Raw genomic sequence first — 108,730 nt, 5'->3', positions numbered from 1 at the left:
GTAGAGACCGAACCAGGTGTTCGATTCGAAGCCCGGCAACGTTTCGGCGATGGCCGGCAGATCGGGCGCGAGCGGGCTGCGCTTGAGCGAGGTGACGCCCAACGCGCGCAGCCGGCCGTCGCGCACATGCGGCATGCCAGTCGGCAGTGAATCGAACATCACGTCGACCTTGCCGCTGATGAGGTCAGGGATCGCGAGCGCGGTGCCCTTGTACGGAATGTGCAGCACGAACACGCCCGCCTGCGACTTGAAGAGCTCGGCGGTGAGCTGCACGATGGTGCCGTTGCCGCTCGACGCATAGTTCAGCTTGCCGGGATTTGCCTTCGCATAGGCGATCCACTCGGCCACCGTCTTCGCCGGGGCGGTGTTGGGCACCAGCATGATGCTCGGCGCGTCACCGACGTGCGCGATCGGCGTGAAGTCGCGCACCGTGTCGTACGGCAATTTCGGCGTGATCGCCGGGCCGACCGAGTGCGTGCTCGTGGTGGCCAGGAGCAGCGTGTAGCCGTCGGGCACGGCCTTGGCCGCGAGGTCGGAGCCGATCGCGCCGCCGGCACCGGGCTTGTTGTCGACCACCAGCGTGGTGCCGAGTTTCTCGCCCATCTTCTGCGAGAGGGTGCGCGCGAAAAGATCGGTGGCGCCGCCCGCCGGAAACGGCACGACGAGGCGGATCGGCTTGGTCGGATAGCCCTGCGCAAATGCCGCCGGGGCCACGGCGGTGCAGGCCGCGCACAGCAGGGCGCGAAGAAGGTCGATGCGTTTCATGGATTCGATTCTGACGGTTCCGATGGATTCACGTGCCAGCCCCGCAAAGCAAAGCGGCACCCGGAGGTGCCGCTGAATGCAGGCGCTGTGCCAGCGCGTGCCGATTACTCTTCGACGAAGGCTTCTTCGCGTTTCGACTTGACCGCCGGTAGCAGCACGATGATGAGCAGCAATGCTGCCGCGCCGAGCAACGTCGCCGAGATTGGCCGCGTGACGAACACGCTCCAGTCGCCCCGCGACAGCAGCAACGCCCGTCGCAGGTTTTCTTCCATCATCGGGCCGAGGATGAAGCCGAGCAGCAAAGGCGCCGGTTCGCATCCGAGCTTGAAGAACAGGTAGCCCACGAAACCGAAACCACCCACCATCCAGATGTCCCAGGTGTTGTTGTTGGTCGAGTACACACCGATGGCACAGAACAGCACGATCGCCGGAAACAGGTACTTGTAGGGCACCGACAGCAGCTTGATCCAGATGCCGATCAGCGGCAGGTTCAGGATCACCAGCATCGCATTGCCAATCCACATCGACGCGATCAAGCCCCAGAACAGTTCGGGGTTGCTGGTCATGACCTGCGGGCCCGGCTGGATGTTGTGGATGGTCATGGCGCCGACCATCAGCGCCATCACGGCGTTGGGCGGAATGCCCAGCGTCAGCAGCGGGATGAACGAGGTCTGCGCGCCGGCGTTGTTGGCTGCCTCGGGCGCAGCCACGCCGCGGATGTTGCCCTTGCCGAAAGGCACTTCGCCCGGCTGCAGCTTGGTCTTCTTTTCCATCGTGTAGGCCGCGAAAGCTGCCAGCAACGCGCCGCCACCTGGCAGGATGCCCAGCGATGCGCCGAGCGCCGTGCCACGCAGGATGGCGGGCACCATGCGCTTGAAGTCTTCCTTGGTCGGGAACAGGCCGGACACCTTGGCGGTGAACACTTCGCGCTCGTCCTCCGGACGCGACAGGTTGGCGATGATTTCGCCGTAGCCGAACACACCCATGGCAATGGCGACGAAGCCGATGCCGTCGGTCAGTTCAGGCACGTCGAAGCTGAAGCGCGCCACGCCGGAGTTCACGTCGGTGCCGACCAGGCCGAGCAGCAGGCCGAGCACGATCATGGCAATGGCCTTGAGCAGCGAACCCGACGCCAGCACCACGGCGCCGATCAGGCCGAGAATCATCAGCGAAAAATACTCGGCCGGGCCGAACTTGAAGGCCAGTTCGGTGAGCGGGGGCGCGAACGCAGCGAGGATCAACGTGCCGACGCAGCCGGCAAAGAAAGAGCCGATGCCGGCGGCCGCGAGTGCGGGTCCGGCGCGGCCCTTGCGCGCCATTTGGTAGCCGTCGATCACGGTCACCACCGAGGACGATTCGCCCGGCAGGTTGACCAGAATGGCGGTGGTCGAGCCGCCGTACTGCGCGCCGTAGTAAATGCCGGCCAGCATGATCAGTGCCGACACGGGCGGCAGCGCGTAGGTGGCAGGCAGCAGCATCGCGATGGTCGCGACCGGGCCGATGCCCGGCAACACACCGATCAGGGTGCCGAGCACGCAGCCGAGCAGGCAGTACAGCAGGTTGGTGAAGGTGAACGCAACGCCGAAGCCGAGCGAGAGATTGGCAATCAGATCCATGGTCGTGTCCTCAACCCGTGATGAAGGTCGGCCAGACCTGAATCTGGAGCTTGAGCGCCCAGATGAATGCAACGTAGCTGCCGGCAGCCAGTACCGTCGCGAGAACCAACACCTTGGGCAGGTTGAACTCGCTGCCCGCCAGGCTGGAGATGATGACCAGCGCATAGATGCCGACGATCATGCCCATGGCCGGCACGCCAAAGCTGGGCAGACCGCCGAGCAGGATGCCGAATGCCAGATTGGCGCCGATGATGAAAAAAATCTGCTTCCAGGCCCACTTGCCGATCGGCTCGCCGTCTTCGGTCTCGACCGTCAGGCCCGAGAACATGATGCCCAGTCCGATCAGGGCCATCACGATGCCGAGCATCAGCGGAAAGTAGCCGGGGCCCATGCGGGCGCCATTGCCGACGTTGTACGTGCTGGCGCCCCACGCGAAGGCGATGCCGACGACGGTGAACATCACCCCTGAAAAGAAGTCTCTTTGACTTTTGATTCTCACAAACGGTCTCCTCGAAAAAAATTCGACGAGCGATTGTGTGGTCAGCCAGCGGTCAGGGCGATGTGGATTCCACCTAGCGGAGGTTTAGGGATAACCCCCATTCTTCGCGCCCTTCGTGTCGCTCCGCCAACCCCCTTTCAGGGGGCAACGCCAGCGGCCCGGCGAAGCCGGTTCCGCGGCATTTCTGGTGGAAGGCCCACCTAGTCCAACGGCGGGGTGGCGCTCAGGACTTCGTCGATGGTGGTCAGCCCCTCGGCGACACGCAGAGCGCCCGCCAGGCGCAACGGGCGCATGCCGTCGACCACGGCCTGCCGCTTCAGGGCGCCGAGGTTCGGCTCCTTGTTGACCTGCGCCTTGAACGCCTCGCTGATGCTGAGCAATTCATAAAGACCCATGCGGCCCATGTAGCCGGTCATGCGGCAATCGACGCAACCCACCGGCTTGTAGGCCGTGACCGAGCCGGTGATCTGCCAGGGCTTCACGAACTCGGCGAGCTTTTCGCGCGTGACCGATTCGTCGGGCTCCTTGCACTGCTTGCACAGCGTGCGCACCAGCCGCTGCGCGAGCACACCCAGCATCACCGCGTTGATGAGGTACGACGGCACGCCAAGTTCCATCATGCGGGTGACCGCGCTCGGCGCGTCGTTGGTGTGCAGCGTGCTGAACACCAGGTGGCCGGTGAGCGCGGCCTGCACCGCCATCTCGGCGGTCGCCAGGTCGCGGATTTCGCCGACCATGATGATGTCCGGGTCCTGCCGCATCAACGCACGCAGACCTTCGGTGAAGCCGAAGTCGAGCTGGGGTTGCACCTGCGTCTGGTTGAACGACGGCTCGATCATTTCGATCGGGTCTTCCACCGTGCTCACGTTCACCTCTTCAGTGGCGACCCGCTTGAGCGTCGAGTAGAGCGTGGTGGTCTTGCCGGAGCCGGTCGGGCCGGTCACCAGGATGATGCCGTGCGGGCGGGTGACGAGCTTTTCCCAACGCTGCGCATCGTGCTGCGCGAAACCCAGCGCATCGAGGTCTTTCACCGCGGTGTCGGGATCGAAGATCCGCATGACCATCTTCTCGCCGAAGGCAGTGGGCAGGGTCGACAGCCGCATTTCGACCTCGTCGCCGCGCGCGTTGCGCGTCTTGATGCGGCCGTCGAGCGGACGCCGTTTTTCGACCACGTCCATGCGCCCCAGCAGCTTGATGCGCGCGACCATCGCGTTCATCACGCCCATCGGCATCTGGTAGGCGGGATGCAGCACGCCGTCGATGCGAAAACGGATCACGCCCTGCTCCCGGCGCGGCTCCAGATGAATGTCGCTGGCGCGCTGGTCGAAAGCGTACTGCCAGAGCCAGTCGACCACCTGCACCACGCTCTGGTCGTTGGCGTCGAGCGTGCGGTTGCTCTTGCCGAGTTCGACCAGTTGCTCGAAGCTCGCGCCGCCGGCGTTGCCGCCTGCCTTCTGCGCCGCCTTCACCGATTTGGCCAGCGCGAAGAATTCTGCCGTGTAGCGCTGGATGTCGCCCGGATTGGCGACCACGCGCCGCACCGCGCGGCGCGACTGGCGCTCCACCTCGCCGATCCAGTCGGTGAGGAACGGCTCGGCGGTGGCGACCACCACTTCGGTCGGCGTCACCTGTACCGGAAGCACCTTGTGCCGCTCGGCGTACGCGGCGCTCATCGTCTCGGCCACTTTGCCCACATCGACCTTCAACGGATCGATGCGCAAGTACGCCAGTCCGCTGCGTCCGGCCAGCCACTGGGTGAGCATTTCGAGGTCGAGCGGCTTGCCGTCCTTCTCGCGCGACATCGCGACGTTCGCAAGACGCACCAGCGGTGGCTGCCGACTTTCGACCTGGGCACAACGCGCCATGGTGCGGCGCGCTTCCTCCGGTGAAATCACCTGGTCGTGCGCCAGCCACTCGATCAGGCGGCGCAGTTCGAGCGGACCTTCGTGGCGGACCGGGGTCGATGCCGCGTGGGCGGCCGGGGGAGGGGAACGGGGCGTGGCGCTCATGGATCAGGCGTGCGGTTTGAAGACCCGCAGCCACTTGGGCGCAGGCAGGCTCCAGCGAGTCTGGATGGTTTGGGCGCGGTCGGCAAGCACGGCGCGTTTCGGCGCGCTCGGCGTGCGCTGGGCGAGCACGACCGTGTTGCCTTCGCGGGTCGGCTTGAAAGCCCACACCGCATCGGCACCGAACGCGGCGCCGATCTTCTCCAGGCTGCGCTCGTAGCTCGACGAGCGGCCGAACAGGTTGACCGTCATGCAGCCGTCTTCGGTCAGCAGTGCGCGGCAGTCGGCGTAGAAGGATTCGCTGTCGAGCACCGGCGCGGCCGCCTCGTGGTCGTACAGGTCGACCTGCAATGCGTCGACGGTGCCGTGCCATCTCGGCTTGCGAATTTCGAGCGCGGCATCGGCAATGACGACCTCCAGCTTCGCATCGTCGGCTGGCAGCTTGAACCAGCCGCGACAAGCCACAACCACCTGCGGGTTCAGCTCGATCGCCGTGGTCCGCATGCGCAGCGTCTTGCGGGAGAACTTGGTGAGCGTCGCGGCGCCCAGGCCGAGCTGCATCGCATGGCGGCTCATCACGCTCGATGGCTCGACGAAGAGCAGCCAGGCCATCATGCGCTGCACGTATTCGAGTTCGATCTCGAATGGCGCATCGAGCTTCATCGAGCCCTGGACCCATTCGGTGCCGAGGTGGAGGTAGCGGATGTCGCCCCAATCGGAGAAATTGACTTCGGGAAGAGACGGTGTCTTGGTGGCCATCAGGCAAGCTTGTGTGTGGTCATGACCTCTTGCCACGTGGCGAGCTTGCGTTCGAAGCTCCACGACGCGTTGGCCGGGCTGGTGGACGGTAGCCGATAAACCGGCACGCCCAAATTCCGGGTGTGCCGCGCGTGCTTGAAACTTTCGCCGCCGTTGTGCGCGATGGCTGCGAGCTCGGGCAAATGCAACCCCGCGATGTCGTTCACGACGGCGTTGCGAATGGCCGTGTCGAGGCTGCCTTCGCGCTCGCACGCGGCGTATACGTCCCACACGCCGAGGCCGCGATCCAGCAACCACTGGCTGCGAGCCGCATAGCTGTTCGGCCCTGCCGGCAACGGCTTGTCGGGCCAGATGGCTTGCAGGATCTTCCAGAATTGGTTTTGGGGGTGAGCATAGTACTGCTGCTGCAGGAGCGAGCGCCCGCCCGGAAAGCTTCCGAGGATCAGGACCGTGGTGTCGGCAGAAACGAGGGGCGCGAGACCCTGCAAGGTGGAAGGCGACGGAGTGAACACCATGCGTCGATTCTGGAACAACAAAAAACCCGCCGAGGCGGGTTTTCGGTCCATTGCCGTTAAAGGCAAAAGTTCAGGGCTTCTTGGCGGCTTCGTACTCGGCAGTGCCCGGCACCTTTTCGCCGATCTTGGCGCCGGCGCTGCGCATGCCGTCGGCCGTCTTGTGGCCTGCGTTCTCGACGACATTGCCCGTCTTCTTGGCCGCGCGCTTGGTGGCGTTGGTGGCCTTCTTGGCGGTGCGCTTGGTCGCGTTATAGGCCTTCTTCGTGCCGCTCTTGGTGGCATCGACTGCTTCCTTACCGGTCTCCTTGGCGCGTTCGGTCACTGTGGGTGCCGGTGCGGCCATGGCTGGAGCGGGTGCTGGCGGCGGCGGCGGGGTTTGCGCGGTGGCCGACAGGCCGATGGACGCCAGTGCCAATGCGAGGACGGCGGGCACGGTGCGGACAAAAGATTTTTTCATGAGAGCTCCTTTGGAAGTGTTGGAGTTGGAGTGACCGATTGCCACTGAAGGACTAACGATCCAACGACGAGAAAGGATGACAGCAAAAGCGCGCTGTCTGGGCACGCGGCTTCAGGTCGGGCATTCCGCCTACGCGACGTCCGGCGCCTGCGCCGACAGCGCAAGCAGTCCCGCGAGACGCGGCAGCGCGTCGATCGCGTTGCGGGTGGTCGCTTCAGCCAGCGCGTCCACGCCGATGCCGCGCAGCGCTGCGATCACGTGTGCAATGCGCGGCAGTTCGGCGGGCTCGTTGCGTCCTTGAGGCTCGCCCGCTGCGCGCTGCTCCCGCGTGCGATACAGCCAGTGCGGCTGGATGTCCGGCGAATCGGTTTCCAACACGAGCGCCTCGATCGGCAGCGTGGCCGCCAGGCGTCGCAGCTGCAACGCCCGCTCGAAGGTGACGGCCCCGCCAAAACCCAGCTTCAAACCCTGCGCGATGCATGCATGTGCTTGTTGCTCGCTGCCGTTGAAGGCATGCGCAATGCCATGCCAACGCTTGCCGCCGCCGACCTGCCGCAAGTGCTTGAGCACCTTGTCGACCGAACGCCGCACATGAATGACCACCGGCAGGTCGTGCTTGCGCGCCAGTTGCAACTGGGTGTGAAAGAAGTGCTGTTGCCGCTCGTCGTCCAGGCCTTCGACAAAATAGTCGAGCCCGATCTCGCCGACGGCGACGAGGCGCGGGTCAGCGCGATGCGCAGCGAGCGCCGCATCGAGGCGTGCCAGATCGTCGTCCTGTGCCTCGCCGGTGCACAGCGGATGGATGCCGAGTCCGTAGGCGTCGCCCTGCCGGTGCGCGAGCGCGCGCACTGCCACGAAGTTCGCCACCGCAACCGCCGGGATCACGCACAAAGCGACGCCGCTGGCGCCCGCACGCGCCCGGACAACGGCCGATTCGTCGCCGAATTCGGGTGCGTCCAGATGGCAATGGGTGTCGACAAAATGGGACATCCGGCGATGATGCCCGAACGAATGCATGGCGGCACAAAGCGTGCTACCGTAACTTCATTCACGCTTTCTGAACGCGTCATCCTTGCCCGGAGGTGTCTCGATGCGCAGGCCTGCCCAATACAGCCGCTCGCCCCGAACGTCGTCGCCGCCCGCCGCGGACGAAGCGTCGCAGGCTGCTCCGGCCGACCCCGCCACGGCACGCGCGCCGAAGGCATCACGCTGGCAACCCGGGCGCTGGACTTTCGCGACGTTGCTGCTGCTCTGCATGGCCATGGCGGCGGGCGGGGCCTTCTACTGGCCGCGCCAGGGCCTGCATTCGCTCACCCAGAAAGACATCGACGCGGCCGTGCTGCGCACGCTGCAGACCGCCAGCCTGCCCTCCCCCGCCGCCAGGGCCGCCGACGTCATCCGGCCGTCGGTCGTGCGGGTGGTGAGCTACGGCCCCGAGAAGGCGACCCCGGAAGCCAAGACCGAAAAGCGCGGACGCAACCTCGCCAAGGGCAAGCCGACCGAGACCAAGCCCGAAGACGACAACGAACGCGGTGTCGGCACCGGCGTGGTGATCGTCGACAAGGGCGTGATCCTCACCAACCTGCACGTCGTGGCCGGCGCCGACAAGATCAAGATCACCTTCTACGACGGCCTCGAATCCACTGCGACCATCGTCAGCGTGCAGCCCGAGAACGACCTCGCGGTGCTGCAGGCGCAGAAGATCCCTGACGACCTCGTGGCCGCCACGATGCGCTCCACCGGCGACCTGCAGTCGGGCGACCAGGTGGCGGTGGTCGGCTTTCCTTTCGGCATCGGCCCGTCGGTGTCGGCCGGCGTCGTGTCGGGCCTCAAGCGCTCCTTTCGCTCGCCCGAGGGCAAGCAGGAACTGGGCAACCTGATCCAGTTCGATGCGGCGGCCAACCCGGGCAATTCGGGCGGGCCGCTCGTCAACATGGACGGTGAGGTGCTGGGCATCGTCACCGCGATCCTGAACCCGACGCAGCAGCGCACCTTCATCGGCATCGGCTTCGCGGTGCCCATCGAAAACGCAGCGGCTGCGGCCGGCATGCCCCCGTTCTGACACGCTACGAGGAATCACCCCGCATGAGCACCGACCACCCGACGTTCTCGCCCTCCCCCGCCACCGCCGAGCTGATGGAGCAGATCCTGTATCAGGTCAAGCGCGTCGTCGTTGGGCAAGACCGCTTCCTGGAACGCGTGATGGTCGCGATGCTCGCCGGCGGCCACTTGCTGGTCGAGGGCGTTCCCGGCCTGGCCAAAACGCTGACGATCAAGACGCTGGCCGACACGGTGCAGGGCCGCTTCAAGCGCATCCAGTTCACGCCCGACCTGGTGCCGGCCGACTTGGTCGGCACGCGCATCTACAACCAGAAGACGGGTGACTTCAGCACCTCGCTCGGGCCGGTGTTCGCCAATCTGCTGCTGGCCGACGAAATCAACCGTGCGCCTGCCAAGGTGCAGAGCGCGCTGCTCGAAGTGATGCAGGAACGGCAAGTGACGATCGCCGGCGAGACGCACAAGGTGCCGCGCCCCTTTCTTGTGATGGCGACTCAGAACCCGATCGAAACCGAAGGCACCTATCCGCTGCCAGAGGCGCAGGTCGACCGTTTCATGATGAAGGTGCTGGTCGACTACCCGACCGACGAGGAAGAGTTCGTGATCGTCCAGCGCGTGATCGGCCCGCCGGTCGAAGTGAGCGCGGTCGCCACCACCGACCAGCTCGCCACGCTGCAGGCGGAGGCACGGCGCGTGTACGTCGACCCGTCGCTCATCCAGTACGCGGTCAAGCTGGTGTCGGCCACGCGCAACCCCGAAAAGCACGGCCTGAAAGACCTGCGTCGCTTCATCACCTTCGGTGCCAGCCCACGCGCCAGCATCAACCTGACCGAAGGGGCGCGCGCTCTCGCGCTGCTGCGCGGCCGCACCTACGCCTTGCCCGAAGACATGACCGCGCTGGTGCCCGACGTGCTGCGCCATCGCGTCACGCTCTCGTACGAAGGCCTCTCGGAAGGGCTCACGCCCGACAGCGTCATCGACAAGATCATGCGGGCCGTGCCTGCACCACCGAAGCCGCTCGAACATGAAAAGCTGGTGGCGTGAATATGGCCCACCCCCGATGCGGCTCACTTCGTGTAGCCGCCTCCCCCTCAAGGGGGCAACACCAGCAGCCCGGCAAAGCCGGTTCTGCGGTGTTCCCCGACAAGAGCCATGAAAAGCTGGTGGCGTAAAACGCCGACGCCCGAGGCGGCGGCCGCTGCACCGGCGGCGGCCAACGACGCCGCGCCCGCGATGGGCGCCGAACGCGCGCTGCGCCGGCTCGAATGGACGGTGATCCGCCGGCTCGACGGGCTGCTGCAGGGCGACTACCGCACGTTGATGCGCGGCACCGGCCTCGACCTGGCCGACCTGCGTGAATACCAGCTGCACGACGACGTGCGCCATATCGACTGGAACGTGACAGCGCGGCTGCAAGCGCCGCACGTGCGCGTGTTCACCGAAGACCGCGAGATGGCCGCCTGGTTCGTGCTCGATCTGAGCCGCTCGGTCGATTTCGGCTCGGGCCTGCGCGCCAAGCGCGAGATCTCTGCCGGTTTTGTCGGCGTGCTGGCCCGCCTGCTCACGCGGCATGGCAACCGCGTCGGTGCACTGGTCTACGGCAACGATCTGGAAGCCGTCATTCCGCCGCGCAGCGGACGTCGCCATGTGCTGCACCTGCTGCATTCCATGGAACGCCGCGCCGAAGCGCTGCCGCTGCAAAAAGGCATGACGCGGCTCGACGAGTTGCTGAAGTCCGCCGCCACGCTGATGCCGCGCCGCGCCACGGTGTTCGTGGTGTCCGACTTCCTCAGCGAGCCGGGTTGGGAAAAGCCGCTCGGCCAGCTCGCGCAACGCCATGAGGTGATCGCCGTGCGGCTGTTCGATCCGCTCGAGCTCGAGCTGCCCGATCTCGGCCTCGTGCCGCTGCGCGATGCCGAAACCGGCGAGCAGCTCTGGGTAGACACGCACGACGCGGGCTTTCGCAAGCGCTTTGCGCGCATCGCCGCCGAGCGAGAAACCACCTTGCGCGACGCACTGGCGCGGGCCGGCGTCGATGCGCTCGAACTTTCCACCGACGACGATCTCGTCGAAGCCATCGTGCGCTTCGCCGACTTGCGCAAACGCAAGGTACGCGCCGGCGCCGGCAGCATCAAGGCCTTCGCATGAACTTCCTCTGGCCCCAATTCCTCTGGCTTCTCTTGGGTGTGCCGTTGCTCGTTTTGCTTTACCTGTGGCTCATGCGCCGCAAGAAGAAGCTCGCGCTGCGCTACGCCAGCCTGTCGATCGTGCGCGAGGCGATGGGCGCTGGCCAGAGCGTGCGCCGTCACATTCCGCCGCTGCTCTTCTTGCTGGCGATGATCGCGATGCTGGTCGCGGCGGCGCGGCCGACCGCCGTGGTGCTGCTGCCCTCGAACCAGCAAACCATCATCCTGGCGATGGACGTGTCGGGCAGCATGCGCGCCGCCGACGTGCTGCCGAGCCGCATCGTCGCGGCGCAGGAGGCGGCCAAGGGCTTTCTGAAAGACCTGCCGCGCACCGTGAAGGTCGGCATCGTCGCCTTCGCCGGCAGTGCGCAGGTTGCGCAGTTGCCCACCACCAACCGCGAAGACCTCTACACCGCGATCGACGCGTTCCAGTTGCAGCGCGGCACCGCCACCGGCAACGGGATCGTGATGTCGCTCGCCACGCTCTTTCCAGAGGCCGGCATCGACATCGACAAGATGGGCGCGCAAAGCCGCCAGCGCGGCGTGCCGATCGACCAGGCCGGCAAGCCCGCGCCCAAGCAAGCGCCCCCGCCGGTGACGCCGGGCTCCTACACCTCGGCCGCGATCATCATGCTGACCGACGGCCAGCGCACCACCGGCGTCGACCCGCTCGACGCGGCCAAGTTGGCCGCCGACCGCGGCGTGCGCGTTTACACGGTGGGCATCGGCACGGTCGACGGCGAAACGATCGGCTTCGAGGGCTGGTCGATGCGCGTGCGGCTCGACGAGGAAACGCTCAAGGCCGTGGCCAACAAGACGCAGGCTGAGTACTTCTACGCCGGCACGGCGGGCGATCTCAAGAAAGTCTACGACACGCTGAGTTCGCGGCTCACGGTCGAGAAGAAGGAAACCGAAATTTCAGCCTTGTTCGCGCTCGGCGCCGCGCTGCTCGCACTGCTCTCCGCGGGGCTCTCGATCTTCTGGTTCAACCGAATCCTTTAGCCTGTCTCCTTTCAATCAACGGAGACATCGGATGTTTGATCTGACAGGCAAGGTCGCGCTCGTCACGGGCGGCAACGGAGGCATCGGCCTCGGCATGGCGAAGGGTCTGGCGCAAGCCGGCGCGCGCGTGGTGGTGGCGGCACGCAACGCCGACAAGTCGGCGGCTGCCGTCGACGCGCTCCGGGCGCTGGGCAGCGACGCGTTCGCGCTGTCGGTCGACGTGACGAGCGAGGCTTCGGTGCAGGCCCTGTTCGACGCGGTACGCGAGCGCTGCGGCCGTCTCGACATTCTCGTCAACAACGCCGGCAGCACGGTGCGCAAGCCGGTGGATCAGTTGTCGCTCGCCGAGTGGAACCAGGTGATGGACACCAACCTCACCAGCGCCTTCTTGTGCAGCCGCGCGGCGCATCCGCTCATGAAGGCTGCCGGCGGCGGCAAGGTCATCAACATCGGTTCGATGATGTCGATCTTCGGTGCGCCCTATGCGCCGGCCTACGGCGCGAGCAAGGGCGGCATCGTGCAACTGACCAAGGCAACTGCGGCCTCGTGGGCAGCCGACGGCATCCAGGTGAATGCGATCCTGCCGGGCTGGATCCAGACCGCGCTGACCGACGGTGCGCGCGAGCAGGTGGCCGGCCTCAACGAGCGCGTGATCGCACGCGCGCCGGCCGGCCGTTGGGGCCAGCCGGACGACCTCGCCGGCACGGCCGTGTTCCTCGCGAGCGCCGCGTCGGATTTCGTGACCGGCACCGCGATTCCGGTCGACGGCGGCTACTCGATCGCGGCCTGAGCGCTCAGAACTGCAGCGTCACCGCGTCGCTGATGCGGTAGTCGGACTCCACGATCGGCATCCAGTGCCACTTGTCGAAAGTGGTGCAGGGATGCGAAACGCCGAGACCGATGCGGTCGCCGACGACCGGCGCATGGGCTTCGTCGGCCACGTCCCATCGCAGGTACGCGTGCTGGTCGTTCAACGCGGTGAGCTTCCATCCCGCCGGAACGCCGCTCGGCGCGAGGCTGCCGTGTGCCGCGCGCGCGATCGGCACCGGCATCGCCAAGTCGAACGAAATGTCGCGCTTGCCGACGCCGAGGATCGCGAGCCCCGGCTCCGGCCGTGACTGCACCAGCGCCCACACCTCCAGCGCGGCACGCAAGCTCTCGCCGGCCGGACACCCGATCCGCTGCTCGACGCCGGCGACCGTGCCTTCGTAGAAGCCGTGGTCGTGGGTGATGTAGCAGCCCGAACGCAGCAGGCCGCGCACCGGCTTGCCGAGCATGGGCTTCAGCCGACCCGCGACCAGGTCGAACACCGCGGACCCGCCCGACGACACGATCACTTCGTCGGCCTCGAAGCATCCGCGCTCGACGCAGGCACGCGCCACCGCATCGACGCGGTCCATCAGCGCGCTCACCGAATCGGCGTCGATCTGCGTCGTGCCTTCGTAGCTCTCGAGGCCGACCAGGCGGACCGCCCGGCTCGCGCGCAGCCGCTCGGCCAGCGCGACGGCCTCGTCGTGCGTGCGGCAGCCCGTGCGGCCGCCGGCATAGCCGATCTCCATCAGCACCTCGAACGCAGGTGCTCGCGCGTTGGCCTTGGCCCACGCTTCGATCAGTTCGAGCTGGGCGATGGAATCCACGAGGAAAAGCGCGCGCAGATCGGCGTGCGCCTTGAACAGGGCCGCGAGCCCTCGCAGGTCGGCCACCGACATCACCTGGTTGGCGATCAGCGCGCGGCTCACGCCCGCCGCGACGCCGATCGCCAGCTGCGTCACGTTGGCGAAGGTGATGCCCCACGCGCCCGCGTCGATCTGGCGTTTGAAGAGCTGCGGCGACATCGTCGTCTTGCCGTGTGGCGCGAAGCCGATGCCCCACTGGTCGACGCGCGCCTGCATCCACCGCAGGTTGTGTTCGAGCGCTTCGCGCTTGAGCAGCGCGATGGGCAACGGCAGGTCGCCGGCCAGCACGTTCCAGCCGGCGGCCCGGACATCTTCGAGCCGCAGCGGCGCGGCGGTGTGCGGATAGCCCTTGAGGCCGGGGGCGAGCGTCGGGGAGGTCACCGTGCGGGCCGCGGTCTTCGCGGGTTCAGTCGGCGAGGCGTCCTGCGACCAGCCGCAGCACGCGGTCGCAGCGCGCCGCCAGCGTCTCGTCGTGCGTGACCATGACGAAGGCGGTGCCGTGCTTCTGCGCGAGATCGAGCATCAACGCAAAAACGCCGTCGGCCGTGCTGCGGTCGAGGTTGCCGGTCGGCTCGTCGGCCAGCACGCAGGCCGGTTGCGTCACCAGCGCACGCGCGATGGCCACGCGCTGGCGTTCGCCGCCGGAGAGTTCCGCCGGCCGGTGCTGCATTCGCTCGCCCAGGCCCACGGCCGCAAGCATCCGCGCGGCGGCCTCCGCCGATTGCGCGGGCGCGACGCGGCGGATCTTGAGTGGCATCGCGACGTTGTCCTGCGCGCTGAATTCCGGCAGCAAATGATGGAACTGGTAGACAAAGCCGAGGTGCAGATTGCGCAGGCTCCCCTGTTCGGCCGCGTCGACCTTCGCGATGTCCTTGCCCAGCAGTTCGACGCTGCCGCTGCTGGGTGCATCGAGACCGCCCATGAGGTGCAGCAGCGTGCTCTTGCCCGAGCCCGAGGCGCCGACGATCGCCAGCGTCTCGCCGGCGCGCACGTCGAGGTCGACGCCGTGCAGCACCGTCAGGTCGATGCGGCCTTCGTGGAAGCGCTTGGTCAGGCCGCGCGCCTTGAGCACCGGCGCAAGGTAGGGCTGCGTGGTGCCCGAAAACACGATCTTCTGATCACTCATAGCGCAGCGCCTCGGCAGGGTTCACGCGGCTGGCGCGCCAGCTCGGATACAGGGTGGCGGCGAAAGAAAGCACGAGTGAAATGATGGCGATCGGCATGATGTCGGCGCGTTGCGGGTCGCTCGGCATCTTGCTGATGAGGTAGATGTCCTGCGGCAAAAAGCTGGTGTGCAGCGCATGCTCGATGGCCGGCACGATCACGTCGATGTTGTAGGCGATGCCCAGGCCCAGCACGAGCCCGAGCACGGTGCCGATGACGCCGACCATCGCGCCCTGCACCACGAAGATGCCCATGATGCTTTTCGGGCTGGCGCCGAGCGTGCGCAGGATGGCGATGTCGGCGCGCTTGTCGGTCACCGTCATCACCAGCGTCGACACCAGGTTGAAGGCCGCCACCGCGACGATGAGCGTGAGGATGATGAACATCATGCGTTTCTCGACCTGCACGGCCGCGAACCACGTCTTGTTCTGCTTGGTCCAGTCGCGAATGAGGAACGCGCCCGGCAGCGTCGCGGCCAGTTCGTCGGCCACGCGCGGCGCTTCGTGCAGGTCTTTCAGCTTGATGCGCAGGCCGCTCGGTCCGTCGAGGCGGAACACGCGCTGCGCATCCTGTTCGTGGATCATGGCGAGCGCCGAGTCGTACTCGTAGTGGCCCGAATCGAAAGTGCCGACCACGGTGAACTGCTTCAGGCGCGGCACCACGCCGGCCGGTGTGACCTGGCCGCCCGGCGCGATCAGCGTGACCTGGTCGCCTTCGCGCACGTAAAGCGAGCGCGCCAGCTCGACGCCCAGCACGATTCCGAACTCGCCCGGCACCAGCTTGTTGAGCGCGCCCTTCTGCGCCGTCGTCGAAATGTCGGTGACCTGCGGTTCCAGCGCGGGATCGATGCCGCGCACCAGCGTGCCCTTCATGTCTTCGCCACGCGCGATGAGCGCCTGCGCGGCGATGAAGGGCGCGACGCCGATCACTTCCCTGTTGTTGCGGGCACCGGCCGCGATGGCATCGATGTCCTGCAGCGCCTGGCCGTCGCGCGACAGGATCTCGATGTGCGAGATGACGCCCAGCATGCGGTCGGTGACTTCCTTCTGGAAGCCGTTCATGACGCTCAATACGATGATCAGCGCCGCCACCCCGAGTGCGATGCCGAGCATCGACACACCGGAAATGAAGGAGATGAAACCGTTGCGCCGCGTCGCCCGGCCCGCACGCGTATAGCGCCAGCCGAGTTGCAGTTCATAAGGGAGAGGCATAGGTCGGGAATTGTGGCATCCCGGACAATAGGCGCATGGCCGAACCGACAAACCCCCATCACCTGTTGATTCCCTTCGCCGGCCGCAATGCGCCTGGCTGCCTGGCCGCCCTCCCGGGCCTGCGTTTGCCCAACCTCGAAGCGCTGCTGGCGCACCTCACGCTCGACACCGACGACACGCAGGACGACACCACCCGCTCACCCCCGCACGAACGCGCGATGGCGCGTGCGCTCGGCATCACCGCGGCCGATGGCTGCATTCCCTGGGCCGCGCTGGAAGCCCGCCGCAGTGGCCTGGCCGACCCCGACGACACCGAAGCCTGGGGCTTCGCCACGCTGTGCCACTGGCGGGTGGAGGTCGATGACATCGTGCTCGGCGACCCCGACGCCATCGGTATCGACGCCGAAGAATCCGCCGCGCTGCTCGCCGCCGCGCAGCCGTTTTTCGAGGAAGACGGCATCGCGCTGCACGCAACCGCCACACCGGGCCAGTGGCTCGCGCGCGGCAAGCCGTTCGCGCAACTGGCAACAGCGTCGATCGATCGCGTGATCGGCGGCGCGATTTCTCCATGGGCGCCCGCCACCGACAGCACCCGCGCCCTGCGCCGCCTGCAGAACGAAATGCAGATGCTGCTCTACACCGAGCGCGTGAACGACGACCGCACCCGGCGCGGCGCGCCGCCGATCAATTCCTTCTGGCTGAGCGGCACCGGCGCGTTGCCGGCGGGCAAGGCGGTCAGCGCTGCCGAACCGCCGACGGTGGCCGGTGCGCTGCGGGGTCCAGCCCTCGCCGACGACGGCCCGGCCTGGGCGGAGGCCTGGCGGGCGATAGACGCCGGCGCGCTGGCCGGCCTGCTGGCGGCGCACACGCGCGGCGAGGCGATCAGCCTCACGCTGTGCGGCGACCGTGCGGCGCAACGCTTCACGCCCCAAAAAATCGGCTGGGGGCGCCGCTTGAAAAATCTCTTCGGCCGCCAGCCTGCGGCCGCGGTGCTCGGCGCGTTATGAAAATCGTCGCCAGGGCGATCCCGCCGCGCACGGCGTGGACGCTCGAACAGGCCGGCGTGCATCCGCTGCTGGCGCGCCTGTTCGCCGCCCGCGGCGTGCTCGGCAAGGACGAGCTCGACGACGGCCTCGCGAGGTTGCTCGCGCCCGCCGGCCTGCTCGGCACGCACGAAGCCGCGGTGCTGCTGGCCGACGCGATCCGCGCCGACAAGCGCCTGTGCATCGTCGCCGACTACGACTGCGACGGCGCCACTGCCTGCGCGGTCGCGGTGCGCGGCCTGCGCCTGCTGGGCGCGAGACACGTGAGCTACCTGGTGCCCGACCGCGTGATCGACGGCTACGGCCTGACGCCGCCGATCGCCGAGCGCGTCGCCGACAGCGGCGCCGACATGCTCATCACCGTGGACAACGGCATCGCCAGCGTCGACGGCGTGGCGGCAGCGCGCGCGCGCGGGCTGCAGGTGCTTGTCACCGACCACCACCTGCCGGGCCCGAAACTGCCGGCCGCCGAGGTGCTGGTGAACCCGAACCAGCCCGGCTGCACTTTCGAGAGCAAGAGCATCGCGGGCGTCGGCGTCATGTTCTACGTGCTGCTCGCGCTGCGCGCAGAGCTGCGCACGCGGGGCGTGTTCGATGCCGCGACACAGCCCAAGCTCGACGTGCTTCTCCCGTTGGTCGCTCTGGGCACGGTGGCCGACGTGGTCAAGCTCGACGCCAACAACCGCCGTCTCGTCGCGCAGGGGCTGCGCCGCATCCGCGCCGGCGCGATGCAGCCCGGCATCGCCGCGCTGTTCAAGGCGGCAGGCCGCAACGCGCCCACCGCCACCACCTTCGACTTCGGCTTCGCGCTCGGCCCGCGCATCAACGCCGCCGGCCGGCTGGCCGACATGACGCTCGGCATCGAGTGCCTGCTGACCGACGATGCGGGCCGTGCCGACGAACTCGCGCGCACGCTCGACGGCATCAACCGGGAACGGCGCGACATCGAAGGCGGCATGCGCGACCAGGCGCTGCTGCTGGCCGAGTCGCTGTTCGACACGACCGACGGCGCCGACCAGGCGCCGCCCCCCGCGATCAGCGTGTTCGACGCGGCGTTCCACGAAGGCGTGGTCGGCATCGTCGCTTCCCGCCTCAAGGACCGCTTCCATCGGCCGACCTTCGTGTTCGCGGCCAGCGGGGCGCCGGGCAAGGAAAACGAACTCAAGGGCTCCGGCCGGTCGATCCCGGGCTTCCATCTGCGCGATGCGCTCGACCTCGTCGCGAAGCGGCATCCGGGCGTGTTGCTTCGCTTCGGCGGCCACGCGATGGCGGCCGGCTGCACGGTGGCGCGCGGCCAGTTCGAGACTTTCACGCAGGCGATCGCCCAGGTCGCGCAGGAATGGCTGGCCGCCTCGTCGCTGGTGCGCCAGATCGACACCGACGGGCCGCTGGCCCGCGAATACCTGCGCGTGGACCTGGTCGACACGCTGCACCGCGAGGTGTGGGGTCAGGGGTTCGCGCCGCCGACGTTCAGCGAAGAAGTCGAGGTGCTGTCGCAGCGGCTCGTCGGCGAAAAGCACCTCGCGCTGAAGCTGCGGCATCAGGGGCAACCCATCGACGGCATCTGGTTCGGCCACACCGACCCGCTGCCGCCCCGCGTGATGCTGGCCTTCCGGCTCGACGCCGACGAATGGCAGGGCGTGCGGCGCGTGCGTTTTTTGGTCGAAGGCGCCGAAAGCTAGCGCGCCTGCTGCCCCTTGCGGAAGTAGCCGTGGCTGTACTCGCCAGCCCAGAGCAGTGACACCTTTTCCGGCTTGTCGCTGAAGAAACGGTGCGCCGCGATGGCGGCGCCGGGGTTGTGGTCCGGTCCCTCGCTGCGCCCTGCTTCGTGGTAATCCATCAACAGACAGACCGCGCCTTTCGACATGCGCGGGTAGGCGTGTTCCAGCAGGCGCTCCACCACGACGGCGTGGGCCTGCGGGTCGCCGCCGAAGCCACAGTCGATGTGAACCAAGGCGAGCTGCTCGGGCAACTCGTCGGGCACCGTGTCTTCAAAATCGCCGACATGAATCACCGGCGACGACGCGCCTGCGGCCTCGAAATTGCGCTTCAGCTCGGTCTGGATGTCGCGCCCGGTCAGGTTGAACGCGAACTGGAAATGATCGTAGAGGTGCAGGCGCCGCGACGGATCGGTCGCGTCGATCACCTTCTGGAAGATGACGCCGCACTTGCCGTCGAACGAGCCGAACTCGGCGAATTCGCCCGGCACGCCGTAGGCGATCACCTGCGAGGCGAAGTGCCAGAGGTTGGCGCGCTGCGCCACATTGGTCATGTCGCTTTCCGGGTCCATGGCCCGCTCGACTCGCCACTTCGGGCCGAGGCGCTGGGCCAACTCGGCAGCCTCTTGCGGAAGCGGCGAAGTCGAGCGCGTTGCCCAGTCGAAATGATTGACGATGACGAGGTTGTCCATGACGTTTGGCGACCCGGTTGTGTTCAGTGCAGGACGAATATTCTGCGGTGAATGCACATTTTTTGGAACGGGGTTTCAGCGACTGAATTCATGATTCAGCCCCACATAAAAACCCTTTGCGCGTCCGGGGCCGGTGCGCGAGGTCGTGACGTCCAGGCTGATCAGCGGCGTCAAGCTCAGCCGCGCGCCCGCGCGCGAGGTCCAGAGGCCGCCGGCACGGTTGCGCTCGGCCAGCAACGACACCTGCTCGCTGATCGCCCATTCCGTCCCGAGTCCGCCGCGGCGCGTGCGGTTGCCCGTCACGGGCGACCAATCGGCGCCGAGGTTGGCGTGAATCTGCACGCCGTCCAGCGCCCGCCAAGTGAACGGGAGCACCAGCTGGCGACCGGGCTTGCCACGGTTCGTGCGGTCCCATGTCGCATTGGCCGAGACCGCGCCGCTGAACCGTGCATCCGGTGCCTCGCCGAACCAGGTCCACTTGAATTGCGGGCCGAGCGTGTCGGCGCGCTGGCCGTCGAACGTGTAGCGATCGAAGCTGAGCCCCAACTCGACCTGTCCGACGCGGCAGGCCGGGCCGATGTGGAAGGCGTTGACCGGGTCCGGGCCGGCGCGGCCGTACCAGGCTTCGTACTGGCACTGACCGGTGTCGAGCGTTCCGGCGTCGTCGACGTCGAGATGCCCGCCCGCGCGCGCGCCGGCGGCAAACAGCAAGCATGCAGTGGCGCCCAGCAGCACGCGGGCTTTTGTCATTGGGAATGTGTTCATCGCGGCGCCTCTGGGGGCGTGGTCGCGAATTCTAGGAGTCCTATATTTCGAAATGAGGCTGCAGTTCGCGGATGCGCTTCATCGCCACGCCGGCGGCCGCCGTGCGCGTCTCGACACCCAGCTTCACGTAGACGCGCTCGAGGTGCTTCTTGGCGGTGGCCGGGCTGCTGCCCAGGATCTCGCCGATGTCCTTGTTGGTCTTGCCCTTGACCACCCAATAGAGCACCTCGGCCTCGCGCGCCGTGAGCTTGAGGCTGAGGCTCATCGCCTCGATCACGGCCGTGTCGGACACCTCGCGCAGGATGAGCATCCACTCGTCGCCATCGTCGTCGTGGCCGGTCTGCTGGTGCAGCCGCAGACTCAGGCTGCGGCCGCCGTGCGCGATCGACAGCACCGGCGGCTCGATGCGATCGACGGTGCCGGGCAAGTGTCGGCGCAACCAGTCGAGCACGACCGGCGGCGTCTCGGGTGCGCTGGTGCCGCAGTAGCGCAACAACAGTTCGCGCGCGAGTGCGGTCTGCCAGATCAGTTTGCCCTGCGGCATGCGCACGGTGATGCTCGCGTAGCCGAAGGCGTCGAGCGCGTTGCGCGCCTGGCCGGCCTGCTGCGCCACCTGGCGGGCGCGGCGGGCGCCCTGCAGGTGCACATTCATGCGCGCGAGCACTTCCTTCGGCTTGATCGGCTTGGTGACGTAGTCGACGCCGCCCGCTTCCAGCGCAGCGACCAGGTGCTCGGTCTCGGTGAGCCCTGTCATGAAGACGATCGGGATGTGCGCGGTCGTGGGGTCGGCCTTCAATCGGCGCGCCACCTCGAAGCCGTCGATGCCCGGCATCATCGCGTCGAGCAGCACGATGTCAGGCAGCGCCTGCGCCGCGCGCTGCAGCGCCTGCTCGCCGTTGGTGGCGATGAGCACGGTGTAGCCCGATTCGTCGAGCGCGTCGTGCAGCACGGCGAGGTTGTCGGGCACGTCGTCGACGATCAGCACGAGGTCGGTGTTGCCGGCCAGCGAGCGGACGCCTGGCGGCTCCGCGCCGCTCATTGCGCGTCCTCCGCGAGCATCAGGCGGCTCATCGCCTCGAACCGAAACTGGCGCGCGAGCTGGCGTTGCGCGCCGGTCCAGGCACTGCATTCGGGCTGGGCGGCGTCGATCGCATCGAGCTGGTTCATGATCCCGCGAAAGTAACCCAGACCGACCGCCTCGCCCAGCGCCGCCAGATGGGCAGGCGCAGGCCGAACCATCGCCTGCGCTGCCGGCGCCGCGGGCGCAGCGGCCGTGGCGGTCCACTGCAGCGCGAGGCGACGCTCCAGCCAGTCGAGCAGTTCGCTGTGCCGCACCGGCTTCACGAAGAAGTCTTCCGGCGTGATGCCGACGTCGTTGTCCAGGCGCTTGTCGAAGGCATTGGCCGAAACGATGGCCACCGCGGTCTGGCTCAAGCCGAGCTTGTGCGCGCGGCGGATCGTCTCCCAGCCGTCGATGCCGGGCATCGCGAGGTCGACGAACACGGCGTCGGGACGCAGCCCCGCGGCGACCAGGTCGAGTGCGTCGTGGCCGCTGGCGGCGGTGCGCAGCTCGAAGCCGAGTGGCGCGAGCAGTTGCACGAGCAATTCGCGGTCGGCCTCTTCGTTGTCGACCACCAGCAGCTGGCGCCGCGCGCCCTGGTAACCGCGACGGGCGCGCGGCGCCGGCGCCGCGATGCGGGCCACCACGCGGCGGCCGGGCACTGCGGGCGACTCGTGCACGCGCGGCAGGAACAGCCGCACGCGAAACACCGAGCCTTCGCCGGGCGTGCTCTGCACCTTCATCTCGCCACCCATCAGGTCGGTCAGCATCTTGGCGATGGTGAGGCCGAGGCCGGCGCCGGGCGCCGACGTGCCGGCGACGTTGCCGCGCGCGAAGGGTTCGAAGATGCGCTCGATGTCCTCCGCGGCCATGCCAGGGCCGGTGTCTTCGATCTCGATCGTGGCGAACTCGCGCGCATAGGCCAGCCGCAAGGTGACGCGGCCGGCCGCGGTGAACTTGATCGCGTTGCCGAGCAGGTTGATGAGGATCTGGCGCACCCGCTTCTCATCGGCACGCACCACCTCGGGCAGTGCATCGGCCGGCTCGAAGTGAAAAGCCAGGCCCTTCTCTTCGGCCTGCAGCTCGAACATGTCGGCCAGCTCGCGCAGCGAATCGGCGAAGCGCATCGGCCGCGCATGCAGCGTGAGCTTGCCGGCCTCGATGTGCGCGATGTCGAGCGTGCCTTCGATGAGCGACAACAGGTGCTCGCCGCCGCGCTTGATGACCGCCACCGCCTGCTGCCGGTGCGGCGGCACCGACGCGTCTTCGCCCATCAGCTGCGCATAGCCGAGGATCGAATTGAGCGGCGTGCGCAGCTCGTGGCTGATGGCGCTGATGTAGCGGCTCTTGGCCTGGTTGGCCTGATCGGCGGCGCGCTGCGCGCGTTCGGCCGCGAGCTTGGCCTGCTCGGCGATCTCGCGCGCCTCGTCTGCGGTTTGCTTGGCCGCCTGCAAGGCGCGGTCGGTTTCGCGGTGCAGTTCGATCTCGCGCACGAGCAAATGGGTCTGGCGGTTCGATTCTTCCTGCGCCACCTTGCGACTCTGGTGCGCAAGCACGAGCCACCAGGCGACGATGCCCGCGATGAGCAACAGCGCCATGTAGGCCTTCAAGAAGCCCGACCGCAAGGCGGTGCGCACTTCCGAATCGATGGCGCTGCCGAGCTGGATCGCGGTGTCGGTGCCGGCGCGCATCACGTCGGCCACGCCGCGCAGTTCCTGCTGGTACAACACGCCGAACACTGCGGCGAGCAGCGGCACGATGATCATCGTGAGCAGCATGAAATGGCCGAGTCCGGTGTCGAGGTACGGCCAGGTGCGTCGCGGCAGCAGCCAGCGCAGCGCGCCCGACCATTGCGCCGAGAGGCTCGCCTGCGGCTTGCACAGGTCGCCGCAGCGCGCATCGAGCGTGCAGCACAGCGAGCAGATCGCGCCCTGGTAGGCCGGACAGTGCGCCATGTCGGGGCCTTCGTATTCGCGTTCGCAGATCACGCAGCGCTGCACGGCGAACGCCTGTGCGCCCACCGGCGCCTGCACCCGCGCCCAGCGAATTTTCTGGCGCTTGCCGTCACCCTGCGCGACCGCGGGGACGGACGCCTTCCACAACGGCCCGCGCGCGAGGTAGTACTTGCCACCTGTGACCCAGGCGATCAGCGGCGAGGTGACGAGCGCGGTGCCCAGCGCGATCACGGCCGAGAACGACTGCGCCATCGGCCCGAAGAAGCCGAGGTGCGCCGTGATCGACAGCCCCGAAGCCAGTGCCATCGCACCGACGCCGACCGGGTTGATGTCCCACAGATGCGCGCGCTTGAACTCGATGCCCGGCGGCGACAGCCCCAACGGCTTGTTGATGACCAGGTCGGCCACCACCGCCATCATCCAGGCGATCGCGATGTTGGCGTAGAGGCCGAGCACGTCGCCCAGCGCCTCGAACACGTTCATCTCCATCAGCATGAAGGCGATGAGCGCGTTGAACACCACCCACACCACGCGGCCCGGATGGCTGTGCGTGACGCGCGAGAAGAAGTTGCTCCACGCGAGCGAACCCGCGTAGGCATTGGTCACGTTGATCTTGAGCTGCGAGATCACCACGAACAGCGCGGTGGCGGCCACGGCCCATCCGTAGTTCGGGAACACGTACTCGTAGGCCGCGAGGTACATCTGGTTCGGGTCGACCGCGCGCTCGACCGGCACCATGTGCGTGATCGCGAGGTACGCGAGCAGCGCGCCGCCGAGCATCTTGATGACACCCAGAATCACCCAGCCCGGCCCGCCCGCCAGCACGCCGACCCACCACCGGCCGCGTGTGGCCCCGGTGCGGTCGGGCATGAAGCGCAAGTAGTCGGCCTGCTCGCCCATCTGCGTGATGAGCGCGATGCCGACCGTGAGCGCCGCACCAAAGAGGCGCAGATCGAAGCCTGCAGCGCCGCCTTTTTCACCGCTGTAGTGCGTGATGCCGGAAAATGCACCCGGATCGCGCACCAGCACATAGCCGAAAGGCACGACCAGCATCAACAACCAGATGGGCTGCGTCCACAGTTGCAGCCGGCTGATCGCCGACACCCCATGTGTCACCAGCGGAATGACGACCAGCGCGCAGATGAGGTAGCCCCACGCCGGCGGGATGCCCAGGGCGAGCTCCAGCGCGTAGGCCATCACGGCCGCCTCCAGCGCGAAGAAGATGAAGGTGAACGATGCGTAGATGAGTGAGGTGAGCGTCGAGCCGATGTAGCCGAAGCCCGCTCCGCGCGTGAGCAGGTCCATGTCGACGCCGTAGCGCGCGGCGTACACGCTGATCGGCAAGCCCGCGAGAAAGATGATCAGGCCGGTGACCAAGATGGCCCAGAACGCGTTGGCGAAGCCGTACTTCACCAGCAGCGTGGCGCCCACGGCTTCCAGGATCAGGAACGACGCCGCGCCGAACGCCGTGTTGGCGACCCGCCACTCCGACCATTTGCGAAAGCGCTGCGGCGTGTAGCGCAGCGCGTAGTCTTCCAGCGTTTCGCTCGCGACCCAGCTGTTGTAGTCGCGCCGGACCTTGACGATGCGCTGGGGCGCGTTGTCGGTGGCGGCTGTGGCGTCGTCGGGGTTCACACCGTTTCGGTGCAGATTCCGTGCCACGGCACGACTGTTGCAACGGTGTTGCGTTGCCCATAATGGCCCGACCTCCGCACACCCTCTGCCGATCCGAACCCCATGGAACTCACGCCCCGCGAAAAAGACAAGCTGCTGATCTTCACCGCGGCCCTGCTGGCTGAGCGCCGGCAAGCCCGGGGGCTCAAGCTGAACTACCCGGAAGCCATCGCGCTGATTTCAGCCGCCGTGATGGAAGGTGCGCGCGACGGCAAGAGCGTCGCCGAGCTGATGAGCGCCGGGCGCAGCGTGCTGACCCGCGCCGACGTGATGGACGGCATCGCCGAAATGATCCCGGACATCCAGGTCGAAGCGACCTTTCCCGACGGCACCAAGCTCGTGACCGTGCACCAGCCGATCGTTTGAACCTCACAAGAACAAGGACCGCCTTCATGCGAACCGCTGCCAAAACCCTTTCCCTCGTCACGCTCCTGTCGGTGCTGCCGCTCGCTGCCAGCGCGCACACCGGCGCCGATGCCGGCCTGCACCACGGCCTCGTCGCCGGCTTCATGCACCCGGTCACCGGCGCCGACCACCTGACGGCGATGGTCGCTGTCGGCCTGTGGAGCGCGCTCACCGCGCGCCGCGCCTGGCCCGATCTGCTGTGGGCGCCACTGGCCTTCGCCGGCATGCTGCTGGTGGGTGCGCTGATGGGGTTGGCCGGCGTGCAACTGCCGGCGGTCGAACCGATGATCGCGGCCTCGCTGCTGTTGCTCGGCCTGTTGGTCGTCACGCGCACGCACATGTCGGCCGTGGCCGCGGCCATCGTGGTCGGCGCCTTCGCGATCTTCCACGGGCTGGCGCACGGCCACGAACTGGCCGGCACCCCGGATGCGGCCCTGACGCTCGCCGGCATGGTCGGCGCGACCGTGCTGCTGCACGCCGCCGGCATCGCCATCGGCTGGGCACTGCGCCACGCGAATGTGTGGGTGCCGCGCGTTGCCGGCGCTGCCGTCGTGCTGTTCGGCGCCGTGCTGCTGGCGCAAGCCGCCTGACGCGGAGCACCGGCCCATGATCCCCGGCGAACTCTTCACCGACGAGGGCGAGCATGTGCTCAACCCCGGGCGCCGCACGCTCACGATGGTCGTGCAGAACACCGCCGACCGGCCGATCCAGGTCGGCTCGCACTACCACTTCGCCGAAACGAACGGCGCGCTCGGCTTCGACCGCGCTGCAGCGCATGGCATGCGGCTGAACATCGCATCGGGCACGGCGGTGCGCTTCGAGCCCGGCCAGCAACGCACGGTCGAGCTGGTCGACTACGCGGGCGACCGCATCGTCTACGGCTTTCGCGGCCTGGTCCAAGGGAAACTCTGATGGCAACGATCGGACGCCGCGCGTATGCGGAAATCTTCGGACCCACCGTGGGCGACCGTGTGCGGCTGGCCGACACCGACCTGATCGTCGAAGTCGAAGCCGACTACACGCTGCGCGCCGGCGCGTACGGCGAAGAAGTGAAGTTCGGCGGCGGCAAGACGATCCGCGACGGCATGGCGCAGTCGCAAATGACGCGCGCCCAGGGCGCCGTCGACACGGTCATGACCAACGCGCTGATCATCGATCATTGGGGCATCGTCAAGGCCGACATCGGCTTGAAGGGCGGGCGCATCGTGGCCATCGGCAAGGCCGGCAACCCCGACGTGCAACCGGGCGTGGACATCGTGATCGGCCCCGGCACCGAAGTGATCAGCTGCGAAGGCAACATCGTGACGGCCGGCGGCATCGACAGCCACATCCATTTCATCTGTCCGCAGCAGATCGAGGAGGCGCTCTCGTCGGGCGTGACCACGATGCTGGGTGGCGGCACCGGCCCGGCCACCGGCACGTTCGCCACGACCGCGACGCCCGGCCCCTGGCACATCGAGCGCATGTTGCAGGCCGCCGATGCGTTTCCGATGAACCTCGGCTTTCTCGGCAAGGGCAACGCCAGCCTGCCGGCCGCGCTGCACGAGCAGATCGACGCCGGCGTGATCGGCCTCAAGCTGCACGAAGACTGGGGCACCACGCCCGCTGCGATCAGCAACTGCCTCGACGTGGCCGATGCCACCGACACGCAGGTGGCGATTCATTCGGACACGCTGAACGAGTCGGGCTTCGTGGAGAACACCATCGCCGCCGTGGGCGGCCGCGCCATTTGCGCGTTCCACACCGAAGGCGCCGGCGGTGGCCATGCGCCGGACATCCTGCGCGTCGTGGGCGAAGACAACTTCCTGCCCTCGTCCACCAATCCGACGATGCCCTACACCGTGAACACGCTCGACGAACACGTCGACATGCTCATGGTGTGCCATCACCTGGATGCCGGCATCGCGGAAGACCTGGCCTTTGCCGAATCGCGTATCCGCAAGGAAACCATCGCGGCCGAAGACATCCTGCACGACCTGGGCGCCATCAGCATGTTCAGCTCCGACTCGCAGGCCATGGGCCGCGTCGGCGAGGTCATCATCCGCACCTGGCAAACCGCGCACAAGATGAAGCAGCAGCGCGGCACCTTGCCCGAGGACAGCGCGCGCAACGACAACTTCCGCGCGAAGCGCTACATCGCCAAGTACACGATCAACCCGGCCATCGCACACGGCATCGCGCACGAAGTGGGCAGCATCGAAGTCGGCAAGTGGGCGGACCTGGTGGTGTGGAAGCCGGCCTTCTTCGGGGTGAAACCCTTCACCATCCTCAAGGGCGGCACCATCGCGATGGCCGCGATGGGCGACCCGAGCGCCTCGATCCCGACCCCGCAACCAGTGCACTACCGCCCGATGTTCGGCGCCTACGGCGGCTCGCTCGCGAGAAGCTCGCTGACCTTCGTCTCGCAAGCCGGCCTGGCGAACGGCATCGGTGAACGTTACCGCCTGCAGAAGACCTTGAGCGCGGTGAAGAACATCCGCGGCCTGCGCAAGCAACACATGGTCCACAACGGCATGGTGCCGAAGATGGAGATCGATCCGCAGACCTACGCGGTGCGCGCCGACGGCAACCTGCTGACGTGCGAGCCGGCGACGTCGCTGCCGATGACGCAGCGGTATTTCCTGTTCTGAGCAGCGGTCAGTTTCGTGCTTGCAAGTGGGATCGAATCCACGACGCGAAAGTCGGTTCGTCGATCTCGCTGGCTGCCACAGCGAACATCGTCAACGTGGCTTCGGCTTGCGTCGCCACCAGGCGCTGTCCGTTCAAGGCAAGGAACAAACCGACGCCGAGAAAAGCGGCCCGTTTGTTGCCATCCACGAAGAGATGGTTCTTGGCAAGCCCGACGCCGTACGCCGCCGCGAGGTCCGAAAGATCCGGCTGTCCGTAGGCGACCAGATGGAGTGGGCGGGCGAGTGCCGATTGCAGCAACCCTTCGTCACGCAGCCCTGCCGCGCCGCCATGTTCAGCCAGGCTTTCGTCGTGCAGCAACATCAGCGCGTGCTGGCCGAGCCAACGCCACTGGTTCATTTGGCGAGCTGGTGAAACGTGTCGCGGTACCCACGCATGAATTCGCGGCCAAGCTTCAGTTGCTCATCGATGTCGGGATCGTACGGCGTCAGCGTGACCCCGTTCGCCGCCTCCGTCATGAAGAGCGTGTCGCCCTTCTCCACCTTGAGCCGGGCCAGCACTTCCTTGGGCAGGATCACACCGACGGAATTGCCGATCTGGGTGAGTTTGAGTGCCGACATGGTGATTTCCAAAAGTTATAACAATCGTTATATTATCGACAACCCTCCGGCAGTTCAAGCGCCGACCTTCCGCTCCGACAAAAACCCCCATGCGACCACTTTCTTCCGCCGGCCAACAAGTCATCGATGACATCGCGCAGCGCCACGGCTTCAGCGTCGACGCGACGCTCAGCATGCTCGATTCCGTGATCCACGGGAACGGCTACCAGGCGCAGTTCAGCCATCCGGAATTTTCGGGCTCGGGCCAGTGGATGCGCGGCGGGATGATCATGGTGTCCGACATGTTCAACAACCACCTGAAGGGCCGCGTCGACGGCCTGTGTTCCGAGTTGTCGAGCCTCGTGCTGAGCCAGCCCGACCTGCTGCGCAGCGGCAGCTTCCAGTCGCAGAGCCAGGGCGGCTACGGCAGCGGGCAATCGCAGACCGGCTACGGCGGCCACACGCAGAGCGGCGGCTACAGCGACGCGTCTTCCAGCACCTTCGGCGCGTCGAGCCTGTTCGTGCCCCCGGCACCCGGCACTTCGGGCGACTGGTGGCCGGCCGACCTGCGCTGGCCCAACAGCACCGGTGCGCAGAACGGCGTGCGTTACGCGTATTTCGCGCAGGCGCAGCGCCTCGCGATCGAATTGAATGGCGAGGTGACGGTGTACGACACGCTCGACCACCAGATCGGCGGCTTCTCGCAGCAGCAGTCGCAAGACGGCACGTTGGGATTCAACAGCCAGTACGGGCTGATCGACGTGGCGCGCTTGCCGGTCGTTTCCGCCAACGGCATGCCGCCGCCGGCACCGTCGAACTACAGCAGCAACAGCAACAGCAACAGCAGCGTGTCGATGCGCCAGCAAGACATCTTCGCCACGATCGAAAAACTCGCCGACCTGCATGCCAAGGGCATCCTGAACGACGACGAGTTCAACACCAAGAAGGCCGAGCTGCTCGGCCGCGTCTGAACCCATTCCATGCTGACCGCCAACAAACTCATGCCCCGGGGCCATGGCCTCGCGCCCGTGCTGCTGAAACGCGCCGCCACGATCGAACTCGACTGGGACGTGCGCCAGAAGAGCCGCTTCGACGCCACCGATTCGCTGGGCCGCCAGGTCGGCGTGTTCCTGCCGCGCGGCACGGCCGTGCGCGGCGGCGATGTGCTGGTGGCGGAAGACGGCTCGTTGGTCCGCGTCATCGCCGCGCCGCAGCCGGTGCTGGTCATCACGCATTGCAGCGCACACGGCACGCCGTTCGACCTGACGCGCGCGGCCTACCACCTGGGCAACCGGCATGTGCCGATCGAGCTCAAGCCCGACCACCTGAAGATCGAGCCCGACCACGTGCTGGCCGCGATGCTGCGGTCGATGCACCTCATCGTGCGCGAAGCCGACGAATCGTTCGAGCCCGAAGGCGGCGCATACGGCGCCCACGCCTCGGGCAACCACGGCCATGCGCATGGCGGCGCGGCGGCGCCTGTCGGTCCGGTGCTGCATCCGGATGCGTACGCGCAGCCGCACGACCATGGTCACGAGCACGACCACCACGGTCACAGCCATTCGCACTGATGCCTGATGCGGCCGGCGCCCTGCCCGCAGCGAGCTTGCTGCAGCTCATCTGGCTCGCATCGCCGGCGCTGCCGATCGGCGGCTTTTCGTACTCCGAAGGCATCGAAGCCGGCGTCGAATGGGCGGGCCTCGCGACCGAAACGGCCGCGTCCGACTGGCTCGTCGACCAGCTGCATCTGAGCCTCGCGCGCGGCGATCTGGCCGTGGTGGCGCAAGCCATTGGCGCCTGGCGGGCACGCGACACAGTGCGCCTCAAGGCGCTCAACGACTGGGTGCTGCAGACCCGCGAGTCGGCCGAGTTCCGCCAGCAGACCGAACAGATGGGCCGCTCCTTCGTCGAGTGGCTGAAGCTCCACCACGACGACGTGGCCGCCTGGTTCGACCGCAGCCCCATCACCTACCCGGTCGCGTTCGCGTTCGCCGCGTCGCGCACCGATGCCAGCGTGCGCGACGGCTGCCTCGCCTTCGCCTTCGGATGGGCCGAAAACATGACCGGCGCCGCCGTCAAGTGCGTGCCGCTCGGCCAGAGCGCAGGCCAGCGCATGCTGGGCCGCCTGGCCCGGGACATCCCCGAGGCCGTCGACCACGCGATGACGCTCGGCGACGACGACCGCCAGGCCTTCTCCCCCATGCTCGCGATCTATTCGGCGCGGCATGAAACCCAATATTCCCGCCTTTTCAGAAGCTGAACACGATGTCCTCCGCGCTGCACCACATCCCCAACCGCACCAAGAAACTGCCGCCCCTGCGCGTGGGCATCGGCGGGCCGGTCGGCTCCGGCAAGACCACCCTGCTCGAGATGCTCTGCAAGGCGATGCGCGACAAGTACGACCTGATCGCGATCACCAACGACATCTACACCAAGGAAGACCAGCGCATCCTCACGGTCGCGGGCGCGCTGCCGGCCGAACGCATCATGGGCGTGGAAACCGGCGGCTGCCCGCACACCGCGATCCGCGAAGACGCGTCGATCAACCTCGAGGCCATCGACCGCATGCTGGGCGATTTTCCCGAAGCCGACGTGGTGTTCGTCGAAAGTGGCGGCGACAACCTGGCCGCCACCTTCAGCCCCGAACTGAGCGACCTCACGATCTACGTGATCGACGTGGCGGCCGGCGAAAAAATCCCGCGCAAGGGCGGCCCCGGCATCACCAAGAGCGACCTGTTCGTCATCAACAAGACCGATCTCGCGCCGTATGTGGGTGCTGACTTGAACATCATGGAAGCCGACACGAAGCGCATGCGCAAACAGCGGCCTTACGTGATGACCAACCTGAAGACCCAAACCGGCGTGGCCGAGGTCGTCGCGTTCATCGAAGCGCGCGGGATGCTGGCCGAGGGCTGAGCAGGTCCCTGCCAGGATGGCCGGGTATACCCGCGGTCAGAAATCTTTGTGTGCTGCAAATGAACCCTTTGCAAAGAAATGTGAATCCGTTGAGAAGTTGGTCACGTAAGCCATGTGACCGCCGATTGCGCGTGAAACGCAGCCGGTCACGTCGCGCTTTCTCAACTCAACGCACAACACCCAAGGTGATGCCAATGAAAATTTCAAGGTTTTCTGTTCGGACCTGCATGGTCACACTCTGCGCAATCGCCGCAGGCGGCGCGCTGGCATCCAGCCACCGGGAGGCGCCTTCGATCGCCGGCTCGCCCAAGCTCGATGCGACCGATTTCTACATGTTCCGCAGCTACGAGCCCGCCCGCGCGGACTACACGACGCTGATCGCGGACTACCAGCCCTACCAGGGCCCGGCCGGCGGACCCAACTTCTACAACATGGACCCGAACGGCCTGTACGAGATCCACATCGACAACAACGCGGACAGCAAGGAAGACATCACCTTCCAGTTCCGCTTCACCAACACGCTGCGCGACATCGCGCTGCCGGTCGGCGGCAAGACGGTGTCGATCCCGTTGGTGCAAGCCGGTGGCATCACCGGGCCCGATCAGGGCAACAGCAACCTGCGCGAGACCTACACCGTGAGCGTGGTGCGCGGCCCGCGCCGCAGCAGCGCCGGTGAGTCGCTCACCAAGACCGCCGGCGGCAGCGTGTTCGACAAGCCGACCGACAACATCGGCGAGAAGACTTTCGGCGCCGGTAACGGCTACGCGACCTACGCCGCCCAGCATGTCTACGAAGTGAACATCCCGGGCTGCAGCGCCCCCGGCAAGGTCTTCGTCGGCCAGCGCAAGGACCCGTTCGTCGTGGCGCTCGGCCCGATCTTCGACCTGATCAACCTGAATCCGTTGGGCCCAACCGGTGGCAATACCGATTCGCTGGCCGGCGTGAACATCACCTCGCTCGAACTCGAAGTGCCGACCGCCTGCCTGACTGCCGGTGGCTCGACCATCATCGGCGGCTGGACCACGGCCAGCACCCGCCAGGGTCGGCTGATCGCCAACCCACCGAAGAGCGGTCATGGCACCGCGTCGATCAATGGCGGCGCCTGGGCGCAGGTGTCGCGCCTCGGCATGCCGCTGGTCAACGAAGTCGTGATCGGTTTGAAGGACAAGGACAAGTTCAACGCCTCGCAGCCGAGCGGTGATGCGCAGTTCCTCGACTACGTGACCAACCCGACGCTGCCGGCGTTGATCCAGAAGCTGTTCCCGAGCGCGCCTGCACCGACGAACTTCCCGCGGACCGACCTGATCGCCGCCTTCCTGACCGGCATTGAAGGCGTGAACAAGCCTGCGAACGTGGTGCCTTCGGAGATGCTCCGGCTGAACACCGCGATCGCGCCGACACCGATCGCAACGCAGAACACGCTCGGCGTGGCTGGCGAGGACAACGCGGGCTTCCCGAACGGCCGTCGTCCGGGAGACGACATCGTGGACATCGAACTGCGTGTGGCCATGGGCGCGTTGTGCTTCCTCACCGGCGATGCCGATGCGCTCAAGGTTGGCTGCAAGCCGTCCGACGCACCGGCTGGTGGTGCGGCCATCACCGATGGCGTTGCGCAAACGCCAGCCACCGGCTTCCTGGCCACGTTCCCGTACCTCAACACGCCACTGCCGGGCGCGACCAACGCCGCAGCAGCCGCACGCTAAGGAGTCGACATGAACAAGACATCCCTGCGCCTGGTGCCGCTGGCATCGGCATTCGCCCTCGCGCTGGCCCTCACGGCCTGCGGTGGGGGCGGCGGTGGCGGCGGGTACTTCCCGATCGGAAGCGCTCCGCCAGCCACCACGCCACCGGCCGGCGGCGGCGAACCGACGCAGCCACCGGTGGTCAGCGCCTACGACGCCTTCATCGCCTACGTGGTGGCGCTCGTGAACACGAGCTCCGAGACCGACGACCCCGCCGACGTGGCGAAGTTCGACCCTGCGCCGACATCGGAAACCAACGATCCGGTCGCGACGCCCTGACGGTATCTTCTGAGTGAACCGCGCCCGCACCTGCTTCGCCGACATCCGGTGGCGCGCTGCGGGCGTCCTCTTTTTTCTCTTGCTGTCGGTCGCGGCAACGGTGACGCATGCTGCGCCGCGCGTGCCGTCGAACGACAGCGAGATCGTCGAAACCCTGCCCTCCGTCGCGGGCTGGTCGCGTGAAGAACGCAGGCTGCGCCGCGAGCTGGTGCAGCGGCCGCGCGACGAGCCGGTGGCGCTCGCCGCCGCGAAATCCTATCTCGACCTCGCGCGTGCCCAGGGCGACGCGCGCTACGCCGGTTACGCGCTGGGTGTGCTGCGGGCGTGGGAACCGCTCTCGGCCAGCACGCCGAACGCGATCCTCGTGATGCACGCGACCGTGGCGCAGTTCCTTCATGATTTCGACGGCGCCGAACGCACCCTCAAGCTGGCACTGGCCGCCAACCCGGGCAATGCGCAGGGCTGGCTCACGCTCGGCACGATCCATCGGGTGCGCGGCCGCTACGCCGATTCCGATCTCGCTTGCCACGCGCTCGAACGACTGCGGCAAAACCTGTATGCGATCGCGTGCCTCGCGGAGAACACCGGGCTGCGGGGCGATCACGACGCGGCACGCCAGGCGCTCCAGGAATTGCTCGACAGCGCGCCGCTGAAAACACCGGCGCAGGCCTCGACACGCCAATGGCTCATGGCCACCGTGGCCGAAATCGACGAACTCGCAGGGCGCGCAAAAGCCGCCGACGCGGCCTACCGACAGACGCTCGGCGCCGACGCCTCGGCCTACGATGTGATCGCCTACAGCGATTTTCTGCTGGGCCAGCGACGCCCTGCCGAAGTGCTGCCGCTGCTCAAATCCGAGCCACGCAGCGATGCGGTGCTGCTGCGCATCGTGACCGCCACGCAGCGCTTGGACGAACAAAACAAACTGTCGCCGACGCAACGCGAAACCGCCGCGCGCGATCTCGCGGAACTGGGTGCGCGCTTCGATGCGGCGGCGCTGCGCCCCGGCGCCGCGATGCTGCATGCGCGCGAACATGCGATGTTCGCGCTCGACGTGCAGAAGGATCCGCAGAAGGCGCTCGCGTTGTCGCGCTTGAATGTGCAGCTGCAGCGCGAGCCGATCGACCTGCTGATCTACGCGCGCGCCGCAGCCGCCGCCAACGACGACGCTGCGCGGCAGGAAGTCCGCACGCTGATGCAACAGATCGGCTTGCGCGATGCGCGCGTCGACGCGGCGCTCGGATGAAGCGCGTCGTCTCGCTGCTCCTGGCGCTGGCGTTCGCGGTGCTGACAACGCCCGCGCAGGCCCACAAGGCGAGCGATGCGTATCTGCAATTGCAGCGCGCCGGCGACCAGCTCCAGCTGCGCTGGGACATTTCGCTGCGCGACCTCGACGCCGTGCTCGACCTCGACCGCAACGAAGACCAGAAGCTGAGCTGGGGTGAGGTGAGAGCGCGAATGGACGACATCCGCGCGTACGCGCTGTCGCATCTCGTGCTGCAACAAGACAAGTGCACGCTGGCCGAGGCCCAGCCGCCTGCGCTGGAGAGCCGCGTCGACGGCACGTACCTCGTGCTGCAATTGCAGGGCCGCTGCCCGGGCGGCAACACGCTGGACATCGACTATCGCCTGTTCCGGGAAGTCGACCCGACGCACCGCGGCCTGCTGCGCGTGGACATGGGCAGCGGTGCGACGCCGACGGTGCGATCGCTCGATCCCGTGGCGGGCGGGGTGGCGGTCGGCGTGCCCGCGAGCACCGGCGCCGACTCGACTGCCGACGCAAGTGCCAGCACGACGAGCGCGCCCGCGGCGAAGTCCGGCTCGGCGGGCGCCGCGTTCTTCTTCGATGGGGTGCACCACATCCTGATCGGCTACGACCACATCCTGTTTCTCATCAGCCTGCTGCTGCCGGCAGTGCTGGTCCGCACCGGCGCCGGCTGGAAACCGGTCGCGCGCTGGCCGGAGGCGGTGTGGCCGATGGTGGCGATCGTCACCTTGTTCACGCTCGGCCATTCGATCACGCTGGCGCTGGCCAGCCTCGGCATCGTGTCGCTCTCGCCGAGGGTGATCGAGCCGGCCATCGCGCTCACCATCATCGTCGCCGCAGTCGACAACATCGTGCCGGTGCTGCGCGGCCATCGCCGCCTCGTCACTTTCCTGTTCGGCCTCATCCACGGCTTCGGCTTTGCGAGCGTACTGGCGGAACTCGACCTGCCGACGGGCAGCTTCGTGTCGGCGCTGCTGCAGTTCAACCTGGGCGTCGAGGGCGGGCAGCTCGTCATCGTGAGCATCGTGCTCGCGGTGTTGCTGGCGGTGCGCCGCTGGTCACGCTATTCGGCGCTCGTGTTGCGCGGCGGCTCGGCGTTCGCCATCGTGATCGCGGCGCTGTGGTTCATCGAACGCGTGGCCGACCTCAAGCTGCTGCCCGTCTGAGGCCGGCGTGGCGGCGCGGCTCAGAGCGCGCTGCCATCCTTGCGCTGGCTTGCCTTGTAGACCAGCCGCACGGTGGCGCGGCGCCCATCGACGGTGTGCTGCGCATAGATGTCGGCGTCGCCCTGCGACCAGGCCGCGTAGGCGCTGCCCGGATCGCTGGAGCCGAGCTCGTGGCCGAACTGCGCACGGCCCCACTGCACGAGTTCGGCGAACGCCGCGGCCAGCTGCGGCACCTGCGCCGGATCGTCGGTGACCGTCAGGTACGCCACGCGCTTCAATTCGCCACCGGCGAAAAAGAAGGTCGGCTCGAACGGCAGGCCGGCCATGGCGATCGGTGCCGTCCGCCAGCTGCCGACGAGCCCGCCGGCCAGCCGTTGCGGACGCACGACGCGCTCGACCGGCAACGCGGACTGCAACGCGTCTGCGGTCATGCCGAGCCGAACGCCGGGCGGCAGGCCCTGCGCGTGCGCAGCGCCCGTGGCCGCCAGAAAAGCGAGGACGAAGGAGTAGCGAGAAACGGTCACGGGCGGTCGCAATGAAATCGGCTCGGTCTGACCACGGCGGGCCGGTGGAGTTCCATGTGCCACGGCATCGCAAGGCAGGCCGGTACAGGGTCAGGGCGTGAAATCCAGCGCCGCCATCGCCTCGCGCGGGCTGCGCGCGGCTTCGGCGAAGCCGTCCCAGGGCGCGTTGCCCGTGTCGAGGCGGCGGTGGATGTCGGCCAGCTTCCAGTGCGCGCCGCTGTCGATGTGGTCGACCTCGTCCCACGCGATCGGCACCGACACGCCAAGCCCCGGCCGGGCGCGCAGCGTCCAGGCGCTCGCGGTGGTCGCGCCGAAACCGTTGCGCAGGTAGTCCGCGAAGATCTTGCCGACGCGGTTGCGCGGGCCGCTTTTGGCCACGAAGACTTGCGGCAGCGTGCGCGCCAGGTGCTGCACGATGGCTTGCGAAAAGGCCTTGACCGTGTCCCAGTCGTCACGCTTTTGCAGCGGCACGACCACGTGCAATCCCTTGCCGCCACTGGTCTTGACGAAGGCGGCCAGTTCCAGTTCTTTCAGCAGCACATGCACCAGCTTCGCGGCTTGCTGCATGGTCGACCAGGCCACGCCTTCGCCGGGATCCAGGTCGAAGGTCATGCGGTCGGGTTTGCCGATGGCCGTCTTGACGGCGTTCCAGGTGTGGAACTCCAGCGCGTTCATCTGTGCGGCCGAGAGCAGGCCCTGCGCGGTCGCGATTTCCAGCAGCGGCGCGTGGCCCGGATCGAGCGCGGGATCGAGCGGGCGAACGCCGGGCATCTTGTACTTGTCGAGATGCTTCTGGAAAAAGAGCTCGCCGCCAATCCCTTCGGGTGCGCGCACCAGCGACACGGGTCGGCCCTTGAGGTGCGGCAACAGCAGGGGCGCGATGAGCGCGTAGTAGCGCACCACGTCGATCTTGGTAGCGCCGGTCGTCGCGTCGATCACGCGCGTCGGGCTCGACACCTTGAAGCTGGCGGGCAGCACACTGGCGAGTGCCGGCTTCGGTGCCGCCTTCGACGCCTTGGCAGACGAGCCGGCATCGACCGGCCGCTCGCGCACGATCTGAACCGGCGGCTTGTCGGCGCGCAGGCCATGGAACACCGGATGCCGCACGCTGCCGGTCTTCGTCCATTCGCTGAACGAGATTTCGGCAATGAGCTTCGGCGCGACCCAATGGGCGCTGCGGTCGATGGCGGTCTTCGCAGAAAACGGGCTCTTCTTCGCCGCAATCTTGTCGAGTTGCTGTCGCAGCGCGGTGAGCGACGCCGCGCTGAAGCCACTGCCGACATTGCCCGCATAGCGCAAGGCACCGCGCTCGTCGTGCACGCCGAGCAGCAGCGCGCCGAGACCGGCCCGCGCCCCTTTCGGGTCGGTCCAGCCGCCGATGACGAACTCCTGTCGCTGACTGCACTTGAGCTTGATCCAGTCCGGCGACCGGCTCGCGCGGTACACCGAATCCTTCCGCTTGCCGATCACGCCTTCCAGGCCGAGCTCGCAGGCCGACAGCACGATGTCGCGGCCCGGTGCATCGAAGACCGCGCTGAACCGCACGGTGTCGCTGTCCACGTCCTGCAGCAGCGTTTGCAGTCGCGCGCGCCGCGCTCCCAGCGGCGCTTCGCGCAGGTCTTGACCCTCGCAGAACGGCAGGTCGAACACGAAGTACACGATGGCATCGGTGCCTGATTTGTCGAACGCGTTCTGCAGCGCCTGGAAGTCGGGCACGCCAGCCGCGTTGTTCACCACGATCTCGCCGTCGAGCCAGCACGGCGGCAGCTTCGCCTTTTGCAGCGCCGCCGCCAGGTTGCCGAGCTTGTGCGTCCAGTCGTGCCCGTTGCGCGTGAAGAGCTGCACCTTGCTGCCGTCGATGCGGGCCAGCAGCCGGTAGCCATCGAACTTGATTTCGTAGAGCCAGGCATCGGGGTCGGCGGGGGGCGCGTCGACCAACGTGGCCAGTTGCGGCTTCAGGGTGGCGGGCAGCGCGACCTTGCCCGCGGGCTTGGCCGCGCTCTTTTTGGCCGCCGGCTTGCGCGCCCCCTTCGCGCCGGGCATCGGCCGCTTGCCGACGCTGTCGGGCAGCGCGTCGACCACGCTGTATTCCGTGGCCGGGCGCTCGAAGTCATCGTGCTCCTTGATGAGCAACCAGGGCGGCTGTTTGGCGTCGTCCCTGTCCTTGCCCTTCATGCGCACCAGCGTCCAGTGGCCGCGCAGCTTGTGTCCGTGCAGTTCGAACTTGAGCTTGCCGTCGCGGTAGCCCTTCTGCGCGTCGCCGATCGGCGCCCAGGTGCCCTTGTCCCAGACGATGACCTTGCCCGCGCCGTACTGCTTGGCCGGGATCTGCCCTTCGAAGCTGTTGTACGAGATCGGATGGTCTTCGACCTGCACCGCCATGCGCTTGTCGGACGGGTCGAAACTCGGTCCTTTGGGCACCGCCCAGCTCTTCATCGTGCCGTCAAGTTCGAGCCGCAGGTCGTAGTGCAGCCGCGTCGCCCAGTGCTTCTGGATGACGAACTGCCGTTGCCCCTCGGCACCCGCCTCGCCGCCCTCTTCAGGCTCCGACGTGATCTTGAAGTTTCGTTTGGCCTTGTAGGTTTTCAGCGCATCGTCTTTGGCCATGGCAACGCCTCTTGCAGTGGAAGTCCTGCAAGTTAAGCCCGGCGCCGGCGCGCTGCTGTAGGACGAAGCTGGTGGCGCGCGGGCCGCCGGTACCGGCCGGACCGCGCCGCGCCGCGCCGCGCCGCAGCATGTCATCGCATCCAGTGCGCGACCAGTTGATCAGGCTTGGACTGCGCCGTCGATGCTGTCGAACGCGCGTTCGAACTGCGCCCCGGGAATGGTCAGCGGGTAAAGCCGGATGCACACGTTGCCCATACCATGCGCTTTCAGCACAAGTCACATAGTCGCACTGCCGGGGGATGGGTGCGTGGATGGGTAAGGATGCCAAACTGGCCGAGCGTCGATGAGAGACATCGACCCGTGGCGGAGAGTGTGAGATTCGAACTCACGGACGCTTTCGCGTCGGCAGTTTTCAAGACTGCTGGTTTAAACCGCTCACCCAACTCTCCGGAAATGCATGCCCGCGGTCAGGGCCAAAACGTCGCCGATTTTAAGCAGGTCTGGGCGCCCAGCCGGGAAGCACCAGATCGACCACGCTTTGCGCCCACGCCTTGCGCTCCGGCTCACCGGCCAGCGGCTTGGAGATAAAGAAGCGAACGCCGCCGAAAGCCAGCGTTGCCAGTTGCACGGCCGAAAGTTCCGCCTTCGGAACATGGAGGCGACCGTCCCGGTGCGCCTGCGCCAGGTAGTCGACGATGGGCGCGATCACGTAGCTGTGTTCCGCGTAGAGCGATTTCGCCAGCTCGGGGAAACGCACCGCTTCAGCGATCACCAGCCGCAACAACGCCAGACGCTGCGGCTCGGTCGCGCCGATGTACATGCGTTCGACGACGTCGAGCAACACCTCGCGCACGTCGGCGTCCGGCGTCACCACGGTCGCCTGCATGGTGTTGCGGGCGTCGCCCATGGCGCGATGCACCACCTCGTAAAACAAGGCGGGCTTGCTTTCGTACTGACGATAGATGGTGATCTTGGCGACACCCGCATCGCGCGCGATCGCCTCGATGCTGGTGGCGGCATATCCCTTGTCGAGAAAGGACTGCAGCGCCGCCGTCAGGAAAGATTCGCGGAGCTCGACGGCTTGCTTGGCGCTTGGGCGTCCGCGCGGTCGACGTTTGGCGTTGTCTGGAGCTTCTGTCTTAGTCTGTGTGGAAGTGGAAGGCATGAAAGTCAGGGGGAAGGCAGGAACAATGTCTGAAGATCATTCAGAAAGTCGAGCCCGTGCTCTGTAGGCCAAACGTGCCGCAGATCGCGGGCAACCAGGCCCTTTTTCTCAGCTTCTTCCAGGCCGCGCTGGATGGCGGTGGTCGCCAGGCCAGTGCGCTCGCCGAACTGCGCGAGCGTGAAACCGTCCTTGAGGCGCAGCGCGTTCAGCATGAATTCGAACGGCAGATCGGCGATCGGCACGTCGTCGCTCTTCGCGACAGCCGCACCGGCCAGCGCGCCATCCATATAGCGGCGCGGATCGCGCAGCCGCACCTGCCGCACGATGCGGTGCGCGAAGCTGAGCTTGCTGTGCGCACCGGCGCCGATGCCAAGGTAGTCGCCGAACTGCCAGTAGTTCAGGTTGTGCGCGCAGCGGTGGCCATCCTTCGCATAGGCCGAGACTTCATAGCGTGCGAACCCCTGTTCGGCCGTGCGCTCGGTGAGACGGTCGAGCATCGCGTAAGCATCGTCGTCTTCCGGCACCGCGGGCGGGAACTTGGCGAAATACGTGTTGGGCTCGATCGTCAGGTGATAGACCGACAGGTGCGGCGGCGCGAGTGTCAGTGCCTTCGTGAGGTCGGCATCGAGCTGCGCGAGCGTCTGGCCGGGGAGCGCATACATCAGGTCGAGGTTGAAGGTGTCGAAGGCACTGGCGGCTTCTTCGACGGCCGCGATCGCTTGGGCGCCATCGTGCACCCGACCCAGCGCCTTCAGATGGTCGTCGTTGAAACTCTGGACGCCGACCGACAGCCGCGTCACGCCGGCCGCGCGGTAGGCGCGGAAACGGTCGCGCTCGAAGGTGCCGGGGTTGGCCTCGAGCGTGATCTCGCAGTCGGGCGCGAGCTTGAGGCGCGCCCGCAGATCGCCGAGCAGGCGGTCGATGGCGGCCGGCGAAAACAGGCTGGGCGTGCCGCCGCCGATGAAGATCGTGTGGACCTGCCGGCCCCACACCAGCGGCAACGCGGCATCGAGGTCGGCAATGAGCGCATCGAGGTAGCGTTGCTCCGGAAAATCGCCGCCGCCCGCATCGCGCCACTCGTGCGAATTGAAGTCGCAGTAGGGGCATTTGCGCAGGCACCACGGAAGGTGCACGTAGAGCGAGAGCGGCGGCAGCGCGGCCAGTTGCAGGGGGCCGGGGCGAATGAGATGCAGGACGTCGTTGGCGCGCGTGGCGCCCGTCGAATAGTCGTCGGCACCCGATGCGCCGGCCGCGACGATCGGGATCACAACCAGCGCTCGCGCATCAAAGCCAGCATGGCGCGCGCCGCCTGGCCCCGATGGCTGTTCGCGTTTTTCACGTCGGGGGGCAGCTGAGCGAAGGTCTTACCGAATTGCGGCAAGAACATCACGGGGTCGAAGCCGAAGCCGTTGTCGCCGATCGGCTCGCGTGTGATCTCGCCGACCGCGCGGCCGACGGCGATGAGCGGCTCCGGGTCGTTCGCGCTGCGCAACGCGACCAGCGTGCTGACGAGCGCGGCACGGCGGTTGTCGATCGACTGCATCTGTTCCAGCAGCGCGCGCACGTTGTGGGCGTCGCCCTTGGCGTAGCCGAACTGCGTCGCATAGAACGCGGTGTCGACGCCGGGCAGCCCATCGAAAGCGTCGACACAGAGGCCGGCGTCGTCGGCGATGGCCGGCAACCCGGTCGCGGCGGCTGCATGACGCGCCTTCGCGAGCGCGTTCTCCACGAAGGTCCGAAACGGCTCCTCCGCTTCCCCGACACCGAGTTCGGATTGCCGCACCAACGCCACGCCCAAGGGCGCGAAGAGCGCTTGCAGCTCCGCGAGCTTGCCCGCGTTGTTGGAGGCCAGGACCAGCTTCATGTCTACTTCGACGACAGCGCCTGTTGCTGCATCGTGACCAGTTCGCCGATGCCCTTTTCGGCCAGGCCGAGCAGCTGGTTCATTTCGTCGCGCGTGAAGGCAGCGCCTTCGGCCGTGCCCTGCACTTCGACGAAATGGCCGGCGCCGGTCATGACGACGTTCATGTCGGTGTCGCAGGACGAATCTTCGGTGTATTCGAGATCGAGCAGCGGTGTACCGCCGACGATGCCGACCGAGATCGCGGCCACGTGGCCCTTGATGGGATTGGTGGCCAGGGCCCCGGAGGCCAGCAGTTTGCTGACGGCATCTTGCGCCGCCACGAACGCGCCCGTGATGGCGGCGGTGCGGGTGCCGCCATCGGCCTGCAGCACGTCGCAGTCGAGGTGGATGGTGCGCTCGCCGAGCGCGGCGAGGTCGAACACCGCGCGCATCGAGCGGCCGATGAGACGCTGGATTTCCTGCGTGCGGCCGGTCTGCTTGCCTTTGGCTGCTTCGCGGCTGCTGCGGGTGTGCGTGGCGCGCGGCAGCATGCCGTATTCGGCCGTCACCCAGCCTTCGCCGCTGCCCTTCTTGTGGGGAGGCACCTTCTCTTCGACCGATGCGGTGCACAGCACGCGCGTCTGGCCGAACTCGATCAGCACCGAACCCTCGGCGTGAATGGTGAAACCGCGGGTGATGCGCACCGGTCGCAACTGGTCAGCGGCGCGGCCGCCGCTTCGGGTGAAAGCAGTCATCTGAAAACCTGAAAAAGAAAAAAGATCGACTGGCCGGCTTCGCGCCGGCTCAGCCCTTGCGTGATGCAGAGCGCCGGATGGCTTCGTTGATCTCGGCGATGGAGCGTTCGATCGCGTCGTCGTCGAGGTCGTCGAGTTCGCTGTCGGACGGCATGCCGGCCTGGATGGTCGAGGCAAAGACGCCATCGCTGATGGTTTCCGTCGACACGCCGCGATCCTGGCCGGCCACGTCGGGCATTTCCCATTCGAGCGCGATCAGCGTCACGTTGTCGCTGTGCGAGCCGCCGGCCCGCAACGCCATTTCGGCCAGGTCGGGCGCCGCATCCGACACCGGCTTGCCGGACGACAACGTGTGGACGATGGTCGCGTCGTCGAGCACGCCCCACACGCCGTCGGAACACAGCATGATGCGGTCGCCTCGCTGCAACTGGAGCGGTGACGAGATGTCGAGCAGCGGTGCCGTCGGCGACCCGAGGCAGGTCAGCAGCAGGTTGCGGTTGACCGGCTCGGCGCCGGCATTGGCACGTGGCCGCTCCGCGTGCGAATGATCGCGCGTGCGCATGAGAAGCGTGCCGTCGCGTACGACGTAGAGCCGCGAGTCGCCACAGTGAAGCCATGTCGCCGTGTTGCCCTGCAACACCGCCGCAACGACGGTGGTGCGCGGCGTGTCGAGCATCGCCTTGTTGCCGGCGTACCGCATGATCTGCTGGTGCGCCGCGAGCGCGGACGACGTGAGAAACGCCTTCACGTCCTTCACGATCGGCCGGGCTTCGCGCTGGTACAGCGCCGCGATGGTCTGCAGCGCGAGTTGCGCGGCAACCTCCCCTTCGGGATGGCCGCCCATGCCGTCGGCCAGCACGAAAAGCCCGGACTCCCGCGTGTAGCAGTAGCCCATGCGGTCTTCGTTCTTGAGGCGTCCGCCCTTGCGGCTGACTTGGAAAATGGAGAATTTCATGCAGGCCGTGTGGTGGGCGCGGCCGCCTTCGGCAACCCCTTCTTTTCAAAGGAACGCATGTTGTCGATGGAAAGACGGACTTTTTCGCCCACGGTGAGTTTGGTGTAGCGGCGCTCGCCTTCTCGGCTGAGCTCCTTTTGCAGTGCGAACACCGATTGGGGACGCGAGAGCGGATCGAGCGACATGCACCACTCGACCACTTCGATCAGATTGTCGGAGTAGATCCCGCGCAACCGCGAAAGCGACAGACCGAGCCGGTCTTTCTCGATGCGCTGCGGCGCGTCGTTCGGCGGATAGCCCTGCATGCAGGCGTAGATGCAGGCACCGATGGCGTAGATGTCGGTCCAGGGGCCCATCGACGAATCGCGGCGGTACATCTCGGGGGCCGCGAAGCCGGGGGTGTACATCGGCCGGATGAAGTTGCCTTCCTTGCTGAGCACTTCGCGCGCGGCACCGAAGTCGATCATCACGGCGCGGTCGTCTTCGGTCACGAAGATGTTGGCCGGCTTGATGTCCAGGTGCAGCATCTTGTGCTGGTGCACGATGCGCAGCCCGCGCAGGATCTCGTCGAACAGGGAGCGGATCGTCGACTCCCGAAACACCTTCTGCTTCTTCAAGTCGCGCGCTGTCACGATGAAATCCTGCAGCGTTGCGCCGTCCAGGAAATTCATGACCATGTAGACGGTCTCGTTCTCCCGGAAGAAATTGAGCACGCTGACCACCGACGCATGGGAGATCTGCGCAAGCGAGCGGCCTTCCTCGAAGAAGCTTTTCAGGCCGAGCCGGTACAGCGACAGCTTTTCAGGCGGCACCTGCGGCGCCAGTTCGCCGATTCCGCGCGTCGCCAGCGACGACGGCAGGTATTCCTTGATCGCGACTTGCTGTCCGCTGTGGTCGAGCGCCAGATAGACGACCCCGAACCCACCGGCCGATAAACGGCGGATCACACGGTAGCCGCCGATCATGGTGTCGGGCAGCAGGGGCGCAGGTTTGACCTTTGACATAATCCGGGAGTTTCGCCCGAAGGCGATGGTGCGGCAAGCGAACGTCGTGCCGGGCCTTCGATGCATGCGAACAAAATCACAGCGAGGCTCAATGCCAGTTTACAGCATGACCGGCTACGCCAGCGGCCAAAACGGCCCGGTTGGCAGCCCATCCGAAACCGATCCACGTCCCTCTCCAGCAGGGCGTCTCGGGGTCGAAATCCGCTCGGTCAACAGCCGCTTTCTCGACCTCACTTTCAAGCTTCCCGAGGAGCTGCGCCAGCATGAACCAGCACTGCGCGAGTTGCTCACCGGGCGCCTCAAGCGCGGCAAGGTGGAACTGCGTGCGTCGTTTGAAAGCAACGCGCAAGGTGGCATCCCGGAGCCATCGACCCGTTTGCTGCAACGTCTGAACGGCGTCCAGGACGGCATCCGGGCCTGGCTCCCGACCGCGCGCGAGTTGAGCGTGGCCGATGTGATCCGGCTCGCCAGCGGCGACAGCAACGCCAAGGGCGACTGGGCCAGCGACCTCGCCGAGGTCGCCGGCAAGGCGCTGGAAGCACTGGTGTCTGCGCGTCAGCGCGAAGGCGCCCGCCTCGCGAAGATGCTCGAAGACCATCTCGGCCAGTTGCGCACGCTGGCGGACCAAGCGGTCCCGCTGGTGCCCAAGCTGGTCGAACAGCAGCGCGCCCGGTTCCTCGAGCGTTGGCAGGACGCCATGGGCCTGACCGGCGGCACGCTGCCCGAAGCCGCCCAGGATCGGGCGCTGACCGAAGCCACCGCCTTCGCGATCCGCATCGACGTGGCCGAAGAATTGACGCGGCTGAACTCTCATCTCGATGAGATCGGCCGGCTGGTCAAGAAAGGCGGAGAGATCGGCAAGCGCCTCGATTTTCTGATCCAGGAGCTGCATCGCGAGGCCAACACGCTCGGCGCGAAATCCGCGGCGCTGGAATTGACGCGCATCGGCGTCGACATGAAGGTGCTGATCGAGCAGATGCGCGAGCAGGTGCAGAACATCGAATGAGCGACGAGCCAATGGACTATCCCGGCAATATCTTCGTGGTTGCAGCACCCAGCGGTGCAGGCAAGTCGAGTCTGGTGAAGGCGCTCATGGAGCTGGACTCTGCGGTGCAGCCTTCGGTGTCGCACACCACGCGCCCGCCGCGCGGACAGGAAAAGCACGGTCGCGAGTATTTTTTCGCCTCGCCCCCCGAATTCGACGCGATGGTCGCTTCGGAGGCGTTCGTGGAATGGGCGCATGTGCATGGTCAGCGCTATGGAACCTCCAAGAAAGCCATCGAAGAACGCATCGCCCAGGGCGCAGACGTGATCCTCGAAATCGACTTCCAGGGTGCGATTCAAATCCGCAAGACCTTCGCCAACGCGGTCATGATCTTCATCCTGCCGCCGAGTTGGGAAGAGTTGCGGTCGCGACTGGAACGCCGCGGCGAAGACAGCGCCGCGGTCATCGAATTGCGCCTCCGAAACGCAGCGCAAGAGATGGCGCGGGCCAGCGAATTCGACTTCGTTATAATCAACGAGTTATTTGAGCGCGCGCTTTTCGACCTGAAAGCCATCGTCCATGCGCAACGGCTGCGATATTCCGCCCAGCGCCGTGCCCGTGCTGACACCTTCGCCGCCCTCAACATTCCCTGAATTCACGCTCACTGACCGAAAGATCCTCATGGCCCGCATCACCGTCGAAGATTGTCTGCTCCAGATCCCGAACCGCTTCCAGCTCGTGCTGGCCGCGACGTACCGCGCCCGCATGCTGAGCCAGGGCCACGCGCCGAAGATCGAGAGCAAGAACAAGCCGGCCGTGACCGCGCTGCGCGAAATCGCCGAAGGCAAGATCGGCATTGAAATGCTGAAGAAAGTTCCGGGCTGATCTGACTGACGCCCGTCGACCACAAAGAGGCACCGCTTGCGGTGCTTTTTTTGTGGCCGAACGCTTCGTCACGAGGGTCGCGCTAAAGTGGTGCTCATGAGCGCGGTCGTCAAACCTTCACTGAATGCCCCCAAGGGCAGCCCGCGCCCGAGCCCTGCTGCATTGAATGCCGCCGCTGCCAGTTTCGCGGCACTGACCGCGCGGCTCGAATACCTGAATGCGGAAGACAAGGAACTGGTTCGCCGCGCCTACCGCTTCGCCGACGAAGCGCACCTGGGCCAGCTGCGCAACAGCGGCGAGCCCTACATCACCCACCCGATCGCGGTCGCCGCGCAATGCGCCGAGTGGAAGCTCGACGCGCAGGCGCTCATGGCGGCGTTGCTGCATGACGCGATCGAGGATTGCGGCGTCACCAAGCCCGAGCTGATCGAGCGCTTCGGCGCACCGGTCGCCGAACTGGTCGACGGGCTGACCAAGCTCGACAAGCTCCAGTTCGACACGCGCGAAGAAAGCCAGGCCGAGTCATTCCGCAAGATGCTGCTGGCGATGGCGCGCGACGTTCGCGTCATTCTCGTGAAGCTGGCAGACCGTACGCACAACATGCGCACGCTGGACGATGCGCCCCGCGAAAAATGGGCACGCATCGCGGGTGAGACACTCGAGATCTACGCCCCGATCGCGCACCGGTTGGGCCTGAACCAGACCTACCGCGAATTACAGGAGTTGTCGTTCAGGCATTTGCGACCGTGGCGCTACGCCATTCTGGCCAAGGCCGTCGCCAAGGCGCGTGGCCGGCGACGCGACCTGATTCACAAGGTGCAACGCGAACTGGAATCGGCATTTGCATCGGCCAGCATGGTGGTGCGCATCGCGGGACGCGAGAAGACCTTGTATTCGATCTACCGCAAGATGGAAGAAAAGCGCTTGAGCTTCGCGCAGGTCACCGACATTTACGGCTTCCGGCTGATCGTGCCAAACGTCATCGCCTGCTACACGGGCCTGGGCATCCTTCACCAGATGTACAAGCCGCTTCCGGGCAAGTTCAAGGATCACATCGCGATCGCGAAGCTGAACGGCTACCAGTCGTTGCACACGACCCTGGTCGGGCCTTCGGGCGTGGCGGTCGAATTCCAGCTGCGCACCGAGGCGATGCACGTGGTCGCCGAATCGGGGGTCGCGGCACATTGGCTCTACAAGGCGGTAGAGCCGAATGGCGGGGGCGGCGACCGGCTCGGTACCAAGTGGCTGCAATCGCTGCTCGACATCCAGCACGAAACGCGCGACGCCACCGAGTTCTGGGATCACGTCAAGGTGGATCTCTTTCCGGATGCCGTCTATGTGTTCACGCCCAAGAGCCAGATCATGGCGTTGCCGCGCGGTGCGACGGTGGTCGACTTTGCCTATGCCATCCACAGCAACATCGGCGATCACACCTCGGCAGCGCGCATCAATGGCGACCAGGTGCCCTTGCGCACCGAGCTGAAAAACGGCGACGTGGTCGAGGTGATCACGGCCCCAGTGTCTACGCCCAATCCGGCCTGGCTCGGCTTTGTGCGCACCGGGCGGGCGCGATCGAAGATTCGCCACTACCTCAAGACGCTCGCGCAGGCCGAATCCGAAGGTCTTGGCGAGAAACTATTGGCGCAGGCCCTTCGCGCCGAAGGCCTGGGCAACCTGCCTGCGGACGATGCGGAATACCAGGCTGTATGGGAGCGCTTGCTCCGCTTCACCGGAAGCCGCAACCGCTCGGAACTGCTGACCGACATCGGTCTGGGCAAACGCATCGCCAGCATCGTCGCCAAACGCCTGATGGCCCTGCTGGCGGAGCGCGGTCAAAAACCCGATGCAGTCATGCTCAGCCGTGAGCGCTTCACCGCCCACGAGACCGTTTCGCAAGGGGCGGTGACGCTCGACGGCAGCGAGAATTCTTCGGTTCGCTTTGCCCTGTGTTGTCGACCTATTCCAGGCGATCCGATCGTCGGCTACCTGGGTCATGGCGAAGGCCTGGTGGTGCACACCGAAGCCTGCGGCGTGGGCCAGCGCCTGTACTACAAGGACAGTGAACGTTTCTTCGCCGTCGAGTGGTCGGACGATCCTGTGCGGACCTTCGAGACCGGCGTCGTGATCACGGTGCGCAACGACAAGGGCGTGCTGGCCCGCGTCGCGGCCAGTCTTGCGAACGCCGAAGCCGACATCACGCACGTGGAAATGGCCGACGAGACCCAGCAGGAATCGACCGACTTGCGTTTTGTGATTGCAGTGCGGGATCGCTCCCACCTCGAAGCCGTGCTGCGGGCCGTGAAACGAACCGGATCGGTGCTGTCGGCCGCAAGGACTGTCCCGGCCGCGTGAAGCGGCGAAGTCGTCAATCGGCAGGTCGAGCCAGCGGGTAGTTCACCGCCAGCACTTCGACTTCGTGCGCGCCGGCCGGCGTGATCAACTTGACCACATCGCCTTCACGCGACTTCAACAGCGCCCGGGCCACGGGCGAAATCCAGCTCACTTGCGATTGCGCGCTGTCCGCCTCGTCGATGCCCAGAATGGTCACCGTGTGCTCGAGGCCAGCTTCGTTGGCATAGCGCACCGTCGCGCCAAAGAACACTTGGTCGCTGCCATGATGAACCGACGGATCGGTGATTTCCGCCACCTCGAGCCGCTTCGTCAGGAAACGGATACGGCGATCGATTTCTCGCAGCCGCTTCTTTCCGTAGATGTAGTCACCGTTCTCCGACCGATCGCCGTTGCGGGCGGCCCAGTGAACCGCCTCGACCACCTTGGGGCGCTCGTTGTCGATCAGATCAAGCAACTCGGCGCGCAGGCGCGCGTAGCCCCCGGGTGTCATGTAGTTCTTGCTGCCCGCGGGCAGCGGTGAAGCCGCGTCACCGGCGCCGTCGTCCTCGACGTCGGAATCGGAATCGGTTTCTTTGGTGAAAGCCTTGCTCATTTGAACGCTCCAAAGAAAAAAGCCTGCAACGAACGTTGCAGGCTTTTTATGATGGTGGTGCGGCTGGCAGGAATTGAACCCACGACCCCTTGGTTCGTAGCCAAGTACTCTATCCAACTGAGCTACAGCCGCACAGCTTTCGATTATAGCACCGATTTTTTGCGATGCCACAGCATTCAGTGCTGCGTGGTAGGCCGTGATGGGCTTGAACCATCGACCAACGGATTATGAGTCCGCTGCTCTAACCAACTGAGCTAACGGCCCACGCGACGCCGATTCTAGTCAGCGGGCGCCGGCCGCTCGCCTACTTGCGATGGCTCAGCGCGTTGGTGACGAGCCGCGACGTGATGTCGACGATCTGGATCATTCGCTCGTACGGCATGCGTGTCGGCCCGATCACGCCGAGCGTGCCGACCACTTCGCCGTTGACCTCGTAGTTGGCACTGACGATCGACAATTCTTCGAACGGGACCACCTGGCTCTCGCCACCGATAAAAATCCGCACGCCTTCGGCCTTGCTCGACACATCGAGCAGTCGCATCAACTGCGCCTTTTGCTCGAACAACTCGAACGCCCTTCGGAGCTGGCCCATGTCGCTGGAAAAATCGGTGACCGCCAGCAGATTGCGCTCGCCCGAAATCACCACGTCGTCCTGCGTTTCGTTGAGGACCTCGGTGCTCACCTGCACGGCCGCCTGCATCAGCGTCGCGATCTCACCGCGCAATTTTTCCACTTCCGACTGCAGTCGGTCGCGCACTTGTTCGATCGACAGTCCTGCGCAATTGGCATTCAGGTAGTTGGACGCTTCGACCAACTGCGACTGCGTGTAGTCGGCCTCCGGGAAAATCACCCGGTTCTGCACGTCGCCATCGGGCGCCACGATGATGACCAACAAGCGCCTGTCCGAGAGACGCAGAAACTCGATCTGCCGAAAAACGGAAGCGCGTCGCGGCGCCATCACGACACCGACGAACTGGGACAGGTTCGACAGCAGGTTGGCCGCGTTGGCAATCACTTTTTGCGGCTGGTCCGACGCCAGGCTCGGCGTCGCCAGATGCTCACGCTGCGCCGTCAACATGGTGTCGACAAAAAGCCTGTAGCCGCGCGCCGTCGGAATGCGTCCTGCGGAGGTGTGCGGACTCACGATCAGCCCCAGCGCTTCGAGGTCGGACATCACATTGCGGATGGTTGCGGGCGAGAGCTCGAGCCCTGTTGCGCGCGACAACGTGCGCGATCCCACCGGCTGTCCATCAGCGATGTAACGCTCCACGAGCGTCTTGAGCAGCAACTTGGCGCGGTCGTCCAGCATCGGCGGATTTTAGTGTTGTAATTTGTAGATGACCTCTCGCTTTCGTCGCGTCGCGCTCATCGGCAAGTACCAGGCTTCAGGCGCGCGGGCGCAGGCAGGCGCGCAAGACGGCGTGATGGAAGGCATCGGCGCCTTCCTGGAATCGCAAGGTTGCGAGGTCGTGGTCGAGCGTTCGACCGCGGACGACGCCGAGGTCAGCCGCTACTCGGCGCTGACGGTCGAAGAAATCGGAAGCACCTGCGATCTCGGACTCGTGGTCGGTGGTGACGGCACGATGCTCGGCATTGGCCGGCAACTCGCCTGCTACGGCGTCCCGCTGATCGGCATCAACCGCGGCCGGCTCGGCTTCATCACCGACATTCCGCTGGACAACTACCAAGCCACGCTGATCCCCATGCTGGCCGGCGAGTACGAAGAGGACTATCGCAGCCTGATGCACGCGCGGGTGCTTCGCGAAGGCACGATCGTTTTCGATGCGCTGGCCATGAACGATGTGGTGGTCAACCGCGGCGCGACCTCGGGCATGGTGGAAATGCGCGTTTCGGTCGGCCGGCATGTGGTCGCCACACAGCGCGCAGACGGATTGATCATTGCCTCGCCCACCGGCTCCACGGCCTATGCACTGTCTGCGGGCGGGCCCTTGCTGCATCCGTCGATCCCGGGCTGGGTGCTCGTGCCGATCGCGCCGCACACCTTGTCGAATCGCCCGATCCTCCTGCCGGACGCTGATGAGATTTCGATCGAGCTCGTGGCCGGCCGTGACGCCAGCGCGAACTTCGACATGCAGTCGCTGGCCACGCTCGCCATCGGCGACCGCGTCGTGGTTCGACGCTCCGAACACAGGGCCCGCTTTCTGCATCCCAGAGGCTGGAGCTACTTCGACACGCTGCGCAAAAAACTTCACTGGAACGAAGGAGGCTCCTGACGTGGCCTTGCGACGCATCGCGTTGCGCGACTTCGTGATCGTGCACGCCCTCGAACTCGATTTTTCTGCGGGCTTCACGGTGTTGACCGGTGAAACCGGCGCCGGCAAATCAATCCTCATCGACGCACTGCAACTGGCGCTGGGCAGTCGTGCAGACGCCGGCGCAGTGCGCGAAGGCGCCGAACGCCTCGACGTCAGCGTCGAATTCGATCCGGCGCCCAGCCTGGCCGCCTGGCTCGAAGAAGGCGGCTTCGACACGGCCGAGGCGTTGTTGCTGCGTCGCACCGTCGACCTTCAAGGCCGAAGCCGCGGCTGGATCAATGGCAGCCCGGCCACGGCCGCGCAACTGCGCACGATCGGCGACCGGTTGCTGGACATTCACGGCCAGCACGCTTGGCAAAGCCTGACGCGGCCCGAGTCGGTGCGCGGCCTGCTGGACGCCTACGCGGGCGTCCAGACCGATGCGCTCGATGCCGCGTGGAGTGCGTGGCGACTGGCGTTGTCGTCGCTCGACGCCGCCCGCAGCGCGCAGGACTCGCACCAGCGCGAACGGGAGCGGCTGCAATGGCAGGTGGCCGAGGTCGCCAAGCTGGCACCGCTTGCGGACGAGTGGGAAGAACTCTCGGCCAGCCACAGTCGCATCTCCAATGCGCAAGCGCTCATCGAGGCCGCCGAAGGTGCACGCGATGCGCTGGAAGACGATGACAAGGGCGCGCTGTCCGCGCTCGGCCGCGCCGTTTCGCTGCTGCAGAATTGCGAGCACATCGAACCCGAATTCAAGGCGCTGAGCGAGGTTCTCGCCTCCAGCGTCGCGCAGGCGGCCGACGCGGCGCATTCGCTCCATGGCTACTTGCGCCACACCGACGTCGACCCGCAACGACTGGCCGAGCTCGATACGCGGATGGGGCTTTGGATGTCGCTGGCGAGGCGCTACAAGCGCACGCCGTCCGAGTTGCCGTCGCTGCTGTCGGGGTGGCAAAGCGAACTCGCGGCGCTGGACGCCCAGAGCGATCTCGCGGCGCTGGAGCGCACGGAGCAGATCGCGCAACAGAGCTACATGAAGGCCGCTGCCATTCTGAGCAAGTCTCGCAAGCAAGCCGCTCCACGCCTCGCGAAGGCGGTCACGCTGGCGATGCAGGGACTCGGCATGCAGGGCGGCCAATTCGAGGTCGCCTTGCAACCCCTCGATCAGCCCGGTCGCGCGGGGCTCGAAGACATCACCTTTCTCGTGAGCGGCCATCCGGGCAGCACGCCCCGGCCCATCGGCAAGGTGGCTTCCGGCGGCGAGCTGTCGCGCATCGCGCTCGCGATCGCCGTGACCACCAGCGAACTCGGCACCGCGCAGACGCTGATCTTCGACGAGGTTGATGCCGGCGTCGGCGGCGCCGTCGCGGAGACCGTCGGCAAGCTCATGCAGCAGCTCGGGCGCAGCCGCCAGGTGCTGGCGGTGACGCACCTGCCGCAAGTCGCCGCCTGCGCCGACCATCATCTGCGCGTGGCCAAGCGCCAAGCCACGAGCGATGGCAACCAACGGCCGCGCACGGAGAGCACCGTCGCCCTGCTCGACAGCGCCGACCGCGAACAGGAAATCGCACGCATGCTGGGAGGCGAAAAAGTCTCGCGTACGTCGCTCGCCCATGCGCGAGAAATGCTCGACAAGCAGGTGCAGGGAACCCCGTCGTGAGCCTGGACATCGTGCTGATCACCGGCATGTCCGGCTCGGGAAAATCGGTCGCGATCCATGCACTGGAAGATGCTGGCTACTACTGCGTGGACAACTTGCCACCGGAGTTGCTGGGTTCCTTCATCGCGCTGCAGCAAGCGCAGAACGCTTCCCATGTCGCCATTTCGATGGACGTGCGCAGCGGCGTGTCGTTGCCGCTCGTGCCGCAGCAGCTCGACACGCTTCGGCAAGAAGGCATCGCACTGCGCTCGCTGTTCCTCGACGCCACGACCGATGCCCTGGTTCGCCGCTACTCAGAAACGCGACGGCGCCATCCGCTCTCGCGCCAGGACCCTGTGACCGACCTGCCGGAACACCAACGTGCCCTGGTTCAGTCCATTGAACTCGAGCGCGAGTTGCTGGCCGACTTGCGCGATGGCGCCGATGTCATCGACACCAGCATCATCCGGCCGGCGCAGTTGCAGAGCTACATCAAGGCATTGATCGCCGCGCCGCAAAGTCCGCTCACGCTCGTCTTCGAATCTTTCGCGTTCAAGCGCGGCGTGCCGCTCGATGCCGACTATGTCTTCGATGTGCGCATGCTGCCCAATCCGCACTACGTGCCCGCGCTGCGACCGCTCACCGGCCGCGATTCAGAAGTGATCGACTGGCTGCGCGGCCACGACGACGTGGCGCGCATGTACGCCGACATCGAACAGTTCCTCGGCCGGTGGCTGGATGCGCTGGCGCGTGACCACCGCAGCTATGTGACCGTGGCCATCGGCTGCACGGGCGGGCAGCACCGGTCGGTCTTCCTGGTCGAACAACTGGCGCGCGGCTTCGGCGCGCGCTGGGCCGCGCTCAAGCGTCACCGCGAGCTGGACGCGGCCTGACCGGCCTCCAACGACAACAACAGCTTGCGCACCGGCGCAGGCAGGCCAAGGCTCGGCCAATCCAGCACGCCGGCCCAGCGACCCTGATCCGACAGTGCAAATGCGCCATCGCTTTGGACAATCACCGGATGCAGATGCAGATCCTTGTGGGTGAGCACATGCAAGAAGGGCGCAGCGTCGTGCAATCCTTCGCTGCCCGGCGGCAATGCGGCCACGAGCGCCGCGCGGCTGTCGAAAACCGGCAGGCAGTAAAGGCCCGCCCAGATACCGCGCTCCGGACGTTTCTCGAGCCAGACGCGGCCGCTGGCGTCGATCGCCTGCAGCATCCACAGCGATTCCGAAGTCCGCTTCAGCTTGCGCGTCTTGACCGGATAGCGCTCGGGCTCGCCTTCGCGGCGCGCGACGCACAGGTCGTCGACCGGGCAGATCAGGCAATCGGGCTTGCGCGGCGTACAGACCGTGGCGCCCAGATCCATTTGCCCTTGGGTGTAGCGCGCGATCACTTCCGGCTCGTCGGCGGGTGGCAGCAACGCGGTCGCCAGATCCCACAACCGGCGTTCGGTGGCGCTTGTCGACAGGTCGTCGGCAAATCCGAGCACGCGCGTCAGGACACGCTTGACGTTGCCATCGAGGATGGCGACGCGCTCGCCAAAGCAAAAAGCGGAGACCGCCGATGCTGTCGATCGACCGATTCCCGGCAAGCTCTCCAGCTCCACGGCGGTGCGCGGAAAGGCGCCGTCGAATCGCGACATCACCTCCTGCGCGCATCGATGCATGTTTCGGGCACGGCTGTAGTAGCCAAGGCCGCTCCAGAGCGCGAAGACTTCGTCCTCGTTCGCTTTCGCCAATGCGGCGACGTCCGGGAAACGGGTCAGGAAACGGTCGAAGTAACCGAGCACGGTCGACACCTGGGTCTGCTGCAGCATGACCTCCGACAGCCAGACCCGGTAGGGATCGCGCGTGTTCTGCCAGGGCAGCTGGCTGCGCCCGTGCGTGGCCTGCCAGGTTGCGACGCGCTGCGAGAAAACCGGCGCCAGTCGACTGGCGACCGATGCCGTCGTGTCAGACGGCACTCAGTTCGCTGCGAACGGAGAACTGGCTCGGCGCTTCATTGCTGGTGAGCAAGGCGGTGAACTCGCGCAGACGCTTCTGAAGTTCGACCAATCCGCCCTCCTGGACGGCGAGTTCGGTCAGGCGCTCTTCGAGGCTGCCCGCGGCCTGCTGGATGCGTTCCACCGCTTCGATGCGCTTGCCGAAATTGCGACGCCGCTCCTTGAGTTGCGCATCGAGTTGCGCGCCGGCTCCTTTGCTCCAGCGCTCGACTTCGGTCATTGCCGCCTCGTTGACCACACGGAGGCGGCTCGCCAACGCGCGGACCAGCTTGTCGCAAAAATCGGGCTGCGCGAGCTTGAGCAGGTTGCCCACGCCCAGGTACTGCGTGTGGCTCTGTTCGATCTGCGTCAGCTGGCGCTCGAAACCCACTAGGTCGGGCTCGGCAGGCGCTTGAAGCGTGAAGCCATGCTCGGCGTTGAGCTGGCGAAAAGTGGCGTGCAGCATCGACTGGATTTCGGAGGTCGTCGCCTGCACTTCCTTCAGGTTATTTCGCAAGGCATCGAAGGTTTCGGCGTACACCTTGCGCACGTTGAACTTGATGCCTGGACGTTTCAGCGCGGCGGCCAAGTGGCCCATGTCGGCTTTGAGCGCCGTACTGCCGAGGACCGCGTACACCTCCCGCAGCAGCTTGCCCTGGACAGAACGCAAAGCCAGGATGCGGGTGTTGCTGCCCTCGAATTCGGTTTGCTCCTGTTCGATGCGCGTGCGCATGTGCCGGATCACCGCGACGTTCTTGCCGCGCAGGCCCTGCAGTTCCAGCGCCTGCTCGGACAGATCACGCTGCCGCACCGTAAGGATTCGGGCAGCTTCTGTCCTGAGGGCTGCAATGCCCGCATCGACGGCAAGCCGTAGCATGGTCTCGCGCTTGCCCAGCAGCCCTTCGCCCAGCACGGCTTCCAGCGCGGGCAACCGGCTGGCTTGCAGCAATGGCGGATCGCGGCGGATCTTGGCTTGCAATCCTTTTTGCGCGGAAACCGGCAGCACCCGGGCAAGCGGCACGCCAAGCAACTCCGCGGCGCCGACCCGCTGACGCTCGATCTGTAGATCGATCTGAGCAGGCGTGCTGAGCGTGTCCCACATCGTGTCGATCTTGTTCAACACGACGATCCGGGTTTCCGACGCATCGCCTTCGGTGATCAGGTGTTCGCGCCAGATGGCGAGATCGGAACGCGTGACGCCCGTATCGGCCCCAAGGATGAACACCACGGCATGCGCCTGCGGAATGAGGCTGACCGTCAGCTCCGGCTCGGCGCCAATCGCGTTGAGGCCCGGCGTGTCGAGAATGATGAGCCCTTGTTCCAGCAAGGGGTGCGGCATGTTGAGCACCGCATGACGCCAGCGGGGAATTTCGACGCGTCCTGTGGCGTCGCGTACCGGGTTGTCGTCGGGCGAATCGTCGCTCCAGAAGCCGAGTGCACGGGCCTCCTCGATCGGAACCCAGCGGACCTCGGCCACCTTGTGCATCGCGGACGCCAATTGCTCGGCGTCGTCGACGTCGATCGCGATTTCGGTCCAGCGCTCGGACTCGTCGCGCAGATGGGCCAGCGAATGCGCATCCAGCCTGGTTTCGATGGGCAGCAACCGCAAGCTCGGTGCCTGGCCGGCGGTGTAACCCAGTTCGGTCGGGCACATCGTGGTGCGGCCCGCGCTGGCCGGCATGATGCGGCGCCCGTAGCCGGCGAAGAAGATCGCATTGATCAGCTCCGATTTGCCGCGGGAGAACTCAGCGACGAAAGCCACCATGACCTTGCTCGTGCGCATCTGCGACTCGAGCTCGCGCAGCCGTTCGGCGACGGCTTGATCGAGCAGGTCGTTTTCCGCCAGCCAGCCCGAAAGCCACTTGAGTCGGTGCGCGAAATTACGTCGCCAGGCGCCGTGCTGGTCGAATTGCTGATTGAAGGAGCGGCTCAATGGGAAGGTGTAAGTGGGCTTACAAAATATAGCATCGGGATGCCGGCTGCGCCATTCGCCGAACGGCTTTCAGGACTTTTGGCAGATTGCACAGAAAAATGTTGAGCGCTGCCCCTGTTTGAACTGCCTGATGGGCGCTCCACACACGCGACAAGGCTCGCCAGCCCGGGCGTAGACCATCGCTTCCAGCTGGAAATAACCGGACTGCCCATCGACGTTCGAAAAGTCGCGCAAGGTGCTTCCGCCACGCTGCACCGCCCTGGCGAGGATCTCGCGAATGGCCGCATGCAAGCGCAGCGCACGCGGCCTGCTGATGCGCGACGCCGCCACCGTGGGCCGAATTCCCGCCATGAACAAGGCCTCGGACGCATAGATGTTGCCCACGCCGACCACCACGTCACCGGCCAGCAAAACCTGTTTGATCGCCGCCTGGCGACGGCGCAAGCCGGCGTGGAAGACGTCGAAATCAAACGCGTCGCCGAGCGGCTCCATGCCCAGCCCGCCGAGGAGCTTGATGGCGATCGGCGCGTCTTCGTCCGCGGCAAACACCACGGCACCGAACCTGCGCGGATCGTTCAGGCGCAACGTGCCCAGGTCCGTCACCAGATCGAAATGGTCGTGCGTGCCGGGCAGCGGCAACCCATGCGTGAAGCGCAAGCTGCCCGACATGCCCAGATGAAGCATCAACAGCCCGTCGCTGAGGTCGACAAGCAGGTATTTGCCGCGGCGCCGCACGCCCACGACCGTCCGACCGACCAAGGTCTCGGGATCGACGGCCAGCGCCCAGCGCAGTGGTTTCCCGACTCTCAGCGCCGTGATCCGCGCTCCCGCGATGCGATCGGCAAATCCGAGGCGGGTGACTTCGACTTCGGGGAGTTCAGGCATGGGCAATGGAGCAAGCGACCTACACGACAACGCGCGACAACGAAGCCCCGCAAGGCCCGACGCGTAAATGCCTTGGATTATTATGGTTCGATGACCCTGCCCCCACGCCGATTCCGCCTTGCGGTGGCCGCGCTTCCCGTGTTTTTTGCTGTGGTTGCGCATGCGCAACCTAGCGCGCCCGATCCGGCGGCGCCAACGAGCCCGGCACCGATCATCGAGCCCGCGACACCTCGCGGCGCACCGACGACCCCACCGCCCGCAGCAGTCAAGGACAACGATCCGCCCCTGCAATCGGCACTCACGGCCCCGCTGTTCTACGAAGTTTTGGTCGGCGAACTCACCGCGCGCGGTGGCGACACCGGCGACGGCTATGCCCTCATGCTCGACGCGGCGCGCAAGACCAACGATGGGCGCCTGTTCCAGCGCGCGGTTGAAATCGCCTTGCAGTCGCGTGCCGGTGAAGCCGCACTGGCGGCCACACGTGCATGGAAGCAGGCACTCCCCGAATCGCGTGAGGCGCGCCGCTTCGAGTTGCAAATCCTCATCGCACTCAACCGCATCGGGGAAACAGCCGAGCCGCTTCGCGCGGAGCTGGCCGCGACGCCTGTGGCCGAACGCTCGTTCCTGATGGGCGTCATCGCCCGCAACTACGCACGGGCCAGCGACAAGAAGCTGGCCGCGTCGGTCGTCGAGCAGGCGCTCGTGGACGACCTCAAGAATCCCGAGACTGCCGGCCTCGCGTGGACCACCGTCGGACGCCTTCGCCTCGCCGCTGGCGACACAACGGGTGCGCTCGAGGCCGCCATCAAGGGGCAAGCCGCCGATCCCGCTTCCGAAGGCCCGGCCGTACTCGCGCTCGAGCTGATGGACCCGAACCAGCCGCTCGCCGAGCCGATCGTCAAGCGCTACCTCATGGGCCCGAAGGCCGCGCCGGAAGTCCGCCTGGGTTACGCGCGCGTGCTTGCCGAGGCGCGCCGATTCGACGACGCCAGCACCGAGCTCAAAGTCCTCACTTCGGCGCGGCCCGAACTGCCTGAGCCCTGGCTTCTGCTGGGCTTGCTGCAAATGCAGACGCGTCAAGACACGTCCGCCGAAACGTCGCTTAAACGCTATGTCGACCTGACCCAGGGCCAGCGCGATGCCGAAGAGCGCAAGCGTGGCCAGCCACAGGCTTATCTGATGCTCGCGCAACTCGCGGAACGTCGCAAGGATTTCGCCGGCGCCGAGGCGTGGTTGGCCCGCGTCGACAGTACCGACGATCTGACTGCGACCCAAACGCGCCGTGCAGGCCTCTTGGCTCGACAAGGCAAATTGCCGCAGGCACGCGAAATCGTGCGCAGCCTGCCGGAGCGCACGCCGGAAGAAAAAAAGCAGAAGTTCCTCGCTGAAGTGCAATTGCTGCGCGACGCCAAGCAATACCAAGCCGCCTACGACATGCTGGCGAAAGCCAGCGCCGACGAGCCCGACAACGGCGATCTCCTCTACGACCAGGCCATGGTCGCCGAAAAGATGAACCGTCTCGATGAGATGGAGCGCTTGCTGCGCCGCCTGATGGTGCTGAAGCCCGAGAGCCAGAACGCCTACAACGCCCTCGGCTACTCCTTCGCCGATCGCAAGATCCGGCTCGAGGAAGCCCGTACGTTGATCCAGAAGGCCGTGCAACTGGCGCCCGAAGACCCGTTCATCGCAGACAGCCTGGGCTGGGTGGAATTCCGCCTCGGCAACAACGCGGAGGCCACGCGCATCCTGGAGGCGGCCTACAAGAAGCAGCCCGATCCCGAAATCGGCGCCCATTTCGGCGAAGTGCTGTGGACCGCAGGCGACAAGGACCGCGCGATCCGCATCTGGAAAGAAGCTGCACTGGTCGACGCCGAGAACGAAACCCTGCAGGAAACGCTCAAGCGCCTGCGCGTCAAGCTGTGAAGGCGGACCTCGTTGCCGGGCGGTCGCGCAGGGGATTTCTGTCGGTTGGCGCCAGCACGGTGATGCTTGCGATGACGGGGTGTGCCAGCGTGGCCCGCCCTCCGAGCGCTTCGGGTGCGCAAGATTCACAGGCGTGGACAGGTCGCATGTCGCTGCGCATCGAAAGCGATCCAGTGCAGACGTTTGCCGCACTGTTCGACCTGCGCGGTACCGCACAAACAGGCGATCTGGTGCTGACAACCCCGATCGGCAGCACCCTGGCCGCACTGCACTGGTCACCCGGCCAAGCGACGCTGAACGACGGACGCCAAGTGCGCCGCTTCGAGTCTGTCGACGCATTGATCCAGGCCGCTACCGGGGCGGCGATCCCGGTCGGCGCGCTGTTCGGCTGGCTCGCGGGACGCGACGAGTCAGTGCCGGGATGGACCGCCGACCTCGGCCAGTTGGCGCAGGGCCGCCTTCAGGCACGCCGCTCAGTGCCCTTGCCGACAGCCGATCTGCGCATCGCCTTCGAGCGGGCATGAAAGCGCTGTACGACCTGCCCGCGCCGGCCAAGCTGAATCTCTTTCTGCACATCACGGGCCGTCGCGACGACGGCTATCACCTGCTGCAGTCGGCGTTCATGCTGATCGACTGGTGCGACATGCTGCAGATCGAGCTTCGCAACGATGGGCAATTGAGCCGCGAGGACCTCACGACGCCTTTGCCCGCCGACGATCTGGTGTTGCGCGCCGCACGCGCACTGCAAATCTACGCAGCGCCGGGCCAAGGGGCACACATCGGCGTCGCCAAGCACATCCCGGCACAGGCCGGCATGGGCGGTGGCTCGTCGGACGCAGCGACCTGCCTGCTCGCGCTGCAGCGCCTCTGGGGCCTCGACCTGCCGCTCGCCACGCTGGAAAAGATCGGCCTCACCCTCGGCGCCGACGTGCCATTTTTTTTGCGCGGGCAGAATGCCTGGGTCGAGGGAATCGGAGAAGCGATCACCCCGATCCCGGTGGCACCCGCACGCTTCGTGGTGGTCAAACCGAGCGAGGGGCTCGACACGCGTCGGATTTTTGCAGCAGAGGATCTTGAACGCGCTACACCCACTGCTATAATCTCGGGCTTTGCTGCGGATGACGCGGCTGAACGCGAAAACTTCAAGCACTCCGGTGTTCGAGACTTCGAATTCGGTCACAACGACCTGCAGCCGGTTGCCCAGCGGCTTTGCCCGGCGGTCTCCGTTGCCATTGATTGGCTCGGTACCCAAGGCCTCGCAGCGCGAATGACCGGCTCCGGAAGTGCGGTGTTCGCGGTGATGCCGCGCGACGTGGAACTCGACGATCCCCCCGAGGATTGGCAGGTTCGCAAGTGCAGCAACATGGCTGCTCATCCTTTGGTGGATTGGGTGGTTTGAGAAAATTTTCGGTCGACGATCTGCTCCACAAGAGTGAGTCGTCAACCCGTGTAGGGGCGTCGCCAAGCTGGTTAAGGCACTGGATTTTGATTCCAGCATGCGAAGGTTCGAATCCTTCCGCCCCTGCCAAATTTTGAACTTGCAGCACAGCGCTGCAAGTCCCACGACCTGAGACGGCTCGATTCCGGGCCATTTCGCATCGCCGGATGCATTCGGCCGAGACGCACATGCAGGCTCACCACCCTGATTTCATGGTTTTCACCGGCAATGCCAATCCAGGCCTCGCCGCTGAAATTGCGCAGCATCTCGGCACCACGCTCGGTGCGGCCCGCGTCGGCCGTTTCTCGGACGGCGAAGTCACCGTCGAGATCAACCAGAACGTCCGGGCACGTGATGTCTTCGTGGTGCAGTCGACCTGTGCACCGACCAACGAAAACCTGATGGAATTGCTGATCATGGTCGACGCGCTCAAACGCGCCTCGGCAGACAGGATCAGCGCCGTGATTCCGTACTTCGGATACGCCCGCCAGGATCGGCGCCCGCGCTCGAGCCGGGTGCCAATCTCGGCCAAGGTGGTGGCCAACCTGCTGGAAACCGTCGGTGTCGAACGCGTGCTCACGATGGATCTCCACGCCGACCAGATCCAGGGTTTTTTCGACATTCCGGTCGACAACATCTACGCGTCGCCCGTGCTGCTGGGCGACCTGCGCGCCAAGAACTACGAAGACCTGATCGTGGTGTCGCCCGACGTCGGTGGCGTGGTGCGTGCACGTGCACTGGCCAAGCAACTGAATACCGATCTGGCCATCATCGACAAGCGTCGCCCGAAGGCGAACGTGAGCGAGGTCATGAACGTGATCGGCGAAATCGACGGCCGCAACTGCGTGATCATGGACGACATGATCGACACGGCCGGCACGTTGGTGAAGGCGGCCGAAGTGCTCAAGGAACGCGGCGCCAAAAGCGTCTACGCGTATTGCACGCACCCGATTTTTTCAGGCCCGGCGATCGAGCGCATCACGCAATCGGCCCTCGACGAAGTCGTCGTGACGAACACCATTCCACTTTCCGACGAGGCCCTGGCCTGCGGAAAGATTCGCCAGCTCTCCGTGGCACCGCTGATCGCCGAAACGATCCAGCGCATTGCCAAGGGCGAGTCGGTGATGAGTTTGTTCTCGGACCAGGACAACCTGTTCTGATCTGAGCAAAAAGCGGGTTCCCTCCGGGTGAGCCCATATCGAAACGGAGTCGCACTGGTCGCGGTGGGCTCTTACAGGAGTGAGTTATGAAATTCGTCGCTTTTGAGCGCGCCATGCAGGGCACGGGTGCGAGCCGCCGTCTCCGCATTTCGGGCAAGACGCCCGGTATCGTCTACGGTGGCGAAGGCCAGCCGCAACTGATCGAACTCGATCACAACGCCCTGTGGCACGCCCTCAAGAAGGAAGCGTTCCACGCGTCGATCCTCGAGATGGAAATCGCCGGTGCAGTCAGCAAGGTTCTGCTGCGCGACGTGCAATACCACCCGTACAAGCAACTGGTGCAGCACATCGACTTCCAGCGCGTCGATGCCAAGACCCGCATGACGATGCGCGTGCCGCTTCACTTCAAGGGTGAAGAAGAGTCCGACGCCGTCAAGGTCGAACACAACCTGATCAACCATGTTCTGACCGAACTGGAAGTGAACTGCCTGCCGGCCGAACTGCCGGAGTTCATCGAAGTCGACCTGTCGGGTCTGAAGAAGAACGGCACCGTCACGTTGAAGGACATCAAGCTGCCACGCGGCGTGAAATGGGTCAGCCACGGCAAGAACAACCCGGTGCTGGCTTCGGCCGTGCCACCGGCCGCTGAAGAAGTCGACGAGCCGGTTGAAGGCGCAGTGGCGGCCGATGCAGCCGCCGCACCGGCCGGCAAGGGCGGCAAGCCGGCGGCCAAGACGCCGGCAGCCAAGACTCCTGCTGCGAAGACACCGGCCGGCAAGAAGTAAATCGCTTCTTCCTGCTTGCAGACAAACGGCCCGCCTCGTGCGGGCCGTTTGCTTTTCGGTCATCGGATAATTCACGCCATGATCAAGTTGTTTGTCGGCCTGGGCAATCCCGGGTCGGAATACGAAGCCACGCGCCACAACGCGGGCTTCTGGTGGGTCGACGCGCTGGCGCGCGACCTCAAGGTGAACTTCGCACCCGAGCGCAGCTATCACGGCTTCGCCGCGCGCGCGACGGTGCATGGCCAACCCGTGTGGCTGCTCGAGCCGCAGACCTTCATGAACCTGTCGGGCAAATCGGTCGCGGCGCTGGCGCGTTTCTTCAAGATCGCACCGGAAGAGATCCTCGTGGTCCACGACGAGCTGGATGTCGTGCCGGGCCAGGCCAAGCTCAAATTCGGTGGCAGCCACGCAGGGCACAACGGTCTGCGCGACATTCACGCGCAGCTGGGCACCGGCGACTACTGGCGGCTGCGCCTGGGCATCGGCCACCCCGGCGTGAAGTCCGAGGTGGTGAACTGGGTGTTGAAGAAACCGCTGAAGGAGCAACGCGAGGCGATCGACGACGCGGTCGCACGCACGCTGCATGCGGTACCGGCCTTGCTGGCCGGCGAGATGGAGAAAGCCACGCTGCTGATCCACACGAGCAAGCCGCCGCGGCCCAAACCGCCGCGCCGCGAGCCGGGCGACGACGGGACACCCGCTGCCACCTGACGACAGTCACTTCGAAGAAGAGGGAGAGGACCATGAAAACAAAAACAGCCCAGGCCGTCACCGCCGTCTTTTTGATGGCCATCGGCATTTGTCTTGCGCCTGCCGCAGCACAAAGTTCGGCACGGACCTGGCGTTGCGGGAATACCTACACCGACCAGCCGTGCCAAGGTGGCAAGACGCTCAACGTGGACGATTCGCGCAGCGATGCCGATCGCCGCGCGGCGGAGTCGGCTACGCGCCGCAACGAAAAACGCGCCGATGAACTCGAACGCAGCCGCGTCAAACTCGACCGCGACGTGGCCGAGCGCGATCGCAAGGCGGCCGCCGAAGCGCGACGCGCCGAACTCGCCGAACGAAAACTCGCGTCCGCCGAAAAACTTCAGCAGGCACGCATCCGCAAGATGGGGCGCGAGCCCCGCAAATCGACCAAGGCGTTCAAGAGCGCTGCGGCCCCGTCAGGCGGCTGAGGCGTCCTTGGCGGCGGTAAGTCGCTCGAACTTCATCCACAGTGTTTCGCGCGCTTCGACATGTGCGGGATTCGTCGGGATGCAGGCGACCGGGCACACCTGCACGCACTGCGGCTCGTCGAAATGCCCCACGCACTCGGTGCACTTGTGCGGATCGATTTCGTAGATCGATTCACCCATGGTGATCGCGTCGTTCGGGCACTCGGGTTCGCACACGTCGCAGTTGATGCATTCGTCGGTGATCATGAGCGCCATGCCCCGATTATCCGCGGCGGGCATGCTTGTTGCGGCAGTCGGGTTATGCTGCGCCCCGCCCCATGAGTCTGTTTCTATTCAAGCGCCTCGCCACGTTGATCGGCACATTGATCGGCGCCTCCGTCATCGTGTTTCTCGTGCTCGAGATCCTGCCCGGCAACGCGGCGCAATTGCTCATGGGACCCGATGCCGATCCGTCCGCCGTGGCGGCGCTGGCCACCAAGCTCGGCCTCGACCAACCTGCCTGGACACGTTACTGGCACTGGATCGCCGGCATGCTGACCGGCGACCTGGGCGACAGCTACGCCTACAGCTCGCCGGTGCTCGATCTCATCCTCGAACGGCTTGCGCTCACCGTGCCGCTCGCACTGATGGCGATGGTGCTCACCACCGTGCTCGCCTTGCTGGTCGGCGTCACCGCCGCGGCCCGTCACAACAAGCTGGGCGACGTCGGCCTCATGGGGCTCACGCAGCTCGGCGTCGCGATCCCGAACTTCTGGTTTGCGATCCTGCTGATCCTGGTTTTTTCCGTGCAGCTGAAATGGTTCTCGGCGGGCGGCTTCGACGGCTGGGACGAAGGCATCTTCCAGGGGCTCAAGTCGCTGCTGCTGCCGGCGCTGTCGCTCGCGGTGGTGCAAGCCGCCATCCTCGCGCGCATCACCCGCTCGGCGGTGCTCGAGGTGATGCGCGAAGATTTCGTGCGCACCGCGCGCGCCAAGGGCGTGAGCCAGCGCGCGGTGCTCTGGACCCATGTGTTGCGCAACGCGATGATCCCCGTCGTCACCGTCATGGGCATGCAGTTCTCCGAGCTCCTGGCCGGCACCATCGTGGTGGAGAACGTCTTCTATCTGCCCGGTCTCGGCCGACTGATTTTTCAGGCCATCAGCAACCGCGATCTGGTCGTGGTGCGCAACTGCGTGATGCTGCTGGCCGCCATGGTGGTGATCGTGAACTTCATCGTCGACGTGCTCTATGCGGTGATCGATCCGCGCATCAAGGCGAGTGACATATGAACGCCGTTGCCATTTCCAGCACTGCCGCGCTCACCGTGCCGGGCTTCTGGCGCCGCGCCCTGCACCATCGCAGCTTCATGATCGGGGCCGCGCTCACGCTCATGCTGGTGCTGGCGGCGCTGGTCTCTGTCGTGTGGACGCCCTGGTCGCCGTACGGCATGGACCTGCCCAACAAGCTGAAGCCGCCATCGGGCGCACACTGGCTCGGCACCGATGCCTACGGTCGCGACGTCGTGTCACTGCTGTTGGTCGGCGCACGCGCCTCCATCCTCGTGGGCGTCATCGCCGTCGGCATCGGCCTGACGGTTGGCACCGCGCTCGGCCTGCTCGCGGCTGCAAGGCGGGGATGGGTCGAAGAAGTCATCATGCGGTTCGCCGACTTCTCGCTCGCGTTTCCGGCGATTCTTTCGGCCATCATGATGACGGCGGTGTTCGGTGCCGGCATCGTCAACGCGATCGTCGCGATCGGCATCTACAACATCCCGACCTTCGCGCGCATCACGCGCGCCTCCGCCAACGCGATCTGGTCGCGGGAATACGTGGCGGCGGCGCGCGCCTGCGGCAAGGGCGGCTTCGCCATCACGATGCAGCACGTGTTGCCCAACATTTCGGCGGTGCTGATCGTGCAGATCACGATCCGTTTCGCCATCGCGATCCTGGCGGAAGCCGCGCTGTCGTATCTCGGCCTCGGCACCCAACCACCCCAGCCGTCGTGGGGCCGCATGCTGAGCGAGGCCCAAACGCTGATGTTCCAGTCGCCGCTGCTGGCCGTGTGGCCGGGCATGGCGATCGCCCTCGCAGTTCTGGGTCTCAATCTGCTGGGTGACGGGCTGCGCGATCTGCTCGACCCGCGGCTGGCGAGGGCACGCTGATGGCACTTCTCGAAGTCAACGACCTGCACGTGCAGTTGCAGACGCAGCGCGGCCCGGCTGAAGCGGTGCGCGGCATCGGTTTTTCGCTTGAACGCGGCGAAACGATGGGCATCGTCGGCGAGTCCGGCTGCGGCAAGTCGATCACGGTGCTGTCGCTGATGGGGCTGTTGCCGGCCAGCGCCAGGGTCAGCGGCAGCATCCGCTTCGACGGCACCGACCTCACCCAGCTCGACGAGCGCACGATGTGCGCGATTCGCGGCGACCGCATCGGCATGATCTTCCAGGAGCCGATGACCGCGCTGAATCCGGTGCAAACCGTCGCACGCCAGGTCGGCGAGCCGCTGCGGCTGCACCGCGGCCTCTCGGGTGCCGCTGCGCGCAAGGAGGTGCTGGCGCTGCTCGACCGCGTCGGCATTCCGGATGCGGCATCGCGCCTGGACGCCTATCCGCACCAGTTCTCGGGCGGGCAGCGGCAACGCATCGGCATCGCGATGGCGCTGGCCTGCGGGCCCGACCTGCTGATCGCCGACGAGCCGACCACCGCGCTGGACGTGACGATCCAGAAGCAGATCCTCGACCTCATCCAGAGCCTGGTGGCCGAGCGCGGCATGGCCTTGATCCTGATCTCGCACGACCTCGGCGTCATTGCCCAGAGCGTCTCGAAGATGATGGTGATGTACGGTGGCAGCGTGGTCGAGAGCGGCCCGACGGCCACCGTGTTTGCCGAACGTGCTCACCCGTACACGCAAGGTCTTTTCGCGGCCCGCCCTGCCCTCGGTGCACCGCGCGGCGTGCGGCTGGCAACCATCCAGGGCAGCGTGCCCGAGCTCGTCGACCTGCCGCCGGGCTGCCCGTTCGCGGGGCGTTGCAGCTGGACGGTCGACGCCTGTCGCACGACGCGGCCGCCTGCGATCGCCCTGCCCCACGACCATCAAGTGCGCTGCCTCCGGCTCGACGAAATGATGAACAACGGAGCCGTCGCATGACCGCGCCGTTGCTCGAAGTCACCGATCTCGTGCGCCACTACGCGTTGCCGCGCGAAAAGCTCTTCTCGCCGCCCGCGCTGGTGAAGGCGCTCAACGGCGTGAGCTTCAACGTGCAGCAGGGGCAGAGCCTGGGCATCGTCGGTGAATCCGGGTCGGGCAAGTCGACCATCGCGCGGCTGGTGATGGCGCTCGACCAGCCGACGTCGGGCAGCGTGAAGCTGTTGGGTCGCGATTTGCACACGCTGTCGCGCCCCGAATTGCGTGCCGCGCGCCGCGATGTGCAAATGGTGTTTCAGGACCCCTACGGCTCGCTCGATCCGCGCCAGACGGTCGCGGTCATCGTCGCCGAACCGTTGGAAGCGCTGGCCGAATCGACCCGTGCCGAACAGCGCGAACGTGCCGGCGAATCGCTTGCCGCGGTGGGTCTGCGCGCCAGCGATCTCGACAAGTACCCGCACGAGTTCTCGGGCGGGCAGCGCCAGCGCATCGCCATCGCGCGGGCGCTGATCACGCGGCCCAAGCTCATCGTGGCCGACGAGCCGGTGAGCGCGCTCGATGTCTCGGTGCAGGCCCAGGTGCTCAACCTCATGAACGACCTGCAGCAGCAGTTCGGCGTGAGCTACCTGCTCATCAGCCACGACCTCGCGGTGGTGAACCACCTGTGCGACGAGGTGTGCGTGCTGCATCGTGGCGTGATCGTCGAACGCGGCACGCCGCAGCGGCTTTTTGCGCACGCCGAGCACCCGTACACGCAGGCGTTGCTGGCCGCCGTGCCGCGCGCCGAGCCACCGACCCGGCGGGCCGGGCTGGCCGCAGCCACTTGATGTAACGTTGTCCCTCTACCTGTCCTGGAGCCTATGACCATGCTGAATCGCCGCACTGTTTTGACCTCTGCCGCACTCGCCGCCGGCCTGCCGCAATTCGCGCTCGCGCAGAACCGCAAGGACGCCATGGTGATCGGCATGACGCTCGAACCGCCGGGCCTCGACCCGACCGCGAGTGCCGCCGCGGCGATCGCCGAGATCGTGCAATACAACATCCTGGAAACGCTCACGAAGATCAGTGCCGACGGCAAGGTCTCGCCCCTGCTGGCCGAGAGCTGGGAAGTGTCGCCCGACCTGAAGACGTACACCTTCAAGCTGCGCCGGGGCGTCAAGTTCCAGAACGGCGAACCGTTCAATGCGCAGACCGTGAAGTTCAGCTTCGACCGCGCAGGCAGCGAGAAGAGCACCAACAAGGACAAGCGCGTGTTCGCCAACCTGAGCACGCAGGTGATCGACGACTACACGGTGGTCGTGATCAACAAGGAAATCGACCCCGACCTGCCCTTCGTGCTGGGCCAGGCGACTGCCGTGCTGGTCGAGCCCAAGAGCGCCGACACCAACGCGACCAAGCCGGTCGGCACCGGCCCCTACAAGCTCGACAGCTGGGCCAAGGGCTCGTCGCTGGTCGTGAGCAAGTGGGACGGCTTCCGTGCGCCCGCCGACGCGAGGATCAAGAAGGTCACGTTCCGCTTCATCTCCGACACGGCCGCGCAGGCCGCCGCATTGCTGGCCGGCGACGTCGATGCGTTCCCGCGCATCGGCACGCGCGTGGTGCCGCAGTTCAAGGCCAATCCGCAGTTCCAGGTGATCCTCGGCGGCTCGCGCGCGAAGACCATCCTCGCCATCAACAGCCGAAAGAAGCCGCTCGACGACGTGCGCGTGCGTCGCGCGATCCTCGCGGCGATCGACCGCAAGTCGGTGATCGAAGGCGCGGCAGACGGCTTCGGCGTGCCGATCGGAAGCCACTACGTGCCGGGCGCGGCCGGCTTCATCGACACCACGGGCATCAACCCGTACGACGTCGAGAAGGCCAAGAAGCTGCTCGCCGAAGCCGGCGTGAAGACCCCGCTCGAACTCACGATGACGCTGCCGCCGCCGCCTTATGCGCGGCAAGGCGGCGAAGTGATCGTGGCCGAGCTCGCCAAGATCGGCATCGTGGTCAAGGTGCAGAACGTCGAGTGGGCGCAGTGGCTGAGCAACACTTACGGCGGGCCGCACAACTACGACCTGTCGATCGTGTCGCATGTCGAACCTTTCGACATCGGCAACTACGCCAAGCCCGACTACTACTGGGGCTACGACTCGAAGCCGTTCAACGCGGTCTACGACAAGATCAAGACCACCGCCAATGCCACCGAGCGCAACAAGCTGCTCGGCGACGCACAGAAGCTGCTGGCCACCGATGCCGCCAACGGCTTTTTGTACCAGCCGCAATTCCCGACGGTCGCCAAGAAAGGCGTCAAGGGCCTGTGGACGCAAATGCCGATTTTCTGCAACGACCTCTCGGCGTTGAGTTGGGGCTGAGCGCGCCCTCAAATCCTCGCGCGGTATAGGGATTTCCCGCGCAATTCGAGGGAAAAACCGAACGGTTGACACATAAAAACCGACTTTTCCTGAAGTGTGAGGCCCCCTACATTCGGGGCTTAACTTCAGAGGAAGAACGTCATGCGTCTCACCACCAAAGGCCGTTTCGCCGTCGCCGCGATGATCGATGTGGCCCTGCACAGCAGGGACAAGCCGGTCAATCTCGGCACCATCAGCGTGCGCCAGGAAGTTTCGCTGTCGTACCTCGAGCAGCTGTTCACCCGGTTGCGGCAGCACGAACTCGTCAAGTCGACGCGCGGACCCGGCGGCGGCTATTCACTCGCCCGCAATGCGGCCAGGATCACCGTGGCCGACATCATCTTTGCGGTCGACGACCCGGTTGGCGAACACGACGCGTCGCAGAGCCAGAACGCCGGCCGGATCACCACGCCCGACCTGTGGGCCTCGCTGGGCCAGCAGATGGTGGACTACCTGGATTCGGTCAATTTGCAATCGCTGGTCACCGAACAACTCGCTCGCGGCGTGAAGGTCGAGGATGCGCGCGCAGCGAAACCCATGCCCAGCATCCAGCGCGCCAAGCCGTTGCTGCCGCGGGGCCCGAACTCGGTGTTCGCGCTCGCCACCGCCATTACGCAGCGCTGAACCACGGCCCGGTCGCCATGTGACCAGCCTCGGTCGACGGCAAAATGGGCCGATGCACACAGACAGCCTGGGCAATCCGATCAGCGTCGACGACGCCGCGAGCGCCGCGCTCGTCGACGACTTCGTGATGGGCTTCATCTCCACCGAGGCGCGCGCGGCGAATGTGCTGGCCATCGCCGACACGGACCTGAGCCCGACGGTGCAAGCCTGCGCTGCTGCGTTGCACCTCTTTGCCGAGTCGCGCGATGCGGTGCCGAACGCCACGCCGTACCTCGATCGCGCAAAGGCCAACGCCGCACGCGCCACACCCCGTGAGCGGCGCTTCATCGCCGCCATCGCGGCCTGGGCGGCCGGCGACATCGCGCAGGCCATTGCACTGCACGCGGAACAGGCGCGAGAACACCCGCGCGATCTCGCGTCGCTCAAGCTGGGCCAGTACCACTGCTTCAACACCGGCGACTGTCCCGGCATGCTGCGCCTGGCGCTCGCGGTGCTGCCTGCGGCGGGCGACGTGCCGTACGTGCACGGCATGGCCGCTTTCGGCTACGAGCAGTGCCATCTGATGCGCGACGCCGAACGCAGCGCCCGGCGCGCCATCGCGATGTGCCGCAAGGAACCCTGGGCCCATCACGCGCTGGGCCACGTCATGCTCACCGAAGGGCGGCTCGCTGAAGGACTCGCCTTCATGGAAAGCGTGAGCGACACCTGGACCGGCCTCAACTCCTTCATGGTCACGCACAACTGGTGGCACGTGGCGCTGTTCCTCATCGACCTGGCGCGCGACGACGAAGCGCTCGCGGTGTACGACGAGCGTGTCTGGGGCGTGGTCAAGGATTACTCGCAGGACCAGATCGGCGCCGTGTCGCTGCTGGCCCGCCTCGAGCTGGCGGGGATCGATGTCGGCGACCGCTGGCAGGACGTCGCCGACCACCTGGCGCCGCGCACCGACGACCATGTGCTGCCTTTCCTCGATCTCCAATACCTCTACGGCCTCGCGCGCGCGGGCCGCGCCGAAGCCGCTCAACTGCTTCGAACGATCGACGCCTTCGCGCCAGTGGCGCCGCCGTCGACACGCGCGGCCTGGGAGCGCGTCTGCGTACCCGCCGCGCATGGCCTCATGGCGCATGCGAACGGTCGCTTCAGCGAGGCCGTCGACAGGCTCGGCGTCGCGCTGCCCCGGCTGATCGAGATCGGCGGCAGCCATGCGCAGCGCGACCTCTTCGAACAGGTCTACCTGGATTCGCTCGTTCGCGCCGGCACCGAGGCGACGTTGACGGGCGCGCAAGGGATCCTGCAGCAACAGCTCAACAACCAGTCCGAATCGTTGCGCCTGCGCCGACAGACGGCTGCGGTCTACGCACGGCTCGGCCTCGATGCCGTGATGCGACACTGACCGAATGTCTTCCCCTCCCGCCACCGACGCGCCGCGGCGTCGCCTCGTCCATCTCGAAAGCCGCGCCGGCCACGGCGACATGGCCACCGTCGCTTTCGGTCCGGCCGATCGCCCGCTCGACATCGTCTTTCTCCATGCCAACGGCTTCAATGCGATGACCTATCGCCAGTTGCTGGCACCGCTGGCCCGCGACGGCTTGCATGTGATGGCGATCGATCAGCGCGGACACGGCCTGAGCCGTCTCGCCACCGATCCGCAGCACCATTCGTGGCTGCGCTATGCCGACGACCTCGTGGCGCTGGTCCACGCGCTGGGTAACGCACCACGCGTGCTTTCGGGCCACTCGATGGGCGGCACCGCCATCCTCCTGGCCGCACCGCGCCTGGCGCGCGACGGACGCGCGCCGTCGATCGTGCTGTTCGATCCGGTGCTGAAACCGGCGACACCCGAAGCGATCCCTTTTTCTGCCGCCGAATCACCCCTGGTGCGCGGGGCGCTGAGGCGCAACGCACTGTTCGACAGCCGAGAGGCCGCGCTCGAAAGCTATCGCGGTCGCGGTGCCTTCAAGACGTGGCCCGAGGCGGTGATCGCCGACTACCTGGTCGATGGCCTCGTCGCCCGGCCCGACGGCGGCATGACGCTCAGTTGCGCGCCCGCCTGGGAGGCGGCGAACTTCGTGAGCTCCTACCTGCACAACCCGGTCGACGCGCTGACCCGGCCACTGGCCGACATGCGCATCCTTCGCGCAGCACACGATTCCACCTGCCGTTGGGACGAAGGCGCCGCCGCTTCGCCCTGGCCGCCGCACCTCCGCGTGGACACGGTGCCCGAGACCACGCACTTCCTGCCGATGGAACAGCCCGAGGTCGCGCGCGAAGCCTTGCGCGCGGCGGTCGAGGCCTGCGCCATCGGCCGCTGACTCACGTCGGGAAATCGGTCGAGGCCGCCAGCGCTTCCCATTCGACCGTCTCCTTGTCGACGAACGCGTGCTTGGCGCGCAGGGTCCGAAGCGTGTCGGTGCCCAAGGGCAGACGGAGCGGCGGCACCGGTGCGGCCACCAGCGCGAGCAGCGCTTGCGCAAGCCGCTCCGGATCGCCCGGCTGGTTGTGGCTGATCGCGTTCGCGGCGAACCGCACCTTCCCGGCGCTGGCTTCGTAGTCGGCCAGGACGCGCGGCGACACCGCGAGCGAGCTGCTGTCCAGGAAATCGGTACGGAAGTAGCCGGGCTCGACCACCGTCGCATGGATCCCCAGCGGTGCGAGCTCGCCGTGCAGCGCTTCCGTGAGGCCCTCGACGGCGAACTTGGTAGAGCAATACACGCCGAAGCCCGGTGCCGACTGGTAGCCGCCGAGCGACGAGATGTTTATCACATGGCCTTGCCGACGCGCGCGCATCGATGGCAGCACCGCGCGCGTCACGTTGAGCAGGCCGAACACGTTGGTTTCGTAGAGCCGGCGCACTTCGTCGCCCGTGGCCTCCTCGACCGCACCGAGCAGGCCGTAGCCCGCGTTGTTCACCAGCACGTCGATGCGTCCGAAGCGGGCGAGCGCCGCCCGGGCGGCTGCAACGGCCTGCGCCTCGTCGGTGACGTCGAGCGCCAGGGCCAGCACCGCAGCGTGGGACCCCAGTCGCTCTTCGACCGAGGCGGCGCTGCGCGACGTGGCGACCACAGCGTCGCCCTGGGCCAGTGCGGCTTCTGCAATGCGCGCGCCGATACCGCGCGAGGCGCCGGTGATCATCCAGACGCGCTTGAATTCGGGGGAGGTGACCATGTGGAAATCCTTGAAAGCGAGTGAGCGGTGAACGCAATGTAGGCTTCTCATTGCACGCCGAATACCCCAGAGTCGATCGATTAATTCGAAAGCAAATCGTGATAATTCGACCATGGCCTTCAATGAACTCCGCGCGATTTCCACCTTCGTCAAAGCGGCTGAGCTCGGCAGCCTGCGCCAAGCCGCCGCGGTACAGGCGATCACGCCACAGGCGGCCAGCCAAGCGCTGACGCAGCTCGAGGCGCACCTGGGCGTGCGGCTTTTTCACCGCACCACGCGCCGCCTGAGCCTGACCGAAGAAGGCAGCCAGTTCCTGCACGCTGCGCAGCCGGGCCTCGCGGCGCTGCACCGTGCGCTGCACGGTGCGCGCCGCGGGCGCGAGGACATCGCAGGGCCCTTGCGCATCGTCGCGCCGCGCTCGACCATGCTCTCGATGCTGTGGCCGGTATTGGAGGCGTTCTGCCGGCAGCATCCGGCGGTGGAGCCCGACGTGCAGCTGGACGACCGCATCGGCAACTGGGTCGAGGACCGCGTCGACATCGGATTCCGCGCCGGGCCACCGCCCGAGGAAGGCGTGATCGCGCGGCGCCTGCTGCCGCTCCAGCTCATCGTCTGCGCCGCGCCCGCCTACCTCGCGCGGCATGGCGCACCCGCCAGCATCGACGACCTCGCCCGCCACCGGTGCAGCGGCTTTCGCCATCCGAACACGGGCAAGGTGATGCCGTGGGAATTCCGCGTCGGCGAAGAAACGGTCTCTCGTCCGATCCACGCGTTCTTCTGCACCAACGACATCGACCTGGAAGCGCAGGCCGTGGTCGCGGGCGAAGCGATCGGGCAGCTGGTCGGCGTGACTGCGGCGCCGCTGGTGCGCGCGGGCAAGCTGGTGCCGCTGCTCACCGAGCACATGGCCGACCACCTCGGGCTGTACGTCTACTACGGCAGCCGCGTCGCGCAACCGGCACGCGTGCGCGCGTTCATCGACCTCACGGTGGAGCGACTCGCCAACAACCCGTTGTACTTCCTGGAACCGTCCGAGCTCGCCCCGGCGCCCGTCCGGCGGCGCAGCCGAAAAATTCGCTGAGGCTTGCTGAGCTTCAGTCCTTTTTCAGGTGCCGCGTCTGGTCGTAGGTCGGCTGGGCGGGGAGATCGTCGAGATGGCGCGTGTCGGCCCAGTCGATGATGTCGATGCGCGACGGCGTTGCGGCATCGGCGATGCGGATGCGGTTGAAGCCCGCGTTCGGGATCTCGCTCTGCCGCGGACCGCTCAGGCTCAAGCCCTGCGCAGTCCGCCACACCATGTCGAGCACGCCGCCGTGCGTGACGACCAGCACGCGCCCGCCCGCGTGCGCCGTGGCAATGGTGCCCATCGCCGCCACGATGCGCGCGTGGAAATCGCGCGGCGATTCGCCCTCGGGCATCGCGTGGTCTTCGCGAAACTGCAGCCACTCTTCCCAGGCGCGCGGATGCTGCAGCTGGATTTCGTCGGCGCGCAGGCCTTCGACGACGCCGAAATGCTGCTCGCGCAAGGTGACGGTGGTCACGACGTCGAGCTTCAGCTGCTGGGCGGCGGGCGCCGCGGTTTGCTGCGCGCGCAGGAGGTCGCTGCTGATCAGCCGCTGCACCGTCTCGCCCGCCAGCCGGAGACCGAGGCGGCGCGCCTGCTCGTGGCCCATGTCGTTGAGCGGCACGTCGATATGACCCTGGAAGCGCAGTTCGCGGTTCCAGTCGGTCTCGCCGTGGCGAATAAGGATGAGTTCGGTGGCGGAGGAATCGTGTGGTGGCGGCATGGTGTCGCCTATTGTCCTTGCAGCGGCAAAATCGCGGCATGTCCAGCACACCCCGCCTTGTTCTGATCCCCGGTCTCGCCTGCGACGAACGCCTGTGGGCCGCCCAACTTCCTGCGCTACCCCCAGCGTTCGACACGCGGGTCAGCCTCACGCACATGCACTGCGGCACCCTCCCTGCGATGGCGAGCGCCCTGTTGCGCGAACACGCCGGCCCGCTGATCCTTTGCGGCGCTTCGATGGGCGGCATGGTCGCCATGGAGGCGGCACGCCAGGCCCCCGAACGCATCGCCGGCCTGGCGCTGCTGGGCACCAACGCGCAGCCCGAGCAACCCGAGACCTTTGAATTGCGCCGCGCCGCCATCGAACTCTTCGAGCGCGGCGATGTGCGCGACGTGATCGAGCCGAACATCGTCTTCGCTTTCCACCCCGCCCAGGCGGCAGACGATGCGCTCGTGCAGCGCTACCTCGACATCGTGCTGGGCGCCGGCGCGGTGCAGCTCATTCGCCAGAACCGCGCCCTGATGGAGCGCCCCGATGCGCGCGTGCATTTGCCCGCGCTACGTTGCCCCGTGCTGGTGATGTGTGGCGACACCGATCGGCTGACGCCGCCAGCGTGCTCGCGCGACATCGCGGCACGCGTGCCGCAGGCCGAGCTGGCCTGGGTGCCCGACTGCGGGCACATGCTGACCATGGAAAAGCCGGAGATCGTGAACGCCGTGCTGAACGGCTGGCTGAAAAAGTTCCTGCCGGATTGACGGCGCTCAGGGTTCCCAGGAACCCTCGCGGCGCGGACCCTCTGCGCCGAACATCTGGCGCAGCGCGGCGATGCCGGCGGCCATCGCGCTCGAATAGCTGTCGTATGCGCGTTCGCTTTCCCGGAGCAAGGCGTAGGCCGCGAAGGTGCCTTGTTCGCCCGTGCTTTCCATCAACGTCCAACCGTACTTGTCGTCCGGCAGCGCACGGACGGTGACTGCGATGTCCCGCAGATTCATGATGACACTCCCTGTCAGCTTCTTGTGTGCCGCGTTTGTACGGGGCACCGCGCGAAGCGGCAAGGGACTTCGTCACGCTTTCAGTGCAGCTGGCCGCCGGTCTCGCGAACGTCGTCGTGCACCGTCGACGCGGTTGCCACAGCGATCCGCAGCGCGTCGATCAACGTCGCCAGCGCCATGCTCGGTGCGCCGGGAAAACGCGCCGCCTGCGCCGGCAGATACGGAATATGGACGAAGCCGCCGCGCACGCCTTCGACGGCTGCGAGCAGGTGCATCAGGCCGTAGAAGAGGTGGTTGCATACGAAGGTGCCGGCCGTGTTGGACACGGACGCGGGGACGCCCGCCGCGCGCAGATCGCGCACCATTGCCTTGATCGGCAGACTCGAGAAATACGCCGCAGGTCCGCCCAGCACCACGGGCAGGTCGATTGGCTGGTAGCCCGCGTTGTCGGCGATGCGACCGTCGTCGAGGTTGATCGCCACGCGCTCGATCGACATCTCGCTGCGCCCTCCCGCCTGGCCCACGCACAGCACGAGCTGCGGCTGAATCACGGCGATCGCCGCGCTGAGCGTGTCGATCGCCGCGCCGAAAACGCACGGCATCTGCCTGGCATGCACGATGGCCTGACCGGTTTGCCAGCCGTCGAGCGCACGCACCGCTTCCCACGATGGATTGACGGGCTCGCCATCGAACGGTTCGAAGCCGGTGAGCAGCACGCGCAGCGGCGATGCCGATGCCGACTTCTTCATGCGTGGACCACGATGCCTTCTTGCTGGAGCCGCTCGCGAATGCGACGCGCGAATGCGAGCGCATGGGCGCCGTCACCGTGCAGGCACACCGTCTGTGCATTGACCGCCACGGTGCTGCCGTCGATCGCCGTGACGCGGTGGTCTCGCACCAGCGAGAGGGTTTGCGCAATGGACTGCGCTTCGTTTTCAATGAGCGCACCGGGTTCGCTCCGCGGTACGAGGCTGCCGTCGGGCTGGTAGCCGCGGTCGGCGAACACTTCCTCGACCGGGGTGAGGCCGGCGTGGCGCGCCGCGTCGATCATCCCGCTGCCGGCCAGCCCGAAGAACTTGAGCGACGGGTCGAAGCGGCGCACCGCCTCGCAGATCGCGGCCGCGAGTTCGGGTTCTTTCACAGCCTGGTTGTAGAGCTGCCCGTGCGGCTTGACGTGCACCAGCGTGCCGCCTTCGGCCTTGACGATCGCCGCCAGCGCGCCGATCTGATAGAGCACGCCCGCCACGATCTCGTCAGGTGGCAGGTGCATCGTGCTTCTGCCGAAGTTCGCGCGATCCGGAAAGCTCGGGTGCGCGCCGATCGCCACGCCGTTGGCCAGGGCCCAACGCACGCATTGCTGCATCGTCTTCGCATCGCCGGCGTGCCAGCCGCAGGCAATGTTGGCCGAGCTCACGACCGCCAGCAGCGCCTCGTCGCTGCCGGCACCTTCACCGAGGTCTGCATTCAAATCAATCTGCATCGGGGGACTCTCCTTCGCGCCGATTCTGCGACGACACGGGCCAGCCTGCAGACGCAAGGCCTTGCGTGACCTGGTTCAGATAGAGCTGCTGCGCAGCCCAGGCGGCCAGCGCCGTGGTGGCATCGACCTGCACCAGCTGCAGATGGCCGTTGAGCGGCGCCTGCGCCAGCTTCCAGAGGTCGGCGCGGATCACCACGCCGATCCGCGGGTAGCCGCCCGTGGTCTGCGCGTCGCCCATCAGGATGATCGGCTGGCCCGAGGGCGGCACCTGGATCGTGCCGGGAATGACGCCGGCAGACAGCATGTCGACGGCGCGGCGGCGCTTGAGTTCCGGCCCCTCGAGCCGGCTGCCCATGCGGTTGCTCTGCGGCGTGACGCGCCAGAGCGCTTCCCACAGCTGCTCGCGCGCGGCCACGGTGAATTGTTCGAACTCCGGCCCCGGCATCACGCGCAACGGAATCGCTTGGCCGATGTCGGCGAGGTAATCGCGGATCGACCAGTCCGGCGCGCGCAGGCCGAACGCGCGCCGCGCCAGTTGCTGCCCATCGAGCAGCGACGCGCCCAGCGACAACCTGTCGCCCTTCTTCAAGGCGCGGCCGTCAAGCCCGCCGAAGCCCGCTTTCAGATCGGTGCTGCGCGAGCCGAGCATCGGCGGCACGTCGATGCCACCGGCCACGGCCAGCCAGCTGCGAAGACCCCGTTTGGTGCCGATCGTGTTGGCCCCGGCCAGCTTGAGTGTTTGCCCCGCAGCGACGCCCTGGCTCCAGCCCGGGCGCAGAGCGATCTCGTCGAGCGCGGCGCCGAAGTCATCGCCCGTGAGCGCGATGCGCGTTGCGGTCTCGAAGCGAAATTCGCAATTGCCCATCGTGAGCTCGAGGCCCGCCGCTCCGTCCTCGTTGCCCACGAGGCGATTGCCGAGCGTGAGCGCCAGCGTGTCGAGCGCGCCGCCGGGGCAGATGCCGAGCTGGCGATGCCCGTAACGCCCCAGGTCTTGCACGGACGACAACATGCCGGGCCGAACGACGATGAGCGTCATGTCGTGATGCTTTCCGCGACGAAGCGCACGCGGTCGCCGGGTTGCAGCAGGGTGGGCGGCTCGTTCTTCGGGTCGAACAGTTCGAGCGGCGTGCGACCGATGAGCTGCCAGCCGCCAGGCGATGCCAACGGGTAGATGCCGGTCTGCTCGCCACCGATGCCGACCGAGCGCGCCGGCACGGCCACGCGTGGCTCCGAGCGACGCGGGGTCGCCAATTCCGGCGGCAGCCCACCCATGAAGGCGAAGCCGGGCAGAAACCCGAGGAAATAGACGACGTACTCGCCCGCGGCGTGGCGTCGCACCACCTCGGCCGGCGAAAGGCCTGTGTGCGCCGCGACGTCGATCAGGTCAGGGCCGTCGTCGCCACCGTAGCGAACCGGAATCTCGATCTGCCGGCCCTCGATGGTGGCGCCGGCCAGCTGCGGCCAGGCCGCGAACACCTGCATCTCGAGTTCGGTGGCTTCGGCCTGCGCGGGGTCGAACAGCAGCGTGAGGTTGTTCATGCCGGGCAAAACCTCGTGCACACCCCGCCAGCGAAGCGCTTCGTTGGCCAGGGCCCATATCTTCTGCTGCTGCGCAAAGGTGGCGGGTGCCGGCAATTCACACAGCAGCGCGGCGTCGCCGAGCGCGTGGAGGCGGGGCGGCTCTGCGCTCACCGTCCTCAAGCCTGATTCAGGCTGCGCACCTTGGCCATCAGCTTTTCCTGCACGCTGGGCGAGACGAACTTGTCGACTTCGCCGCCGAGCGTGGCGATCTCCCGCACGAAGGTGCTCGAGATGAACTGGTATTTGTCGCTGGGCGTGAGAAACACGGTTTCGACGTCGGGCATCAGCGAACGGTTCATGCCGGCCAGCTGGAACTCGTAGTCGAAGTCGGTCACGGCGCGCAGGCCGCGGACCATCGCCTTGCCGCCCCGCGACACGACGAAATCGCGCAGCAGGCCGGAAAAGCTCTCGACCGTGACCTGGTCGCTGTAGGGCGCGGCGGCTTCGCGCGCCATCTCCATGCGCTCTTCGAGCGAGAACAGCGCCTTCTTGTGGTGGCCCGCCGCGACGGCGACGATCACCTTGGAAAACAACTGGGTCGCACGCCGCACCACGTCTTCGTGGCCGAGCGTGATGGGATCGAATGTGCCGGGATAAACCGCGATCACGTTGCTGGACATGGTTGCTTGTCTCCTTGTGCAGCCGGGGCGGCCTTGCCGGCGGATTATGCAGCGGGCGCCGGGCCCTTCCGCAGCAGGTGCGCGTGGACCGCGCCGGCCTTCATGTGGCGATACACATGCAGGCCCAGCGGCGCGAGTTCCTCGTCGCTCCAGGCGCGCGGCGCTTCGAGATAAACCGCGCCCGCGTCGTCGATCGCGCGCGAAGCCGCACGCAACGAGGGGACATACAGCGCCTCGTTCTCGAACGGCGGATCGAGAAACACCGCGTGCAGCGTGCCGGCCGGTGCGCGCTCCAGCGCCGTCACGCCGTTGCCGCGCTCCACACGCACCGCATCGGCGCTGAGCTTGGTCTTGAGCTTTTGCAGCTGCTCGACCAGCACCGGATCCTGCTCGCACAACAGCACGCTCGTGGCACCGCGCGACGCGGCCTCGAGCCCCAGCGCGCCGGTGCCGGAGAACGCATCGATGCACTGCCAGCCCGGCAGCTCGCCGCCGGACACGCCCGCCAGGCTGGCGAGCCAGTTGAAGAGCGTTTCGCGCACCCGGTCGGGCGTGGGACGCAGGCCGGGCCGATCGGCGACGGCGAGGCGCGTGCGCTTCCATTGCCCGCCGATGATGCGGACCTCGTGCGGGCGCTTGTCGGCACGGCCGGTCGGGTTGGCGGGACGTGCGGGTGTTTTCTTGGCAGGTTTTTTCATGGCTTGGCGCCGACGATAACCGTGACCATGCGCTCGGGTTGCAGCTTGCTCGCGAAAGCCGCCTTGATCTGCGCCCCCGTGACCGCATTCATGCGCTGCTGCCAGGTGTCGAGATAGTCGAAAGGCAGGTCGTTCCAGGCGATGTTCGCGATGTTGCCGAGCAGCTTCCTGTTGCTGTCGAGCAAGAGCGGAAAGCCGCCGATCAGGTTGTCCTTGGCGGCCTTGAGCTCGGCGTCGGTCGGGCCGTCGGCCACGAACTTCGCCAGCACCTCGCGCGACACCTTGATCGCCGCATCGGCCTGGTCGGGCCGCGTCTGGAACGCGATGCGAAAGGCGCCGGCCTCCATGCCCGGCGAGAAGCCGCTGTAGATGCTGTACGTCAACCCGCGCTTCTCCCGCACCTGATCGGTCAGGCGAGAGACGAAACCGCCGCCGCCGAGGATGTAGTTGCCGAGCGTCAGCGCGAAGTGCTCGGGGTCGCTGCGCAGATAGCCGGGTTGCCCGATCAGCACCTGCGCCTGAGCCGAATCGAACGGAAGGCGCAGCTCTTTCGGCGCACCCAACGAAGCCACCGGCGGCACCGCCGGCAACGCCGCGCAGGCGCTGCTCCCGGGGCTGCTCTGCGGCAAGCGGGCCAGCAGGGTCGTCGCGATGGCGTCGGCCTGCGGGCGTGTGACGGCGCCGACGATGGTGAGCTTCGCGCGGCACGGCACGATGAGCGCTTCGTAGCGCTGGCGCATCGCGGCGACGTCGATGCGTGCGAGCGTCGCTTCGGTCGTCTCCTGGCCGTACGGGTGCGTACCGTAGACCGCTGCTGCGAAGTTGCGGCCGACGAGCGTGCCGGGCTTCGTGTTCGCCTCCTTGATCGCGGCGTTGATGCGCTCGCGGTCGCGCTGCCACACATCGTCCGGAAACGCGGGCTCGCCGATCTCGCGCGCGGCCAGCGCCACGGCCTTGTCGAGCACCTTCGCATCGGACAAGGTGCGCAGCGAAAAGCTGGTGCGCTCGCCGCTCGCATCCACGCCGAACTCGGCACCCAGATCGGCCCACGCCTCGCCCAGCGCATTCTGGTCGAGCGCCGGATCGCTGCCCACGGCGCGCACGCCTTTCTCGACCATGCCCGCGGTGACGCTCGCCAACCCCGCCTGCGGCGCCGGATCGCGCCGGCTGCCGGCGTCGAAATCGAGTTGCACATCCACGATCGGCAGCGCGTTGACGGGCGCGAAGTACACCTTCGCGCCGTTGGCCAGCGTCCAGTGCTGGATCGGAATGGCGGCCTGCGCGTTCAGGCCGAAAAGGGCGGCAATGCCGAGGAAGGCTGCGTGCGCAGCGGTCTTTTGAAAGGTCAACATAAAAGCGTGTTCTTTCAGCGCAGGTCGCCGGCGGGTACGGCAGCCGCACGGGGACGCCGGTTCGGGTCGAGCGGCAGCGGCCGCAGCGTGGCGACGGTGAGCTGGTCGTCACCGAAGTACTTGCCGGCGACGGTCTGTACCTGAGCGGCCGTCACCGCCTGCAGCCGGGCGATGACGCGGTCGTTGGCGTCGAGCGGCAGGCCCTGCACCCAGTTGCTGCCGAGTTCGCGGGCCTGCGCCATTACCGAGTCGAGCTCGAAGGTCTGGCCGGCCACCCACTGCGTCTTGACGCGCGCCAGTTCGGCCTCGCCGACACCGTCCTTCGCGACCCGTGCGACCTGTGCGCGCAGCGCCGCTTCGACCTGATCGGTGGTCTTGCCCGCGGCCGGCACGGCAGAGAGGTTGAACACCTGCGGCCCGCGGCTGATGAGGCCGACCGATGCGCCGGCTGCGTCCGCGACGCGATCGGGGCCTTGCGTGAGCGCGCGGTCGAGGCGCGAGCCAGCGTAGCCGTCGAGCACGGCGGACAACACGAGCAGCGCCCAGCCGTCGCTTTCGGCGTCGAGGTCGGGCACCTGCGGCACGCGAAAGGCGAGCGACACGTACGACTGTTCGGCCGGCGCCTTGAATTCGACGCGCCGGATGCCGCGTTGCTCGGGCTCGACGCGCGGCTTGCGGATCGGCACGGCCCGCGCAGGGATACGGCCATAGTATTTTTCGGCGAGCGCGCGCACCCGCGCCACATCGACATCGCCGGCCACCACGATGGCCGCATTGGCGGGCAGGTACCAGCGGCGATGGAAATCACGAACGTCGTCGGGCGTCATCGCCTCCAGGTCGCTCATCCAACCGACGACCGGCCGGTGATAGGGCGAAGCGGTCCACACCGTCGCGTTCTGCAATTCGCCGAGCAGCGCACGGGGCTGCTCTTCGGTGCGCATACGCCGCTCTTCCTTGACCACCGAGATTTCGTTCTTGAACTCGTTGTCGGCCCACTGGTTGTTGGCGAAGCGGTCGGCGTCGAGCTTCATGACGGCTTCGAGCTTGCCTTCCGGGATTTGCTCGTAGTAGCCGGTGTAGTCGCGCGTGGTGAAAGCGTTGTCGCGGCCACCCAGCGCGGCGACGGTGCGCGAGAACTCGCCGGGCTTCACGGTCTTGGTGCCCTTGAACATCATGTGTTCGAGCGCATGCGCGACGCCGGAGGTGCCGTCGACCTCGTCGATCGAGCCGACGCGCACCCACACCATCTGCACCGCAGTGGGCGAGCGGCGGTCGGGCTTGACGATCAGCGTCATGCCGTTGGAAAGCGTGAACTGCTGCGGACGCGCCTCGCCCGCAGGCGCTGCAACAGCGGGGGACGCGGGTGTAGCGGAGACGGGGTTTTGCGCCTGGGCGGGCACGGTCCACAGCGCGGTGAGCGCCATCGCCAGCACCGCACCGGACGCAGCATGGCGTGGCAAGGGGTGTTTCATAGAATGGGTCGGATTGTAAAAACACCCCGATGTTCAGTTTCTTCAAGAAAAAGCCGCCCGCCGAAACGCCGGCAGCCTCCGTCGCCCCTCCTCCCGTCGAAACGCCAGCCGAAGTGCCCCCGGTGCGTTCGGCGTTCTCTGCCGCGAACTGGTTCGGCCTGAAGCCCGAAGCCGACGTGGTGGTGCCGCCACCGGCGCCCACGCCCACGCCCACGCCGGCTCCGCCGCCAGCGCCCGCGACCCTGCCCGCGCGGGACGCACCGTCGGTTGTCTCGCCGCCACCTGCGCCTGCGCCTGTCGTGCAGGAGGTGCCTGCCTTCCTGCGCAATCTGCCGCCTGCGCCGCCGCCGGCCCCGGTCGTCAGCCCGCAAGCGCCCCTGGCGCCCGTCGTGGTCGCCGCGCCCGAGCGCAAGGGCTGGATGGACAAGTTGCGCAACGGCCTGCGCAAGACCGGCACCAGCATCGCCGCCACCTTCGTCAATGCACAGATCGACGACGCGCTCTACGAAGAGCTCGAGTCGGCCCTGCTCATGGCCGACACCGGCGTGAAGGCGACCGAGCACCTGCTCGACGACCTGCGCGGTCGCGTGAAGCGCACGATGGCGACCAACTCCGACCAGGTGAAGGTGCTGCTCGCAGACGCCATCACCGATCTGCTGAAGCCGCTGGAAAAGCAGCTCGTCATCGGCCAGCACACGCCGACCGTGATCATGGTCGCGGGCGTCAACGGCGCCGGCAAGACCACCTCGATCGGCAAGCTCACCAAGCATCTGGCCAACGAAGGCGCCTCGGTGCTGCTGGCGGCGGCCGACACCTTTCGAGCCGCGGCGCGCGAGCAGTTGCTGGTCTGGGCCGACCGCAACACGGTCGAGATCGTCAGCAACGAGGGCGGCGATCCGTCAGCCGTCAGCTTCGACGCGGTGAAGGCCGGCAAGGCGCGGGGCAAGGACGTGGTGCTGGTCGACACCGCCGGCCGCCTGCCGACGCAATTGCACCTGATGGACGAGCTGAAGAAAATCAAGCGCGTCGTCACCAAGGCCGACGCCACGGCCCCGCACGAGGTGCTGTTGGTGATCGACGGCAACACCGGCCAGAACGCGCTGCAGCAGGTCAGGGCCTTCGACGAGACGCTGGGCCTGACCGGTCTGATCGTCACCAAGCTCGACGGCACCGCCAAGGGCGGCGTGCTGTGCGCCATCGCACGCGAGCGGCCGATCCCGGTCTACTTCATCGGCGTGGGCGAAAAGCTGGAAGACCTCGAGACCTTCGACGCGCGGGAGTTCGCCCAGGCCCTGCTGGGCTGAGTGGCTCAAACCAGCTGGTAGTCGGTCGTTTGGACGGTGCGGGTCGAAGACGCGCCGTAGTCGAGAAAGCGCAGTTCGCAATCGCCGATGCGGATCACATCCTGGTGGTGGAGCAGCTGGCGCTGCACCTTGACGCCGTTGACGAAGGTGCCGTTGCTGCTGTCGAGGTCACGAACCGAATACACGCCGTTTTCAATGGACACGATGGCGTGCACCCGGCTGACCATCGGCCCGCGAATCACAATATCGCTGCGGTCGGCCCGCCCGATGGTCGTCGTCGGCTGCGCCAGCTCGATTTGCTTGACGCGACCGTCACTCGTGATCAGGACCACTTTGGCCATCTTTCCCCCTGATTTCGTTGGTTGCGGGGCCACGATTTGTCGTCCCCGGGAAGTAATGTGCCGGGATCGTTGCAAACCAAATAGTACAGATTCGACAGTTTGAGAACTTTCCCAAACACCGATTCACATAGATGTGCAAAACGTGAACAACTCCGCGACGCGCGGCGTCTGCCCGGGCCTGGGACCCGTCAATGCCGGCCGGAAGTCGGCGCCGTGCCCGACAGGCTGACGCTATTGCGGCGATAGAAACTGGTGGGAACCCTTAGCTTAGCACTCGCTCCAACCGAGTGCTAATATGACTCACACGAAGGAGTTTCCCCTGATGACAACACTGTCTGGAGCCTCTGCAGCCTCCCAGCTGTCCGTCGCCAACCCTTGGTCGATGGTCCCGCCGCTGGGTAATCTGGATGCCTATATTTCGGTCGCCAACCGGCTGCCGCTGCTGACACTCGACGAAGAGCAAGGGTTTGCGCGCAAGCTGCGCGACCACAACGACCTCGAAGCCGCTGGCGCGCTGGTCCTGTCGCACCTGCGCCTCGTCGTCTCGATTTCCCGTCAGTATCTGGGCTACGGGTTGCCGCATGGCGACCTGATCCAGGAAGGCAATGTCGGCCTGATGAAGGCCGTGAAGCGTTTCGATCCGGACCAGGGCGTGCGACTGGTGAGCTACGCCATGCACTGGATCAAGGCCGAGATCCACGAGTACATCCTGAAGAACTGGCGCATGGTCAAGGTCGCGACGACCAAGGCACAGCGGAAGCTGTTTTTCAATCTGCGCTCGATGAAGCAGGCCTACAAGGCCGATGATGCGGCTGCCGACGGCGACACGCATCGCGCGACCCTGACGGAAACGCAGGTCACGCAAATGGCGACCAAGCTGAACGTCAAGCGAGAGGAAGTCCTCGAGATGGAGATGCGCTTGTCGGGCGGCGATGTGTTGCTCGATCCGAGTCCGTCGGACGACGGTGAGGACGCTTTCGGCCCGATCGCGTATCTGGCCGACGCCACGCAGGAGCCGACGGCGCAACTCGAATCGCGCGCCCGCGATCGGCTGTCGAGCGACGGCATTTCGACGGCGCTCGAGGCGCTGGACGAACGCAGCCGCCGCATCGTCGAAGAGCGCTGGCTCAAGGTGAACGACGACGGCTCGGGCGGCATGACGTTGCACGACCTCGCCGCGATCTACGGTGTGAGTGCCGAACGGATTCGCCAGATCGAAGTGGCGGCGATGAAGAAGATGAAGAAGTCGCTGGCTGCTTACGCCTGATCGCCTTTTCTCTCGCCAACGAAAAAGCCCGGCTCGCCGGGCTTTTTCGTTGGCGCTGTTCAGCGCGCTCGCGACTCAGGACTTCAGCAGGCTCTTGATGTCCGCCACCATCGGCGCCACGCCCGCGCCGTAGCGGGCGTAGAGCCGCAAGCGGCCTTGCGTGTCGTAGATGTAGCTGGCCGCGGAATGGTCCATCGAGTAGCTGGTCGGCGTCGTGCCCTCGTTCTTCTTGTAGTACGCCTTGAAATCCTTGGCCGTGGCGGCAAGCTGCTCGGGCGTTGGGATCAGTGCGACGAAGGCGGGGTCGAACGCGCCCATGTAAGCCTTCATGACCTCCGGCGTGTCGCGCGCGGGGTCGACGGTGACGAAGAGCACCTGCAGCTTGTCGCCGTCGGTACCGAGCTGCTGCTTGACCTGTGCCATCTCGGTCATGGTGGTCGGGCACACGTCGGGGCATTGCGCGTACCCGAAGAACAGCACGACCACCTTGCCTTTGAAGTCGGCCATCGTGCGGACCTTGCCGTCGGCATCGGTCAGCGAGAAATCCCTGGCGTAGTCGGCGCCCGTGAGGTCGACCGCGTTGAAGCTCGGCTTGGCTTCGGTACAACCCGTGAGATTCAAGCCCAAAACCGCCGCGGCGCCCACCCAGAGGGCGCCGCCGGTCATCGCTTTGAGTGCATTCCGCTTGTTCATGAGGTGGGGTTCAGATCAGGTAATGGTCGACCAGCAAGGCGGCGAAGAGCACGCTCAGGTGGATCAGCGAAAAGCGGAAGGTCTTTCGGGCCAGCGCGTCGGAATAGTTGCGCCAGAGCGCGAACGCGTAGCCGGTGAAGCCGATGCTCACCACGACCGCCACCGCCAGATACAGCCAGCCGCTCATGCCATAGACGAAAGGCAGCAGGCAGGCCGCGAAAAGAATGAAGGTGTAGAGCAACACCTGCAACCGCGTGAATTCGTTGCCGTGCGTGACCGGCAGCATCGGCAAGCCGGCCTTGCGGTAGTCCTCGACGCGGTAGAGCGCGAGCGCCCAGAAATGCGGCGGCGTCCACAGGAAGATGATGAGGAAGAGGATCATCGCCCCGCCGCTGACCTCGCCTGTCATCGCGGCCCAGCCGAGCACCGGCGGCATCGCGCCCGACGCGCCGCCGATCACGATGTTCTGCGGCGTCAGTGGCTTGAGGATGACGGTGTAGACCACCGCGTAGCCGACGAAGGTCGCGAAGGTCAACCACATGGTGAGCGGGTTGACGGTGAACCAGAGCACCGACGAGCCCGCTGCACAAAGGAGCCCCGAGAAGACCAGTGCCTGGGTGTCGCTGAGCTGGCCGCGCGCCGTCGGGCGCCACGCGGTGCGCTTCATCTTGGCGTCGATGCCCTTCTCGACCAGGCAGTTGAACGCCGCCGCCGCGCCGGCCACCAGCCAAATACCGATGCACGCGAGCAAGCCGCGCTGCGCGTCCTGCCAGGTCGGGATGCCGGGCACGGCGAGCACCATGCCGATGAGCGCGCAGAACACGATCAACTGCACAACACGCGGCTTGGTCAGTGCGTAGAACTGGCGCAGCACGTTGGCGGTGCTGGTCTGTTGCACGGGCAGGGGTGTGCTCATGCGGTCTCCAGCTTTCGACGCTGGCTCGCGCCGCCGGTCACCGAAGCCGACGCCGTGGCCCGCCGGCTCTCGCACAAGGCCCAGGTGAGCACGACCGCGAGCGCCGCAGCGCCGCCGGTGTGGAGCACGGCTGCCGCCAGCGGCCAGCCGAGCAGCACGTTGCCGAGACCAGTGGCGAGCTGCAGCAGCGCCAGTGCGCCCAGCCACTTCGCCTGCGTGCGCAGCGCGTCAATGCGCAGCAGCCGCCACGCGAGGACGCCGAGCGCGACGAACACGAGGTAGGCCATGAGGCGGTGTACGTAGTGAATGGCGGTGAGCGCCGAGAACTCGATCGGCACGCCTTCGGCGGTCATGCCGAGGTGGCGCCAGATCTCGAACCCCTGCGCGAAGTTCATGGCCGGCCACCAGCTGTCCTGGCAGGTCGGGAACTGGGTGCATGCCAGGACCGCGTAATTGGTGCTGACCCAGCCGCCGAGCGCGATCTGCAGCACAAGCAAGCCCGTGGTGGCGACGAGCAAGGTGCGCAAGCCGCCGGGCAATGGCGCCGGCATCCGCTGCATCGCGGCCTGTTGGTAGCGGACCGCCTGCACGCACAACAACGCGAGCAGCCCGATCGCGCCAAGCAGGTGCAAGGTCACGATGGCGGGATAGAGCTTCCACGTCACCGTCATCGCCCCGAACGCGCCTTGCAGGCAAACCCAGACCAGCGTCGCGGCCGGCCACCAGGCGCTCAATGCGCGCTGCTGCGACGCAGACACAGGTGCCAAGCGTTGACGACGCCGCGCCACCCAGGTGGCGATGGCGAGCACCACGATCAGCACGCCCACGCCGGTTGCCAGGTAGCGGTGCACCATCTCGACCCAGGCCTTGCCGTGCGTGACGGGGCCGGTGGGCTGCGCAGCCTGCGCCGTCGCGATGTCGTGCCGGGCACCCAGCGGGCTCGCGTTGCCGTAGCAACCTGGCCAGTCCGGGCAACCGAGGCCGGAATCGGTGAGCCGGGTGAAAGCGCCGAAGAGCGTGAGGTCGAACGTCAGGAAGAGTGTGAGCACCGTCAGCGCGTGGAGGCGTCGCGCAGCGCCCTCGCCCGCATTGCGCCGCCACACCCACACCAGGGGGCCGAGCGCGATCAGCACACCTGCGGCCATGAGCCAGAGGATCGGGGAGAGGTCGTAAAGCGATTCGGTCTGCATGGGGTCAGCGGCCAGGTTCGTCCCACGACGCGGAGGCGCGCAGCAGGCGCTCGATGTCGCGCTTGGCGCGGGCGGCGCCCTTGGCATCCATGCGCGCGGGGAAACGCATCATCCAGTTGCCCATCGGGTCGACGACGTAGAGGTGCTCTTCGAGGGCCTGGCCCGATGCCGGGGCCAGCCACTGCGCGAGTTGGGTTGCGGGCACGCGCAACACGGTCGCGCCACGCAAGCCGTTGTCGAGGCTCGTCGGGATCGGCGCGGCATCGCTGACGAGCCAGACGCGGTCGAGCCTGTCCTTTTCGCGGCCGAGGCTTTCGCGCAGTTGACGTTCAAAGTAGAGCTGTTGCTCGCACAGCGCATTGCAGGCGCCGCCGGCCACCGTCACCAGAAGCCATTGGCCTTTGAGCGATCGCACGTCGACCGGCTGGCCGTCGCGCGCGGTCGCAGTCAGTGCGGGCACGGGGCGCTGCGGATCGATCAGTTCCCCGTACACGCTGCGACCCTCCGGTCGAATCACGTAGTAGGTGAAATAGGAAGCGATGACGGGCGCGGCGCAACACACCATGACGGCCACCATCTTCCAGCGCCCCGTCGTCGTGCGTCGCACCGCGCTGCCGTCGATCGACTGTTGCGGCGACGGCATCGAGTGCACGGTCAGGCCCAGCGGTTCGTCAGCCATGACGTGCGCCGGGTTCACGCCGGGCCTTGCGCCGGGGCGCGATGAATTGAAACCAGACATAGAGAAATGCGACGAGGACTGCGAGGCCGAACCACTGGAACGCGTAGCCGTAGTGCCGTTCGACCCCCAGAGCAGGCGCCGGCCAGTCGCGCTGCAGCCCTTCGGAGGGCCCGCCGGTTTGCTGCAGCGACACGTCGGTCCGCAGCGGCAATCCGGTTTCAGCGCGAAACGCTTCAAAGTCGAGATTTTGCCGGATGGACGAAAGCCCTTCGGCAGGCGGCCTGCCATCGGCTGTCGGTGCCGGGACGGCCGTCTTCGACGTGCCCAGCTCGAGCAGGTGCGACGGCGGCAACTCGATACGCCCGACGACATCGACCAGACCGGCCGGCGTCTGGATCGGTTGCAATTGCGTGCGGTTCTCGAAATTGCGTTGGATCCAACCACGCTGCACCAGGACGGTCTGGTCGCTGCCTTCGAGCGCGAGCGGCGTCACCACGTAAAACCCCGGCACGCCGCGCATCTGCCGATTGTCGAGATAGACCGTCTGCGACCCGAGCCACAGGCCGCGCAACTGCACGGGGCGATGCAACATCCCGTCGACCTTGGCAGTCGCGAGAAATGTGAGCTGATCGAGCGCGGGGCGCTGCGCCTGGGCATTGATGGAAGCCTGCAGCGCTTCTTTTTGCGCAGCGCGCGAAAGCTGCCACCGTCCGAGCGACGCCGTCGCGGCGATGGTCAGGAAGGTCGCGACCGTGACGATCCAAAAACGGCTCTTGGGGGCGCCGGTCATGACAAGCGGCGAGCCGGCCGGTCGATAATGAGCGCCATGAAATATGTCATTGGCCTGGCGTTCGTGGGCATCCTGGGAAGCCTTGGGTTTGCGCTGTTCTTCTTGCTGAAAGACGGTCGGGACGGCCGCGCGAAGAGCGGCGGCATGGCGCGCGCGCTCACCGTTCGGATTGGCCTGTCGGTGCTTTTGTTCCTCTGCGTCCTGATTGCCTGGAAACTCGGGTACATCCAGCCAGGGGGCCTTCCGGTTGGCAAGTAGCGCTTGCCGTTCGGTATCGCCGCCGCCGAGCCATGAAAAAAGCGCCTTGCGGCGCTTTTTTGTGGTGCCGTTTTTCCCGCTCAAAGCCAATAAACCAGGATGTAGAGCCCGAGCCAGACGACGTCGACGAAGTGCCAGTACCAGGCGGCACCTTCGAAGCCGAAATGGCGCTCCGGCGTGAAGTGCCCCTTTTGCAGGCGCAGCGTGATGAAAAACAGCATCAACATGCCGATGAACACATGCAGGCCATGGAACCCGGTGAGCATGAAGAACGTGGAGCCGTAGGCGCCGGAGGTCAGCTTCAGGTTCAGCTCGGTGTAGAGATGGTGGTATTCATAGCCCTGCACGCCGAGGAACACGACGCCGAGCAGCACCGTCAGCCACATGAAACGGATGCACTGGGCGCGGTGATCGGCACGCAGCGCGTGGTGAGCGATCGTGAGCGTCACGCCCGAACTCAGCAGCAGCGCGGTGTTGATGGTCGGCAGCCAGAACGGACCGACGGTCTGGAACGGCTCCACGATGCCGGCTGGCGAGCCGGTCGCGCCGGCGGCCATGCTGGGCCACACGGCCTTGAAGTCGGGCCAGAGCAGGGCGTTGTCGAGGCTGCCGAGTGCGGGCAGCGAATGGGTACGCGTCCACCAGAGTGCGGTGAAGAACGCGCCGAAGAACATCACTTCCGAAAAGATGAACCAGCTCATGCTCCAGCGGAACGACAGGTCGATCTTGTGGCCGTACTGGCCGCTTTCGCTTTCCGCAATGGACTCGCGAAACCAGGCGAACAAGGTGCCCAGCCAGATCACCATGCCGGCAGCCAGCGAATAGGCGCCCCAGGCGTGGGCATTGATCCACTGCCCCGCGCCGAGGATCACGAAGAACAGGCCGATGGACGCCAGCACCGGATAGGCCGATGGGCCGGGCACGAAGTAGTAGGGCGTGGTGCCGTGGGTGGTTGAAGTCATATCAGCTCCTGGCTTTCTTCTCTCGATTCAGATTCTTCAAAGTGGCGCCTCAGGGCGCGACCACATAGCGGACCAGCAGGATGAGTCCGCCGACAAAAACGATTACACCGACAAAAGCCACCGCGATGATGTGCAGCGGATTCAGTTTGGCCACATCGTTTTGGTAGGCGCTGTTCTTTCGCACCCCGAAAAACGACCAGCCGACCGCCTTGATGGTGCCCAGCAGCGAGCCCTTGCGAGGCGCCTCGGTACTCATGAGCGCGGCCCGGGAGGGATCGGCGCTGCGGCGACCGGTGCGGGCGGCGTCTTGCCGCCCACTTCGAAGAACGTGTACGACAACGTGATCGTCTTCACGTCCTTCGAAATCTTCGGGTCGATCACGAACGCGACCGGCCACTGCTTCTTCTCGCCGGCGTCCAGCGTGTACTGGTTGAAGCAGAAGCATTCGAGCTTGTTGAAGTACGGCGCGGCCTGCTGCGGTGCGTAGCTTGGAATGGCCTGGGCTGCCATGCGCCGGTTCTGCACGTTCTGGAACTCGTACATCACAGTATTGAGTTGGCCGGGGTGCACCTGCATCGAACTTTGCGCGGGCTTGAAATCCCACAGACCGCGCACGTTCGCATCGAACTCGATCGTGATCGTGCGGGTCAGGTCGACCTGCGTGTTGTCCGGCAGGCTGACTTTTTTGCCGCCCTTCGCACCGCCAGGCACTTCGAGCTCGGACAAGGCCAGCACATTGATACCGGTCATCTCGCAGATGGCTCGGTACAGCGGCACCAGCGCATAGCCGAACGCGAACATACCGACCGCCACGATGGCCAGCTTGCCGACCATGCGGGCGTTTGCGCGACGAATACGGAGACCGAGGCTCATGGTGCCGTCAACGTCCGACCACGACCATGCGCACGAGGAAACCGATGAAGAACAGCACGGCGATGGAGGCCAGCGTGAGCCCCATGCGTCGATTGGCCTTCTTTTGTTCGGGTGTCACGGTGCGCGCGATCAGCCGATGACCTTGGTCGCGGTCGCGTCGAGGCGCGGCGGCGTTTCGAAGGTATGGAAAGGCGCCGGCGACGGCACTTCCCATTCCAGGCCTTCGGCAGCTTCCCAAGGCTTCTGAGGTGCCTTTTCGCCCTTGCCCATCATGGTGGGCAGCACGATGAACAGGAAGAAGTAGACCTGCGCGAAGCCGAAGAAGAAGGCGCCGATGGACGCGAGCGCGTTGAAGTCGGCGAACTGCATCGGGTAGTCGGCATAGCGACGCGGCATGCCGGCAAGCCCCAGGAAGTGCATCGGAAAAAAGGTGACATTGAACGAAATCAGCGACCACCAGAAGTGGACCTTGCCGCGCGTTTCGTTGTACATCACGCCGGTCCACTTGGGCGACCAGTAATAGAAGCCGGAGAACATCGCGAACAGGGATCCGGCCACCAGCACGTAGTGGAAGTGGGCCACCACGTAGTACGTGTCCTGCAACTGCGTGTCGATCGGCGCGATCGCGAGGATCAGACCGGTGAAGCCCCCCATCGTGAACACGAAGATGAAGCCGACCGCGAACAGCATCGGCGTCTCGAAGGTCATCGAGCCCTGCCACATCGTCGCGATCCAGTTGAACACCTTCACAGCCGTGGGCACCGCGATCAGCATCGTCGCGTACATGAAGAACAGCTGACCGGTGAGCGGCATGCCGGTCGTGAACATGTGGTGCGCCCACACGATGAAAGAGAGGATCGCGATCGACGAGGTCGCGTAGACCATCGATGCATAGCCGAACAGGCGCTTGCGGGCGAAAGCCGGCACAACCTGGCTGATGATGCCGAAGGCCGGCAGGATCATGATGTAGACCTCGGGGTGGCCGAAGAACCAGAAGATGTGCTGGTACATCACCGGGTCGCCGCCGCCGGCCGGATTGAAGAAACTGGTGCCGAAATGGCGGTCGGTCAGCGTCATGGTGATGGCGCCGGCCAGCACGGGCATGACCGCGATCAGCAGGTAGGCCGTGATCAGCCAGGTCCAGGAGAACATCGGCATCTTCATCAGCGTCATGCCGGGGGCGCGCATGTTGAGGATGGTCACGATGATGTTGATCGAGCCCATGATCGACGAGGCACCCATGATGTGCATCGCGAAGATGCCGGCGTCCATCGAGGGGCCCATCTGCAGCGTCAGCGGCGCGTAAAGCGTCCAGCCGGCTGCCGGTGCGCCGCCCGGCATGAAGAACGAACCCGCCAGCATCAGCGCGGCCGGAATCAGCAGCCAGAAGCTGAAGTTGTTCATGCGCGCGAACGCCATGTCCGACGCGCCGATCTGCAGCGGGATCATCCAGTTCGCGAAGCCGACGAAGGCCGGCATGATCGCGCCGAACACCATGATCAGGCCGTGCATCGTGGTGAACTGGTTGAACAGCTCGGGGTTCACCAGTTGCAGGCCGGGCTGAAACAGCTCGGCGCGGATCAGCAGCGCCAGGACGCCGCCGATCATCAACATGGTGAAGCTGAACAGCAGGTACAGCGTGCCGATGTCCTTGTGGTTGGTCGCGAACACCCAGCGGCGCCAGCCGGTGGGCGCAGCGTGGTGGTCGTCGTGACCATGGTCGTCATGGCCGTGTGCGTGGCCGTGGGGATCGAGAACTGCGCTCATCTTGGTATTCCTTGCGATTTCTTCGTGGTGACGCGCGGCTTACTTGCCGCGCTGCGCCAGCACTTCGGCCGGCTGCACGATCTGACCCGTCTTGTTCGACCAGCTGTTCTTGGTGAAAGTGGCGACAGCCGCGAGATCGGTGTCGCTGAGCTGCTTCCACGACGGCATCGCGCCGTTGGCCTGGCCCTTGAGCAGCACCTGAATCTGGATGGCGTGGTCGGTGGCCAGCACCTTCTCGTCGCCGTCGAGCGCCTTGATCGGGCCGGCGCCCTTGCCGTTGGCCTGGTGGCAGGCCGCGCAGTTGGCCGCATACACTTTCTCGCCACGCACCATCATGTCGGGCAGCGTCCAGACCTTGGTCGGGTCGTCGAGCTTGGCGGCGGCTTCCTTCTTCTTGCCGTCGACCCAGGTCGTGTAATCGGCGGCCGACACCACCTTCACGTGGATCGGCATGTAGGCGTGCTCTTTGCCGCAGAGTTCCTGACACTGCCCGTAGTAGTCGCCGATGGTGTCGGTGCGGAACCAGGTGTCGCGCACGAAGCCGGGAATCGCATCCTGCTTGATGCCGAACTGCGGCACGGCGAAGGCGTGGATCACGTCGTTGGCCGTGGTAATGATGCGGATCTTCTTGTCGACCGGCACGACCAGCGGGTTGTCGACAGCGAACAGGTAGTTGTCGGGCACCGCGCCCTTGGCGCCGTTGTTCGAGAACTCGCGATGCGACGCAAGCAGGGTCGACACGAAGCCCAGCCCTTCGCCCTCGCCCTTGAGGTAGTCGTAGCCCCATTTCCACTGGTAGCCGGTCGCCTTGATGGTGAGGTCGGCGTTGGTCGTGTCTTTTTGCGCGACCAGGACCTTGGTGGCGGGCAGCGCCATCACGATGACGATAAGGAACGGCACGATGGTCCAGATGACCTCGACCACTACCGACTCATGGAAGTTGGCAGCCTTGTGGCCCACCGACTTGCGGTGCTTCCAGATCGAATAGAACATGACCGCGAATACGGCGATGAAGATCACGGTGCACAGGATCATCATCACGGTGTGCAGGAAATGCTGCTCCTGCGCGATCTTCGTGACGCCGACAGGCATGTTGAGCTGGCGCACCGACGGCCCGCCAGCCAGATCGTTGACTGCATGCGCCGCGCCGCTGAAAACTGCGCTGGCCGCCAGCAGCAGATTCGCCGGCCTGTGAATGTTCCGCCAAATGCTCTTCATCGTGTTCACTTCTTCTAAACCAGTTAACCCTTGGTCGCCCGCCCGCCGGCCACCCGCTTGCGCGAGCTTGTCTCCTCAGGCGCCGCGCAACGCCATGCGAATTTCTCGCGCCAGCGCTGCCCGCAGCTCGGGGCGCACGTAGCGCCCGACCTTGACCGAACGACCCTGACCCGACACTTCGATCAGGGACCGGTCGCCGTCCTGCGGCTCGATCCGTACCTGATGCGGCAAAAACTCCGCGCGTTCGTAGTGGCCGCCGTTTTCAAGTTCGACCACCAGCCGACCACCCTGCAGCGCAATCTTTTCGCCATCCGTGGCGTGCCGCGCATACAGCATGAAAGCAAATCCGACAGCCGCCAGTTCGAGCCACGCAAACGGCAACACCAGCGGCGCACCGTTGAGCCAGAAAACGGTTCCGATGCCCAACGACACGACACACAGCGACGCATAGAGCCAGACCAGCTGGCTCGGCGTGACCGAGCAATTACGCTTCAGGAACCAGTGGATGCTCTGGCCCGAAACGGTGGCAAAACGAAACACGGAATTCGACACAGGCGAGTTCGGCAAATCGGTGCACCGAAGCGCATCGGACCGTGTCCGACAAGCCTCGTTCACAGGACAATTCCCGTGAGTTCGCGCAACGGCGGATTGTAGCGGAGGGATTCGCCCATCCCCCCAGGCTAACGGCCTCTGTGGAGCATGGCGCGCATGTCGCGCAGGGAGACCGCACTCTGTGGCGACAAGGCGACACGCGGGCTCGGCTTGAAGGCGTGGCCGTAGATGATTTCGAAGGTGAGCGTGATCCGGCCGGCGTTGTCGCCATGGCCTTCGAGTTCGCCGAGCGCCGTGCCGAGCCGGCCGCGCCAGCCCTTTCCGCGCAACTGCGCAAAGCGCGCAGGATGCAGGTTGCGGCCCAGCGTGCGCAGTTCCGCCAGCGCCGCCTCGGGCGTGGCCCAGGTCAGCACGATGCGCTCCATGTCCATGATCGGTTCGGCGAAGCCCGCGCCTACCAGCATGTCGCCCCAGTCGTGCATGTCGGTGAACGCATGGCCGGCGGGCGGCCAGCCGTGCCGTGCGTACAGGTCGCGCAGCTCACGCACCGTATCGGGGCCCAGGCAAGAAAACATGAGAAAGCCGTCGACCGCGACCGACCGGTGCCACTGCGCAATCAGCGCTTCGGGGTCGGCCGCCATGTGCAGCGCCATGTTGGCCCAGAGCAAGTCGACGCCGTCATCCGGCAGCGCGTCGAAACGGGCGTTGCCGCCTTGCCAACGCCGCGCGCTCCACCACGGCGCGGCCAGCCGGGCGGTGGTGCGGTCGGCCAGCGCGGCATCAGGCTCGACGACGAATGTCGTGGCTCTGGGATAGCGACGCGCCACCATCGCATGCGCGACGAGACCGCCGCGCAGGGGTGCCCAGTCGGCCCAACTCGCGGGCTCGGCGGTGATCCACTGCAGCCGGTCTTCCATGCGCCGCCCGATTTCCTCGTGCAGCCAAGGCGAGCCGTCGGCGGGCGCTGCGCGGGCCCACCGTGCAGCGGCTGCGGGATCGATGGTGGGCGGGCGCTGGGTCACGGTCGGCGGTCGGTCGGCATGGGGCGGCCAGTATATTGAGCGATGCTTCGCCTCTGGATCAACCGGCCTTTCGCCGCCTGGCTCGCGCACTTGCCCAGCCAGTGCGTCGTCTGCCGCGCGTGGCCTTCGCGGCCGGTGTGCGATGCCTGCGTGAGCCGGTTCGCGCCACCGACCGACCGCTGCGGCACCTGCGCATTGCCCGTGCCGCCGGGCGTCCTGTGCTGCGGCGAGTGCGTGCGACAAGCGCCGCCGCTCGACGCCTGCCTGGCCGCCTGCGCTTACGCGTGGCCCTGGCCGGACTGCATCGCGCAGTTCAAGTTTCGTGCCGAACCGGGTTGGGCCGGCCCGCTCGCCACCCTGATGCGCAGCGCCCCCTGGGTCGAGCCTGCGCTCGAACGCTGCGACCTCGTGCTGCCGATGCCGCTGTCGCGCGAGCGGCTGCGCGAACGCGGCTTCAACCAGGCGCTGGAATTGGCGCGACGCCTCTCGCCCGGCAAGACCGACGCACGCCTCCTGCTGCGCACCCGCGAAACGCCGGCACAGAGCGATCTCACCCGCGCCGAGCGCCTGCGCAACCTGCGCGGCGCGTTCGCGCTGGAACCCCTGCGCGCCGAGGCGGTGCGCGACCGACGCATCGTGCTCGTGGACGACGTGATGACCAGCGGCGCTTCGCTGTTTTCGGCGGCGCAGGTGCTGCGCGCCGCCGGCGCGACGCACATCACCGCTGTCGTGCTGGCGCGCACGCCGTTGCCCGGCTGAGCGGTCGGCCCGCCCCGCGACAATCGGTCGCATGTTCCATATCGTCCTCGTCGAACCCGAAATTCCACCCAACACCGGCAATGTGATCCGGCTCGCGGCCAACACCGGCTGCATGCTGCACCTGGTCGAACCGCTGGGATTCTCGATGGACGACCGCCTGCTGCGGCGCGCCGGGCTCGACTATCACGAGTACGCCGAGGTGCGCCGCCACGCCGGCTGGGGCGCACTGCTCACCACCGAATCGCCGCCGCCCGATCGGCTCTTTGCGATGACGACGCGTGGCACGCGCACCGTGCACGAAGTGGCGTTCGCGGCCGGCGACTGGCTGGTGTTCGGGTCGGAAACGCGGGGGCTCGACCCGGCCCTGCGGGATCGCTTTCCCGGTCCGCAGCGTCTGCGCCTGCCTATGCGCGAAGGCCAGCGCAGCCTGAACCTGTCGAATGCGGTCGCGGTGACGGTGTTCGAGGCCTGGAGGCAAATCGACTTCGCCTGACTTCGCTATCCCCCTGTCCGGTTCGAATTGGGTGTCGACGGGGCGGGCGCGCGCCGCGCAGGCGCCGGCGCCGGCGCCGATAAAAAGTCCAGAAACGCCCGGGTGCGCGCCGGCAGCAGCTTGCGGCTCGGCAGCGCGGCGTAGATGGTGAAGCGCCCGAAGATCCAGTCGGGCAACAGATGCACCAGCGCGCCGCTCTCGATGTGCGGCGCCACCAACGCGGTCGACAGCGCAGCGACGCCCGCGCCTTCCAGCGTCGCGCGATACAGCACGTCGAAGCTGGCCGACTGCACCGCCACCGGCATGTCGATCTCGACCGTCGCCTCGCTGCCGTCGCGCGACTGCAGGCGAAAGCGCCGCGCGCTGTGGCCGGTCGACTGCTGCCAGGGAAATTTGAGGTACTGATGGTTCGCCAGGTCTTCTGGCCGCAGCGGCGTGCCGGCGCGCTTCACGTATCTGGGCGACGCGCAGACGATCAGGTCGGTGTGGGCCAGCGGCCGCGCGACCACGTTCAGGTCGATTCCGTCTTCCAGCAACAGAAAGCTCACATCGAAGGCCTCGACGCGGTGCTGCGGAAACGGGTCGACCACGATGTCCAGCGTCACGCCCGGATGCATTTCACGCCAGCGCGCGATGCGCGGCGCGAGCAGGTGCGTGGCGAGCACGGGCGTGGACAGGATGTGCAGCGTGCCCTGCAGCTCGCGGGTGCTGGCCACCGCAGCGGCCTCGGCATCATCGATTTCACGCAGGATGCCGCGCACGCTTTCGAGATAACGCTGGCCGGCGTCGGTGAGGCTGATCTTGCGGGTCGTGCGCTGGACCAGGCGCGCGCCGAGGTGGCTTTCGAGGTCGCCGATCAGGCGCGTCACCGCAGCGGGCGACAACTCGAGTGAGCGGGCGGCGGCGGCGAAGCCACCGTCGTCGATGACACGCTGGAATACGCGCATCGATAGCAATCTATCCATTCTTTTTCTCGCGATTGTTGCAATTACTGGAACGTTCAATTTCAGACTATATGGTTTTTCTTTCGATCCCAATGGCCTAAATTGAAGTCATCGCTTTCCCATCACTGCTTCAAGGAACCTTCCATCATGAACACCAAGCTGATTGCCATTGCCGCCTTTTCGGGCTTCGCCACCATGGGCGCACACGCGTTCCAGGGCGAACAGAACCCGCTGCCGCCGCAACCGTTTCAATCGACCCAGTCGCGCGCCACGGTTCAGGCCGACGCTCGCAACGCAGTTCCGATCACCAATGGCGGTACCGGAGTGAAGGCTGTCACCAACGCCAATGACCGGGCAACGGTTCGTGCCAGCGCCGTGGCCATCACCGCAATGGGCGCCGCCACCTATGGGGAAGTGACAGACCGCCGCATGTAAGCACGTGGCGCCTCTCAAAAGCAAAAAGCCGCCTGAACCAACAGGCGGCTTTTTTGCGCGCGATCGTTGTCGCTCAGGGATAGCGTCGTACCACCGATTCGGCGATGCATGCCGGCTTGGGCGCTCCTTCGAGTTCGATGGTGGTCTCCCAGACCATCTGAACGCCGTCGTTCGCGACGGGCTCGCTACTCAGCAATTTGATGTGGCCGCGCAGACGTGAACCGACCGGCACCGGCGACATGAAGCGCACACGATTGAGCCCGTAGTTCACGCCCATGCGCGACTCGACCACTTCCACGGCGCCTTCAAAAATTTTCGGGAGCAACGACAGCGTGAGAAAGCCGTGCGCGATGGGAGCGCCGAACGGCCCCGCCGTGGCGCGCTCCACGTCGACGTGAATCCACTGGTGATCGCCCGTGGCTTCGGCGAACTGGTTCACCTGCGCCTGCGTGACGGTGATCCAGTCGCTGGTCGCGACGTCCTGCCCGACACAAGCGGCCAAGTCTCCGAGGGTCTGGAATGTTTTTTTCATGCGCGAGACTCTACCCCTCGAGCCACTCGCAAAGGGGTTCCCATTGCGACAGGTCACGTTCGACCCGGGCCGGCGCCACGTCGAACAACGTGAGCCCGCGCGCAGCGAGCTGAACATAGTTCTGCGTGTCGCGCAGATCGCCCAGCACCGGCACGCCGAGCGTGGCGACGAACTCGTGCAACCGGTCGGACGCCAGCGTGCGCGCGTTCACGCGCATGCCGACCAGCGCGACCTTTTCGCGCGTCATGCCGCGCTGTTCGAGCAGCTTGTCGAGGAAGTCCCGCGTCGCGTAGATGTCGAAGATGCTGGGTTGCAGGGGCACCAGCACCTTGTCGGCCAGCGCCACGACATCCTTGAAACGCCAGCCGTGCAGGCCGGCCGGCGTGTCGAGCACCGCATGCGTGGTGCCGCGCGGCGGCCGCGCCACGGTGCCGTCGCCGGTCGCCTCCCAGCTGGTGATGCGGCGCGCTGCCATCGGCCGCAGGCTGAGCCAGAGGCGGGACGACTGCTGGCGGTCGACGTCTCCGAGCATCACGGCATGGCCGCGGCTCGCGAGATAACCCGCGACGTTCGTGGCGAGCGTCGATTTCCCGACGCCACCTTTGGGGTTGGCAACCAGAACCACCGGCATGACAGTCTCCTCCATCCATTGGGCAAGTGCGCATCGTAGTGGGCCGCCATGACAAGCACCGCGGCGGTGCCATGAAGCGCGCAATGAACTGCGTTATGTTCACGGCATGAGTACCACAACAGCCGCAGGCGCCCAGGGACGCATCTACCTCATCGCCGCCCATCCGCACTGGCGGGATTCGCGTGTCAACCGCCTGCTGGTGCGCGCTGCGCACGGCGTGCCGCAGGTCGAAATCAACGACCTCTACGCGAGCTACCCAGACTATGTGATCGACATCGAGGCAGAGCAGGAAAAGCTGGCGCGCGCCGACCTCGTGGTGCTGCTGCACCCGATCCAGTGGTATTCGATGCCGCCCCTGCAAAAGCTCTGGCTCGACGAGGTGTTGAGCTACGGCTGGGCCTACGGCACCGGCGGGACCGCGCTGCAGGGCAAGGACATGTGGCTGGTCGCGACCACCGGTGGCCCGGAAGAGAGCTACCACCCGCAAAGCTACAACCGCTATTTCTTCGATGCCTTCCTGCCGCCCTACGAGCAGACGGCGGCGCTGTGCGGTATGCGCTTCCTGCCGCCGCTGGTCTTTCACGGCGCGCGCAGCGCCGCCGACAGCGAGATCACGGCCCACGTCAAGACCTTTGCCGACCGCCTCGGCAGCTATCCGAACTGGCCGGAAATCGACGAGATGGGCGACTGCCCGACCTGCGTCGTGCCTGAAACCGACCGACCGGCGGACGACTCGGAAAGCGAACGCCACGTTTTCGCCGACACCTCGCTGCGCGCGACTTCCACCACCGAAACGAAAGCAGTCGCCTGATGGAACACGCGCCTGCCTGGCTCACCAGCAGCCTGATCTACCTGGGGGCCGCCGTGCTCGTGGTGCCGCTGTCGAAGGCGATGGGCCTCGGCTCGATCATCGGCTACCTCGTGGCCGGCATCGCCATCGGCCCCTGGGGCCTCGGGCTCGTGTCGAGCGTGCAGGACGTGCTGCACTTCGCGGAATTCGGTGTCGTGCTGATGCTCTTCCTGGTCGGCCTCGAACTCGAACCCAAGCGTCTCTGGAACCTGCGGCGCCCTATCTTCGGCTGGGGCACGGCCCAGGTGCTGAGCTGCGCCGTCGTGTTGTTCGCCGTGGGCTGGATGGCCGGTTCCAGCTGGCGCGTCGCCCTCGTCGCCTCGCTCGGCCTGGCGCTCTCGTCCACCGCGATATCGCTCCAGGTGCTGGGCGAACGCAACCTGCTCAAGACCTCCAGCGGCCAGGCGGGCTTTTCGATCCTGCTGTTCCAGGACGTGGCTGCCATCCCGATCCTCGCACTGCTTCCGCTGCTGGCGGGCGCCAGCGCGGCCGACCCATCCGTCACGGGCTGGTCGCGCGCCTTCGAGGCGCTCAAGATCATCGGCGTGATCGGCGGCATCATCCTCGGCGGCCGCCTCGCGTTGCGGCCGATCCTGCGCTGGATCGCGCGCAGCAACACGCCTGAAATCTTCACTGCGGCCGCCTTGCTGCTCGTGGTCGCGATCGCGGCGCTGATGCAGTTCGTCGGCCTCTCGATGGCGCTCGGCGCCTTTCTGGCCGGCGTGCTGCTGGCGGAAAGCGAATACCGCCGCGAACTCGAGACCGACATCGAGCCCTTCAAGGGCCTGCTGCTCGGTCTCTTCTTCATCGCGGTCGGCATGTCGATCAACTTTGGCGTGTTGATCGCCCAGCCGATGCTGATGCTGATGCTGCTGGTCGGCTTCATGGTCATCAAGCTGGTCGTGATCTACACGCTCGCCAAGGCGATGGGCATTCCGTACCAGGAGCGACCCGTGTTCACCCTGCTGCTTGCGCAGGGCGGTGAGTTCGCGTTCGTGGTGTTCCAGGCCGCCGGGCCCGACGTGCTGCCGCCCGAGATCACGTCATTGCTGATCGGCGCGGTGGCGCTGTCGATGCTGGTATCGCCGCTGCTGTTGGTGGCGCTCGACAAGTGGGTGCTCCCGCGGTACAGCAAGCTGAAGGGGCCGCAAATGGAAGAAATTTCGGAGCAGCAGGAACCCAAAGTGCTGATCTGCGGCTTCGGGCGCTACGGCCAGATTGTCGGCCGCGCGCTCTTTGCGCAGGGGTTGAAGGTGACGGTGCTCGACCACGACGCCGACACGGTCGAAGGCCTGCGCCAGTTCGGCTTTCGGGTGTTCTACGGCGACGCGACGCGGCTCGACCTGTTGCGAACGGCCGGCGCAGCGACGGCCAAGGTGGTGGTGGTCGCGGTGGACGACGTCGAGCAGTCGCTGGCGATCGTCGATCTGCTGAAAGAGCATTTTCCACAGGCACGCATCGTGGCGCGGGCACGGAACCTCGGTCACCTTTTCCAGCTGCGCGACCGCGGCGTGGAACACATCGAGCGCGAACTGTTCGAGTCCTCGCTACGCAGCGCGCGCGCGGCGCTCGAGGGTCTCGGCTGGCCGGCCCACGAGGCACGCGAAGTCACCATGCGTTTCCGGCACCGGAACATCAAGCTCATGGACGCGACCTACCCGCACTACAAGGACCGCGCCAAGGTGATCGCCGTCGCCAAGGAAGGCCGCGCGCAGTTCGAAGACCAGATGGCCCGCGAGCGCGAAGAGCGGCAGAAGCGCTCGGGCGTGGACTGGGGAAAGATCGAAGAGGAGAACGTTTCGTAGCCCGTCAGGACGCTGGCGCGTCCAGCTTCAGCAGCCGCACCGCGTTCCCCTTCAGGATCCCCGGCACGACTTCCGGCTTGAACCCCGCATCCTGGAAATCCTTGAGCCACTTGTCCGGCGTGATCAACGGGTAGTCGCTCGCGAACAGCACGCGATCCTTGAGCAAGGTGTTGGCGTACTGCACGAGCTGCTTCGGGAAGTACTTCGGGCTCCAGCCCGACAGGTCGATCCACACGTTCGGCTTGTGCATCGCGACGCTCAGCGCTTCGTCCTGCCACGGGAAGCTGGGGTGCGCCATGACGATCTGCATGTCGGGAAAATCGATCGCGACATCGTCCAGGTGCATCGGGTTGCTGTACTCCAGGCGCAAGCCGCCACCGCAGCGCATGCCCGAACCAATGCCGCTGTGTCCGGTATGGAACACCGCCGGCAAACCGTATTCGTTGATGACCTCGTAGATCGGCCATGCCATCTTGTCGTAGGGGTGAAAGCCCTGCACCGTCGGATGGAACTTGAAGCCCTTCACGCCGTACTCGGTGATGAGCCGGCGCGCCTCGCGCGCACCCATTTTTCCCTTGTGCGGATCGATGCTGGCGAACGCGATCATCATGTCGCTGTTGGCCCGCGCGTGCTCCGCGATCTCTTCGTTCGGGATGCGGCGCCGACCCATGTTCGACTCCGCGTCGACCATGAACATCACCAGCCCGATCTTGCGTTCGCGGTAGTAGTCGATGCTTTCCTGGATGGTCGGCCGCTTGCCCGACTTGAAGTATTTGTCGGCGGCGCGGTCGTACTCCTCGCCGTAGTTATCGAACGGGTTCCAACAGCTGATTTCGGCGTGCGTGTGGGTGTCGATCGCGATGAGATTGGCGTGGTCCATGCGGTGTCTCCAGTGAGGGTAAGTCCTGATGCCGGGGGCGACTTTGAGGCTTGAATTGATTATTTCGCATAACCATAATCGAAGCCAACCCCGAATGCAATCATGACCCACCCTGATCTCCAGCTCGAAGTTCACGACGATGTCGCCGTGATCCGCCTGACGCGCGGCGCCAAGCGCAACGCGCTGTCGGACGGCCTCATCCTGGCCTTGCGAAACACCTTCGAAACGCTGCCCGCCAGCGTGCGCGCAGCGGTCATCGACGGCGAGGGTCCGCACTTCTGCGCCGGCCTCGACCTGAGCGAACTGAAGGAGCGCGACGCAGGCCAGGGCATGCAGCATTCGCGCATGTGGCACGCCGCGCTCAACTGTGTGCAGTACGGCCCGGTACCGGTGATCGCGGCACTGCACGGCGCAGTGGTCGGCGGCGGCCTCGAACTCGCGAGCGCTTGCCACATCCGCGTGGCCGATGCCTCGACTTTTTATGCCCTGCCCGAAGGCTCGCGCGGCATCTTCGTCGGCGGCGGCGGCTCGGTGCGCATCCCCAAGCTGATCGGCGTCGCGCGCATGACCGACATGATGCTGACCGGCCGCGTCTACAACGCCGAAGACGGCGAGCGCGCCGGCTTCGCGCAGTACCTCGTGCCCGAAGGCACGGCGTTCGACAAGGCCTTCGAGCTCGCCAAACGCGTCGCGCAGAACGCGCCGCTCACCAACTACGCGCTGATGCACGCGCTGCCCCGCATTGCCGAGCAGCCGGCCGACCAGGGCTACTTCACCGAAGCGCTGATCGCCGGCATCGCGCAAAGCGCGCCCGAAGCCAAGACGCGCCTGCGCGATTTCCTCGAAGGCCGCGCCGAGAAGGTGAAGAAGGCATGACCGCCGCGCCCGGCGTTCGCTACCGTCCGCTCGCCTTCGGCGTCACGCGCGGCGTGCTGCGCGACGGCGCGCCGGGCACCCGTTACCTGATGGCGGAAACACCGCTCGCACCTTGCTGCGACCGCATGATCGACCGGCTGGTGCACTGGGCCGAAACCGCGCCCGATCGCACCTTCATCGCGCGCCGCGAGCGTCTTCCCGACGGCACCACCGGGGACTGGCTGCGCGTGAGCTATGCCCAGGCGCTGCAACACGCGCGCCGCATCGGCCAGGCGCTGCTCGACCGCGGCTTGAATGCCGACCGCCCGCTCGCGATCCTCAGCGAGAACAGCATCGAACACGCGCTGCTGGCGCTCGGCGGCCTCTACGTCGGCGTGCCGCACTGCCCTGTGTCGCCGCCCTATTCCGTCATCAGCCAGGACTTCGACAAGCTGCGCCACGTGTTCGACACGCTCACCCCCGGCCTCGTGTTCGCGAGCGACGCGGCGCGCTATGGCCGAGCCATCGCGGCGGTGGTGCCGGCCGATGTCGAAGTGGTGCTGGCCGACGGCACGCTCGACGATCGCGCCACGACGAGCTTCGCGGCGCTCGATGCCACCGTCGCGACGCCCGCGGTCGATGCCGCCATGCGCGCGACCGGCCCCGACACGATCACCAAGTTCCTCTTCACCTCGGGCTCCACCAAGCTGCCCAAGGCCGTCGTCAACACCAACCGCATGTGGTGCACCAACCAGCAGCAGTTGCGGCAATCCATCCCGGCGCTGGCCGACGAGCCGCCGGTGCTGGTCGACTGGCTGCCGTGGAACCACACCTTTGGTGGCAACCACAACCTGGGCATCGCCCTGGCGAATGGCGGCACGCTCTACATCGACGACGGCAAGCCCACGCCCGGCGGCATGGCCGAGACGCTGCGCAACCTGCGCGAGATCGCGCCGACCGTCTACTTCAACGTGCCGACCGGCTTCGAGGCCATTGCCAACGCGATGGAAACCGATGAAGTGCTGCGCAAGAAACTGCTCTCGCGGGTGAGGATGTTCTTCTATGCCGGCGCCGCGCTCGCGCAGCCGGTGTGGGACAGCCTGCACCGCACCCAGGAAGCCGAAGTCGGCGAGCGCATCGTGATGGGCACCGGCCTCGGCATGACCGAGTCGTCGCCGTTCGCGCTCTACATCAGCCGGCCCGAGGTGAGTTCGGGCGACCTGGGCCTGCCCGCGCCGGGCCTGGAAATCAAGCTGGTCGACACCGAGGGCAAGACCGAGGTGCGCTACCGCGGCCCCAACATCACGCCCGGCTACTGGCGCGCGCCCGACGCCACCGCCGAGGCTTTCGACGACGAAGGCTTTTTCTGCACCGGCGACGCCGTGACCTGGATCGATGCCGACGATATCCACAAGGGCCTGCGCTTCGACGGTCGGATCGCTGAAGACTTCAAGCTCGCGACCGGCACTTTCGTGAGCGTCGGCCCGCTGCGCGCGAAGATCATCGCGGCCGGCGCGCCGTACATCCAGGACGTGGTGCTCACCGGCATCAACCTGAAGGAAGTCGGCGCGCTGATCTTCCCGACGCAGGCGGTGCGCCCGCTCTCCGGCCTGCCGGCCGACGCATCGATGCAGCAGGTGCTGCAGAGCGCGCCGGTACAAGCGCGGCTGCAGCAGATCCTCGATGCGCTCGCGGCGCATGCCACCGGCAGCGCCAACCGCATCGCGCGCGCGCATTTCGTCGCGCAGCCACCGTCGATCGACAAGGGCGAGGTCACCGACAAGGGCTCGCTCAACCAGCGTGCGGTGCTCAAGCACCGCGCCGCCGAAGTCGAGGCGCTTCACACCGGCGGCCTGCCTTTCACCCTGCAACCCACCGGAGACAAGACACCATGAACATCCAAGGACAAGCCGCCCTCGTGACCGGCGGCGCATCGGGCCTCGGCGAAGCCACCGCACGCGAACTGGCACGCCTCGGCGCCAAGGTCGCAGTGCTGGACCGCAACGCCGAGTTGGCAGAGAAGATCGCGGCCGAGATCGGCGGCGTCGCGTGCACCTGCGACATCACCGACACCGCGAGCGTGACCGCCGCGCTCGACAAGGCCACGGCGGCGCACGGCCCGGCGCGCATCCTCATGAACGTGGCGGGCGTCGGCAGCGCCAGGCGCATCGTCGCCAAGGACGGCACGCCGGCGCCGCTCGAAGACTTCGTGCGCGTGGTCAACATCAATCTGATCGGCGGCTACAACATGGCGCGTCTGTTCGCTGCGGCCTGCGCCAAGCTCGATGTGCTGGACAACGGCGAGCGCGGCGTGATGCTCTTCACCGCGTCGGTCGCCGCGTTCGACGGCCAGGTCGGCCAGCAGGCCTACAGCGCCTCGAAAGGCGGCCTGGTCGGCATGACATTGCCGATGGCACGCGATCTGGCGCAGCACGCCATCCGGGTGTGCACCATCGCTCCAGGTTTGTTCGCAACGCCTTTGCTCATGGAACTCCCCGAACCGGTACAAAAATCGCTGGCTGCATCGATCCCGTTCCCACCCCGGCTCGGCAAGCCTTCGGAGTTCGCCGAACTCGCCTGTCACATCGTCACCAACGGCCATCTCAACGGTGAAGTGATTCGCCTCGATGGCGCGTTGCGCATGGCACCGCGCTGAGCGCGCGGACGACCGCAGTTTCGTTTCATCCCTTCCTTCAGGAGACAAACCAATGAAGTTCACCAAGACCGTCCTCGCGACCGCGTTCGCCCTCATGGCCA

At 66.3% G+C, this 108,730-nt stretch carries 115 protein-coding genes and 4 tRNA genes (2 of these 119 running past the window's edge); 56 read left to right on the top strand and 63 right to left on the bottom strand.

The features are described from left to right. From AX767_RS14495 to AX767_RS14460, 8 genes are all read right to left on the bottom strand, one after another. Nucleotides 1-765: the 5' portion of a tripartite tricarboxylate transporter substrate binding protein gene (locus tag AX767_RS14495; RefSeq protein ID WP_068631981.1), read on the bottom strand. The gene continues 207 nt to the left of window position 1, outside the view; 765 of the gene's 972 nt are visible here — the first part of the coding sequence; its start codon is at nt 763-765; its stop codon lies off the left edge, out of view. 104 nt (nt 766-869) lie between these two features. Further along, a complete protein-coding gene (locus tag AX767_RS14490; RefSeq protein ID WP_068631980.1) occupies nt 870-2,381 on the bottom strand; it encodes a tripartite tricarboxylate transporter permease in 1,512 nt (503 codons plus the stop codon). Nucleotides 2,382-2,391: 10 nt separating this feature from the next. After that, nucleotides 2,392-2,880 carry a tripartite tricarboxylate transporter TctB family protein gene (locus AX767_RS14485; protein WP_068631979.1) on the bottom strand — a complete coding sequence of 163 codons (489 nt, stop codon included), beginning with the start codon at nt 2,878-2,880 and terminating at the stop codon, nt 2,392-2,394. Nucleotides 2,881-3,080: 200 nt separating this feature from the next. Continuing rightward, nucleotides 3,081-4,889, bottom strand: a complete 1,809-nt coding sequence (locus tag AX767_RS14480; protein WP_068631978.1) for a GspE/PulE family protein — start codon at nt 4,887-4,889, stop codon at nt 3,081-3,083. Between the two features lie 3 nt (nt 4,890-4,892). Next, nucleotides 4,893-5,645, bottom strand: a complete 753-nt coding sequence (locus AX767_RS14475; protein ID WP_068631977.1) for a spermidine synthase — start codon at nt 5,643-5,645, stop codon at nt 4,893-4,895. Beyond that, the gene (locus AX767_RS14470; RefSeq protein WP_068633731.1) at nt 5,645-6,160 is read right to left on the bottom strand and encodes a DNA-deoxyinosine glycosylase; all 516 of its coding nucleotides are present in this window, start codon (nt 6,158-6,160) and stop codon (nt 5,645-5,647) included. Before AX767_RS14470 ends, AX767_RS14475 begins: the two co-directional genes overlap by 1 nt. A gap of 70 nt (nt 6,161-6,230) precedes the next feature. Beyond that, the gene (locus tag AX767_RS14465) at nt 6,231-6,617 is read right to left on the bottom strand and encodes a hypothetical protein (protein WP_068631976.1); all 387 of its coding nucleotides are present in this window, start codon (nt 6,615-6,617) and stop codon (nt 6,231-6,233) included. Nucleotides 6,618-6,746: 129 nt separating this feature from the next. Then, nucleotides 6,747-7,607 carry a TatD family hydrolase gene (locus AX767_RS14460; RefSeq protein ID WP_068631975.1) on the bottom strand — a complete coding sequence of 287 codons (861 nt, stop codon included), beginning with the start codon at nt 7,605-7,607 and terminating at the stop codon, nt 6,747-6,749. A gap of 100 nt (nt 7,608-7,707) precedes the next feature. Here AX767_RS14460 and AX767_RS14455 point away from each other — a divergent pair, with 100 nt between their 5' ends. The 5 genes from AX767_RS14455 to AX767_RS14435 all read left to right on the top strand — a co-directional run bounded on the left by AX767_RS14455 (nt 7,708) and on the right by AX767_RS14435 (nt 12,653). Beyond that, nucleotides 7,708-8,679, top strand: a complete 972-nt coding sequence (locus AX767_RS14455) for a S1C family serine protease (RefSeq protein ID WP_068631974.1) — start codon at nt 7,708-7,710, stop codon at nt 8,677-8,679. Nucleotides 8,680-8,702: 23 nt separating this feature from the next. Beyond that, complete coding sequence (locus tag AX767_RS14450; protein ID WP_068631973.1) at nt 8,703-9,719, top strand: AAA family ATPase; 1,017 nt, start codon at nt 8,703-8,705, stop codon at nt 9,717-9,719. Between the two features lie 108 nt (nt 9,720-9,827). Then, nucleotides 9,828-10,823 carry a DUF58 domain-containing protein gene (locus AX767_RS14445; protein WP_068631972.1) on the top strand — a complete coding sequence of 332 codons (996 nt, stop codon included), beginning with the start codon at nt 9,828-9,830 and terminating at the stop codon, nt 10,821-10,823. Then, nucleotides 10,820-11,863 (top strand): VWA domain-containing protein, encoded by a 1,044-nt coding sequence (locus AX767_RS14440; RefSeq protein ID WP_068631971.1) that lies wholly within the window; start codon nt 10,820-10,822, stop codon nt 11,861-11,863. The genes AX767_RS14445 and AX767_RS14440 overlap by 4 nt, the downstream gene beginning before the upstream one ends. A 31-nt stretch (nt 11,864-11,894) precedes the next feature. Then, entirely contained in the window at nt 11,895-12,653 is a 759-nt protein-coding gene (locus AX767_RS14435) for an SDR family NAD(P)-dependent oxidoreductase (protein ID WP_068631970.1), read from the top strand. Nucleotides 12,654-12,657: 4 nt separating this feature from the next. Here AX767_RS14435 and AX767_RS14430 read toward each other — a convergent pair whose 3' ends face one another. From AX767_RS14430 to AX767_RS14420, 3 genes are read right to left on the bottom strand one after another with little or no spacing between them, the layout of a single operon-like run. Beyond that, nucleotides 12,658-13,920: an alanine racemase gene (locus AX767_RS14430; protein WP_068631969.1), complete on the bottom strand. Its 1,263-nt coding sequence runs from the start codon at nt 13,918-13,920 to the stop codon at nt 12,658-12,660. Nucleotides 13,921-13,945: 25 nt separating this feature from the next. Further along, entirely contained in the window at nt 13,946-14,665 is a 720-nt protein-coding gene (gene lolD, locus AX767_RS14425) for a lipoprotein-releasing ABC transporter ATP-binding protein LolD (RefSeq protein WP_068631968.1), read from the bottom strand. Beyond that, complete coding sequence (locus AX767_RS14420; protein ID WP_068631967.1) at nt 14,658-15,914, bottom strand: lipoprotein-releasing ABC transporter permease subunit; 1,257 nt, start codon at nt 15,912-15,914, stop codon at nt 14,658-14,660. Before AX767_RS14420 ends, lolD begins: the two co-directional genes overlap by 8 nt. Before the next feature lie 35 nt (nt 15,915-15,949). Here AX767_RS14420 and AX767_RS14415 point away from each other — a divergent pair, with 35 nt between their 5' ends. Next, nucleotides 15,950-16,921, top strand: a complete 972-nt coding sequence (locus AX767_RS14415) for a hypothetical protein (RefSeq protein ID WP_068631966.1) — start codon at nt 15,950-15,952, stop codon at nt 16,919-16,921. Then, complete coding sequence (gene recJ / locus AX767_RS14410; RefSeq protein ID WP_068631965.1) at nt 16,918-18,639, top strand: single-stranded-DNA-specific exonuclease RecJ; 1,722 nt, start codon at nt 16,918-16,920, stop codon at nt 18,637-18,639. The genes AX767_RS14415 and recJ overlap by 4 nt, the downstream gene beginning before the upstream one ends. Here recJ and AX767_RS14405 read toward each other — a convergent pair. The 4 genes from AX767_RS14405 to AX767_RS14390 all read right to left on the bottom strand — a co-directional run bounded on the left by AX767_RS14405 (nt 18,636) and on the right by AX767_RS14390 (nt 24,797). After that, nucleotides 18,636-19,367, bottom strand: a complete 732-nt coding sequence (locus AX767_RS14405) for a TylF/MycF/NovP-related O-methyltransferase (RefSeq protein WP_068631964.1) — start codon at nt 19,365-19,367, stop codon at nt 18,636-18,638. The genes recJ and AX767_RS14405 overlap by 4 nt on opposite strands. Before the next feature lie 75 nt (nt 19,368-19,442). After that, nucleotides 19,443-20,132, bottom strand: coding sequence for a hypothetical protein (locus AX767_RS14400; protein ID WP_237288464.1), 690 nt, complete (start codon nt 20,130-20,132; stop codon nt 19,443-19,445). 40 nt (nt 20,133-20,172) lie between these two features. After that, nucleotides 20,173-21,171 carry a response regulator transcription factor gene (locus AX767_RS14395; RefSeq protein WP_068631963.1) on the bottom strand — a complete coding sequence of 333 codons (999 nt, stop codon included), beginning with the start codon at nt 21,169-21,171 and terminating at the stop codon, nt 20,173-20,175. Beyond that, complete coding sequence (locus AX767_RS14390) at nt 21,168-24,797, bottom strand: hybrid sensor histidine kinase/response regulator (protein ID WP_068633728.1); 3,630 nt, start codon at nt 24,795-24,797, stop codon at nt 21,168-21,170. The genes AX767_RS14395 and AX767_RS14390 overlap by 4 nt, the downstream gene beginning before the upstream one ends. Before the next feature lie 87 nt (nt 24,798-24,884). Between AX767_RS14390 and AX767_RS14385 the strand changes: the two genes are divergently transcribed. From AX767_RS14385 to ureC, 4 genes are read left to right on the top strand one after another with little or no spacing between them, the layout of a single operon-like run. Beyond that, the gene (locus AX767_RS14385) at nt 24,885-25,187 is read left to right on the top strand and encodes an urease subunit gamma (RefSeq protein ID WP_068631962.1); all 303 of its coding nucleotides are present in this window, start codon (nt 24,885-24,887) and stop codon (nt 25,185-25,187) included. Between the two features lie 26 nt (nt 25,188-25,213). Beyond that, entirely contained in the window at nt 25,214-25,816 is a 603-nt protein-coding gene (locus tag AX767_RS14380; RefSeq protein ID WP_068631961.1) for a HupE/UreJ family protein, read from the top strand. 16 nt (nt 25,817-25,832) lie between these two features. Then, nucleotides 25,833-26,138: an urease subunit beta gene (locus AX767_RS14375; protein ID WP_068631960.1), complete on the top strand. Its 306-nt coding sequence runs from the start codon at nt 25,833-25,835 to the stop codon at nt 26,136-26,138. Further along, entirely contained in the window at nt 26,138-27,856 is a 1,719-nt protein-coding gene (ureC, locus tag AX767_RS14370; RefSeq protein ID WP_068631959.1) for an urease subunit alpha, read from the top strand. Before AX767_RS14375 ends, ureC begins: the two co-directional genes overlap by 1 nt. Nucleotides 27,857-27,863: 7 nt before the next feature. On the opposite strand, the gene AX767_RS14365 is transcribed toward ureC, so the two are convergent. Both AX767_RS14365 and AX767_RS14360 read right to left on the bottom strand, forming a co-directional pair. After that, a complete protein-coding gene (locus AX767_RS14365; RefSeq protein ID WP_068631958.1) occupies nt 27,864-28,253 on the bottom strand; it encodes a type II toxin-antitoxin system death-on-curing family toxin in 390 nt (129 codons plus the stop codon). Next, nucleotides 28,250-28,474: an AbrB/MazE/SpoVT family DNA-binding domain-containing protein gene (locus AX767_RS14360; protein ID WP_068633726.1), complete on the bottom strand. Its 225-nt coding sequence runs from the start codon at nt 28,472-28,474 to the stop codon at nt 28,250-28,252. Before AX767_RS14360 ends, AX767_RS14365 begins: the two co-directional genes overlap by 4 nt. 89 nt (nt 28,475-28,563) lie before the next feature. On the opposite strand from AX767_RS14360, the gene AX767_RS14355 reads away from it, so the two are divergent. The 8 genes from AX767_RS14355 to AX767_RS14320 all read left to right on the top strand — a co-directional run bounded on the left by AX767_RS14355 (nt 28,564) and on the right by AX767_RS14320 (nt 35,823). Further along, the gene (locus tag AX767_RS14355) at nt 28,564-29,424 is read left to right on the top strand and encodes an SHOCT domain-containing protein (protein WP_068631957.1); all 861 of its coding nucleotides are present in this window, start codon (nt 28,564-28,566) and stop codon (nt 29,422-29,424) included. Nucleotides 29,425-29,433: 9 nt separating this feature from the next. After that, entirely contained in the window at nt 29,434-30,024 is a 591-nt protein-coding gene (gene ureE, locus AX767_RS14350; RefSeq protein WP_068631956.1) for an urease accessory protein UreE, read from the top strand. Continuing rightward, the gene (locus AX767_RS14345; protein ID WP_068631955.1) at nt 30,024-30,713 is read left to right on the top strand and encodes an urease accessory protein UreF; all 690 of its coding nucleotides are present in this window, start codon (nt 30,024-30,026) and stop codon (nt 30,711-30,713) included. The genes ureE and AX767_RS14345 overlap by 1 nt, the downstream gene beginning before the upstream one ends. Nucleotides 30,714-30,718: 5 nt before the next feature. Next, nucleotides 30,719-31,369, top strand: coding sequence for an urease accessory protein UreG (gene ureG, locus AX767_RS14340; protein ID WP_068631954.1), 651 nt, complete (start codon nt 30,719-30,721; stop codon nt 31,367-31,369). 227 nt (nt 31,370-31,596) lie between these two features. Continuing rightward, nucleotides 31,597-33,072: a DUF4331 domain-containing protein gene (locus AX767_RS14335; protein WP_237288463.1), complete on the top strand. Its 1,476-nt coding sequence runs from the start codon at nt 31,597-31,599 to the stop codon at nt 33,070-33,072. Nucleotides 33,073-33,081: 9 nt separating this feature from the next. Continuing rightward, nucleotides 33,082-33,390, top strand: coding sequence for a hypothetical protein (locus AX767_RS14330; protein WP_068631952.1), 309 nt, complete (start codon nt 33,082-33,084; stop codon nt 33,388-33,390). Between the two features lie 13 nt (nt 33,391-33,403). Continuing rightward, nucleotides 33,404-34,636, top strand: coding sequence for a tetratricopeptide repeat protein (locus tag AX767_RS14325; protein WP_237288462.1), 1,233 nt, complete (start codon nt 33,404-33,406; stop codon nt 34,634-34,636). After that, complete coding sequence (locus AX767_RS14320; protein ID WP_068631951.1) at nt 34,633-35,823, top strand: HupE/UreJ family protein; 1,191 nt, start codon at nt 34,633-34,635, stop codon at nt 35,821-35,823. The genes AX767_RS14325 and AX767_RS14320 overlap by 4 nt, the downstream gene beginning before the upstream one ends. 20 nt (nt 35,824-35,843) lie before the next feature. Here AX767_RS14320 and AX767_RS14315 read toward each other — a convergent pair whose 3' ends face one another. From AX767_RS14315 to AX767_RS14275, 9 genes are all read right to left on the bottom strand, one after another. Continuing rightward, a complete protein-coding gene (locus AX767_RS14315) occupies nt 35,844-36,347 on the bottom strand; it encodes a hypothetical protein (RefSeq protein ID WP_237288461.1) in 504 nt (167 codons plus the stop codon). 90 nt (nt 36,348-36,437) lie between these two features. After that, nucleotides 36,438-38,954, bottom strand: coding sequence for a DNA ligase D (gene ligD, locus AX767_RS14310; protein WP_068631950.1), 2,517 nt, complete (start codon nt 38,952-38,954; stop codon nt 36,438-36,440). 361 nt (nt 38,955-39,315) lie between these two features. Next, nucleotides 39,316-39,403, bottom strand: a tRNA-Ser gene (locus AX767_RS14305). A gap of 41 nt (nt 39,404-39,444) precedes the next feature. Continuing rightward, entirely contained in the window at nt 39,445-40,119 is a 675-nt protein-coding gene (locus AX767_RS14300; RefSeq protein ID WP_068631949.1) for a TetR/AcrR family transcriptional regulator, read from the bottom strand. A 5-nt stretch (nt 40,120-40,124) separates the two neighbouring features. Then, a complete protein-coding gene (gene hemW, locus AX767_RS14295) occupies nt 40,125-41,378 on the bottom strand; it encodes a radical SAM family heme chaperone HemW (protein WP_068633720.1) in 1,254 nt (417 codons plus the stop codon). A gap of 5 nt (nt 41,379-41,383) precedes the next feature. Continuing rightward, nucleotides 41,384-41,983 (bottom strand): RdgB/HAM1 family non-canonical purine NTP pyrophosphatase, encoded by a 600-nt coding sequence (gene rdgB, locus AX767_RS14290; RefSeq protein WP_068631948.1) that lies wholly within the window; start codon nt 41,981-41,983, stop codon nt 41,384-41,386. A 2-nt stretch (nt 41,984-41,985) separates the two neighbouring features. Continuing rightward, nucleotides 41,986-42,717, bottom strand: coding sequence for a ribonuclease PH (gene rph / locus AX767_RS14285; protein WP_068631947.1), 732 nt, complete (start codon nt 42,715-42,717; stop codon nt 41,986-41,988). 49 nt (nt 42,718-42,766) lie between these two features. Beyond that, nucleotides 42,767-43,672, bottom strand: a complete 906-nt coding sequence (locus tag AX767_RS14280) for a PP2C family protein-serine/threonine phosphatase (protein ID WP_068631946.1) — start codon at nt 43,670-43,672, stop codon at nt 42,767-42,769. Next, complete coding sequence (locus AX767_RS14275; RefSeq protein WP_068631945.1) at nt 43,669-44,676, bottom strand: serine/threonine protein kinase; 1,008 nt, start codon at nt 44,674-44,676, stop codon at nt 43,669-43,671. Before AX767_RS14275 ends, AX767_RS14280 begins: the two co-directional genes overlap by 4 nt. Before the next feature lie 91 nt (nt 44,677-44,767). Between AX767_RS14275 and AX767_RS14270 the strand changes: the two genes are divergently transcribed. The 4 genes from AX767_RS14270 (at nt 44,768) to AX767_RS14255 (ending at nt 48,898) form a co-directional block, all read left to right on the top strand. Next, the gene (locus AX767_RS14270) at nt 44,768-45,682 is read left to right on the top strand and encodes a YicC/YloC family endoribonuclease (RefSeq protein WP_068631944.1); all 915 of its coding nucleotides are present in this window, start codon (nt 44,768-44,770) and stop codon (nt 45,680-45,682) included. Nucleotides 45,683-45,693: 11 nt separating this feature from the next. Beyond that, nucleotides 45,694-46,314, top strand: coding sequence for a guanylate kinase (gmk, locus tag AX767_RS14265; protein ID WP_068631943.1), 621 nt, complete (start codon nt 45,694-45,696; stop codon nt 46,312-46,314). 28 nt (nt 46,315-46,342) lie between these two features. Next, on the top strand, nt 46,343-46,546 hold the full coding sequence (rpoZ, locus tag AX767_RS14260; protein ID WP_021009011.1) for a DNA-directed RNA polymerase subunit omega: 204 nt from the start codon (nt 46,343-46,345) through the stop codon (nt 46,544-46,546). A 96-nt stretch (nt 46,547-46,642) separates the two neighbouring features. Then, nucleotides 46,643-48,898: a RelA/SpoT family protein gene (locus AX767_RS14255; RefSeq protein WP_068633718.1), complete on the top strand. Its 2,256-nt coding sequence runs from the start codon at nt 46,643-46,645 to the stop codon at nt 48,896-48,898. Between the two features lie 13 nt (nt 48,899-48,911). On the opposite strand, the gene greB is transcribed toward AX767_RS14255, so the two are convergent. From greB to hrcA, 4 genes are all read right to left on the bottom strand, one after another. After that, nucleotides 48,912-49,490 carry a transcription elongation factor GreB gene (greB, locus tag AX767_RS14250; protein WP_068631942.1) on the bottom strand — a complete coding sequence of 193 codons (579 nt, stop codon included), beginning with the start codon at nt 49,488-49,490 and terminating at the stop codon, nt 48,912-48,914. A 55-nt stretch (nt 49,491-49,545) separates the two neighbouring features. Continuing rightward, a tRNA-Arg gene (locus AX767_RS14245) sits at nt 49,546-49,622 on the bottom strand. Between the two features lie 55 nt (nt 49,623-49,677). Beyond that, nucleotides 49,678-49,754 (bottom strand) — tRNA-Ile (locus AX767_RS14240). 40 nt (nt 49,755-49,794) lie between these two features. Then, complete coding sequence (hrcA, locus tag AX767_RS14235) at nt 49,795-50,799, bottom strand: heat-inducible transcriptional repressor HrcA (RefSeq protein ID WP_068631941.1); 1,005 nt, start codon at nt 50,797-50,799, stop codon at nt 49,795-49,797. 28 nt (nt 50,800-50,827) lie between these two features. On the opposite strand from hrcA, the gene AX767_RS14230 reads away from it, so the two are divergent. The 3 genes from AX767_RS14230 to rapZ are packed head-to-tail and all read left to right on the top strand — an operon-like array spanning nt 50,828 to nt 54,280. Then, on the top strand, nt 50,828-51,724 hold the full coding sequence (locus AX767_RS14230) for an NAD kinase (protein WP_068631940.1): 897 nt from the start codon (nt 50,828-50,830) through the stop codon (nt 51,722-51,724). A gap of 1 nt (nt 51,725) precedes the next feature. Beyond that, nucleotides 51,726-53,408 carry a DNA repair protein RecN gene (recN, locus tag AX767_RS14225; RefSeq protein WP_068631939.1) on the top strand — a complete coding sequence of 561 codons (1,683 nt, stop codon included), beginning with the start codon at nt 51,726-51,728 and terminating at the stop codon, nt 53,406-53,408. After that, on the top strand, nt 53,405-54,280 hold the full coding sequence (gene rapZ, locus AX767_RS14220; protein ID WP_068631938.1) for an RNase adapter RapZ: 876 nt from the start codon (nt 53,405-53,407) through the stop codon (nt 54,278-54,280). Before recN ends, rapZ begins: the two co-directional genes overlap by 4 nt. Here the strand turns inward: rapZ and mutY are convergent. From mutY to mutM, 3 genes are all read right to left on the bottom strand, one after another. Next, nucleotides 54,256-55,317, bottom strand: a complete 1,062-nt coding sequence (gene mutY / locus AX767_RS14215; protein ID WP_068633716.1) for an A/G-specific adenine glycosylase — start codon at nt 55,315-55,317, stop codon at nt 54,256-54,258. The two genes, rapZ and mutY, sit on opposite strands and share 25 nt — an antisense overlap. A 25-nt stretch (nt 55,318-55,342) precedes the next feature. Further along, nucleotides 55,343-57,304, bottom strand: coding sequence for a dynamin family protein (locus AX767_RS14210; RefSeq protein WP_068631937.1), 1,962 nt, complete (start codon nt 57,302-57,304; stop codon nt 55,343-55,345). A gap of 69 nt (nt 57,305-57,373) precedes the next feature. Continuing rightward, a complete protein-coding gene (mutM, locus tag AX767_RS14205; protein ID WP_068631936.1) occupies nt 57,374-58,189 on the bottom strand; it encodes a bifunctional DNA-formamidopyrimidine glycosylase/DNA-(apurinic or apyrimidinic site) lyase in 816 nt (271 codons plus the stop codon). Between the two features lie 90 nt (nt 58,190-58,279). Here mutM and AX767_RS14200 point away from each other — a divergent pair, with 90 nt between their 5' ends. The 8 genes from AX767_RS14200 (at nt 58,280) to AX767_RS14165 (ending at nt 64,673) form a co-directional block, all read left to right on the top strand. Then, a complete protein-coding gene (locus AX767_RS14200) occupies nt 58,280-60,112 on the top strand; it encodes a tetratricopeptide repeat protein (protein ID WP_068631935.1) in 1,833 nt (610 codons plus the stop codon). Nucleotides 60,113-60,258: 146 nt separating this feature from the next. Further along, nucleotides 60,259-60,636: a lipoprotein insertase outer membrane protein LolB gene (locus AX767_RS14195; protein ID WP_156481044.1), complete on the top strand. Its 378-nt coding sequence runs from the start codon at nt 60,259-60,261 to the stop codon at nt 60,634-60,636. After that, on the top strand, nt 60,633-61,511 hold the full coding sequence (gene ispE / locus AX767_RS14190) for a 4-(cytidine 5'-diphospho)-2-C-methyl-D-erythritol kinase (RefSeq protein WP_068631933.1): 879 nt from the start codon (nt 60,633-60,635) through the stop codon (nt 61,509-61,511). Before AX767_RS14195 ends, ispE begins: the two co-directional genes overlap by 4 nt. A gap of 52 nt (nt 61,512-61,563) precedes the next feature. Next, a tRNA-Gln gene (locus tag AX767_RS14185) sits at nt 61,564-61,640 on the top strand. A gap of 98 nt (nt 61,641-61,738) precedes the next feature. Then, a complete protein-coding gene (locus AX767_RS14180; protein WP_068633714.1) occupies nt 61,739-62,710 on the top strand; it encodes a ribose-phosphate pyrophosphokinase in 972 nt (323 codons plus the stop codon). Nucleotides 62,711-62,796: 86 nt separating this feature from the next. Continuing rightward, nucleotides 62,797-63,495, top strand: coding sequence for a 50S ribosomal protein L25/general stress protein Ctc (locus AX767_RS14175; protein ID WP_068631932.1), 699 nt, complete (start codon nt 62,797-62,799; stop codon nt 63,493-63,495). Between the two features lie 78 nt (nt 63,496-63,573). After that, nucleotides 63,574-64,206, top strand: a complete 633-nt coding sequence (pth, locus tag AX767_RS14170) for an aminoacyl-tRNA hydrolase (protein ID WP_068631931.1) — start codon at nt 63,574-63,576, stop codon at nt 64,204-64,206. Between the two features lie 32 nt (nt 64,207-64,238). After that, nucleotides 64,239-64,673: a hypothetical protein gene (locus AX767_RS14165; protein ID WP_068631930.1), complete on the top strand. Its 435-nt coding sequence runs from the start codon at nt 64,239-64,241 to the stop codon at nt 64,671-64,673. On the opposite strand, the gene AX767_RS14160 is transcribed toward AX767_RS14165, so the two are convergent. Next, nucleotides 64,662-64,928, bottom strand: coding sequence for a YfhL family 4Fe-4S dicluster ferredoxin (locus AX767_RS14160; protein ID WP_068631929.1), 267 nt, complete (start codon nt 64,926-64,928; stop codon nt 64,662-64,664). The genes AX767_RS14165 and AX767_RS14160 overlap by 12 nt on opposite strands. Nucleotides 64,929-64,990: 62 nt before the next feature. Between AX767_RS14160 and AX767_RS14155 the strand changes: the two genes are divergently transcribed. The 8 genes from AX767_RS14155 to AX767_RS14120 all read left to right on the top strand — a co-directional run bounded on the left by AX767_RS14155 (nt 64,991) and on the right by AX767_RS14120 (nt 73,122). Next, nucleotides 64,991-65,941: an ABC transporter permease gene (locus tag AX767_RS14155; protein ID WP_068631928.1), complete on the top strand. Its 951-nt coding sequence runs from the start codon at nt 64,991-64,993 to the stop codon at nt 65,939-65,941. Next, nucleotides 65,938-66,813 carry an ABC transporter permease gene (locus AX767_RS14150; RefSeq protein ID WP_068631927.1) on the top strand — a complete coding sequence of 292 codons (876 nt, stop codon included), beginning with the start codon at nt 65,938-65,940 and terminating at the stop codon, nt 66,811-66,813. Before AX767_RS14155 ends, AX767_RS14150 begins: the two co-directional genes overlap by 4 nt. Next, nucleotides 66,813-67,799 (top strand): ABC transporter ATP-binding protein, encoded by a 987-nt coding sequence (locus tag AX767_RS14145; protein WP_068631926.1) that lies wholly within the window; start codon nt 66,813-66,815, stop codon nt 67,797-67,799. The genes AX767_RS14150 and AX767_RS14145 overlap by 1 nt, the downstream gene beginning before the upstream one ends. Then, nucleotides 67,796-68,623, top strand: a complete 828-nt coding sequence (locus AX767_RS14140; RefSeq protein ID WP_082755022.1) for an ATP-binding cassette domain-containing protein — start codon at nt 67,796-67,798, stop codon at nt 68,621-68,623. The genes AX767_RS14145 and AX767_RS14140 overlap by 4 nt, the downstream gene beginning before the upstream one ends. Before the next feature lie 39 nt (nt 68,624-68,662). After that, nucleotides 68,663-70,147, top strand: coding sequence for an ABC transporter substrate-binding protein (locus AX767_RS14135; protein ID WP_068633710.1), 1,485 nt, complete (start codon nt 68,663-68,665; stop codon nt 70,145-70,147). Nucleotides 70,148-70,288: 141 nt separating this feature from the next. Continuing rightward, entirely contained in the window at nt 70,289-70,810 is a 522-nt protein-coding gene (locus tag AX767_RS14130; protein WP_068631925.1) for an Rrf2 family transcriptional regulator, read from the top strand. Between the two features lie 52 nt (nt 70,811-70,862). Then, a complete protein-coding gene (locus AX767_RS14125) occupies nt 70,863-72,203 on the top strand; it encodes a tetratricopeptide repeat protein (protein ID WP_068631924.1) in 1,341 nt (446 codons plus the stop codon). A gap of 4 nt (nt 72,204-72,207) precedes the next feature. After that, the gene (locus AX767_RS14120; protein ID WP_068631923.1) at nt 72,208-73,122 is read left to right on the top strand and encodes an alpha/beta fold hydrolase; all 915 of its coding nucleotides are present in this window, start codon (nt 72,208-72,210) and stop codon (nt 73,120-73,122) included. Nucleotide 73,123: 1 nt separating this feature from the next. On the opposite strand, the gene AX767_RS14115 is transcribed toward AX767_RS14120, so the two are convergent. Continuing rightward, entirely contained in the window at nt 73,124-73,975 is an 852-nt protein-coding gene (locus AX767_RS14115) for an oxidoreductase (protein WP_068631922.1), read from the bottom strand. A 112-nt stretch (nt 73,976-74,087) separates the two neighbouring features. Here AX767_RS14115 and AX767_RS14110 point away from each other — a divergent pair, with 112 nt between their 5' ends. After that, nucleotides 74,088-75,056, top strand: coding sequence for a LysR family transcriptional regulator (locus AX767_RS14110; protein ID WP_068631921.1), 969 nt, complete (start codon nt 74,088-74,090; stop codon nt 75,054-75,056). 13 nt (nt 75,057-75,069) lie between these two features. On the opposite strand, the gene AX767_RS14105 is transcribed toward AX767_RS14110, so the two are convergent. Beyond that, on the bottom strand, nt 75,070-75,762 hold the full coding sequence (locus AX767_RS14105; RefSeq protein ID WP_068631920.1) for a histidine phosphatase family protein: 693 nt from the start codon (nt 75,760-75,762) through the stop codon (nt 75,070-75,072). A gap of 38 nt (nt 75,763-75,800) precedes the next feature. Between AX767_RS14105 and AX767_RS14100 the strand changes: the two genes are divergently transcribed. After that, complete coding sequence (locus AX767_RS14100; protein WP_068631919.1) at nt 75,801-76,517, top strand: alpha/beta fold hydrolase; 717 nt, start codon at nt 75,801-75,803, stop codon at nt 76,515-76,517. Between the two features lie 6 nt (nt 76,518-76,523). Here AX767_RS14100 and AX767_RS14095 read toward each other — a convergent pair whose 3' ends face one another. The 9 genes from AX767_RS14095 to AX767_RS14055 all read right to left on the bottom strand — a co-directional run bounded on the left by AX767_RS14095 (nt 76,524) and on the right by AX767_RS14055 (nt 83,957). Continuing rightward, nucleotides 76,524-76,754, bottom strand: a complete 231-nt coding sequence (locus AX767_RS14095) for a hypothetical protein (RefSeq protein ID WP_068631918.1) — start codon at nt 76,752-76,754, stop codon at nt 76,524-76,526. Between the two features lie 80 nt (nt 76,755-76,834). Beyond that, nucleotides 76,835-77,503, bottom strand: coding sequence for a pyroglutamyl-peptidase I (pcp, locus tag AX767_RS14090; RefSeq protein ID WP_068631917.1), 669 nt, complete (start codon nt 77,501-77,503; stop codon nt 76,835-76,837). Then, the gene (gene pxpA / locus AX767_RS14085) at nt 77,500-78,234 is read right to left on the bottom strand and encodes a 5-oxoprolinase subunit PxpA (protein ID WP_068631916.1); all 735 of its coding nucleotides are present in this window, start codon (nt 78,232-78,234) and stop codon (nt 77,500-77,502) included. The genes pcp and pxpA overlap by 4 nt, the downstream gene beginning before the upstream one ends. Further along, complete coding sequence (locus AX767_RS14080; RefSeq protein WP_068631915.1) at nt 78,224-79,270, bottom strand: biotin-dependent carboxyltransferase family protein; 1,047 nt, start codon at nt 79,268-79,270, stop codon at nt 78,224-78,226. The genes pxpA and AX767_RS14080 overlap by 11 nt, the downstream gene beginning before the upstream one ends. Beyond that, complete coding sequence (gene pxpB / locus AX767_RS14075) at nt 79,267-79,926, bottom strand: 5-oxoprolinase subunit PxpB (RefSeq protein ID WP_068631914.1); 660 nt, start codon at nt 79,924-79,926, stop codon at nt 79,267-79,269. Before pxpB ends, AX767_RS14080 begins: the two co-directional genes overlap by 4 nt. A gap of 5 nt (nt 79,927-79,931) precedes the next feature. Continuing rightward, the gene (gene coaD, locus AX767_RS14070) at nt 79,932-80,435 is read right to left on the bottom strand and encodes a pantetheine-phosphate adenylyltransferase (RefSeq protein WP_068631913.1); all 504 of its coding nucleotides are present in this window, start codon (nt 80,433-80,435) and stop codon (nt 79,932-79,934) included. Between the two features lie 44 nt (nt 80,436-80,479). Beyond that, the gene (locus AX767_RS14065) at nt 80,480-81,133 is read right to left on the bottom strand and encodes an RsmD family RNA methyltransferase (protein WP_068631912.1); all 654 of its coding nucleotides are present in this window, start codon (nt 81,131-81,133) and stop codon (nt 80,480-80,482) included. Beyond that, nucleotides 81,130-82,485 (bottom strand): M16 family metallopeptidase, encoded by a 1,356-nt coding sequence (locus tag AX767_RS14060; protein WP_068631911.1) that lies wholly within the window; start codon nt 82,483-82,485, stop codon nt 81,130-81,132. The genes AX767_RS14065 and AX767_RS14060 overlap by 4 nt, the downstream gene beginning before the upstream one ends. A gap of 14 nt (nt 82,486-82,499) precedes the next feature. Beyond that, entirely contained in the window at nt 82,500-83,957 is a 1,458-nt protein-coding gene (locus tag AX767_RS14055) for a M16 family metallopeptidase (RefSeq protein WP_068631910.1), read from the bottom strand. 29 nt (nt 83,958-83,986) lie between these two features. Between AX767_RS14055 and ftsY the strand changes: the two genes are divergently transcribed. Then, nucleotides 83,987-85,261, top strand: coding sequence for a signal recognition particle-docking protein FtsY (gene ftsY, locus AX767_RS14050; protein WP_068631909.1), 1,275 nt, complete (start codon nt 83,987-83,989; stop codon nt 85,259-85,261). A gap of 5 nt (nt 85,262-85,266) precedes the next feature. On the opposite strand, the gene AX767_RS14045 is transcribed toward ftsY, so the two are convergent. Then, nucleotides 85,267-85,602: an FHA domain-containing protein gene (locus AX767_RS14045; protein ID WP_068631908.1), complete on the bottom strand. Its 336-nt coding sequence runs from the start codon at nt 85,600-85,602 to the stop codon at nt 85,267-85,269. Nucleotides 85,603-85,924: 322 nt separating this feature from the next. Here AX767_RS14045 and rpoH point away from each other — a divergent pair, with 322 nt between their 5' ends. Further along, nucleotides 85,925-86,869 (top strand): RNA polymerase sigma factor RpoH, encoded by a 945-nt coding sequence (gene rpoH, locus AX767_RS14040; RefSeq protein ID WP_068631907.1) that lies wholly within the window; start codon nt 85,925-85,927, stop codon nt 86,867-86,869. Between the two features lie 75 nt (nt 86,870-86,944). On the opposite strand, the gene AX767_RS14035 is transcribed toward rpoH, so the two are convergent. Genes AX767_RS14035 through AX767_RS14015 form a run of 5 tightly spaced genes read right to left on the bottom strand, consistent with a single transcriptional unit; the run spans nt 86,945 to nt 91,137 of the window. Next, nucleotides 86,945-87,562: an SCO family protein gene (locus AX767_RS14035; RefSeq protein WP_068631906.1), complete on the bottom strand. Its 618-nt coding sequence runs from the start codon at nt 87,560-87,562 to the stop codon at nt 86,945-86,947. Nucleotides 87,563-87,572: 10 nt separating this feature from the next. Next, entirely contained in the window at nt 87,573-88,478 is a 906-nt protein-coding gene (cyoE, locus tag AX767_RS14030; RefSeq protein WP_068631905.1) for a heme o synthase, read from the bottom strand. Continuing rightward, nucleotides 88,475-89,668 carry a COX15/CtaA family protein gene (locus AX767_RS14025; RefSeq protein ID WP_068631904.1) on the bottom strand — a complete coding sequence of 398 codons (1,194 nt, stop codon included), beginning with the start codon at nt 89,666-89,668 and terminating at the stop codon, nt 88,475-88,477. Before AX767_RS14025 ends, cyoE begins: the two co-directional genes overlap by 4 nt. A gap of 4 nt (nt 89,669-89,672) precedes the next feature. Continuing rightward, nucleotides 89,673-90,347, bottom strand: a complete 675-nt coding sequence (locus AX767_RS14020) for a hypothetical protein (RefSeq protein WP_068633708.1) — start codon at nt 90,345-90,347, stop codon at nt 89,673-89,675. Then, a complete protein-coding gene (locus tag AX767_RS14015) occupies nt 90,340-91,137 on the bottom strand; it encodes an SURF1 family protein (protein WP_068631903.1) in 798 nt (265 codons plus the stop codon). Before AX767_RS14015 ends, AX767_RS14020 begins: the two co-directional genes overlap by 8 nt. A gap of 36 nt (nt 91,138-91,173) precedes the next feature. Here AX767_RS14015 and AX767_RS14010 point away from each other — a divergent pair, with 36 nt between their 5' ends. Beyond that, nucleotides 91,174-91,395, top strand: a complete 222-nt coding sequence (locus tag AX767_RS14010; protein ID WP_210392644.1) for a twin transmembrane helix small protein — start codon at nt 91,174-91,176, stop codon at nt 91,393-91,395. A gap of 80 nt (nt 91,396-91,475) precedes the next feature. Here the strand turns inward: AX767_RS14010 and AX767_RS14005 are convergent, their stop codons facing one another. From AX767_RS14005 to AX767_RS13975, 8 genes are all read right to left on the bottom strand, one after another. Continuing rightward, nucleotides 91,476-92,357 (bottom strand): cytochrome c oxidase subunit 3, encoded by an 882-nt coding sequence (locus tag AX767_RS14005; RefSeq protein WP_068631901.1) that lies wholly within the window; start codon nt 92,355-92,357, stop codon nt 91,476-91,478. Nucleotides 92,358-92,406: 49 nt separating this feature from the next. Next, nucleotides 92,407-92,613: a DUF2970 domain-containing protein gene (locus AX767_RS14000; protein WP_068631900.1), complete on the bottom strand. Its 207-nt coding sequence runs from the start codon at nt 92,611-92,613 to the stop codon at nt 92,407-92,409. After that, nucleotides 92,610-93,230 carry a cytochrome c oxidase assembly protein gene (locus tag AX767_RS13995; protein ID WP_068631899.1) on the bottom strand — a complete coding sequence of 207 codons (621 nt, stop codon included), beginning with the start codon at nt 93,228-93,230 and terminating at the stop codon, nt 92,610-92,612. Before AX767_RS13995 ends, AX767_RS14000 begins: the two co-directional genes overlap by 4 nt. A gap of 7 nt (nt 93,231-93,237) precedes the next feature. After that, a complete protein-coding gene (locus AX767_RS21915) occupies nt 93,238-93,348 on the bottom strand; it encodes a cytochrome oxidase small assembly protein (protein WP_237288460.1) in 111 nt (36 codons plus the stop codon). A gap of 11 nt (nt 93,349-93,359) precedes the next feature. Then, nucleotides 93,360-94,997, bottom strand: coding sequence for a cytochrome c oxidase subunit I (ctaD, locus tag AX767_RS13990; RefSeq protein WP_068631898.1), 1,638 nt, complete (start codon nt 94,995-94,997; stop codon nt 93,360-93,362). 39 nt (nt 94,998-95,036) lie between these two features. After that, the gene (coxB, locus tag AX767_RS13985; RefSeq protein WP_068633706.1) at nt 95,037-96,215 is read right to left on the bottom strand and encodes a cytochrome c oxidase subunit II; all 1,179 of its coding nucleotides are present in this window, start codon (nt 96,213-96,215) and stop codon (nt 95,037-95,039) included. Between the two features lie 75 nt (nt 96,216-96,290). Further along, nucleotides 96,291-96,767, bottom strand: a complete 477-nt coding sequence (locus AX767_RS13980) for a DUF2244 domain-containing protein (RefSeq protein WP_068631897.1) — start codon at nt 96,765-96,767, stop codon at nt 96,291-96,293. Between the two features lie 128 nt (nt 96,768-96,895). After that, nucleotides 96,896-97,789 carry a methyltransferase domain-containing protein gene (locus AX767_RS13975; protein ID WP_068631896.1) on the bottom strand — a complete coding sequence of 298 codons (894 nt, stop codon included), beginning with the start codon at nt 97,787-97,789 and terminating at the stop codon, nt 96,896-96,898. Between the two features lie 42 nt (nt 97,790-97,831). Between AX767_RS13975 and AX767_RS13970 the strand changes: the two genes are divergently transcribed. After that, nucleotides 97,832-98,548: a ComF family protein gene (locus tag AX767_RS13970; protein WP_068631895.1), complete on the top strand. Its 717-nt coding sequence runs from the start codon at nt 97,832-97,834 to the stop codon at nt 98,546-98,548. A 31-nt stretch (nt 98,549-98,579) separates the two neighbouring features. Continuing rightward, complete coding sequence (locus tag AX767_RS13965) at nt 98,580-99,041, top strand: tRNA (cytidine(34)-2'-O)-methyltransferase (protein ID WP_068631894.1); 462 nt, start codon at nt 98,580-98,582, stop codon at nt 99,039-99,041. Nucleotides 99,042-99,046: 5 nt separating this feature from the next. Here AX767_RS13965 and AX767_RS13960 read toward each other — a convergent pair whose 3' ends face one another. Continuing rightward, on the bottom strand, nt 99,047-100,006 hold the full coding sequence (locus tag AX767_RS13960) for a LysR family transcriptional regulator (protein ID WP_068631893.1): 960 nt from the start codon (nt 100,004-100,006) through the stop codon (nt 99,047-99,049). 126 nt (nt 100,007-100,132) lie between these two features. Here AX767_RS13960 and AX767_RS13955 point away from each other — a divergent pair, with 126 nt between their 5' ends. Then, entirely contained in the window at nt 100,133-100,420 is a 288-nt protein-coding gene (locus AX767_RS13955; protein ID WP_068631892.1) for a hypothetical protein, read from the top strand. A gap of 73 nt (nt 100,421-100,493) precedes the next feature. Here AX767_RS13955 and AX767_RS13950 read toward each other — a convergent pair whose 3' ends face one another. Continuing rightward, nucleotides 100,494-100,952: a MaoC family dehydratase gene (locus tag AX767_RS13950; protein ID WP_068631891.1), complete on the bottom strand. Its 459-nt coding sequence runs from the start codon at nt 100,950-100,952 to the stop codon at nt 100,494-100,496. A gap of 10 nt (nt 100,953-100,962) precedes the next feature. Then, nucleotides 100,963-101,583: a ParA family protein gene (locus tag AX767_RS13945; RefSeq protein ID WP_068631890.1), complete on the bottom strand. Its 621-nt coding sequence runs from the start codon at nt 101,581-101,583 to the stop codon at nt 100,963-100,965. A gap of 106 nt (nt 101,584-101,689) precedes the next feature. On the opposite strand from AX767_RS13945, the gene kefF reads away from it, so the two are divergent. Both kefF and kefC read left to right on the top strand, forming a co-directional pair. Beyond that, nucleotides 101,690-102,394, top strand: coding sequence for a glutathione-regulated potassium-efflux system oxidoreductase KefF (gene kefF / locus AX767_RS13940; RefSeq protein WP_082755021.1), 705 nt, complete (start codon nt 101,690-101,692; stop codon nt 102,392-102,394). Continuing rightward, a complete protein-coding gene (gene kefC, locus AX767_RS13935) occupies nt 102,394-104,238 on the top strand; it encodes a glutathione-regulated potassium-efflux system protein KefC (RefSeq protein ID WP_068631889.1) in 1,845 nt (614 codons plus the stop codon). Before kefF ends, kefC begins: the two co-directional genes overlap by 1 nt. Nucleotides 104,239-104,242: 4 nt before the next feature. On the opposite strand, the gene AX767_RS13930 is transcribed toward kefC, so the two are convergent. Next, complete coding sequence (locus tag AX767_RS13930) at nt 104,243-105,118, bottom strand: amidohydrolase family protein (RefSeq protein ID WP_068631888.1); 876 nt, start codon at nt 105,116-105,118, stop codon at nt 104,243-104,245. 102 nt (nt 105,119-105,220) lie between these two features. Here AX767_RS13930 and AX767_RS13925 point away from each other — a divergent pair, with 102 nt between their 5' ends. The 4 genes in view from AX767_RS13925 to AX767_RS13910 are tightly spaced (at most 52 nt apart) and all read left to right on the top strand, a layout consistent with a single transcriptional unit that may run on beyond the window. Continuing rightward, complete coding sequence (locus tag AX767_RS13925; protein ID WP_068631887.1) at nt 105,221-105,994, top strand: crotonase/enoyl-CoA hydratase family protein; 774 nt, start codon at nt 105,221-105,223, stop codon at nt 105,992-105,994. Then, nucleotides 105,991-107,868: a feruloyl-CoA synthase gene (locus tag AX767_RS13920; protein WP_068631886.1), complete on the top strand. Its 1,878-nt coding sequence runs from the start codon at nt 105,991-105,993 to the stop codon at nt 107,866-107,868. Before AX767_RS13925 ends, AX767_RS13920 begins: the two co-directional genes overlap by 4 nt. Further along, nucleotides 107,865-108,629: an SDR family NAD(P)-dependent oxidoreductase gene (locus AX767_RS13915; protein WP_068631885.1), complete on the top strand. Its 765-nt coding sequence runs from the start codon at nt 107,865-107,867 to the stop codon at nt 108,627-108,629. The genes AX767_RS13920 and AX767_RS13915 overlap by 4 nt, the downstream gene beginning before the upstream one ends. A gap of 52 nt (nt 108,630-108,681) precedes the next feature. Next, on the top strand, nt 108,682-108,730 hold the 5' end (the start) of the coding sequence (locus AX767_RS13910) for an ABC transporter substrate-binding protein (RefSeq protein WP_068631884.1). The gene runs 1,085 nt beyond the window's last position; only the first 49 of its 1,134 coding nucleotides appear in the window; it begins with the start codon at nt 108,682-108,684; the stop codon falls past the right edge of the window.

The sequence above is a fragment of the Variovorax sp. PAMC 28711 genome (assembly GCF_001577265.1).
Lineage (GTDB): Bacteria > Pseudomonadota > Gammaproteobacteria > Burkholderiales > Burkholderiaceae_C > Variovorax.
Note: the sequence above shows the minus strand (reverse complement) of the source record. Positions and strands in the feature narration are given on the sequence as shown.

What these genes read in the sequence shown, in the direction of transcription:
- AX767_RS14320 (WP_068631951.1), top strand. Translation starts at nt 34,633, where the DNA reads ATGAAGCGCGTCGTCTCGCTGCTCCTGGCGCTGGCGTTCGCGGTGCTG.
- AX767_RS14490 (WP_068631980.1), bottom strand. Translation starts at nt 2,381, where the DNA reads ATGGATCTGATTGCCAATCTCTCGCTCGGCTTCGGCGTTGCGTTCACC.
- AX767_RS14275 (WP_068631945.1), bottom strand. Translation starts at nt 44,676, where the DNA reads ATGTCAAAGGTCAAACCTGCGCCCCTGCTGCCCGACACCATGATCGGC.
- ispE (WP_068631933.1), top strand. Translation starts at nt 60,633, where the DNA reads ATGAAAGCGCTGTACGACCTGCCCGCGCCGGCCAAGCTGAATCTCTTT.
- pcp (WP_068631917.1), bottom strand. Translation starts at nt 77,503, where the DNA reads ATGAAGAAGTCGGCATCGGCATCGCCGCTGCGCGTGCTGCTCACCGGC.
- ctaD (WP_068631898.1), bottom strand. Translation starts at nt 94,997, where the DNA reads ATGAGCGCAGTTCTCGATCCCCACGGCCACGCACACGGCCATGACGAC.
- rpoH (WP_068631907.1), top strand. Translation starts at nt 85,925, where the DNA reads ATGACAACACTGTCTGGAGCCTCTGCAGCCTCCCAGCTGTCCGTCGCC.
- AX767_RS14355 (WP_068631957.1), top strand. Translation starts at nt 28,564, where the DNA reads ATGCGACCACTTTCTTCCGCCGGCCAACAAGTCATCGATGACATCGCG.
- AX767_RS14140 (WP_082755022.1), top strand. Translation starts at nt 67,796, where the DNA reads ATGACCGCGCCGTTGCTCGAAGTCACCGATCTCGTGCGCCACTACGCG.
- AX767_RS14465 (WP_068631976.1), bottom strand. Translation starts at nt 6,617, where the DNA reads ATGAAAAAATCTTTTGTCCGCACCGTGCCCGCCGTCCTCGCATTGGCA.
- AX767_RS14080 (WP_068631915.1), bottom strand. Translation starts at nt 79,270, where the DNA reads ATGACGCTCATCGTCGTTCGGCCCGGCATGTTGTCGTCCGTGCAAGAC.
- AX767_RS14155 (WP_068631928.1), top strand. Translation starts at nt 64,991, where the DNA reads ATGAGTCTGTTTCTATTCAAGCGCCTCGCCACGTTGATCGGCACATTG.
- pxpA (WP_068631916.1), bottom strand. Translation starts at nt 78,234, where the DNA reads ATGCAGATTGATTTGAATGCAGACCTCGGTGAAGGTGCCGGCAGCGAC.
- ligD (WP_068631950.1), bottom strand. Translation starts at nt 38,954, where the DNA reads ATGGCCAAAGACGATGCGCTGAAAACCTACAAGGCCAAACGAAACTTC.
- AX767_RS13930 (WP_068631888.1), bottom strand. Translation starts at nt 105,118, where the DNA reads ATGGACCACGCCAATCTCATCGCGATCGACACCCACACGCACGCCGAA.
- AX767_RS14395 (WP_068631963.1), bottom strand. Translation starts at nt 21,171, where the DNA reads ATGAGCGGCGCGGAGCCGCCAGGCGTCCGCTCGCTGGCCGGCAACACC.
- AX767_RS14400 (WP_237288464.1), bottom strand. Translation starts at nt 20,132, where the DNA reads ATGAACACATTCCCAATGACAAAAGCCCGCGTGCTGCTGGGCGCCACT.
- AX767_RS14105 (WP_068631920.1), bottom strand. Translation starts at nt 75,762, where the DNA reads ATGCCGCCACCACACGATTCCTCCGCCACCGAACTCATCCTTATTCGC.
- pth (WP_068631931.1), top strand. Translation starts at nt 63,574, where the DNA reads ATGATCAAGTTGTTTGTCGGCCTGGGCAATCCCGGGTCGGAATACGAA.
- kefC (WP_068631889.1), top strand. Translation starts at nt 102,394, where the DNA reads ATGGAACACGCGCCTGCCTGGCTCACCAGCAGCCTGATCTACCTGGGG.
- AX767_RS14160 (WP_068631929.1), bottom strand. Translation starts at nt 64,928, where the DNA reads ATGGCGCTCATGATCACCGACGAATGCATCAACTGCGACGTGTGCGAA.
- ftsY (WP_068631909.1), top strand. Translation starts at nt 83,987, where the DNA reads ATGTTCAGTTTCTTCAAGAAAAAGCCGCCCGCCGAAACGCCGGCAGCC.
- hrcA (WP_068631941.1), bottom strand. Translation starts at nt 50,799, where the DNA reads ATGCTGGACGACCGCGCCAAGTTGCTGCTCAAGACGCTCGTGGAGCGT.
- AX767_RS14125 (WP_068631924.1), top strand. Translation starts at nt 70,863, where the DNA reads ATGCACACAGACAGCCTGGGCAATCCGATCAGCGTCGACGACGCCGCG.
- AX767_RS14005 (WP_068631901.1), bottom strand. Translation starts at nt 92,357, where the DNA reads ATGACTTCAACCACCCACGGCACCACGCCCTACTACTTCGTGCCCGGC.
- gmk (WP_068631943.1), top strand. Translation starts at nt 45,694, where the DNA reads ATGGACTATCCCGGCAATATCTTCGTGGTTGCAGCACCCAGCGGTGCA.
- kefF (WP_082755021.1), top strand. Translation starts at nt 101,690, where the DNA reads ATGAGTACCACAACAGCCGCAGGCGCCCAGGGACGCATCTACCTCATC.
- AX767_RS14020 (WP_068633708.1), bottom strand. Translation starts at nt 90,347, where the DNA reads ATGGCTGACGAACCGCTGGGCCTGACCGTGCACTCGATGCCGTCGCCG.
- AX767_RS14470 (WP_068633731.1), bottom strand. Translation starts at nt 6,160, where the DNA reads ATGGTGTTCACTCCGTCGCCTTCCACCTTGCAGGGTCTCGCGCCCCTC.
- lolD (WP_068631968.1), bottom strand. Translation starts at nt 14,665, where the DNA reads ATGAGTGATCAGAAGATCGTGTTTTCGGGCACCACGCAGCCCTACCTT.
- recJ (WP_068631965.1), top strand. Translation starts at nt 16,918, where the DNA reads ATGAAAATCGTCGCCAGGGCGATCCCGCCGCGCACGGCGTGGACGCTC.
- AX767_RS14200 (WP_068631935.1), top strand. Translation starts at nt 58,280, where the DNA reads ATGACCCTGCCCCCACGCCGATTCCGCCTTGCGGTGGCCGCGCTTCCC.
- rpoZ (WP_021009011.1), top strand. Translation starts at nt 46,343, where the DNA reads ATGGCCCGCATCACCGTCGAAGATTGTCTGCTCCAGATCCCGAACCGC.
- coaD (WP_068631913.1), bottom strand. Translation starts at nt 80,435, where the DNA reads ATGTCCAGCAACGTGATCGCGGTTTATCCCGGCACATTCGATCCCATC.
- AX767_RS13915 (WP_068631885.1), top strand. Translation starts at nt 107,865, where the DNA reads ATGAACATCCAAGGACAAGCCGCCCTCGTGACCGGCGGCGCATCGGGC.
- AX767_RS14255 (WP_068633718.1), top strand. Translation starts at nt 46,643, where the DNA reads ATGAGCGCGGTCGTCAAACCTTCACTGAATGCCCCCAAGGGCAGCCCG.
- mutM (WP_068631936.1), bottom strand. Translation starts at nt 58,189, where the DNA reads ATGCCTGAACTCCCCGAAGTCGAAGTCACCCGCCTCGGATTTGCCGAT.
- ureG (WP_068631954.1), top strand. Translation starts at nt 30,719, where the DNA reads ATGTCCTCCGCGCTGCACCACATCCCCAACCGCACCAAGAAACTGCCG.
- AX767_RS14420 (WP_068631967.1), bottom strand. Translation starts at nt 15,914, where the DNA reads ATGCCTCTCCCTTATGAACTGCAACTCGGCTGGCGCTATACGCGTGCG.
- AX767_RS14365 (WP_068631958.1), bottom strand. Translation starts at nt 28,253, where the DNA reads ATGAACCAGTGGCGTTGGCTCGGCCAGCACGCGCTGATGTTGCTGCAC.
- AX767_RS13925 (WP_068631887.1), top strand. Translation starts at nt 105,221, where the DNA reads ATGACCCACCCTGATCTCCAGCTCGAAGTTCACGACGATGTCGCCGTG.
- AX767_RS14025 (WP_068631904.1), bottom strand. Translation starts at nt 89,668, where the DNA reads ATGCAGACCGAATCGCTTTACGACCTCTCCCCGATCCTCTGGCTCATG.
- AX767_RS14380 (WP_068631961.1), top strand. Translation starts at nt 25,214, where the DNA reads ATGCGAACCGCTGCCAAAACCCTTTCCCTCGTCACGCTCCTGTCGGTG.
- AX767_RS14300 (WP_068631949.1), bottom strand. Translation starts at nt 40,119, where the DNA reads ATGCCTTCCACTTCCACACAGACTAAGACAGAAGCTCCAGACAACGCC.
- AX767_RS14460 (WP_068631975.1), bottom strand. Translation starts at nt 7,607, where the DNA reads ATGTCCCATTTTGTCGACACCCATTGCCATCTGGACGCACCCGAATTC.
- AX767_RS14150 (WP_068631927.1), top strand. Translation starts at nt 65,938, where the DNA reads ATGAACGCCGTTGCCATTTCCAGCACTGCCGCGCTCACCGTGCCGGGC.
- AX767_RS14130 (WP_068631925.1), top strand. Translation starts at nt 70,289, where the DNA reads ATGCGTCTCACCACCAAAGGCCGTTTCGCCGTCGCCGCGATGATCGAT.
- AX767_RS14435 (WP_068631970.1), top strand. Translation starts at nt 11,895, where the DNA reads ATGTTTGATCTGACAGGCAAGGTCGCGCTCGTCACGGGCGGCAACGGA.
- AX767_RS13995 (WP_068631899.1), bottom strand. Translation starts at nt 93,230, where the DNA reads ATGAGCCTCGGTCTCCGTATTCGTCGCGCAAACGCCCGCATGGTCGGC.
- AX767_RS14145 (WP_068631926.1), top strand. Translation starts at nt 66,813, where the DNA reads ATGGCACTTCTCGAAGTCAACGACCTGCACGTGCAGTTGCAGACGCAG.
- AX767_RS13950 (WP_068631891.1), bottom strand. Translation starts at nt 100,952, where the DNA reads ATGAAAAAAACATTCCAGACCCTCGGAGACTTGGCCGCTTGTGTCGGG.
- AX767_RS14000 (WP_068631900.1), bottom strand. Translation starts at nt 92,613, where the DNA reads ATGAGTACCGAGGCGCCTCGCAAGGGCTCGCTGCTGGGCACCATCAAG.
- AX767_RS14010 (WP_210392644.1), top strand. Translation starts at nt 91,174, where the DNA reads ATGAAATATGTCATTGGCCTGGCGTTCGTGGGCATCCTGGGAAGCCTT.
- AX767_RS14180 (WP_068633714.1), top strand. Translation starts at nt 61,739, where the DNA reads ATGCAGGCTCACCACCCTGATTTCATGGTTTTCACCGGCAATGCCAAT.
- AX767_RS14100 (WP_068631919.1), top strand. Translation starts at nt 75,801, where the DNA reads ATGTCCAGCACACCCCGCCTTGTTCTGATCCCCGGTCTCGCCTGCGAC.
- AX767_RS14095 (WP_068631918.1), bottom strand. Translation starts at nt 76,754, where the DNA reads ATGAATCTGCGGGACATCGCAGTCACCGTCCGTGCGCTGCCGGACGAC.
- AX767_RS14360 (WP_068633726.1), bottom strand. Translation starts at nt 28,474, where the DNA reads ATGTCGGCACTCAAACTCACCCAGATCGGCAATTCCGTCGGTGTGATC.
- AX767_RS14120 (WP_068631923.1), top strand. Translation starts at nt 72,208, where the DNA reads ATGTCTTCCCCTCCCGCCACCGACGCGCCGCGGCGTCGCCTCGTCCAT.
- ureE (WP_068631956.1), top strand. Translation starts at nt 29,434, where the DNA reads ATGCTGACCGCCAACAAACTCATGCCCCGGGGCCATGGCCTCGCGCCC.
- AX767_RS14280 (WP_068631946.1), bottom strand. Translation starts at nt 43,672, where the DNA reads ATGAAATTCTCCATTTTCCAAGTCAGCCGCAAGGGCGGACGCCTCAAG.
- greB (WP_068631942.1), bottom strand. Translation starts at nt 49,490, where the DNA reads ATGAGCAAGGCTTTCACCAAAGAAACCGATTCCGATTCCGACGTCGAG.
- AX767_RS14035 (WP_068631906.1), bottom strand. Translation starts at nt 87,562, where the DNA reads ATGAACAAGCGGAATGCACTCAAAGCGATGACCGGCGGCGCCCTCTGG.
- AX767_RS14175 (WP_068631932.1), top strand. Translation starts at nt 62,797, where the DNA reads ATGAAATTCGTCGCTTTTGAGCGCGCCATGCAGGGCACGGGTGCGAGC.
- AX767_RS14060 (WP_068631911.1), bottom strand. Translation starts at nt 82,485, where the DNA reads ATGTTGACCTTTCAAAAGACCGCTGCGCACGCAGCCTTCCTCGGCATT.
- AX767_RS13970 (WP_068631895.1), top strand. Translation starts at nt 97,832, where the DNA reads ATGCTTCGCCTCTGGATCAACCGGCCTTTCGCCGCCTGGCTCGCGCAC.
- AX767_RS14385 (WP_068631962.1), top strand. Translation starts at nt 24,885, where the DNA reads ATGGAACTCACGCCCCGCGAAAAAGACAAGCTGCTGATCTTCACCGCG.
- AX767_RS14440 (WP_068631971.1), top strand. Translation starts at nt 10,820, where the DNA reads ATGAACTTCCTCTGGCCCCAATTCCTCTGGCTTCTCTTGGGTGTGCCG.
- rdgB (WP_068631948.1), bottom strand. Translation starts at nt 41,983, where the DNA reads ATGAAGCTGGTCCTGGCCTCCAACAACGCGGGCAAGCTCGCGGAGCTG.
- cyoE (WP_068631905.1), bottom strand. Translation starts at nt 88,478, where the DNA reads ATGAGCACACCCCTGCCCGTGCAACAGACCAGCACCGCCAACGTGCTG.
- AX767_RS14455 (WP_068631974.1), top strand. Translation starts at nt 7,708, where the DNA reads ATGCGCAGGCCTGCCCAATACAGCCGCTCGCCCCGAACGTCGTCGCCG.
- AX767_RS13955 (WP_068631892.1), top strand. Translation starts at nt 100,133, where the DNA reads ATGAACACCAAGCTGATTGCCATTGCCGCCTTTTCGGGCTTCGCCACC.
- coxB (WP_068633706.1), bottom strand. Translation starts at nt 96,215, where the DNA reads ATGAAGAGCATTTGGCGGAACATTCACAGGCCGGCGAATCTGCTGCTG.
- AX767_RS13965 (WP_068631894.1), top strand. Translation starts at nt 98,580, where the DNA reads ATGTTCCATATCGTCCTCGTCGAACCCGAAATTCCACCCAACACCGGC.
- AX767_RS14270 (WP_068631944.1), top strand. Translation starts at nt 44,768, where the DNA reads ATGCCAGTTTACAGCATGACCGGCTACGCCAGCGGCCAAAACGGCCCG.
- AX767_RS13920 (WP_068631886.1), top strand. Translation starts at nt 105,991, where the DNA reads ATGACCGCCGCGCCCGGCGTTCGCTACCGTCCGCTCGCCTTCGGCGTC.
- AX767_RS14165 (WP_068631930.1), top strand. Translation starts at nt 64,239, where the DNA reads ATGAAAACAAAAACAGCCCAGGCCGTCACCGCCGTCTTTTTGATGGCC.
- AX767_RS14415 (WP_068631966.1), top strand. Translation starts at nt 15,950, where the DNA reads ATGGCCGAACCGACAAACCCCCATCACCTGTTGATTCCCTTCGCCGGC.
- AX767_RS14065 (WP_068631912.1), bottom strand. Translation starts at nt 81,133, where the DNA reads ATGAAAAAACCTGCCAAGAAAACACCCGCACGTCCCGCCAACCCGACC.
- AX767_RS14115 (WP_068631922.1), bottom strand. Translation starts at nt 73,975, where the DNA reads ATGGTCACCTCCCCCGAATTCAAGCGCGTCTGGATGATCACCGGCGCC.
- AX767_RS14055 (WP_068631910.1), bottom strand. Translation starts at nt 83,957, where the DNA reads ATGAAACACCCCTTGCCACGCCATGCTGCGTCCGGTGCGGTGCTGGCG.
- AX767_RS14345 (WP_068631955.1), top strand. Translation starts at nt 30,024, where the DNA reads ATGCCTGATGCGGCCGGCGCCCTGCCCGCAGCGAGCTTGCTGCAGCTC.
- AX767_RS14405 (WP_068631964.1), bottom strand. Translation starts at nt 19,367, where the DNA reads ATGGACAACCTCGTCATCGTCAATCATTTCGACTGGGCAACGCGCTCG.
- AX767_RS14335 (WP_237288463.1), top strand. Translation starts at nt 31,597, where the DNA reads ATGGTCACACTCTGCGCAATCGCCGCAGGCGGCGCGCTGGCATCCAGC.
- AX767_RS14445 (WP_068631972.1), top strand. Translation starts at nt 9,828, where the DNA reads ATGAAAAGCTGGTGGCGTAAAACGCCGACGCCCGAGGCGGCGGCCGCT.
- AX767_RS14135 (WP_068633710.1), top strand. Translation starts at nt 68,663, where the DNA reads ATGCTGAATCGCCGCACTGTTTTGACCTCTGCCGCACTCGCCGCCGGC.
- AX767_RS14015 (WP_068631903.1), bottom strand. Translation starts at nt 91,137, where the DNA reads ATGACCGGCGCCCCCAAGAGCCGTTTTTGGATCGTCACGGTCGCGACC.
- AX767_RS14375 (WP_068631960.1), top strand. Translation starts at nt 25,833, where the DNA reads ATGATCCCCGGCGAACTCTTCACCGACGAGGGCGAGCATGTGCTCAAC.
- AX767_RS14480 (WP_068631978.1), bottom strand. Translation starts at nt 4,889, where the DNA reads ATGAGCGCCACGCCCCGTTCCCCTCCCCCGGCCGCCCACGCGGCATCG.
- AX767_RS14230 (WP_068631940.1), top strand. Translation starts at nt 50,828, where the DNA reads ATGACCTCTCGCTTTCGTCGCGTCGCGCTCATCGGCAAGTACCAGGCT.
- AX767_RS13960 (WP_068631893.1), bottom strand. Translation starts at nt 100,006, where the DNA reads ATGGATAGATTGCTATCGATGCGCGTATTCCAGCGTGTCATCGACGAC.
- AX767_RS14195 (WP_156481044.1), top strand. Translation starts at nt 60,259, where the DNA reads ATGTCGCTGCGCATCGAAAGCGATCCAGTGCAGACGTTTGCCGCACTG.
- rph (WP_068631947.1), bottom strand. Translation starts at nt 42,717, where the DNA reads ATGACTGCTTTCACCCGAAGCGGCGGCCGCGCCGCTGACCAGTTGCGA.
- AX767_RS14475 (WP_068631977.1), bottom strand. Translation starts at nt 5,645, where the DNA reads ATGGCCACCAAGACACCGTCTCTTCCCGAAGTCAATTTCTCCGATTGG.
- AX767_RS14330 (WP_068631952.1), top strand. Translation starts at nt 33,082, where the DNA reads ATGAACAAGACATCCCTGCGCCTGGTGCCGCTGGCATCGGCATTCGCC.
- AX767_RS13945 (WP_068631890.1), bottom strand. Translation starts at nt 101,583, where the DNA reads ATGCCGGTGGTTCTGGTTGCCAACCCCAAAGGTGGCGTCGGGAAATCG.
- ureC (WP_068631959.1), top strand. Translation starts at nt 26,138, where the DNA reads ATGGCAACGATCGGACGCCGCGCGTATGCGGAAATCTTCGGACCCACC.
- AX767_RS14045 (WP_068631908.1), bottom strand. Translation starts at nt 85,602, where the DNA reads ATGGCCAAAGTGGTCCTGATCACGAGTGACGGTCGCGTCAAGCAAATC.
- AX767_RS14450 (WP_068631973.1), top strand. Translation starts at nt 8,703, where the DNA reads ATGAGCACCGACCACCCGACGTTCTCGCCCTCCCCCGCCACCGCCGAG.
- AX767_RS14110 (WP_068631921.1), top strand. Translation starts at nt 74,088, where the DNA reads ATGGCCTTCAATGAACTCCGCGCGATTTCCACCTTCGTCAAAGCGGCT.